General features: G+C 49.0%; 97 protein-coding genes, 7 tRNA genes, 9 pseudogenes and 1 CRISPR repeat array (2 of these 114 running past the window's edge). Of the genes and pseudogenes, 64 read left to right on the top strand and 49 right to left on the bottom strand.

What is annotated here, in order from left to right; translation table 11 throughout:
• From thrC to FAH67_RS02950, 10 genes and pseudogenes are all read left to right on the top strand, one after another.
• On the top strand, positions 1-1,066 hold the 3' portion of the coding sequence (gene thrC, locus FAH67_RS02990; protein ID WP_039863642.1) for a threonine synthase. It extends 344 nt beyond the left edge of the window; only the last 1,066 of its 1,410 coding nucleotides appear in the window; its start codon lies beyond the left edge, outside the window; the stop codon is at positions 1,064-1,066.
• 46 nt (positions 1,067-1,112) lie between these two features.
• Positions 1,113-1,913, top strand: a complete 801-nt coding sequence (locus FAH67_RS02985) for a BUD32 family EKC/KEOPS complex subunit (protein WP_003679789.1) — start codon at positions 1,113-1,115, stop codon at positions 1,911-1,913.
• Between the two features lie 94 nt (positions 1,914-2,007).
• Complete coding sequence (msbA, locus tag FAH67_RS02980; protein ID WP_003679790.1) at positions 2,008-3,774, top strand: lipid A export permease/ATP-binding protein MsbA; 1,767 nt, start codon at positions 2,008-2,010, stop codon at positions 3,772-3,774.
• An 82-nt stretch (positions 3,775-3,856) separates the two neighbouring features.
• Positions 3,857-4,633: a ferredoxin--NADP reductase gene (locus tag FAH67_RS02975; RefSeq protein ID WP_003679792.1), complete on the top strand. Its 777-nt coding sequence runs from the start codon at positions 3,857-3,859 to the stop codon at positions 4,631-4,633.
• A 72-nt stretch (positions 4,634-4,705) separates the two neighbouring features.
• Positions 4,706-5,401, top strand: a pseudogene (locus FAH67_RS12020) (uroporphyrinogen-III synthase); the annotation flags it as partial.
• 3 nt (positions 5,402-5,404) lie between these two features.
• Entirely contained in the window at positions 5,405-6,829 is a 1,425-nt protein-coding gene (locus tag FAH67_RS12015; protein ID WP_370446687.1) for a uroporphyrinogen-III C-methyltransferase, read from the top strand.
• A complete protein-coding gene (locus tag FAH67_RS02965; protein WP_003679797.1) occupies positions 6,826-8,049 on the top strand; it encodes a heme biosynthesis protein HemY in 1,224 nt (407 codons plus the stop codon). The genes FAH67_RS12015 and FAH67_RS02965 overlap by 4 nt, the downstream gene beginning before the upstream one ends.
• A 135-nt stretch (positions 8,050-8,184) precedes the next feature.
• Entirely contained in the window at positions 8,185-9,246 is a 1,062-nt protein-coding gene (gene hemE / locus FAH67_RS02960) for a uroporphyrinogen decarboxylase (protein ID WP_003679799.1), read from the top strand.
• A gap of 145 nt (positions 9,247-9,391) precedes the next feature.
• Positions 9,392-10,885, top strand: coding sequence for a cardiolipin synthase (gene cls / locus FAH67_RS02955; protein ID WP_003679800.1), 1,494 nt, complete (start codon positions 9,392-9,394; stop codon positions 10,883-10,885).
• 316 nt (positions 10,886-11,201) lie between these two features.
• Complete coding sequence (locus FAH67_RS02950; protein ID WP_003679802.1) at positions 11,202-13,298, top strand: TonB-dependent receptor plug domain-containing protein; 2,097 nt, start codon at positions 11,202-11,204, stop codon at positions 13,296-13,298.
• A gap of 75 nt (positions 13,299-13,373) precedes the next feature.
• Here the strand turns inward: FAH67_RS02950 and mfd are convergent, their stop codons facing one another.
• Both mfd and FAH67_RS02940 read right to left on the bottom strand, forming a co-directional pair.
• Complete coding sequence (gene mfd, locus FAH67_RS02945) at positions 13,374-17,057, bottom strand: transcription-repair coupling factor (RefSeq protein ID WP_112890732.1); 3,684 nt, start codon at positions 17,055-17,057, stop codon at positions 13,374-13,376.
• A gap of 130 nt (positions 17,058-17,187) precedes the next feature.
• On the bottom strand, positions 17,188-17,880 hold the full coding sequence (locus tag FAH67_RS02940; RefSeq protein ID WP_003679805.1) for a VIT1/CCC1 transporter family protein: 693 nt from the start codon (positions 17,878-17,880) through the stop codon (positions 17,188-17,190).
• 298 nt (positions 17,881-18,178) lie between these two features.
• Between FAH67_RS02940 and FAH67_RS11495 the strand changes: the two genes are divergently transcribed.
• From FAH67_RS11495 to FAH67_RS02925, 4 genes are all read left to right on the top strand, one after another.
• Entirely contained in the window at positions 18,179-18,325 is a 147-nt protein-coding gene (locus tag FAH67_RS11495; protein ID WP_003685706.1) for a hypothetical protein, read from the top strand.
• A 191-nt stretch (positions 18,326-18,516) separates the two neighbouring features.
• A complete protein-coding gene (locus FAH67_RS02935; RefSeq protein WP_003679807.1) occupies positions 18,517-18,717 on the top strand; it encodes a hypothetical protein in 201 nt (66 codons plus the stop codon).
• An 89-nt stretch (positions 18,718-18,806) separates the two neighbouring features.
• Entirely contained in the window at positions 18,807-20,204 is a 1,398-nt protein-coding gene (gene aspA / locus FAH67_RS02930) for an aspartate ammonia-lyase (protein WP_003679808.1), read from the top strand.
• A gap of 245 nt (positions 20,205-20,449) precedes the next feature.
• Positions 20,450-21,112 (top strand): NAD(P)H-dependent oxidoreductase, encoded by a 663-nt coding sequence (locus tag FAH67_RS02925; RefSeq protein WP_003678606.1) that lies wholly within the window; start codon positions 20,450-20,452, stop codon positions 21,110-21,112.
• A gap of 180 nt (positions 21,113-21,292) precedes the next feature.
• On the opposite strand, the gene FAH67_RS02920 is transcribed toward FAH67_RS02925, so the two are convergent.
• Both FAH67_RS02920 and FAH67_RS02915 read right to left on the bottom strand, forming a co-directional pair.
• On the bottom strand, positions 21,293-23,515 hold the full coding sequence (locus FAH67_RS02920; protein WP_003678608.1) for a FepA family TonB-dependent siderophore receptor: 2,223 nt from the start codon (positions 23,513-23,515) through the stop codon (positions 21,293-21,295).
• 230 nt (positions 23,516-23,745) lie between these two features.
• A complete protein-coding gene (locus FAH67_RS02915) occupies positions 23,746-23,964 on the bottom strand; it encodes an HP1242/YdcH family protein (protein WP_003678609.1) in 219 nt (72 codons plus the stop codon).
• 221 nt (positions 23,965-24,185) lie between these two features.
• Here FAH67_RS02915 and FAH67_RS02910 point away from each other — a divergent pair, with 221 nt between their 5' ends.
• Entirely contained in the window at positions 24,186-24,560 is a 375-nt protein-coding gene (locus FAH67_RS02910; RefSeq protein WP_003678612.1) for a hypothetical protein, read from the top strand.
• A 133-nt stretch (positions 24,561-24,693) separates the two neighbouring features.
• Positions 24,694-25,944: a serine hydroxymethyltransferase gene (glyA, locus tag FAH67_RS02905; protein WP_003678615.1), complete on the top strand. Its 1,251-nt coding sequence runs from the start codon at positions 24,694-24,696 to the stop codon at positions 25,942-25,944.
• Positions 25,945-26,016: 72 nt separating this feature from the next.
• Here glyA and FAH67_RS02900 read toward each other — a convergent pair.
• A pseudogene (locus FAH67_RS02900) lies at positions 26,017-26,211 on the bottom strand (elongation factor 1-alpha C-terminal domain-related protein); the annotation flags it as partial.
• A 137-nt stretch (positions 26,212-26,348) separates the two neighbouring features.
• Positions 26,349-27,263, bottom strand: coding sequence for an aromatic amino acid DMT transporter YddG (gene yddG, locus FAH67_RS02895; RefSeq protein WP_039863448.1), 915 nt, complete (start codon positions 27,261-27,263; stop codon positions 26,349-26,351).
• Between the two features lie 182 nt (positions 27,264-27,445).
• On the opposite strand from yddG, the gene FAH67_RS02890 reads away from it, so the two are divergent.
• The 5 genes from FAH67_RS02890 to FAH67_RS02870 all read left to right on the top strand — a co-directional run bounded on the left by FAH67_RS02890 (position 27,446) and on the right by FAH67_RS02870 (position 30,742).
• Positions 27,446-27,871 carry a MarR family winged helix-turn-helix transcriptional regulator gene (locus FAH67_RS02890; RefSeq protein WP_003678621.1) on the top strand — a complete coding sequence of 142 codons (426 nt, stop codon included), beginning with the start codon at positions 27,446-27,448 and terminating at the stop codon, positions 27,869-27,871.
• Between the two features lie 11 nt (positions 27,872-27,882).
• Positions 27,883-28,752 carry an ABC transporter six-transmembrane domain-containing protein gene (locus FAH67_RS02885; RefSeq protein ID WP_003678623.1) on the top strand — a complete coding sequence of 290 codons (870 nt, stop codon included), beginning with the start codon at positions 27,883-27,885 and terminating at the stop codon, positions 28,750-28,752.
• A 27-nt stretch (positions 28,753-28,779) separates the two neighbouring features.
• The gene (locus FAH67_RS02880) at positions 28,780-29,103 is read left to right on the top strand and encodes a DMT family transporter (RefSeq protein WP_003678624.1); all 324 of its coding nucleotides are present in this window, start codon (positions 28,780-28,782) and stop codon (positions 29,101-29,103) included.
• Positions 29,104-29,557: 454 nt separating this feature from the next.
• Positions 29,558-30,064 carry a hypothetical protein gene (locus tag FAH67_RS02875; protein ID WP_039863445.1) on the top strand — a complete coding sequence of 169 codons (507 nt, stop codon included), beginning with the start codon at positions 29,558-29,560 and terminating at the stop codon, positions 30,062-30,064.
• A 90-nt stretch (positions 30,065-30,154) separates the two neighbouring features.
• Complete coding sequence (locus FAH67_RS02870; protein ID WP_003678632.1) at positions 30,155-30,742, top strand: hypothetical protein; 588 nt, start codon at positions 30,155-30,157, stop codon at positions 30,740-30,742.
• A 100-nt stretch (positions 30,743-30,842) separates the two neighbouring features.
• Here FAH67_RS02870 and FAH67_RS02865 read toward each other — a convergent pair whose 3' ends face one another.
• The 3 genes from FAH67_RS02865 to FAH67_RS02850 all read right to left on the bottom strand — a co-directional run bounded on the left by FAH67_RS02865 (position 30,843) and on the right by FAH67_RS02850 (position 32,716).
• Entirely contained in the window at positions 30,843-31,376 is a 534-nt protein-coding gene (locus FAH67_RS02865) for an inorganic diphosphatase (protein WP_003678634.1), read from the bottom strand.
• A gap of 84 nt (positions 31,377-31,460) precedes the next feature.
• The gene (gene nudB / locus FAH67_RS02860) at positions 31,461-31,925 is read right to left on the bottom strand and encodes a dihydroneopterin triphosphate diphosphatase (RefSeq protein WP_003678636.1); all 465 of its coding nucleotides are present in this window, start codon (positions 31,923-31,925) and stop codon (positions 31,461-31,463) included.
• A gap of 137 nt (positions 31,926-32,062) precedes the next feature.
• The gene (locus tag FAH67_RS02850) at positions 32,063-32,716 is read right to left on the bottom strand and encodes a metallophosphoesterase (RefSeq protein ID WP_003678641.1); all 654 of its coding nucleotides are present in this window, start codon (positions 32,714-32,716) and stop codon (positions 32,063-32,065) included.
• Positions 32,717-32,802: 86 nt separating this feature from the next.
• Here FAH67_RS02850 and FAH67_RS02845 point away from each other — a divergent pair, with 86 nt between their 5' ends.
• Positions 32,803-33,246, top strand: coding sequence for an RpiB/LacA/LacB family sugar-phosphate isomerase (locus FAH67_RS02845; protein ID WP_039863446.1), 444 nt, complete (start codon positions 32,803-32,805; stop codon positions 33,244-33,246).
• 32 nt (positions 33,247-33,278) lie between these two features.
• On the opposite strand, the gene FAH67_RS02840 is transcribed toward FAH67_RS02845, so the two are convergent.
• The gene (locus FAH67_RS02840; RefSeq protein WP_003678644.1) at positions 33,279-34,757 is read right to left on the bottom strand and encodes an RNA ligase; all 1,479 of its coding nucleotides are present in this window, start codon (positions 34,755-34,757) and stop codon (positions 33,279-33,281) included.
• Positions 34,758-34,903: 146 nt separating this feature from the next.
• Between FAH67_RS02840 and FAH67_RS02835 the strand changes: the two genes are divergently transcribed.
• Complete coding sequence (locus FAH67_RS02835) at positions 34,904-36,469, top strand: sulfatase-like hydrolase/transferase (RefSeq protein ID WP_244284782.1); 1,566 nt, start codon at positions 34,904-34,906, stop codon at positions 36,467-36,469.
• Between the two features lie 64 nt (positions 36,470-36,533).
• Here the strand turns inward: FAH67_RS02835 and FAH67_RS02830 are convergent, their stop codons facing one another.
• Positions 36,534-38,108: a vWA domain-containing protein gene (locus FAH67_RS02830; RefSeq protein WP_003678650.1), complete on the bottom strand. Its 1,575-nt coding sequence runs from the start codon at positions 38,106-38,108 to the stop codon at positions 36,534-36,536.
• Positions 38,109-39,141: 1,033 nt separating this feature from the next.
• Here FAH67_RS02830 and FAH67_RS02820 point away from each other — a divergent pair.
• Positions 39,142-39,897, top strand: a complete 756-nt coding sequence (locus FAH67_RS02820) for a tRNA(His) guanylyltransferase Thg1 family protein (RefSeq protein WP_039863447.1) — start codon at positions 39,142-39,144, stop codon at positions 39,895-39,897.
• 13 nt (positions 39,898-39,910) lie between these two features.
• A complete protein-coding gene (gene rtcR, locus FAH67_RS02815; RefSeq protein ID WP_003678653.1) occupies positions 39,911-41,539 on the top strand; it encodes an RNA repair transcriptional activator RtcR in 1,629 nt (542 codons plus the stop codon).
• A 188-nt stretch (positions 41,540-41,727) separates the two neighbouring features.
• Here rtcR and fghA read toward each other — a convergent pair whose 3' ends face one another.
• From fghA to pip, 16 genes and pseudogenes are all read right to left on the bottom strand, one after another.
• Complete coding sequence (fghA, locus tag FAH67_RS02810; protein ID WP_003678655.1) at positions 41,728-42,555, bottom strand: S-formylglutathione hydrolase; 828 nt, start codon at positions 42,553-42,555, stop codon at positions 41,728-41,730.
• 8 nt (positions 42,556-42,563) lie between these two features.
• A pseudogene (locus FAH67_RS02805) lies at positions 42,564-43,388 on the bottom strand (S-(hydroxymethyl)glutathione dehydrogenase/class III alcohol dehydrogenase); the annotation flags it as partial.
• 21 nt (positions 43,389-43,409) lie between these two features.
• Positions 43,410-43,892, bottom strand: coding sequence for an IS5 family transposase (locus FAH67_RS11750; protein ID WP_112890727.1), 483 nt, complete (start codon positions 43,890-43,892; stop codon positions 43,410-43,412).
• Between the two features lie 17 nt (positions 43,893-43,909).
• Complete coding sequence (locus FAH67_RS11745; RefSeq protein ID WP_081462562.1) at positions 43,910-44,173, bottom strand: transposase; 264 nt, start codon at positions 44,171-44,173, stop codon at positions 43,910-43,912.
• 31 nt (positions 44,174-44,204) lie between these two features.
• Positions 44,205-44,639: direct repeats of the CRISPR family, unit length 33 nt; unit sequence GTTTCAACACACCAGCCGCCTGAAGGCGGCTGG.
• 189 nt (positions 44,640-44,828) lie between these two features.
• Complete coding sequence (gene cas2, locus FAH67_RS02790) at positions 44,829-45,122, bottom strand: CRISPR-associated endonuclease Cas2 (protein WP_003680660.1); 294 nt, start codon at positions 45,120-45,122, stop codon at positions 44,829-44,831.
• Between the two features lie 74 nt (positions 45,123-45,196).
• Positions 45,197-46,210 carry a type I-C CRISPR-associated endonuclease Cas1c gene (cas1c, locus tag FAH67_RS02785; RefSeq protein WP_003680661.1) on the bottom strand — a complete coding sequence of 338 codons (1,014 nt, stop codon included), beginning with the start codon at positions 46,208-46,210 and terminating at the stop codon, positions 45,197-45,199.
• Between the two features lie 162 nt (positions 46,211-46,372).
• Positions 46,373-47,578 carry an AcrVA2 family anti-CRISPR protein gene (locus tag FAH67_RS02780; RefSeq protein WP_003680662.1) on the bottom strand — a complete coding sequence of 402 codons (1,206 nt, stop codon included), beginning with the start codon at positions 47,576-47,578 and terminating at the stop codon, positions 46,373-46,375.
• A gap of 67 nt (positions 47,579-47,645) precedes the next feature.
• Entirely contained in the window at positions 47,646-48,254 is a 609-nt protein-coding gene (gene cas4 / locus FAH67_RS02775) for a CRISPR-associated protein Cas4 (protein WP_003680663.1), read from the bottom strand.
• Between the two features lie 9 nt (positions 48,255-48,263).
• Complete coding sequence (locus FAH67_RS02770) at positions 48,264-48,887, bottom strand: hypothetical protein (RefSeq protein ID WP_003680665.1); 624 nt, start codon at positions 48,885-48,887, stop codon at positions 48,264-48,266.
• Positions 48,888-49,118: 231 nt separating this feature from the next.
• Positions 49,119-49,990, bottom strand: a pseudogene (gene cas7c, locus FAH67_RS02765) (type I-C CRISPR-associated protein Cas7/Csd2).
• Positions 49,991-50,001: 11 nt separating this feature from the next.
• A complete protein-coding gene (gene cas8c, locus FAH67_RS02760) occupies positions 50,002-51,780 on the bottom strand; it encodes a type I-C CRISPR-associated protein Cas8c/Csd1 (protein ID WP_003680670.1) in 1,779 nt (592 codons plus the stop codon).
• Positions 51,777-52,451 carry a type I-C CRISPR-associated protein Cas5c gene (gene cas5c / locus FAH67_RS02755; protein WP_039863969.1) on the bottom strand — a complete coding sequence of 225 codons (675 nt, stop codon included), beginning with the start codon at positions 52,449-52,451 and terminating at the stop codon, positions 51,777-51,779. Before cas5c ends, cas8c begins: the two co-directional genes overlap by 4 nt.
• Before the next feature lie 66 nt (positions 52,452-52,517).
• Entirely contained in the window at positions 52,518-53,600 is a 1,083-nt protein-coding gene (locus FAH67_RS02750) for a sensor histidine kinase (protein WP_003680672.1), read from the bottom strand.
• Positions 53,593-54,417 carry a response regulator gene (locus FAH67_RS02745; RefSeq protein WP_003680673.1) on the bottom strand — a complete coding sequence of 275 codons (825 nt, stop codon included), beginning with the start codon at positions 54,415-54,417 and terminating at the stop codon, positions 53,593-53,595. The genes FAH67_RS02750 and FAH67_RS02745 overlap by 8 nt, the downstream gene beginning before the upstream one ends.
• Before the next feature lie 69 nt (positions 54,418-54,486).
• Positions 54,487-56,774, bottom strand: a pseudogene (gene cas3 / locus FAH67_RS02740) (CRISPR-associated helicase Cas3').
• 122 nt (positions 56,775-56,896) lie between these two features.
• Entirely contained in the window at positions 56,897-57,826 is a 930-nt protein-coding gene (gene pip, locus FAH67_RS02735) for a prolyl aminopeptidase (RefSeq protein ID WP_115287632.1), read from the bottom strand.
• Between the two features lie 124 nt (positions 57,827-57,950).
• Here pip and yciA point away from each other — a divergent pair, with 124 nt between their 5' ends.
• Positions 57,951-58,385 (top strand): acyl-CoA thioester hydrolase YciA, encoded by a 435-nt coding sequence (gene yciA, locus FAH67_RS02730; protein ID WP_003680677.1) that lies wholly within the window; start codon positions 57,951-57,953, stop codon positions 58,383-58,385.
• 245 nt (positions 58,386-58,630) lie between these two features.
• Positions 58,631-59,422 (top strand): annotated as a pseudogene (locus FAH67_RS02725) (formate/nitrite transporter family protein).
• A 154-nt stretch (positions 59,423-59,576) separates the two neighbouring features.
• Here the strand turns inward: FAH67_RS02725 and FAH67_RS02720 are convergent.
• Together FAH67_RS02720 and FAH67_RS02715 are read right to left on the bottom strand one after the other, a co-directional pair.
• A tRNA-Pro gene (locus tag FAH67_RS02720) sits at positions 59,577-59,653 on the bottom strand.
• Positions 59,654-59,806: 153 nt separating this feature from the next.
• Positions 59,807-61,330 carry a fumarate hydratase gene (locus FAH67_RS02715; protein ID WP_039863971.1) on the bottom strand — a complete coding sequence of 508 codons (1,524 nt, stop codon included), beginning with the start codon at positions 61,328-61,330 and terminating at the stop codon, positions 59,807-59,809.
• An 854-nt stretch (positions 61,331-62,184) separates the two neighbouring features.
• Here FAH67_RS02715 and FAH67_RS02710 point away from each other — a divergent pair.
• The 5 genes from FAH67_RS02710 to trkA all read left to right on the top strand — a co-directional run bounded on the left by FAH67_RS02710 (position 62,185) and on the right by trkA (position 69,120).
• On the top strand, positions 62,185-62,823 hold the full coding sequence (locus tag FAH67_RS02710; protein WP_003680684.1) for a 2Fe-2S iron-sulfur cluster-binding protein: 639 nt from the start codon (positions 62,185-62,187) through the stop codon (positions 62,821-62,823).
• Positions 62,823-64,451 (top strand): FAD-binding protein, encoded by a 1,629-nt coding sequence (locus FAH67_RS02705; protein ID WP_003680685.1) that lies wholly within the window; start codon positions 62,823-62,825, stop codon positions 64,449-64,451. The genes FAH67_RS02710 and FAH67_RS02705 overlap by 1 nt, the downstream gene beginning before the upstream one ends.
• Positions 64,448-65,701 carry a complex I 51 kDa subunit family protein gene (locus FAH67_RS02700; RefSeq protein WP_003680686.1) on the top strand — a complete coding sequence of 418 codons (1,254 nt, stop codon included), beginning with the start codon at positions 64,448-64,450 and terminating at the stop codon, positions 65,699-65,701. Before FAH67_RS02705 ends, FAH67_RS02700 begins: the two co-directional genes overlap by 4 nt.
• Before the next feature lie 459 nt (positions 65,702-66,160).
• Complete coding sequence (locus tag FAH67_RS02695) at positions 66,161-67,612, top strand: DASS family sodium-coupled anion symporter (RefSeq protein ID WP_003679629.1); 1,452 nt, start codon at positions 66,161-66,163, stop codon at positions 67,610-67,612.
• A gap of 95 nt (positions 67,613-67,707) precedes the next feature.
• Positions 67,708-69,120, top strand: a complete 1,413-nt coding sequence (trkA, locus tag FAH67_RS02690) for a Trk system potassium transporter TrkA (protein WP_003679628.1) — start codon at positions 67,708-67,710, stop codon at positions 69,118-69,120.
• 77 nt (positions 69,121-69,197) lie between these two features.
• On the opposite strand, the gene lgt is transcribed toward trkA, so the two are convergent.
• Both lgt and FAH67_RS02680 read right to left on the bottom strand, forming a co-directional pair.
• Positions 69,198-70,058 (bottom strand): prolipoprotein diacylglyceryl transferase, encoded by an 861-nt coding sequence (gene lgt, locus FAH67_RS02685; RefSeq protein ID WP_003679627.1) that lies wholly within the window; start codon positions 70,056-70,058, stop codon positions 69,198-69,200.
• Positions 70,059-70,132: 74 nt separating this feature from the next.
• Positions 70,133-71,263 carry a M14 family metallopeptidase gene (locus FAH67_RS02680; protein WP_039863567.1) on the bottom strand — a complete coding sequence of 377 codons (1,131 nt, stop codon included), beginning with the start codon at positions 71,261-71,263 and terminating at the stop codon, positions 70,133-70,135.
• Positions 71,264-71,437: 174 nt separating this feature from the next.
• Between FAH67_RS02680 and argB the strand changes: the two genes are divergently transcribed.
• From argB to FAH67_RS02655, 5 genes are all read left to right on the top strand, one after another.
• Positions 71,438-72,325 (top strand): acetylglutamate kinase, encoded by an 888-nt coding sequence (gene argB / locus FAH67_RS02675; RefSeq protein WP_112890731.1) that lies wholly within the window; start codon positions 71,438-71,440, stop codon positions 72,323-72,325.
• A 261-nt stretch (positions 72,326-72,586) separates the two neighbouring features.
• Complete coding sequence (gene eno / locus FAH67_RS02670; RefSeq protein WP_003679616.1) at positions 72,587-73,873, top strand: phosphopyruvate hydratase; 1,287 nt, start codon at positions 72,587-72,589, stop codon at positions 73,871-73,873.
• 23 nt (positions 73,874-73,896) lie between these two features.
• Positions 73,897-74,172 carry a cell division protein FtsB gene (ftsB, locus tag FAH67_RS02665; protein WP_003679613.1) on the top strand — a complete coding sequence of 92 codons (276 nt, stop codon included), beginning with the start codon at positions 73,897-73,899 and terminating at the stop codon, positions 74,170-74,172.
• Positions 74,173-74,273: 101 nt separating this feature from the next.
• Positions 74,274-74,765 (top strand): DUF1841 family protein, encoded by a 492-nt coding sequence (locus tag FAH67_RS02660; protein ID WP_003679611.1) that lies wholly within the window; start codon positions 74,274-74,276, stop codon positions 74,763-74,765.
• 112 nt (positions 74,766-74,877) lie between these two features.
• Positions 74,878-75,585 carry an SIMPL domain-containing protein gene (locus tag FAH67_RS02655; RefSeq protein WP_039863565.1) on the top strand — a complete coding sequence of 236 codons (708 nt, stop codon included), beginning with the start codon at positions 74,878-74,880 and terminating at the stop codon, positions 75,583-75,585.
• A 73-nt stretch (positions 75,586-75,658) separates the two neighbouring features.
• Here the strand turns inward: FAH67_RS02655 and FAH67_RS02650 are convergent, their stop codons facing one another.
• From FAH67_RS02650 to FAH67_RS02640, 3 genes are all read right to left on the bottom strand, one after another.
• A complete protein-coding gene (locus FAH67_RS02650; RefSeq protein WP_003679606.1) occupies positions 75,659-76,186 on the bottom strand; it encodes a single-stranded DNA-binding protein in 528 nt (175 codons plus the stop codon).
• 1 nt (position 76,187) lies between these two features.
• Positions 76,188-77,570, bottom strand: coding sequence for an MFS transporter (locus tag FAH67_RS02645; RefSeq protein WP_003679604.1), 1,383 nt, complete (start codon positions 77,568-77,570; stop codon positions 76,188-76,190).
• A gap of 200 nt (positions 77,571-77,770) precedes the next feature.
• Complete coding sequence (locus FAH67_RS02640) at positions 77,771-78,394, bottom strand: lytic transglycosylase domain-containing protein (RefSeq protein ID WP_039863563.1); 624 nt, start codon at positions 78,392-78,394, stop codon at positions 77,771-77,773.
• A gap of 173 nt (positions 78,395-78,567) precedes the next feature.
• On the opposite strand from FAH67_RS02640, the gene ppx reads away from it, so the two are divergent.
• The 5 genes from ppx (at position 78,568) to FAH67_RS02615 (ending at position 82,691) form a co-directional block, all read left to right on the top strand.
• Positions 78,568-80,076: an exopolyphosphatase gene (gene ppx / locus FAH67_RS02635; RefSeq protein ID WP_003679600.1), complete on the top strand. Its 1,509-nt coding sequence runs from the start codon at positions 78,568-78,570 to the stop codon at positions 80,074-80,076.
• A gap of 87 nt (positions 80,077-80,163) precedes the next feature.
• Positions 80,164-80,535, top strand: coding sequence for a 30S ribosome-binding factor RbfA (gene rbfA / locus FAH67_RS02630; protein ID WP_003679598.1), 372 nt, complete (start codon positions 80,164-80,166; stop codon positions 80,533-80,535).
• Positions 80,536-80,545: 10 nt separating this feature from the next.
• Positions 80,546-81,070, top strand: coding sequence for a hypothetical protein (locus tag FAH67_RS02625; protein WP_003679597.1), 525 nt, complete (start codon positions 80,546-80,548; stop codon positions 81,068-81,070).
• Between the two features lie 57 nt (positions 81,071-81,127).
• Complete coding sequence (truB, locus tag FAH67_RS02620; protein ID WP_003679595.1) at positions 81,128-82,042, top strand: tRNA pseudouridine(55) synthase TruB; 915 nt, start codon at positions 81,128-81,130, stop codon at positions 82,040-82,042.
• 22 nt (positions 82,043-82,064) lie between these two features.
• Positions 82,065-82,691, top strand: a complete 627-nt coding sequence (locus FAH67_RS02615) for an NAD(P)H-hydrate epimerase (protein ID WP_003679593.1) — start codon at positions 82,065-82,067, stop codon at positions 82,689-82,691.
• Positions 82,692-82,740: 49 nt separating this feature from the next.
• Here the strand turns inward: FAH67_RS02615 and FAH67_RS02610 are convergent, their stop codons facing one another.
• Positions 82,741-83,100, bottom strand: coding sequence for a CrcB family protein (locus FAH67_RS02610; RefSeq protein WP_003679592.1), 360 nt, complete (start codon positions 83,098-83,100; stop codon positions 82,741-82,743).
• Between the two features lie 81 nt (positions 83,101-83,181).
• Positions 83,182-83,859: an energy-coupling factor ABC transporter permease gene (locus tag FAH67_RS02605; RefSeq protein ID WP_039863562.1), complete on the bottom strand. Its 678-nt coding sequence runs from the start codon at positions 83,857-83,859 to the stop codon at positions 83,182-83,184.
• 164 nt (positions 83,860-84,023) lie between these two features.
• Here FAH67_RS02605 and FAH67_RS02600 point away from each other — a divergent pair, with 164 nt between their 5' ends.
• From FAH67_RS02600 to FAH67_RS02585, 4 genes and pseudogenes are all read left to right on the top strand, one after another.
• Positions 84,024-87,071, top strand: a complete 3,048-nt coding sequence (locus FAH67_RS02600) for a DNA translocase FtsK (RefSeq protein WP_003679589.1) — start codon at positions 84,024-84,026, stop codon at positions 87,069-87,071.
• A 350-nt stretch (positions 87,072-87,421) separates the two neighbouring features.
• A complete protein-coding gene (gene aqpZ / locus FAH67_RS02595) occupies positions 87,422-88,114 on the top strand; it encodes an aquaporin Z (RefSeq protein WP_003679587.1) in 693 nt (230 codons plus the stop codon).
• Positions 88,115-88,261: 147 nt separating this feature from the next.
• On the top strand, positions 88,262-88,594 hold the full coding sequence (locus tag FAH67_RS02590) for a hypothetical protein (RefSeq protein ID WP_003685466.1): 333 nt from the start codon (positions 88,262-88,264) through the stop codon (positions 88,592-88,594).
• A pseudogene (locus FAH67_RS02585) lies at positions 88,582-88,854 on the top strand (NF038104 family lipoprotein). The gene FAH67_RS02590 and the pseudogene FAH67_RS02585 overlap by 13 nt, the downstream one beginning before the upstream one ends.
• Before the next feature lie 59 nt (positions 88,855-88,913).
• Here FAH67_RS02585 and radC read toward each other — a convergent pair.
• Positions 88,914-89,588 (bottom strand): RadC family protein, encoded by a 675-nt coding sequence (gene radC, locus FAH67_RS02580; RefSeq protein ID WP_039863560.1) that lies wholly within the window; start codon positions 89,586-89,588, stop codon positions 88,914-88,916.
• A 476-nt stretch (positions 89,589-90,064) separates the two neighbouring features.
• On the opposite strand from radC, the gene FAH67_RS02575 reads away from it, so the two are divergent.
• From FAH67_RS02575 to FAH67_RS02550, 6 genes are all read left to right on the top strand, one after another.
• On the top strand, positions 90,065-91,189 hold the full coding sequence (locus FAH67_RS02575) for an ABC transporter ATP-binding protein (RefSeq protein ID WP_003679577.1): 1,125 nt from the start codon (positions 90,065-90,067) through the stop codon (positions 91,187-91,189).
• Positions 91,190-91,204: 15 nt separating this feature from the next.
• On the top strand, positions 91,205-92,170 hold the full coding sequence (locus FAH67_RS02570) for an ABC transporter permease subunit (protein ID WP_003679576.1): 966 nt from the start codon (positions 91,205-91,207) through the stop codon (positions 92,168-92,170).
• Positions 92,170-93,057 (top strand): ABC transporter permease subunit, encoded by an 888-nt coding sequence (locus tag FAH67_RS02565; RefSeq protein WP_003679574.1) that lies wholly within the window; start codon positions 92,170-92,172, stop codon positions 93,055-93,057. Before FAH67_RS02570 ends, FAH67_RS02565 begins: the two co-directional genes overlap by 1 nt.
• Positions 93,058-93,204: 147 nt before the next feature.
• Positions 93,205-94,500, top strand: a complete 1,296-nt coding sequence (locus FAH67_RS02560) for an NAD(P)/FAD-dependent oxidoreductase (protein WP_003679572.1) — start codon at positions 93,205-93,207, stop codon at positions 94,498-94,500.
• Between the two features lie 108 nt (positions 94,501-94,608).
• Entirely contained in the window at positions 94,609-95,559 is a 951-nt protein-coding gene (gene trxB, locus FAH67_RS02555) for a thioredoxin-disulfide reductase (RefSeq protein WP_003679571.1), read from the top strand.
• 170 nt (positions 95,560-95,729) lie between these two features.
• On the top strand, positions 95,730-96,215 hold the full coding sequence (locus FAH67_RS02550) for a DUF4189 domain-containing protein (RefSeq protein WP_003679569.1): 486 nt from the start codon (positions 95,730-95,732) through the stop codon (positions 96,213-96,215).
• A 72-nt stretch (positions 96,216-96,287) separates the two neighbouring features.
• Here FAH67_RS02550 and FAH67_RS02545 read toward each other — a convergent pair whose 3' ends face one another.
• The 4 genes from FAH67_RS02545 to FAH67_RS02530 all read right to left on the bottom strand — a co-directional run bounded on the left by FAH67_RS02545 (position 96,288) and on the right by FAH67_RS02530 (position 97,825).
• On the bottom strand, positions 96,288-96,728 hold the full coding sequence (locus FAH67_RS02545; RefSeq protein WP_112890729.1) for a hypothetical protein: 441 nt from the start codon (positions 96,726-96,728) through the stop codon (positions 96,288-96,290).
• A gap of 71 nt (positions 96,729-96,799) precedes the next feature.
• On the bottom strand, positions 96,800-97,246 hold the full coding sequence (smpB, locus tag FAH67_RS02540) for an SsrA-binding protein SmpB (RefSeq protein ID WP_003679566.1): 447 nt from the start codon (positions 97,244-97,246) through the stop codon (positions 96,800-96,802).
• An 84-nt stretch (positions 97,247-97,330) separates the two neighbouring features.
• Positions 97,331-97,546: a hypothetical protein gene (locus FAH67_RS02535; protein ID WP_003679564.1), complete on the bottom strand. Its 216-nt coding sequence runs from the start codon at positions 97,544-97,546 to the stop codon at positions 97,331-97,333.
• 75 nt (positions 97,547-97,621) lie between these two features.
• Positions 97,622-97,825 (bottom strand): cold-shock protein, encoded by a 204-nt coding sequence (locus tag FAH67_RS02530; protein WP_003682902.1) that lies wholly within the window; start codon positions 97,823-97,825, stop codon positions 97,622-97,624.
• Between the two features lie 257 nt (positions 97,826-98,082).
• On the opposite strand from FAH67_RS02530, the gene clpS reads away from it, so the two are divergent.
• Both clpS and clpA read left to right on the top strand, forming a co-directional pair.
• A complete protein-coding gene (gene clpS, locus FAH67_RS02525) occupies positions 98,083-98,394 on the top strand; it encodes an ATP-dependent Clp protease adapter ClpS (protein WP_003679561.1) in 312 nt (103 codons plus the stop codon).
• A gap of 3 nt (positions 98,395-98,397) precedes the next feature.
• On the top strand, positions 98,398-100,677 hold the full coding sequence (gene clpA / locus FAH67_RS02520; RefSeq protein ID WP_003679560.1) for an ATP-dependent Clp protease ATP-binding subunit ClpA: 2,280 nt from the start codon (positions 98,398-98,400) through the stop codon (positions 100,675-100,677).
• Between the two features lie 66 nt (positions 100,678-100,743).
• Here clpA and tkt read toward each other — a convergent pair whose 3' ends face one another.
• A complete protein-coding gene (gene tkt / locus FAH67_RS02515; RefSeq protein ID WP_039863558.1) occupies positions 100,744-102,723 on the bottom strand; it encodes a transketolase in 1,980 nt (659 codons plus the stop codon).
• A gap of 449 nt (positions 102,724-103,172) precedes the next feature.
• On the opposite strand from tkt, the gene ccoG reads away from it, so the two are divergent.
• From ccoG to FAH67_RS02470, 10 genes are all read left to right on the top strand, one after another.
• Entirely contained in the window at positions 103,173-104,657 is a 1,485-nt protein-coding gene (ccoG, locus tag FAH67_RS02510) for a cytochrome c oxidase accessory protein CcoG (protein ID WP_003679556.1), read from the top strand.
• A gap of 62 nt (positions 104,658-104,719) precedes the next feature.
• Positions 104,720-105,229, top strand: coding sequence for a FixH family protein (locus tag FAH67_RS02505; RefSeq protein ID WP_003679555.1), 510 nt, complete (start codon positions 104,720-104,722; stop codon positions 105,227-105,229).
• A gap of 117 nt (positions 105,230-105,346) precedes the next feature.
• Positions 105,347-105,859, top strand: a complete 513-nt coding sequence (locus FAH67_RS02500) for a type IV secretion protein Rhs (RefSeq protein WP_232500794.1) — start codon at positions 105,347-105,349, stop codon at positions 105,857-105,859.
• A gap of 44 nt (positions 105,860-105,903) precedes the next feature.
• A complete protein-coding gene (gene pgsA / locus FAH67_RS02495; RefSeq protein ID WP_003679552.1) occupies positions 105,904-106,464 on the top strand; it encodes a CDP-diacylglycerol--glycerol-3-phosphate 3-phosphatidyltransferase in 561 nt (186 codons plus the stop codon).
• Between the two features lie 94 nt (positions 106,465-106,558).
• Positions 106,559-106,634 (top strand) — tRNA-Gly (locus tag FAH67_RS02490).
• Positions 106,635-106,658: 24 nt separating this feature from the next.
• Positions 106,659-106,734, top strand: a tRNA-Gly gene (locus FAH67_RS02485).
• Between the two features lie 21 nt (positions 106,735-106,755).
• Positions 106,756-106,831: transfer RNA gene (locus FAH67_RS02480), tRNA-Gly, on the top strand.
• A gap of 36 nt (positions 106,832-106,867) precedes the next feature.
• Positions 106,868-106,941: transfer RNA gene (locus FAH67_RS02475), tRNA-Cys, on the top strand.
• A 10-nt stretch (positions 106,942-106,951) separates the two neighbouring features.
• A tRNA-Cys gene (locus tag FAH67_RS11485) sits at positions 106,952-107,029 on the top strand.
• Positions 107,030-107,050: 21 nt separating this feature from the next.
• Positions 107,051-107,140, top strand: a tRNA-Leu gene (locus FAH67_RS02470).
• 344 nt (positions 107,141-107,484) lie between these two features.
• Here FAH67_RS02470 and FAH67_RS02460 read toward each other — a convergent pair.
• The 7 genes and pseudogenes from FAH67_RS02460 to hldA form a co-directional block, all read right to left on the bottom strand.
• On the bottom strand, positions 107,485-108,492 hold the full coding sequence (locus FAH67_RS02460; protein WP_112890728.1) for an IS5 family transposase: 1,008 nt from the start codon (positions 108,490-108,492) through the stop codon (positions 107,485-107,487).
• Between the two features lie 91 nt (positions 108,493-108,583).
• Positions 108,584-111,316, bottom strand: coding sequence for a lactoferrin/transferrin family TonB-dependent receptor (locus tag FAH67_RS02455; protein WP_039863556.1), 2,733 nt, complete (start codon positions 111,314-111,316; stop codon positions 108,584-108,586).
• A gap of 86 nt (positions 111,317-111,402) precedes the next feature.
• Entirely contained in the window at positions 111,403-113,181 is a 1,779-nt protein-coding gene (locus tag FAH67_RS02450) for a transferrin-binding protein-like solute binding protein (protein WP_003679542.1), read from the bottom strand.
• A gap of 138 nt (positions 113,182-113,319) precedes the next feature.
• Positions 113,320-113,715: pseudogene (locus FAH67_RS02445) on the bottom strand (aspartate/glutamate racemase family protein); the annotation flags it as partial.
• Positions 113,711-113,985 (bottom strand): annotated as a pseudogene (locus FAH67_RS02440) (integrase core domain-containing protein); the annotation flags it as partial. The pseudogenes FAH67_RS02440 and FAH67_RS02445, both read right to left, overlap by 5 nt.
• Before the next feature lie 161 nt (positions 113,986-114,146).
• Positions 114,147-115,151, bottom strand: a complete 1,005-nt coding sequence (gene rfaD, locus FAH67_RS02435) for an ADP-glyceromanno-heptose 6-epimerase (protein ID WP_003679536.1) — start codon at positions 115,149-115,151, stop codon at positions 114,147-114,149.
• A 140-nt stretch (positions 115,152-115,291) separates the two neighbouring features.
• A protein-coding gene (gene hldA, locus FAH67_RS02430) for an ADP-heptose synthase (RefSeq protein ID WP_003679535.1) crosses the window boundary here: on the bottom strand, positions 115,292-115,343 show its final stretch. Its footprint extends 911 nt past the window's final position; 52 of the gene's 963 nt are visible here — the last part of the coding sequence; its start codon lies beyond the right edge, outside the window; it ends in the stop codon at positions 115,292-115,294.

The raw sequence follows: 115,343 nt of genomic DNA, 5'->3' as shown, positions 1-115,343 counted from the left end.
GGCGATGCAGTTTTTGGGCAATGCGTTTGAATATGTTTTAAACAAAGAAGGCAAAAAACTCAATATCTTGGGCGCAACCAGCGGCGATACGGGTTCGGCTGCGGAATATGCCTTGCGCGGTAAAAAGGGCGTGAATGTATTTATGTTGTCACCCGACGGTAAGATGAGCGCGTTCCAACGCGCGCAAATGTACAGCCTGCAAGACGGAAATATCCACAATATCGCCGTGAAGGGGATGTTTGACGACTGTCAGGACATTGTGAAGGCGGTGCAGAACGATGCCGCGTTCAAGGAAAAATACCATATCGGTACAGTCAATTCGATCAACTGGGGACGCATCGTCGCGCAAGTGGTTTATTACTTTGCCGGCTATTTCAAAGCGACGCAAAGCAATGACGAGCAAGTCAGCTTTTGCGTGCCAAGCGGCAACTTCGGCAACGTTTGCGCGGGACATATCGCCAAACAAATGGGCTTGCCCATCCGCCGCCTGATTGTCGCGACCAATGAAAACGATGTGTTGGACGAGTTTTTCAAAACCGGCGCATACCGCCCGCGCAACAGCGAGCATACTTATGTTACCTCCAGCCCGTCTATGGACATTTCCAAAGCGTCCAACTTCGAGCGTTTCGTGTTCGACCTGATGGATCGCGATCCTCAGGAAATCAATACGCTGTGGGCGGAAGTCGCGGCGGGCAAGGGATTTGACTTGCAGTTTGCCTTGGAAAAAGTCGGTGGCAAATACGGTTTTACCTCCGGCAAATCCACCCACGCCGACCGTCTTGCCACCATCAAACAGGTTTACGGGCAAGACCAAGAACTCATCGATCCGCACACTGCCGACGGTGTAAAAGTTGCCCGCGAAGTGCGTGAAGAAGGGGAAATGGTGGTTTGTTTGGAAACCGCGTTGGCGGCGAAATTCGATGCGACCATACGCGAAGCCGTCGGCGATGTCGCCATTCCGCGCCCCGCCGCGCTGGAAGGTTTGGAAAGCCTGCCGCAGCGCGTGCAAACCGTGCCGAACAGTGCGGATGCGGTAAAAGGCATCATCGAACAAACGCTAAACTGATGTTCCGTATGGGCGGCATTCCGCCCGAACCTAAGATTGAAAGAAAATGACCTTACCTATGCAGGAAACCCGTTTTTCCATACTGCTGGACGAATTGGCGGCAAAACAGGAGGCCGACCTCGCCTCCCACCTGCTTGCCGACGGAAGCAAGGTATGGATACGCAAAGCAGGCAGGCACAATGCGCGATGGCGTTACGCGCTGCTCGGTATGGTTGCCCGGTATTTGAAACTGGGGGTGTTGAAGCCGGTTCCCAGCCTCGGCGGCGAGCCTGCCATTGCAACCGAATCAAAACGCCTGCACGAATTGCGCGCGGCGGGGATAGTCGTTCCCGAATTGCTCGCCGTCCGAAAAAATGCCCTTATGTTCGGCAATTTGGAAGGGATTCCGCTCGATACGCAAATCCGTCAAGAAGCCGAAGCCGGAAAGACGGACGCTTGGCTTGCCGGTTTGGAAGCCATTGCACGAGTGCATGAAAAACGGCAGTTCCTCAGTCAGGCGTTTGCGCGGAATATGATGTCGGACGGGAAAAACATCAGCTTTTTGGACTTTGAAGACGACCCTTCCGAAGTCCTGTCCCCCGTGCAATGCCAAGCCCGCGATTGGCTCTGCTACATCCATTCGACCGCGCTGATATTGAAAAACGGCGGACTACTGGAGGCGGCTGCGGAAAAATGGGGCGGCGTATTGTCGGGGCAGCCTGCCGAAATACAAAAGCTGATTGCCGCCACCGTCAAACCGATTCTTCCGATACGCAGGCTGGAACACCCCCGCTGGGGACGGGACGCGCTCAGGCTGGCAGCCTCGATTTCCCTTGCCGATATGCCGCTTATAAAATCAAGGCATTAAAACAATACCAACTCCTTTTGACTTTCAATTGCAAACATTGTAATGACAGATATTTTCGTTTAGAATTGCATGTTTGCTCTAAATCTGGATTGATATGCAGACAACACAAGCCACATCCAACTGGGAGCTGTACAAGCGTTTGCTTGGATATTTAAAAAGCTATTGGAAGATGTTTATCGTCTCCGTAGTGGCCATGCTGATTGTCGCCGGTACGATGCCGGCTTTCGGTTATTTGCTCAAACCTTTGATTAATGAAGGCTTTGTCGATAAAAACATGAAAAGCATGTCATGGTTGCCGCTGGCAATTGTGGCGCTGTTTTTCGTTCGCGGCCTGTTCAACTTCATTAACGAGTATTGCACGACTTATCTGTCCAGCCACTTGGTGCAGCGTTTGCGCGGTGAAATGTTCAACAAAATGATGCACCTGCCGACTTCGTATTTCAGCAGCAATACCGGTGGCCGTCTGATGTCGCGCATTTTAAGCGACGTCAACCAAATTACCGATGCAGGATTTAACGTCATTACCGTGATCGCCAAAGACGGCGTGAGCGTGGTCGGCCTATTGGGCTTACTGACTTATCTAAACTGGCGTTTGACCCTGATTACTTTTATTATTTTGCCGGTCGTCGCCGTATGTATCCAAACGGTCAGCAAACGCTTGCGCAAATTGTCTGCCAACAACCAAATTTATCTTGGCCAGCTGATGCAGGTTTTGGGCGAAAGCATCAATGGTGAACGTGTTGTAAAAATCTACGGCGGTCAAGATTATGAAAACCGCCGCTTCAACCGCATTGCCGACGATGTGCGCCGCAACCTGCTCAAACAGGTTTCCGCCAGCTCTGCCGGTACCGGTATTACACAATTAATGGCTTCGGTTGCACTGGCTGCGATTATTTACGCAGCGGCACGCCAAGCAGGGCTTTCAGGATTTAGTGCAGGCGATTTTATGTCGTTTTTGTCCAGCATGCTCATGATGTTTGACCCCATCAAACGTATGACCGGCGTGATGCAATCCCTGCAACGCGGTTTGGCGGCGGCTGAAAGTGTCTTCACCTTTTTGGATCAACCCGAAGAAAGCAACGAAGGCAAACAGATTCTCAGCCCAAATCCTGGCGATATCGAATTTTGCGATGTTGTACACCGCTATCCTGAAGCCGAACGCAACAGCTTGAACCACATCAACCTGCTTGTACCGCAAGGCAAAGTGACTGCATTGGTCGGCGCATCAGGCTGCGGTAAAACCACTCTGGCCAATATGTTGCCGCGCTTCCTCAATCCGGATGAAGGCAAGGTTTTGATTGGCGGCGTCAACATCAATGAATATACACTTGAAAGCCTGCGCAGCCGCATGGCATTCGTCAGCCAAAACGTTGTCCTGTTTAATGGTACGATTGCTGAGAATATTGCCTATGCTCAGGCCGGTAACTTCAGCGAAGAAGAAATTATCAATGTTGCAAAAGCCGCCAATGCTTGGGAATTTATCCAAAAAATGCCGCAAGGTTTGCACACTGAAGTTGGTGAAAACGGTTTAAAACTGTCCGGCGGCCAACGTCAACGCCTCGCCATTGCGCGTGCGCTTTTGAAAAATGCGCCGATTTTGATTTTGGACGAAGCCACCAGCGCATTGGATAATGAATCCGAACGTTTGGTACAAACCGCATTGGAAAACCTGATGCAAAACCGTACCACATTGGTGATTGCCCACCGACTTTCAACCATCGAAAAAGCCGACAACATCGTTGTCATGCACGAAGGCAATGTAGTCGAACAAGGCACTCATCATGAATTAATCAACGCAGGCGGACGCTATTCCGACCTGCACAGCCTCAGCGAAAAATCAGCCAAACCGGCAAGCAAGTAGCTGAGTACCTTCCATTCTTTTTATTAACCTTGGCCGCCCCGACCTATCCTTTTCAGACGGCCTTATCCGACAGGAAATATCAATGGCAGCATTCAACACCCAGAAAGTCTTGTCTGTACACCACTGGACCGACGCTTACTTCACTTTCACCTGTACCCGTGACGAATCTTTGCGCTTTGAAAACGGCCAATTCGTCATGGTCGGCTTGATGGTAGACGGCAAACCGCTGATGCGCGCATACAGTGTGGCTTCTGCCAACTGGGAAGAGCATCTGGAATTTTTCAGTATCAAAGTACAAGACGGCCCATTGACCAGCCGCCTGCAACACCTTAAAGTCGGCGACGATGTGCTCATCAGTAAAAAACCGACCGGTACACTGGTTGCCGGCGACCTGAATCCGGGCAAACACCTATACCTCTTGAGCACCGGTACCGGCATCGCTCCTTTCTTGAGCATTACCAAAGACCCTGATGTTTACGAACAATTCGAAAAAATCATCTTGGTTCACGGCGTACGCTACAAAAAAGACTTGGCATACTACGACCGCTTCACCAAAGAATTGCCCGAACACGAATACTTGGGCGACTTGGTTAAAGAAAAACTGATTTACTACCCAATCGTTTCACGCGAAGAATATGTACACCAAGGCCGTCTGACTGATTTGATGCGCAGCGGCAAACTCTTCGAAGACATCGGCCTGCCTAAAATCAATCCGCAAGACGACCGCGCTATGCTGTGCGGCAGCCCAGCCATGTTGAAAGACACCTGCAGCGTCTTGGACGAATTCGGACTGACCGTTTCTCCGAAAACCGGCGTTCGCGGCGACTACTTGATTGAACGCGCATTCGTCGATCAATAACATAGCTCCGGCAACAGGCCGTCTGAAACCCTTCTTTCAGACGGCCTAAGCCTTAATAATTTATCCCACATTATGCCTACCCTACTCATCATCCGTCCGTCCAATCGTCCACAGCAAGATATCCAAACCTGCCATGCAGCCGGTTGGCAGGCTCAGGTATTGAGTCCGATTGAAATAGAGGTGGATCGTTCGGCGCTAAAAAAACTCCCCGAACAATTCAAGCAAGCCGATGTGGTGTTTTGGGTCAGCCCGACCACTATTGAAACTGCAGTACCGTATCTGACCTTTTCAGACGGCCCTGAAGTACACATTACCGTCGGCCAAACCAGCCAACATACTTTGGCACAATTCTCCCCCTATCCCGTATTCTCTCCCAAAGACGGCAACGACAGCGAAGCCGTCTTGAGAATGTCTATTTGGAAAAACCTGCCACCCAACGCCCGAGTTCTAATTATTCGAGGCCATGGCGGCCGTGATTTTCTGGCAGACAAACTGACCGAACTGGGTTTTCAAATCGACATCGCCGAAATCTATTTCAGACGGCCACACGCCATCGATTGGCAGAACTTTAAAACCGAAGACATCGCCGCCGCCTACGTCACATCCGGCGAGCTCGCGCGCGAATTTTTCCATCAGATTCCGCCGCAATTTTCCCGATTCTTCGAATCCTTGCTATACTTTACCCATCATCCGCGCATTGCCGATGCGCTTCGCATCGTCGGCGCCAAACATGTAGAAACCGTCACTTCTTTATCCGCTGCACTTTCATCCATGCCACAAAGGAGCCAAGCAGTGAACCCAGTTGAAGACAATAAAGATACCCAACAAGTTGCCAATACGGCAGCTCCGGCGTCTGAACGTTCTGAAAACACCAGGCCGTCTGAACAAATCAAACCTACCCAACCTCAGCGAGTGGAGGCGAGCATGCCCGAGTCCAACAATCTCCCACAAAACAACGCCCCTGTTATCATCAAACAATCTGGCGGCAAAGCCTTGGCCGCAGGTGCAACCGTCTTGGCACTGCTTAGCTTGGGTGCGAGCGGATTCCTGTTTGTACAGGGTCAAAATGTTTTAAAAAACCAAGAGCTCGAATTCAACCAAAAAATCGACAAAGCTGCATTGGGCGAGTCTGAAAACGCCAGCCTTCTAAAAGACAACCTCAACCGCCAAACCGCTATTCAAGCCGAGTTAGACCGCCTGAACAACGGTCAAAAAAACAATAGCGATCAAATCCTGCAAACGCAGAAAGCTTATCAAGAGTTACTCAAAGGCCGTATCAACTGGCTGGTCGACGAAGCCGAATCGATGTTGAACACTGCTTCGCAACAATTGATGCTGTCAGGCAACCTTCAAGGCGCGGTCAGCGTATTGGAACACATCGACAGCCGCTTAAGCCGTTTTGAACAGCCTGAGCTTATCCCCATCAAACAAGCCATCAGCAATGATTTGGCCGCGCTGAAAAACCGTCCTTATGTCGATATTTCCGCCACTGCCTTGCGTATCGACCGTTTGGAAACCGGTATTTCCGGACTGCCTTTGGTTTTGGACGGCGTATTGAAACCGGGTGCTGCGCCTGTCGAAGCCGCCAATTCAGGAACTTGGTGGGAAAACACATGGGAAAAATCCCTCAATGCCCTCAAAGGCTTGGTTGAAGTCCGTCATCTGGACAGCAACGACGCCATGTTGATTTCACCCGATCAAACCTACTTCATCCGTGAAAACCTGCGCCTGCGCCTTTTAGATGCGCGCATTGCCCTGTTGCAACACAACGGCGAAGTGTATCAAAGCGATTTGAACAACGTTGAAGCAAGCGTGAAGCAATACTTCGACAGCAAATCCCCTGCTACCCAGTCATGGCTGAAAGAGTTGGCCGAACTCAAAGCCCTTGATGTCCGCATGATTTCAGACGACAGCCTGAAAGCCAGCTTGAGCGCTGTTCGCGCTTATCAAGAAGGTTCGCGTATACAAATGACGACCGAAGAAGCTGCACAAACCCAAGATGCCGAGAAAACCGCTTCCGCTCCGGCTGCAACTACCGAGCAAGCCACGACTGCAGCACCGGCTGCCGCTTCCGCTCCTCAATCTCTGGAAGCACCTGCTTTGCCGTCTGAAAACAAAAAAGAACCGGCCGCCGAAGCTGCCAAACCACAAAACCAAACCAAGCCTGCTGCCAAAATTAAAGGAGAGCAAGCATGAAAACCGTCGTTTGGATTGTCATTCTGTTTGCCGCCGCCGTCGGTTTAGCCTTGGCTTCCGGCATTTATACCGGCAACGTGTACGTCGTGGTTGAGCAAACCATGCTGCGTATCAATCTGCATGCCTTTGTTTTAGGCCTGCTGTTGAGCGTATTCGTCTTGTATTTCCTGATTAAATTCGTGTTCGGCCTCTTGAACATTCCGGCGCGTATGCAACGCTTCGGCATTGCCCGCAAAGGCCGTCAGGCTTCTGCCTCTTTGAACAGCGCAGGTTTGGCATATTTTGAAGGCCGTTTTGAAAAAGCCGAACAAGAAGCCGCCAAAGTCTTGCAAAACAAAGAAGCAGGCGACAACCGCACCCTGGCTTTGATGTTGGGTGCGCACGCGGCCGACCAAATGGAAAACTTCGAATTGCGCGACCGCTACCTGCACGAAATCGAACACCTGCCACAAAAACAACAGCTTTCCCGTCATCTTTTGCTGGCCGAATCTGCACTGAGCCGCCGCGATTATCCGACTGCCGCACAAAACCTTGAAGCCGCAGCAAAAATCAATAGCAACTTAAGCCGCCTGGTCCGACTGCAATTGCGTTATGCCTTTGATCACGGCGATGCTTCAGATGTTTTGGCAAAAGCAGAAAAACTGGTTAAAGCCGGCGCCATCAACGATTACGAAGCCGAACAGTATCAAAATTGGGCATATCGCCGTCTCTTAAGCGAAGTAACCGATGCAGGCAGTCTAAAAGCTTGTTTGAAACACATTCCTGAAAGCATGAAATCGGGCGAATTGTGTGTCGCAATTGCCGAAAAATACGAGCGTTTGGGTTTGTATGCCGATGCGGTCAAATGGGTTAAAACCCATTATCCGCAAACCCGCCAGCCTGAGCTCTTGGAAGCTTTTGTCGAATCCGTGCGTTTCCTAAGCGAGCGCGAGCAACAAAAAGCCATCGACTTGGCAGATTCTTGGCTGCAGGAGCAACCAGACAATGCACCGCTGTTGATGTATCTTGGCCAACTGGCTTACGGACGCAAACTTTGGGGCAAAGCCCAGGGCTACCTCGAAGCCAGCATCGCCTTGCAACCCAGCGTATCCGCACATTTGGTCTTGGCCCGCGTGTTTGATGAAACCGACCAACCGCAAAAAGCGCAAGAACAACGCAATCTGGTTTTGGAAAGCGTGGCCGAAGAAGAACATCCGGCAGCCCTTCCTCAACCCAATTAATATGCTGATTTCGCATTAAGCGCCAATATGAAATCTACTACAAAACCAACCATTTAATTATTTCAGACGGCCTCAATACATATCTAAGGCCGTCTGAACTTTGTCCAACACCCCAAATCAGAAAGCCTATTTATCATGACTGCTCTGAAAAACGACACTTTCCTCCGCGCCCTGCTCAAACAGCCTGTCGAATACACTCCCATCTGGATGATGCGCCAAGCCGGACGCTATCTGCCTGAATACAAAGCCACACGTGCACGCGCAGGCAGCTTTCTCGATTTGTGCAAAAACACCGAGCTGGCGACTGAAGTCACCATCCAGCCTTTAGAACGTTTTGATCTGGACGCGGCAATTCTGTTTTCCGATATTCTGACCGTTCCCGATGCCATGGGTTTGGGTCTGTATTTTGCTGAAGGCGAAGGCCCAAAATTTGAACGCGCTTTGCAACACGAAGCCGACATTGCAAAACTGCAAGTTCCCGACATGGAAAAACTGCAATACGTCTTTGATGCAGTGACTTCCATCCGTAAAGCACTGGACGGCCGAGTTCCACTGATCGGCTTCTCAGGCAGCCCGTTCACACTTGCCTGCTACATGGTTGAAGGCGGCAGCAGCAAAGAATTTTGCACCATCAAAACCATGATGTATTCGCGTCCTGATTTGCTGCATAAAATCCTCGACACCAATGCACAAGCCGTTACCGCCTATCTTAATGCCCAAATCGATGCCGGCGCACAAGCCGTACAAATTTTCGACACTTGGGGCGGCGTGTTGAGTGATGCCGCATTTAAAGAGTTCAGCCTGAAGTACATTCGACAAATCGTTGCCGGACTCAAACGCGAAAGCGAAGGCCGCCGCGTGCCTGTTATCGTATTTGCCAAAGGCGGCGGCTTATGGTTGGAAAGCATGGCAGAAATCGGCGCAGATGCATTGGGCTTGGACTGGACCTGCAACATCGGCAAAGCCCGCCGTCGCGTCGGCGAACAAGTTGCCCTGCAAGGCAACTTCGACCCGTTTGCCCTCTTCGGTACACCGGAATCTATCCGCACCGAGGTCGCACGCATTCTTGCCGACTATGGCAACGGCAGCGGCCATGTATTCAACCTCGGCCACGGCATCAACCAACACGCCGATCCGGAACACGCCAAAATATTGGTCGATACCGTACACGAATTGTCCCGTCAGTATCACCGTTAATTAAAGCAACTCAAAGGCCGTCTGAAAGCAAAAACACGATTATCGTGTAAATTTGTTTTCAGACGGTTTTTCTATATACTTAATATCTGAAGCTTATCAGCTGACACCTTCAAACTTAAAAACACATCCACTCCCGCTACCGAATATGAATTTTTTTAAAGACATCACCTGGACCGAAATTTTCATTTTCGCCCACACCTGCGCTGCACTCGTCTGCATGCTGCGCGTGTTGTACAAACAAAAAAACATCGGCTCAACCTTTGCCTGGCTGATTATCCTATTCCTTTTCCCCGTATTCGGAACCATCGCCTACATCCTTATTGGAGAGCCTCGTCTAGGCACCGCCCGCGCCAAACGTACCGGCGAAATGAACCGCTTCTACCGGAACTTTGCCGCCACCCATCTAGCCGATATCTATCTCGACATTACCGACCAAGTCAAATCACGATACCACGGCATCAGTAAAGTTGCCGAAAAAGGAACGGGGCTGGGTGCAACCAAAGGCAACGCCATGAGCCTGCTCTCGACCACAGATACCATTATCGACAGCATGCTTGCAGACATACGCGCCGCAACCCATTCCTGCCTGCTGGCCTTTTACATTATCGAACCCAAAGGCCGCATTGAAGAAATTTTAAATGAAATTCTTACCGCCGCAGATCGAGGCGTTGACTGCGCCATTCTGGCCGATGCCGTCGGCAGCAGGAGTTTTTTTGAAAGTGACTGGGTAGAGATACTGCGCCAAGCAGGCGTTGAAGTACATACCTCATTACCTGTCGGCATTTGGCGTACATTATTCACGCGTACCGACCTGCGCAACCACCGAAAAATCCTCGTTATCGACAGCAAAATCGGTTATACCGGCAGCTTCAACCTTGTCGACCCACGCTATTTCAAACAAAACTCCGGCGTCGGAGAATGGGTCGATGTCATGATGCGCTGCACAGGGCCTATGGTTTTGGAACTGTCTGCCGTCTTCTTCGCCGACCTTGCCGTCGAAACCGATGAAAACCTCCAAAACGTACAAACATACCTCAACCAAGCCCAAAGCCTGCTGCCCCAAATCCTTCCTGAAAAAATGCAGCAAGCCGATATCGTTGCCCAAATCATTCCATCTGCCCCTGAGCAAGGCAGCTTCGTCATCTATGAAACCATCATCAGCGCCATCTATGCCGCTACCAAACAAATCACGATTACCACTCCCTACTTTGTTCCCGACGAGCCGCTTCTCATGGCATTAACCGTTGCCGCCAAACGCGGCGTCAAAGTGACCCTGATACTGCCTGCCAAAGTCGATTCACTGATGGTGCGCTATGCCTCACGCGCCTACTACCCTATGTTGCTGGAAGCAGGAGTCAAAATCGCCATGTTTGAAGGTGGGCTCTTACATGCCAAAACCATGACCATTGACGAAGACTACTCCCTCTTCGGCACGGTCAACATGGACATGCGCAGCTTCTTCCTCAACCTAGAAATCAGCCTCGCCATCTATGATCGCGACACCACCAAACAAATCTGCCATCTGCAGCGCAGCTACCTTAAAAACAGCAGCTACATTGCCATCAAATCATGGCAACAACGCTCCAAACTACGCGGCTTCGTGGAAAATGCCGTCCGTCTAATGAGCCCTTTGTTGTAAAACATAAATATTTAGGCCGTCTGAAAAATATTTTTCAGACGGCCTTTTAAATAACATACTGATAGACAAAATTCTTTATTGACAGATATTCAAGCTATCCCATCTCTCCCTCTCGGAAAAAGTAAGACTAAACCCATTTCCCAACCAAATAATCTTTACTAAATTTAACTAAAATATAAACTAATTGATTTTTATAAAAATCCTATTAATTTTATACTGGAATAAAACAGAATATATTTATTAATATCTATTAAAAATTGATAATCATTATTATAATAATTAGAATAAACAGTCAATTTTTTACTTAGGAAAACTCATGAATAAGGTCTCCTCTCCTGTATTCCGCCTTAGTATCATTACCCTTGCATTATCAACAAGTTTCGCTCATGCCGAAAATTTGCGACCCGCAGAAACTGCCGAGCTGAATGAAATTAAAGTCACCGGTACTGCCGTACCGACTCGTGTAACCCGCAACCAGCTTGACCGCGAGATTTCGACCGATTTGAAACAAGTCATGAAAGACCAAATCGGTATGGATGTCGGCGGCGGCAACGGTGTGGCGCAGTTTTACAGCATCCGCGGCGTTGGTGAAGACAAGATTAACCTAGAAGTCGACAACACCAGCCAATCCACTAAAATCTTCCACCACCAAAGCCGCTTCCAGCTTGACCCCGCTTTGGTAAAAAGCATCAACGTCGAAAAAGGCACGGGCGCGGCGAGCGCGGGTTTGGGCGCGGTCGGCGGTACCATCCGCGTAACAACGGTTGACGCGAAAGACCTGCTGACAGACGGCAAACCTTTCGGTTTCAAACTCGGCGCGGGCTTGAGCAGCAATAAAGGATCAACCGGCAACGCGGCGGTTTACGGCTATCAAAACGGCTTCGATGCCCTGTTTGCAGGTAACTTCCTCAACAACCGCGACTACAAAGACGGCAACGGCAATGTCAACCTTGGCAGTCGTCTGAAACAGCACAGCTACCTCGCCAAACTCGGCTACGATTTCAACGACGACCACGGCATCCGCCTGACCTACCGTCAGGAATACCAAAAAGGCAACCGCACCGACAAAGCCGAGTTCCAAAACGTTGACAGCTACATTGGCGTGGATGGCACTTATCAAAAAGAGCAAACCTACAATCTGGAATACCGCGGCCGCAATGTCGGCTTCATCGACAAAATCGACACCAACGTCTTCCAAATCAACACCGACGACACTAAGCCGCCTAAAGGCGCGCCTTCCCCGAAAGCCCAAGCTTCCGGCACGGCGCAAGGCGGCGTTCCCATCGGCAAGCTTGAGTTGAGCAAAATCAAAGCGACCGGAGCGAATCTGAACCTCGCCAGCTCCTTCGGCGACGGACACATGGTGAAATACGGCGTCAACTACCGCCACGAAACCTCCGAGCCGTCCGACAAAGGCGCATGGCTGAAGATTCTCGGCCTGTATGACCGCGACAAAGAGAAAAAGGCCGAATACGGCGTGTACACGGAAGGCATTTGGAACCTGCACCCCGTTACCCTGACCACCGGCCTGCGTTACGACCATTTCAAATACAACGCCGCCAGCAAACAAAGCGCGTCGCACGGACAGCTCAACCCCAGCATCGGCGCGATTTGGGACATCAACGACAACTTCTCGCTCTTGGCAAACCTCAATCAGGCAAGCCGCGCGCCCCGCCTGAACGAAGCCCTGTTGGCTAACGAACGCGCAGGCGCCGCCGCCGATTTGGACGGCAAGCTCAAAGCCGAAACCGCCCGCCGCGCCGAATTGGGCTTCAAATGGCGCAACGACAATTTCAACGTCAGTGGCAGCGTGTTCCACCAACGCATCAAAGACCTCATCGTCTATCGTTGGGCAAAAATCAACAACGACACCGCCTCCATCACCGAACGCGGCAAGATTTACAACGGCGGCACGCTTAAAACCTATGGCTACGAACTTGACGCGTCCTACCGCTGGGGTGGTCTGACCGCACGGTTAGGGGTGTCCTACGTCAAACCGCGGTTAAAAGGCGAAATGTACTACGGCGAAAGCCTGATAAAGGCGGAAGACCACGAAAGCTCGTTTACCTTCTGGAATACCGGCCGCCAATGGCTGACCGGCCTGTCTTATCAGTTTGAAAACCCCAAACTCGAAATCGGCTGGCGCGGTCGCTACGCCCAAAGCGTGAAATACACCGACGTCGCCCGTGGACAAGGCACGATACACGGTAAGAAAGCCGGTTACGGCGTACACGACATTTACGCCAACTGGCAGCCGCTGAAAAAAGACAACCTGAACGTCAACTTCGCCGTCAACAACATCGGCAACAAACAATACCGTTCGCACAGCCAACGCTTCCCCGATGGCAACGGACGCGTGCCCTTCTACGAACGCGGTCGCGAGTTTACCTTGGGCGTGAACTATCGTTTCTGATGATACGAACGACCTTATAAAGAAATTAAAGGCCGTCTGAAATTCAATTTTCAGACGGCCTTTTTTCCTCCATCCTTACTTCACCATCACCCTTTCTTTCAAAGTCTTCAATACATTCTTCACCGTATTAATCCGTACTTCGATATTTTCCATCTCTGCAGTAAACCGCAGTTTATCCGAACTGGCAAGGCGGTATTTTTTGTCGTTCTGAATCAGCAGGATGATTTCGGTTGGATCGACATTGTGGTTTTTGCCGAAGGTTACCGTTACCGATTCGCCGGCCGCATCGATGGCATCAATACCCAATTCTTTTGCCGCAAGCCGTAAGTGGTGGCTTTCGATGAGGGTTTTGACGGGTTGTTCTGGCAGGCCGAAGCGGTCGACGAGTTCTTCGTGTATGGCGTTGATTTGCTGCACGGTTTCGCAGACGGCGAGGCGTTTGTAGAGGACGAGCCGTTCGTGGATGTCGGGGCAGTAGCTTTCGGGCAGTAATGCCGGGCTGTGCAGTTTGATTTCGGTGGTAATGCCCAACGGTGCGTCGAGGTCGGGCTGGCGGCCTTTTTTGAGGTCGCGCACGGCCTGTTTGAGCATTTCGGTGTAGAGCGTGAAGCCGACCTGCATCATTTCGCCGGACTGACCTTCGCCAAGGATTTCGCCTGCGCCGCGGATTTCCAAATCCTGCATGGCGAGGGTGAAGCCTGCGCCGAGTTCGTCTGCCGCCGCAATGGCATCGAGGCGTTTTTCTGCGTCTTTGGTGATGTATTCGGGCGTGAGCAGGTAGGCGTAGGCTTGATGGTGGCTGCGGCCGACGCGCCCGCGAAGCTGGTGCAGTTGCGCCAGTCCGAATTTGTCGGTGCGGTTGATGATGATGGTGTTGGCGTTGGGGATGTCGATACCGGTTTCGATGATGGTGGAACAGAGCAACACGTTAAATCTTTGTTGCAAAAAGTCGCGCATCACTTGCTCCAGCTCGCGCTCGCGCAGTTGTCCGTGCGCTACGCCGATGCGGGCTTCGGGCAGCAGGGTTTCCAGCCGCTCGCGCATATTTTCAATCGTATCTACTTCATTGTGCAGGAAAAATACCTGTCCGCCGCGTTTGAGTTCGCGCAATACGGCTTCGCGCACGCTGCCTTCGCTGAAGGGTTTGACAAAAGTTTTGACGGCGAGGCGGCGGCTGGGCGCGGTGGTAATCAGCGAAAAGTCGCGCAGGCCTTCCAACGCCATACTTAAAGTACGCGGAATCGGCGTGGCGGTCATGGTAAGGATATCGACATTGGCGCGCAGGCGTTTGAGCTGCTCTTTTTGGCGAACGCCAAAGCGGTGTTCTTCATCGATAATCACTAAACCTAAGTTTTTGAATCTGATGTCGTCCTGCACCAATTTGTGCGTGCCGATAACGATATCGACCGTGCCGTCCGCCATACCTTCCAGTGCGGCTTTGGTGGCTTTGCTGTTATTGAAACGCGAAAGGCCGGCGACTTTCACGGGGAAATCGGCGAAGCGGTCGGCGAAATTTTGCGCGTGCTGCTCGACCAGAAGCGTGGTCGGGGCGAGTACGGCGACCTGTTTGCCACCCATTACCGCCACAAACGCGGCGCGCAGGGCGACTTCGGTTTTGCCGAAACCGACATCGCCACACACTAGGCGATCCATCGGCTTCGCCTGCGTCAAATCCTTAATCACAGCGGCGATGGCGGCAGCCTGGTCTTCTGTTTCTTCGTAGCCGAAACCGTCGGCAAACGCCTGATAATCCAACTCGTTGATTTCAAACTTGTGTCCCGATTGGGCGGCACGCTGGGCGTAGAGGTTGAGCAATTCGGCGGCGGTATCACGCGCTTTTTCGGCGGCTTTGCGCTTCGCCTTGTTCCACGCGCCGCTGCCGAGCTTGTGCAAAGCAACGTTTTCATGCGCCTGACCGGAGTAGCGGCTGATTAAATGCAGTTGCGAAACAGGTACATAAAGCTGCGCTTCATCCGCATATTCAAGCAACATCATTTCATTGGTTTCGCCGCCCAAGTCCATCGTTACCAAGCCCATATACCGCCCGATGCCGTGTTCTTCGTGCACGACAGGATCTCCGATATTGATTTCGGCAAGGTCGCGCAACAGGCCGTCTGAAACGGCGGCGTGTTTCTTGCGGCGGTTGTGGGCGCGCGAACGGGCGACGTATTGGTAGAGTTCGGATTCGGTGATGACGGCGATGGCACTTTGGTCGGCAACCGCTTTGCCCTTTCCCCAACCCTCCCCCACGGGGGAGGGGGCAGGCTGCTGTCGGGTTTGCCCGTGCAAATCATTTGCGACGAGATACAGGCTGCTTTCGGTTTTCAGGCCGTCTGAAACGGCGGCGGCACTTTGTTCCCTCTCCTGCGGGAGAGGGCTGGGGAGAGGGTTTGTTGCGGCTGCGGAAAATTCGGTTTGGTCGGCAGCTGCTTTGCCTTCTCTCTCGGAGGCGGAAGCAGCTTGCTGTTGGCTCGGAGAGTTCAGCCCGCCCAGTTTGAACCCGTATGCCAACGGCGCGACCGTAATCATCAGCGGCTCGTGCGCCGATAAAAAGCCCTGCCAGTCGGACACAGGTTTGGCTTTCAAGCCGTTTTGCTGCAAGAAGCCGAGCATGGTTTCGCGCCGTCCCAGACTTTCGGCACACAGCAAAATCCGTCCTTCAAAGGTCGTCTGAAAATCCTTCAATGCCTGCAACGGCTCGTCGGATTGGCGGTTGACGGCAAGGTCGGGCAGAGTGTGTTCCTTGCCGGAAACATCGGGCAGCACTTGTCCGTAGTTTTTCAGACGGCCTGCGAACACATCGGCAGAGAGATACAAATGCTGTGGAAGCAAAGGCGGATAGGTTTCGTCGCCCTGCGCCATCGCGTAACGTGATTTGACGTCGCTCCAAAAGCGGTTTGCCTCGGCGTGAACGTCGCCCAAAGAGACAAACAGCGCATCTTCGCCGATATAGTCAAATAGCGTTTCCAGCTCGTTTTCAAAAAACAGCGGCAGGTAATATTCCACGCCCGCACCAAAATGGCCGTTGCTGACGGCTTTATACACAGCGGCATCGTTCGGATTGCCGTCGACTTCTTCTCGGAAGCGGCTGCGGAAAATCTTTTGCGCCTCGCTGTCGGTGGGGAACTCGTGCGCCGGCAGCAGGCGGATTTCGGAAACGGGGGAGATGGTGCGCTGCGTTTCAGTATCAAAGGTTTTGATGCTGTCGATTTCATCGTCGAACAAATCAATACGGTACGGCATTTCACTGCCCATCGGGAACAAATCGACAATACCGCCGCGCACGGCAAACTCGCCTGCCGCAACAACGTGGGAAACATGGTTATAACCTGCATCCACCAAATCGCTTTTCAGACGGCCTATATCCAAAGTCTGCCCTGTTTTCAGCCAAAACGTGCGCCCTGCCAGAAACGGCACGGGCGGCAGCTTCTGCATCGCCGTGGCAACCGGCACGAACAACACATCCGCCGCGCCGCTTTTAATCTGCCACAACGCCGACAAGCGCTCCGACACCAAATCCTGATGCGGAGAAAAACGCTCGTAAGGCAACGTTTCCCAGTCCGGCAGGAACACCGCCGTATCGTGCGGACGGAAAAACCGCCAGGCCGTCTGAAGGCGTAGCGCCTGTTCCGCATCTTGGGTCAGCACGACTTTGAGCCGCCTATGCGGCAGATAACGCGCTAAAGCCAAGGGCAGCGAGCCTTGCGAGAGATTGAGCCAACGGGATTTTTCACGGGGTTTGGGGATGGGGTAGGTCATGACAAAACAGTTTGTAATAAGTAAATACAAGTACCATAAGCCGTCTGAAAAATTTTCAGACGGCCTTTAGCGATCAAATAGATTTTCAATTTTACTGGATACAGGTTTAAAAGAATATAAGGCCTTACATTCAGACCGCCACACCCGCCAGTTTTCCAATAAATCCGGTTATCACCAATGCTGCCACGCCCCATAAGCACACGCGCAAAACGGCGGGGATGACAGGCGCGCCGCCGAGTTTGGCGGAGACATAGCCCAGTCCGGCCAGTCCGCACAAGGTGGAAACTGCCAAGGCCGGAACAATGGTACTAGAAGCCGTCAATGCGACCAGTAAAGGCAAAATCGCGCCGGCACAAAATGAAGCGGCAGAAGCCAGCGCAGCCTGCATGGGTTGGGCGGCAGAGGTTTCGGTAATGCCGATTTCGTCGCGCGCGTGGGCGGCGAGCGCATCGTGTTCCATCAAGGCTTTGGCCACCTCTGCGGCGAGCGGGTCGGACAAACCGCGGCGGCGGTAAATTTCAGTCAGCTCTTCAAGTTCGGCATCAGGATTATTTGCCAATTCGTAGCGTTCTTTGTGCAAATCGGCTTTTTCCGTATCCGATTGGCTGGACACGGAAACATACTCCCCCGCCGCCATTGACACCGCGCCCCCGATAAGCGCCGAAACGCCCGTCAAAAGTAGGGTTTGGAAATCTGGCGCGGCTGCGGCTACGCCCGTCAACAGCGAGGCAGTGGAAATCAGGCCGTCATTGGCACCCAATACGCTTGCCCGAAGCCAATTGTTGCGGTCGCTGAAATGGCGTTCGCTGTGATGTGAATACATATATGCTCCGATAAATTGGCTGTTTCCAGATGATGATAACATTGTATTGTTTTTTGAAATCAATGTCAGTTTATCCCTTCAGATCAAGCATTCTTAAATCTTTCTGCTGCCATTTCAAACCATAAAAGCCAACACTCCTCTTTGGGGTTTTTCAGACGGCCTGAACGCTTTTACAAGTAAATTTATTGTTCCAAGTCATGGCATTATCACAAGGCAGTTTTGTACTGCTTGGTTTATCGCCTTAAAGATGCTATCTTTATGAATCTTTCCACTCCTCAATCCATTGAAAGGATGTATCATGGCCGAAGAAAACAAAATCAAAGTAAACGATTTGCCTGAAGATAAAAAAGAGCAAACCGAAGAAACCGAACTGCCCGTTATCAACAACGAAGAAAAACGCGGCGGTCACAGCGAAGGCGGTTGCTGCGGCGCATGCGGCGGCTAATCTTCCCGACAAAGCCTCCAAGGCCGTCTGAAAAGTCTTACTTTTCAGACGGCCTTTTCCTTTCTAAACATTTACAGGTAAATCAATGAAAGGATGCGGGAGAAGAATTTAAACCCAACCGCGTTTGTGCTACATTCACATCTTTACAAACCACAACAATCTGCATCCGCAGACACACAAGGAAGAAAAAAATGTTTTGGTATATCGTCGGCTTTTTCGCCATTATCGTTTCCCTACTCGCCCTCTGGGTCAACGCCAGCGCGTTCGGTATGCAGGACGATGGCACACCGCAATCCGAATACGAAAAAATGTTGGGCCTGGGCGCAAAACTGAAAGATAAAGATACGGTTGCCAAGGAACGCGAAGCAGCGCGCTTTCATCCTGACGATTAAGCCTTATAGACTGGACAATCTTGCCGAACTGGGCTAATGTTCCAAACGCATAATGCACACCAACACAACTATACGAGAAGGTAAGAGAAATGACTGTACGAATCGAACACGATTTACTGGGCGACCGCGAGATCCCTGCTGAAGTATATTGGGGCATCCATACTTTGCGCGCCATTGAAAACTTCAAAATTTCCACACAAAAAATTTCCGACGTACCGCAATTTGTCCGCAGCATGGTGATGGTGAAAAAAGCAACCGCCCAGGCAAACGGCGCATTGGGTGCCATCAAGCCGGAAATCGCGGCCGCCATCGAAAAAGCCTGCGATGAAGTATTGGTCAAAGGCCGCTGCCTCGACCAATTCCCGTCCGACGTTTATCAAGGCGGCGCCGGTACTTCGGTCAACATGAATACCAACGAAGTCATTGCCAACCTCGCATTGGAAGTCTTGGGACACGAAAAAGGCCACTACGACATCGTCAATCCGATGGACCATGTCAACGCCAGCCAATCCACCAACGACGCCTACCCTACCGGCTTCCGCCTTGCCGTGTATTACAGCATCGGCGAATTGCTCGACAAACTGGCTATCCTGAAAAACGCCTTTGCCGCCAAAGCCGAAGAATTTAAAGACGTTTTGAAAATGGGCCGCACCCAGCTTCAAGATGCCGTACCAATGACTGCCGGACAAGAATTCCAATCTTTCCAAGTGTTGTTGGAAGAAGAAATCCTCAACCTCGACCGTACCCGCTCCTTACTGCTTGAAGTCAACCTCGGCGCAACCGCCATCGGTACAGGCGTGAATACGCCTAAAGGCTATGCGGCTTTGGTCGTTGAGAAACTTTCCAAAGTCAGCGGCCTGCCTTGCAAACTGACTGAAAACCTGATCGAAGCGACCTCCGACTGCGGCGCATATGTGATGGTACACGGCGCATTGAAACGCACGGCCGTCAAACTCTCCAAAATCTGCAACGACTTGCGCCTGCTCTCTTCCGGCCCGCGCGCCGGTTTGAAAGAAATCAACCTGCCCGAATTGCAGGCCGGCTCTTCCATCATGCCCGCCAAAGTCAATCCCGTGATTCCCGAAGTCGTCAACCAAGTCTGCTTCAAAGTCATCGGCAACGACACCACCATCACTTTCGCAGCCGAAGCAGGTCAGTTGCAGCTGAACGTTATGGAGCCGGTCATCGCCCAATGTATGTTTGAAACCATTTCCCTCTTGGGTAATGCCGCAGTCAACCTGTCCGACAAATGCGTCAAAGGCATTACGGTCAACCGCGAAATCTGCGAACGTTACGTTTTCAACTCCATCGGTTTGGTGACTTATCTGAATCCGTACATCGGTCACCACAACGGCGACTTGGTCGGCAAAATCTGCGCCCAAACCGGCAAAGGCGTGCGTGAAGTCGTACTGGAGTGCGGTCTGTTGAGCGAAGAAAAGCTCAACCGCATCCTCTCTCCTGAAAACCTGATTAATCCTCATCTGTAATCAGGATTTGAAATCAAAGGCCGTCTGAAACTTTAAACGTTTAAAGTTTCAGACGGCCTTTTCGTATTGATATTGATATTTATCGAATTTTTTTGTGAAATTCAGAATTAAAAGATAGCCTGACCGTCAGGTTTGATTTAACATGGTGTTGCCCCAGCCTGTTTCTTCCTTAAGGTTATGCCGGTAATGATGCCTCAGAAGAAACCGGATATTGGAATAACATCTTCATTTATTAGGAAAACCAGATGAATCAAATTACACGCGAACAAATGCTGCAAGTATTCGAAAATCGCTGCTCCACCCGTTATTACGATCCCAACAAAAAAATCAGCCAAGAAGATTTTGCAGCGATTTTAGAATTTGCCCGCCTCTCGCCCAGCTCTGTCGGCTCCGAGCCATGGAAATTCTTGGTGATTCAAAACAAAGCGCTGCGTGAGAAAATCAAGCCTTTCAGCTGGGGGATGCAATTCCAACTGGACGACTGCAGCCATCTGGTGATTATCCTTGCCAAGAAAAATGCCCGTTACGATACCCCGTTCTTCCGCAGCGTTGCCGAACGCAGGGGCTTGCAAGGCGAGCAGCTGGAAAAAGCGTTGGCAAAATACAAACGCTTCCAAGAAACCGACATTAAAATTGCCGACGACCAACGCGCACTCTTCGACTGGAGCGGCAAGCAAACCTATATCGCTTTAGCCAATATGCTCACTGGCGCAGCCGCCATCGGCATCGATTCCTGCCCAATCGAAGGCTTCAACTACGACAAAATGAACGAAGTATTGGCGGCAGAAGGCCTGTTTGATGCCAACGAATGGGGCGTATCCGTAGCGGCAACATTCGGCTATCGCGCCAAAGAAATTACCAAAAAAGCACGCAAACCGATTGAAGAAATGGTAACTTGGATTGAATAAGCGGTTTGGATTTTCAGGGCGGCAAATACCGCCCTTTTATTTTTTTCTAAAAGAGAAGCAAATTCCGTAACAACAAAGACCGCTAAAAATCCAAATAAAAAGGCCGTCTGAAACCCTGTGTCAGAAATCCTAGATTTCATTTCACACCGTTTCAGACGGCCTGATTTAATACGCTTCTACTTAAAACGATACTTTCAAACTGCCGTAGAAGGCACGGCCATGCTCGTTGTAAGTTTGTGCGCCGGCAGTTGTGCGGTACAGTTTTTTGTCAAACAGATTGCTGATACCGCCACGGACGGCCACGCGTTTGTTCCAGTTGTAGCCTGCATTGATGCCCCAAATGCCGTAAGAGCCGACTTGCGTTTGGTTATGTTCGGAAGTTAAAGGCGTGATACCTGCACGTGGATTACCGTCTCGTTCCAGTCTATTGATCGCCACGCCACGCGGTTTAGTGCGGCCGTAGTGGGTAAAGGTCAGATTGGCATCGAAGTGTTCGTTCGGCGTCCAAGACAATGTGCTGTTGATGGTGTGTTTCGGCACCAAAGACAATGGATTACCTTGATAATCTTCGGATTTGTGCATGTAAGTGAAATTGTTGCTCCACTTGAGTGTGTCATGCAACGGAATCACCAAGTTGCCTTCGATACCCGAAATAGTCGCTTTCGGCGTATTTTCCCATTGCAGGAGCCAGTTACCGATATTGCTGGTGGCAATAAGCTGGTCGCCGATCACGATTTTATTGCGGTACGCATTATGGAAATAAGTCGCCGAAGCCTGCCAGCTGTTTTTGTTGAACTCAAGGCCAATCTCTTTATTAATGCTGGTTTCAGGTTTCAAATTGCTGTTGCCCATGTAGAAACAGCTGACATTGTTCGGCGCATTGAGCGGACAGCCCTGACCGCGTGTGTACAGGATAAAGTCAGAACTAGCTTGATACAAATTTGGTGCTTTATACGCACGGGCAATACCGCCTTTAACCAACCAGTTTTCGCCGATTTGATGCGAGAAGTTCAAAGCCGGACTCCAGTTGCTGCCGCTGGCACTGTTGTGGTCGAAACGGATGGCCGGAATCAGGTGGGTTTTGTCGGTCAACGAAATATTGTCTTCAACGTAGGCCGCCCAGTTGCGTTGTGAAGTTTTACCGCTACGATGTTCCGACACGCCCGAGAAGATGTTCACAACCTTGCGTGGTGGCTTACCGGGAATAGTATCTGTCAGACTTTGCGAGTTAGATGTAGGATCGTCCAATTTACTGTCAGTAAATTCCGCACCAACCGTCAATACATTATCGACACCAAGTTTAAACGGAATATTCGCTTCGCTGCTGAAACGCAGGTTTTTCAGACGGCTTTGGACAAAATCCAAGCCTGTATAGCTGCCTTCCGGACCGCCGGCCAAACCTTCAGGCAAGTGGCTGTTGACTGTACGCTCATAACTGATCACGTTTTTGGTATCGCCCCATTCCCATGCGCCATCATGCGTTAAAGAATAAGCGGAACGGTATAAGCGGGCAGTTTCAGCCTTGCTGTCGGCCAGAGAATTAACCAAAGCAGAACGCGGATTGCTGTTTTGCGTATCGCCGTTGTAGATATTGCCCTGACGGCTGTAACTGCTGTCCAAAATCAGCGTTTGCGCTGGGCTGATTTTCCATTGCAGACGGCCTGCAATGTCTTTATTGCGTACGCCTTCGACACCGGCCGCGCTGTCATTGCCGTGTCCGGCATTAATATCGGCAGCATCTGCATCCGTTTTATTCAGATTGCCGTAAATGCGGAAGCCCAAAGTATCTTGAATAATCGGGCCGCTCAAATTAAAGCCGATACGGCGGGTTGCGCCCTCTTTGCTGTCTTGCGGCTGATTGGCATACAGATTGACTTGGCCTTTAAATTCTTTAGACACTTTTTTGGTAACAATATTGACCACGCCGCCCATCGCGCCGGAGCCGTAACGGGTCGCCGCCGGACCGCGCAAGACGGTAATAGATTCAATCTCTTCAACCGGCACCCAGTTGCTGTCGCCACGCGTATTGCGTTCACCGCGCATACTGATACGCTCAGACTGGCGCGAGTTAACCGGCTTGCCGTCAATCAAAATCAAAGTATTTTCAGGACCCATACCGCGCAAGTCGATTTGGCGTTTGTTGCCACGCTGACCTGTTGCCGTATTGCCGGTCAGGTTGACCCCCGGCATGGTGCGGACAAATTCGGAAATATCATTGGCTGCAGGGCGTTTGTCGATGTCGTCTTTAGAAATACGCGATACCCCGAGCGATTGTTGCAACTGCTTCTCGGCAGTAACGTAAACGGTATCGACTTCAGCCTGCTCAACGGCTTTCTCTTCAGCTGCGTGTGAGAATGCACTAATTAACGCCAAGGGCAAAATGGCGAGTGTGAATGTTTTCATTGCATCGTTTCTCTTGGTTTTATTTGTTTAAAATAAAATGAAAATCGTTTTGGATTTTAAATAAACTTAACAGAATTTTCAATGAAATTAAGAGTGATTTACAATTAATATTTAAATTTTGTTAATAGAATTAACAAAATACCAAACAACTAAAAAGGCCGTCTGAAACAGCATGAAACGAAATCCGAGATTCCTATCATACCGTTCAGACGGCCTTATTCAATTTTTAATTATTTGCCTGCTGCTTTTTGCAGAATAGCATACAATTCGTCTTTGAGTTTGAGTTTGGCTTTTTTCAGCTCTTCAATCTCTTCGGAACCGCTGGTAACAGGGTTGTTAACCAAACCGGTGATTTTATCGTCCAGCTCATTGTGCTCGTCAAACAAACGGGCAAAGTGTGTATCTTCTTGTTTCAGTTTAGAAATCAAATCGCGATATTCTGGAAACATTTTGTTTTCCTCTCTTGTTAATTAAATAAAAAAGTACTGCTGTCAAAAACCAAGACGAATCAATCTTTAGCTTCATTATAACAAACACGGGCGTTTTATCCAGTCTTTTTTAAGTCGAAACTGTTTTACATCAAAATTAATAATATCAACATAAGTTAGCGCCAAAATAGAAAGAAACGGCTTTATAGACGGCTTGCCGACTTGGGCATACAATCAGGCTTATGCGTTTACACAATGGCCAAACCACCCTATTCCGTCATATCAACGGCATGGACGGACAATTTATCCTGCTTGAGAACCATCCTTCATGGATGCCGGTCAATGATGCCGATTTCAACCATGCCGCGCCCCTGCCCGACGGTTTGGCCGTACACGAAGAATCGTTTTATCCATTTGAAAAAATAGATGCCGCCGAATCGGCAGACAATATCAAAATCTTCAGCGAAGAAGCACTACGGCTGGAGAAAGAGCGATTAAATGCGGTAGCCTTGGTAGAACTGGCAAAAAATCTTAAGGCCGCCCAAGCCGAAGCCGATTTAGCCGCACTTCTGGATAAAATGGATTTTCATTTAAAACAAGATGATATTTTCAAATAAACCCTTCAATCACAGGCCATCTGAAACCAAACACCCGACACAATTGTTGACAATGCAAGAAAAATAGTTCATCTTGAACCAATCCGCAGCATCCATCCTAATATTTTCAGCCCATCACAAAGGAATCGAGAACATGTTTTCAAAAAGCGTTACCCTCGCACAATATGACCCCGATTTGGCAGCAGCCATCGCCCAAGAAGACAAGCGCCAGCAAGACCACGTCGAGCTGATCGCCTCTGAAAACTACGTCAGCTGCGCCGTTATGGAGGCCCAAGGTTCGCAATTGACCAACAAATACGCCGAAGGCTATCCCGGCAAACGCTACTACGGCGGCTGCGAATACGTTGATATTGTTGAACAATTGGCGATTGACCGCGTAAAAGAACTGTTTGGCGCCGCTTATGCCAACGTTCAACCGCACTCCGGTTCCCAAGCCAACCAAGCCGTGTACGCTTCTGTTTTGAAACCGGGCGACACCATTTTGGGTATGTCTCTGGCACACGGCGGCCACCTGACCCACGGCGCAAGCGTTAATATCTCCGGCAAACTCTACAACGCCGTTACTTATGGTTTGGACGAAAACGAAGTGCTCGATTATGCCGAAGTAGAACGCTTGGCTCTTGAACACAAACCCAAAATGATTGTGGCCGGCGCATCTGCCTACGCGCTGCAAATCGACTGGGCAAAATTCCGCGAAATCGCCGACAAAGTAGGCGCATACCTCTTTGTCGACATGGCGCACTATGCCGGTCTGATTGCCGGCGGCGAATATCCTAACCCGGTGCCATTCTGCGACTTCGTCACCACCACCACCCATAAAACCCTGCGCGGCCCTCGCGGCGGTGTGATTTTGTGCCGTGACAATACCCACGAAAAAGCGCTGAACTCTTCCATCTTCCCAAGCCTGCAAGGCGGCCCGTTGATGCACGTTATCGCTGCCAAAGCCGTAGCGTTTAAAGAAGCGTTGCAACCTGAGTTCAAACAATACGCAAAACAAGTGAAAATCAATGCTGCCGCCATGGCGGAAGAGCTGGTTAAACGCGGTTTGCGCATCGTTTCCGGCCGTACTGAAAGCCACGTTTTCCTCGTTGACCTGCAACCGATGAAAATTACCGGCAAAGCCGCCGAAGCCGCTTTGGGCAAAGCTCACATCACCGTCAACAAAAACGCTATTCCGAATGATCCGGAAAAACCATTCGTTACCTCCGGCATCCGCATCGGCTCCGCCGCTATGACCACACGCGGCTTTAACGAAGCCGACGCACGCGTATTGGCGAACTTGGTTGCCGACGTATTGGCCAACCCTGAAGACGAAGCCAACCTCGCCAAAGTCCGCGAACAAGTGACTGCTTTGTGCAATAAATACCCCGTTTACGGCGCATAAGCATTTCCGACTTGGATAAAATAACAGGCCGTCTGAATGTTCAGACGGCCTTTTTTTATTTCAACTTTTCTTTTAAATTTCAAAACTGTTTGCTTCGCTGACTTTGCCTATCATGCCTGCCGCGACAGTATGGTTGGTGGCTTCATCAATCAAAATAAACGCGCCTTGTGCATGGTTGTCTTCGTATGCGGCAACGGCAAGCGGCTGCTGGGTTTTGAAGCTGACGCTGCCGATATCGTTGAGCTTGAGCGTTTCTGCGGATTCAGCAGCACGGTTAAGCTTGTCCATTTCTCGTGATTTCTCAAACTGACTGCTACTTTAAACAGGCCGTCTGAAAATGGGAAAGAATGTTTGGTTGTTAAAAAAGCTGTTTTCGTTATATCACAAAGCTATGGGATGTTGCCTCACGCCATCCGTTTTCTCCGGGTCGCCAACCAACACACAATTGATCCTAAGCACACCATTCCTGCACCCTGCCAAAACGTCATGGACAACGGCGCGCTAATCACAAACGATGACACCACCGCAGACAATACCGGAATGAAATAAGATGCACCTGCCAATACGGTCAGGTTGCCGCGCGAAATACCGATATTCCACACTGCATAGCCCAAACCCATGCAAGCTGCGGCGGCAACGGCATAGCCGACCGATACGGAATCAAAATTCAACGTATTCGCGCCGCTGAGAAAGTATTCGATCCACAGCAGTATTGACACCAGCGCAAAGAAGAAGCCAACGCTGCTGCTCTCTGCTTTCACGCGCGCCGTCAGCGTACAATATGCCGCCCAAAGTACGGCATCTACAAATGCCATGATATAGCCGCCGGGATTGGTGCGGACATTGTGGTAGATGCCGGAAATCGACAAGCCGACATCGCCGCCAAGTACAGTGGCAATCCCAAAAAACGACAGCACAAAGCCGATGACTATCCACCATTTTGACGGCTGTTTGTTGAAATATACCGCTCCGACGATGGTAAACGTCGGCCACAAATAATTCACCATACCGATTTCCACCGCCTGTCTTGCGTTTTGCGCAAAACCGACCGAGAGCGACAAACACAGTTCGCAGCCGACAAAAAATACGCTCGCCCAAAACAGATAGCTGCGTTTGTAATTGCGCAAATGCGGTCGACCGAAAATCAGCCAAATCAATACGGTGGACAAGGTGTACATCATTGCCGCGCCGCCCACTGCCCCCATATGCAGGCTCAAAGAGCGTATCAGGGAAATGACGAAGCTCCATAAGGCAACGGCAAGCAGCCCGATGGCAGTGGCTTGTTTGGATGAAATGTTTTGAGATAAGAAATGAATCATGGCGTATGTGTTGAAGATGGTTTTATTGGGTTTATCGTAGTTTGAATATATCGTTTCTACATTAATTATTTTAACGGTTTCAAGGCCGTCTGAAAATGATTGTTTCAGACGGCCTTCTATTTGCAATTAGTCCTAAATATGACTATAATCCACATCCGATTAGTCAATATCGAGACCAATTTATGAATCAGCTCGACCAACTCGGTATGCGCATCAGCCATATAGACAGCGCATTCGACCAATGGATTAAACAGCAAAACACCAACTACAATACCTTTGCCGTTCTCTACACCTTAGCCACCGAAGGCAACCGCACTCAAAAATACATAGGCGAAGAATGGAGCCTACCCAAGCAAACCGTTTCGGGCACATGCAAAACGCTGGCGGAACAAGGCTTGCTGACATTTCACGAAAGCGAACAAGACAAACGCGAACGCTTATTGTCGCTGACCGAGCAAGGCAAGAAATCTGCCGCACCATTGGTGCAAAATATGCAGGAATTCAGCAAACGAATTTTTACCGCCTTCGGTGAAAAACGTGCAGCCCGACTGTTTGCCGATTTGGACGCGTTGGCCGAATTAATGGCGCAAACCCTCAATACTAAATAAGGAGGGCAACCATGTGGAAAATGTTGAAACACATCGGTCAAACACACCGCCGCAAACTCATCACAACCTTCTCTCTCGTCGGCTTGGATAATCTGCTCTTGCTGGTATATCCCGTGTTTGGCGGCTGGGCGATTAATGCCGTTATAGAAGGCAAAGTCTGGCAGGCGATGTTGTATGGTGTGGTGGTTTTATTAATGTGGGTAATCGGCGCCGCCCGCCGAGCAGCAGATACGCGTACGTTTACCCAAATCTATACTGAAATCGCCGTCCCGGTCGTTTTGGAACAGCGCAAACGAGAAATACCGCATTCCGCCATTACCGCACGCGTTGCCCTATCGCGTGAGTTTGTCAGTTTTTTTGAAGAACACCTACCCATCGCTGCTACTTCTTTGGTCTCCATCTTCGGTGCATGTATGATGTTGCTGATATTGGAATTTTGGGTGGGCGTATTGGCTGTCGCGATACTTGCCCTGTTTTTATGGTTGCTGCCGCGTTTTGCCGCCATCAGCGAAAACCTATATTTCCATTTAAACAACCGGCTTGAACGCGACAACCACCTTATCCGCGACGGCAACGAGCATCAGCTCTACCGCCACTATGGCTGGGTTGCCAAACTACGCGTGCTGATTTCCAACCGCGAAGCCTTAGGCTATCTCAGTATCGGCATGGCGATGAGCGTATTGTTCGGCTTCGCCTTTATACACATGACGCTTAAAGGCTATGGCAGCGCCGGCCATATCTATTCCGTCAGCACTTATTTATGGATGTTTGCAATGAGCTTGGACGATGTACCGCGCTTGGTCGAACAATACTCCAATCTAAAAGATATCGGACAACGCATTGAACTCTCGGAAGAAAACAATCTTTCCAAGGCCGTCTGAAACCTTAACACACTATCAGGACATATTATGAGTTGGTTTTATTTAATCTTAGCCGGTATGCTGGAAATCGGCTGGCCATTGGGCTTGAAACTGGCACAACAGGAAGGCTACCGCTGGCATGGCTTTGCTGCCGCGCTTGCCTGCATCGTCGGCAGCGGATACTTCCTTTACCTTGCCCAAAAAAGTATTCCGATGGGTACAGCCTACGCCGTCTGGACAGGCATAGGCGCCGCAGGGGCATTTTTAGTGGGCGTTGTATTTTTCAACGATGCCGCCAACATCGGCCGCTGGCTCGGCGCATTTCTCATCATCTCCGGTGTCGTAGTGATGAAACTTTCCAGCGGAAACTGAAAATCTCGTTTCTATCCAATCCAAGGCCGTCTGAAAGCTGAATTTCAGACGGCCTTTTTAAAGAGCCTGCTCGGATTGTTATCAATTTACCCGGTTTTGCATTATAATTGTGCAAATCTGACTCACTCGAAAGAAAATAAATTGGAAGGATTACAACAACTTGTAGATTTATTGGTGGGTTTTGTCGATTGGATATTGAAATTACTGGCATTCTTGTTTTAAACTACGTTTCATTCTTTTATACATTAAAGACGTATTTTCATCATGCAAACCGCGCAACGCTCTGCTACTTTCTTCTATTGGTACCACACAAACGTGCGGTACTTTTTTGCGCTTGTCTGAAACAGATCAAATTGAAAATACGCAAATTAGAGCCGCCTCATTTGAGCGGCTTTTTTTATACCTATCATGGCCGCTTAAATCCACGCATTTTCAAGAAATAAGGAATACAGCCATGACCGCTTCAACTAAAATCCACAGCCAAACCCAAATGTTACACACCTGCCGCATGGTCGTTGACAGCAACAGCCACCACAGCATGCTCAACATGCACACTTTGCCAGATTCGCCTGACAATCTCATCAGCGAAGCCCTGATTCCACAAGTGCGCACCATCGCGACTTTGATTGCCGCAGAGCGCCACGACTTCAATCAAAGCAGCCCCAGCGTTTTTACTGATGAAGCGGATTTCTTCGCAGCGCGTATTTTGGTTCTAGGCGTACGCCGTTTCCATTTGGATATTACCCTACTGCCTATGCTCAAAACCGCCAACAAACGCGCCGAAGCTTTCGCCAAACGTCATCACATGCCCTTCTCTCCCGCTGAAATGCAAATGTCCCTGCATACCCGCCGCCCTGCCAACCTGCTGATTATCGAAACCGAACACGAAATGCCTGCACTGGGCAATCTGGCTGCCAACAGTCGTGCATTTGCAGCGCAACTTTCCAATATTATTTTGTAAAACCACTTGAAAAACAGGGAAATGGTTTAATATTAGGCAAACACACCCCGCCGAAATCTCGGCAAAGACAAACCTCTCTCAGGAAAAACAATGAAAAAACTGATTGCCTTAGCCGCCCTTTCCACTTTTGCCCTCGCTGCCTGCAAAGACAATACCCAAGCGCAGCTTGAGCAGCAACAAAAACAAATCGAAGCATTGCAACAACAGTTGGCACAACAAAACGGCCAACAAGAAGACAATACGGTTTACCAGCTCACGCCCGAAGCCGTGAAAGACACCATTCCTGCCGAAGCACAAGCCAACGGCAACAACGGCCAACCGGTAACCGGTACAGACGGCCAACAATACATCTACGACCAATCCACCGGCAGCTGGCTGCTGCAAAGCTTGGTGGGTGCGGCAGCCGGTGCATTTATCGGCAACGCATTGGCCAACAAATTCACACAGGCAAGCAATCAAAACAGCCCGATTGCCCGTCAAGCCCGTACCAACTATTATCAAACCGCACGTCCAAACGGACGTACCAGCCAACAGCTGAATACACGCACCCTGCGTGCCCAACAGAAAAATGCGCAACAACAAAACGCTCAACAGCAACAGCGTTACCGCGAAACCGCGCGCCAGCCTTCCAACTACCGCCGCCCAAGCATGGGGCGGGGCTTTGGTCGCCGTCGCTGATTCGGTTTATATTCCATCTTTGATATAAACGCTCCCAATATAAAAGGCCGTCTGAAAATCAGATTTTCAGATGGCCTTGATATTGGACGGGACAAACCGATTAGGCTTGTTTGTTCCAACGTTCGATAGATTCTTTGATGACTTGTTTCGCTTCTTCTACATCGCCCCAAGATTCAACTTTAGTGGTACCTGCTTTTTTCAGGTCTTTGTAGTGGTTGAAGTGAAACTCGATTTGTTTGATCAGTTGTTGCGGCAAATCGGCCAAAGTTTTGTAGGCGTTGCCGTTGTTGCGGTCGTCGGCCGGAACGCAAACGATTTTGTCGTCCACTTCGCCGTCGTCAACGAATTTCATCACGCCGATAACGCGTGCTTCCAGGAAAATACCGGTTGCCAAAGGCTGCTCGGTCACCAGCAATACGTCCAATTCGTCGCCGTCTTCGTCCAAAGTTTGCGGAATGAAGCCGTAGTTGGTCGGTTTGGCGAAAATTGCCGGTTCAACGCGGTCGAGTTGGAACGCGGCCAGTTTACGGTTCCATTCGATTTTGTGGTTGCTGCCCGCAGGGATTTCGTTGACAACGTTGATGATGCCGCCGTCCACGTCGCCCGGGGTCAGAATTTTATTGAAGTCTGCCATGATGGTTTCCTTTGATTTTAAAGAGAGTCAAACGGCGAAAGTATAGCAAACCCAAGGCCGTCTGAAAATGTGAAACTGTCGTATTCAGACGGCCTTTTTGGCATTCAGCCTTTTGACCAGTTCTAAAATTGCGCGTTTATTGGAAGGGGAAAACACTTTTTCCGCCGCTTCTTCCGCACCAAACCAACCGTAGGCAACGTGTTCGTCCGGTTGCAGTATGATGGGCGTATCGCGCGGAATTTGGGCGGAGAAGATGTGTTCACGGTTTTCAAAAACGCCTTTGGGATAGCGATGGCGCCAGTGATGATAGATTTCATAAACGGTACTGTCGTGCCAGTTTTCCAGCTGTCCGTCTGCCAGACGGATACCGGTTTCTTCCCACACTTCGCGCCATGCGGTTTCTTCGATACACTCGCCCTCTTCCATGCTGCCGGTAACCGACTGCCAAAAACCTTGCGGCGCCGTGCGTTCAATCAGCAGGATATTGCCGTCTTTATCATGCAAAACGACCAAAGCGGAAACGGGATACTTCAGAGGCTTGCCGCTCATGACTTGTCCTTGCCGGATTGATTGGGAAGGCTGATTTTTTGTAGTAAGTAAGCCAAAAGGTTTTCCATGTATCACTCAAAAATGGGGAATTGATATTCAGACGGCCTTTGCCGGAAATCCGCAAAGGCCGTCTGAAATTATACCTGATTTAATTGCGCCAGTTTCCGAGACACCAGCTCTGCCGCTTCTTCCGGCGAATTGGCCTTCAAGCCTGCTTCGCCAAAATACGAAATTTTAGGCAAATCACACAAAAACTTATCGACGTCTTGCGCCGTCAAAAAGCGACCGTGCAAATCAAATCCGACATTTAAAGCACGCCCTTTGATTGCCGCCACCCTGTCATGTAAATGGCCGTACAAGTGATACCAGCCCTGATAGCAGCCGTCCCACTCCTGAATCGGATAGTGAAAGAGAACCAGAGTATTCTTAATTTCCGGCGATTTGAGTTTCAAATACGGCCGTATGGACGACAGCAGCGGATGGCCGTCATGCTTGGTCTGGCTGCGGAAAAAATCGGCATGCTGCCGAATCACATGATCATGATTGCCGTAAATCAAGTGATGTTGCCCGTTCAACCGCGACAAAACGCGCTCTATCTGCTTATGGTCTTGGGCAAAGGAAAAATCGCCCAAGTTGTACACCGTATCTTCAGGCGTAACGGTTTCATTCCATGTCCGGATTAAAAATTCATCCATCTGCTCCACGTTATCGAACGGTCGAAATTGCGGGCAGAATTTGGTGATGTTTTTATGTGAGAAATGTAGGTCTGATGTGAAGTAGGTTTTGCTCATGCCGTGCTCTCTGCGTTGCAAGCTTGAATCGTATCACGATCGGGCGTATGCTGAGGAATGTTTATTGTGTGCTTCAAGGAGTTTTTATGCGTTTGATTATTGCCGCGCCGGCCAACGGCGCAATATTGAAAGACGCACTCAAAGCGCATCTGCAAAACGACCCGCGTGTCAGCAGCTTGGTCGATTTATCCTCGCCAGAAGGAACCTATCCGCAACTCTCGTTTGCCGCGGCTGAAGAAGTCGCGGCAGGACGCGCCGACCGTGCGCTGTTGATTTGCGGTACCGGCGTGGGCACGGCAATCGCCGCCAATAAAGTGCGCGGCATACGGGCAGCGACGGCGCACGATTTGCTCACCCTTCGCGGCTCGGTGGAAAACTATGATGCGCAGGTTTTATGTATGGGGCAAAACGTCATCGCAGCTCCGGCCGCTTGGGCATTGGTCGATATCTGGTTGGACTTGCGTCACGACACAAACAGCGGCTATGCACCTAAAGTCGGCGAAATCGAAGCATACGAGCGCGAAAAATAAATACGCGTTGCTCCATATATTTTCAGACGGCCTTACAACTGTCTCAAAAACGCTTGAATGAACGCGATTTTATCCAATTCCGGCATAGCGTTGAACGCTTCCTGATGCTCGTGGATATAGTCAATCAAAGGATAAAATTCTTCATCAACATGGCGTTTGTCGAGTTTGCGGCCGATATTGCCCTCGTTGCTTCGTCCTAAAAACTTGGAAATCAGGTAATACGGAGATTTGAGTTTGAACAGCATTTCGCCGTTTTGGGCATCAAATACCATAAAACCTTCGTGTTCCACATTTTTCAGACGGCCTTTCAGTTCGCCGAACGTGATGTTTTTCAGCATTTCAGGACGGCGGACGCCGTATTGTTTGCCGATTTCGTCCAATTCGGCTTCGCTAAACTGACGACCTGTCGCCACGTCGATGCAGCCGATTAAGGTTTCACCCAATTCTTCGCGGATGATGTGTACGTCTTTCGCGTCTGTGATTTCAAACAAAAAAGTGTGGTTCGGATATGCGCGGAACAGGGTTTCGTATTGTGCGCAGTGTGCGGCGGTCATGTCGGCAAACGCGCTATCAAGCGAGCCGGTAGTCGAATACAGCACTTTGCCGTCAAACGCCGCGCCTTTAGATGGATGGCCGTCTGAAAGCGAGACGAAAGTACAGCAGCCGAGGAAGCCGTTTACTTTCACCACCGCGTCCACCAATCGCTCATCGCCGATTCGGATCGGGTAACGGCTGCCTTTGGCAATACGTTCCGAATAATTGAACACTTTTTTAAACGGGCGCACGATGATTCGATTATGCGCGTCGATAATCAAACCGCGCATTTCCAGCAAAGCATCATCAAAGCGGTTGTTATAGAACACGCTGCGTGCGTATTTCAACACGCGCAATTCGGGATAACGCTTGGATGCTTTGGCAGTAAAGTTACGGCTGCCGTGTTGCAGATAGTAATCGGTCACATAGGTTTGCTGCGCCTCATCAAACACCAGCGGCTTATGCTCGATAGCCTGCATCTGTTCGATTTTTTCTAACTGCTCCGCATTTGCTGGCTGCACGGCCTCGATGTGGATTTCGTTTACCACACGGTTTTGGTTCAACTTGATATACGCCGCCAACACGTCATGCTCTTTTACGCCATGCAGGTTGGGATAAAAATTGTGTAGTCGGTAGACTTCTGTTTCAAAACCGCTTTTCTCCGCCTGATCTAATAAATGACGGCAACGCGAAGCTTTTTGGTTGGTATTGGAATTAATGAGCAAAATATTTCGATTCGGATTTTGGCGTCCACGTCTCAAGGTTTCAGTCATCAAGGCATTACCGCGTTTCTGCGCCTTATCCACCGCTTCGCCCGACCAATGATACTCACCGTATTCATCGGTCATGAACAAATCGTTTTCAATACGGACGATTTCCGCATCCGGATACTGCGCTTTAAATTCGGCGGCTTTTTGTTCGGCAAACGTCGATTTTCCCGAGCCTTGATGACCGCGGATTAGGATGAATTTTTGCATAGTATTTGGTTTCCTTATTTGGGTTTTCAGACGACGTTTGGTAGAAAAGCTATCTGAAACTGTAAGTTTTTTGTTTTTCTGTGTGTAAAGTTATGTTGGGTCGGATATAATAACGTCCTAGTTATTTACTAAGTTCAGGATTTAAGATGAAGGTTTTTTTTCAAAAATATAGCCTGCCGCTATTAATAATAGTATTTTCTTTAGTATCAAACTTTGGATTAGGATATTTAGTAAGTGCCTATACGCTTGCAATGTTCTTTTTCTGGTATGGTCTATTTCTTTTAAATAAAAAACTATTTAGCATTTTGTTTTTAATAAATCTAATTGTATGTGTTTTATTTGCTCCAATTGCTTATTTATATGGCCGTATCAATATCGGTTTAATCGCATCTTTGTTTGAAACCAATCTCCATGAATTTACTGAATTTATTAATTTGATTACATGGAAAGCATGGATTACAAGTTTGCTAGTTTTTATAAGCGGGTTTAGTGTACTTTATACAGGTAGGAGAATAACTAAAAACTATAGTTTTCCGAAACATAAATATATTGTAATTGTTTTTTTCAGTGTTTTTTTACTATTTACTTTACATAAACCAACAACGAATACATTAAAAAGACATCAACCATTTAAGTTAGTTAACACAGAGGTTGGGAATATTAATTTTTATTTCAGAATATTACAGGCATTAGATCAATATTATGATGAGAGAATCCAGTCGAAGCAAATTCTTTCAGATAAACCTGTTTGGGAAATTATAAGTTCTCGCCCCAAATATCAAAATTATGTATTAGTTATTGGTGAAAGTATGAGGGCAGATTATACGTCTTTATATGGTTTCCCAATTGATACAACTCCTTATTTACGAAAATCTAATGGATTAGCTCTAGATGAGTTTATAGCTCCTGCTCCTAATACTCAAACGTCTTTAACTCGCATGCTTCATCTTACCCAAGATGATATAGTAAGTTACCCCAATAATATTATTTCGCTTGCTAACGCGGCAGGATTTAAAACCTACTGGCTATCCACCCAGCCAACTTCTGATGATGCAGATACCGCAGCAGCCCGAGTAGGTATTCAGGCAGATTATTCACATTTCTATGATCCTAATTCATCTAGAGATGGGAAAAATAGTATCAGTGACTTTACATTATTGGATGGATTGGCAGAGCAGTTAAAACAGATGAAAAATACACAAAATTCATTGTTTGTATTGCATATAAATGGTTCTCATCCAGATTTTTGTAAGCGTTTGATACAGCCTGTGTCAAAAAGGTTTAAAAGTGAAAAGATGTCGTGTTATCTGGAGACGCTAAAACAAACTGATCAATTGTTGCAACGTCTTGAAGCAGAAATAAAACCCTACGGTAGCTATTCGATAATGTATTTATCTGATCATGGTTTGGCTCATATAGATAAGAATACCGACCATGTCAGTTTATCGAACTCTGCGAAAGATAAGCAAGCTTATCATGTTCCATTTATTAGAATTTCAAGTGATGACATGCAACAGGTACACTTAAAAGCAAGGAGAAGCGGATTTGATTTTATTTATGCTTTTTCAGAATGGCTTGGTATCGATGAAAAAAAACTGAAACTGCCATACCGTTTCTTTTCGGAGGATAAGGTTGATTCCATAAAAATATTTAATTGGGAAGAGGTTGTTCCTTACGAAACCTTGGATAACGATCCAGCATTACAACCATAGTTTTTAAATTGAAGAGACATGGCCGTCTGAAATATATTTCTACTTTTTTCAGACGGCCTTAGCTTCAGTTCACAGCTGCCAACGGCGTTTTCTCAATCTCTTCTACCCAGAAATCTGTACCCATACCTCGTTCGGCAAAGGAACCAATCAGGGAGAACACTTGGTCGGAGAAGCCGCCGATGTTCAAGATATCCTGACGGTTTCGTGCTTGAGCCTTGGTATAGGGTTGGATATCCAGACAAACGAGTTTGGCTTCTGGACAACGTTGTTTCAGAATATTCCACTCTTTCATCAGGCTGGTTGTTGCGCCCCATTGTTGGCTGTCATCTGCCCAACTTTCGTTGTCTGATACGATGACAACCAAATCCACGTCGGCTCTTTCACGGTTCAACATGACAAGCGGTGCGCTGCAAGCTGTTCCGCCACCGCCGACATTGGCGAGTTTTTCGGCGTTGGTCATGATGCTGTCGCGTGGGTTGAGCTTCACGTTTACCGTGATTTGTTCAAACGGTATCACGCGGGCTTGCGGATTAGTACGCAACATGGCGGCGGACACGATCGCGGCAATGTCGATGCAGCGGGTTTTGGTGGACACACTGCCGCGATAGCCGGTAACCGGGCTGTGCATGGAGCCGGATACATCCGGACAAACCACGACTTTGCCTTGGATTGCCGGTACGTTTTGTACGGCAGTTTCCATCGCATCTTGCAGGGCTTCGCGGATTTCAAACGGCATCTGTTCGGATGTCGCCTGATAGGCAGTCAGCAACTGATAAGGCAACACGCGGGCGCGGGCAATGGCGGTTTCGTCACGCAGTTTTTCTGCCACCATTTTGATGTTTTTGCTTTTGGCAAACACTTCGTGGCGCAGGAAGGTGTTCAGGTTTTGACGAACCTGCTGCCATGAGCCGTTGCGGGCGATTTGCGCCCAGTCGCCGCTGTTCAAGTCTAAAGCAGTGAGCATTTGGAAAGGAACGTTGGGCAATGCACCTTCTCGGCTTTGTTTGTAGTCTTCAAAAGCGCGGGTAATGGGCGGCAATGCTTCGCGGTCGTACGGTTTGCCGATCAGCCATGCAAACCATGCGGCACGCCATGCTTCACGCGGTTTGGGATGCACCATTTTGACCACGTCGGCTAGCGACGGCGAATTGCCGACGGCGGCGTTTAACAGTTGTTTTTCGGTGGCGGTCAAAAGCCAAGTCTGCATCAGTTTTTTCGGACGGTTGCCGAAGGATTTTCTGCCGACTGCGCCGCTGCGGATAATTTGTGCGAAGTTACGCAACATTTTACCGTTGTCCACCACTTGGTCGAATACGCGGGCGAGCATGTTCACGTCTTTTTGCGCCAACACGGCAAGCAACAGCGCAGGCATATCTTTCATAAAACCTTTTTGACGGGCATATACGGCAGTTTTGGCGATAAACTCGACATCCAGGCTTTCTGCCAATTTCAGCACTTGGTCAAGCTGGCTTTGGGCATCGGCATAGAAGGTATTGTTCAGACAACCGGTAGCAGCAAGCTGTGCCAGCTGTTGTTTGGGCGTCAGCGTATAGGCGATGCCGCCGGCTTCATTATGGGTATCGGTTTTAGTAAAACAGTTTTTAATAGATTGAAACAAGTTAGTATTAGCCATTTTCATTTTCTTTCATATTGTTGGTTTGAGGCCGTCTGAACTTGTTTTAGCTTTGTTTTCCAGACGGCCTTGAATGGGTGGCAGTGTGGCGGCTAAAGATGAAGAGAAGCGTTTTTAACTGAAAGCTAATGTATTCTCTTCCAGGCATCCGCCTACTGCCTTAGGGCGACTAGATTTACTAGGATCATTCAGGTTTTTAGCAAAAAAAGGAATGTAATCCTAATGGCATTCGCCCATAAGGGGTGGCACATTGGGCAACAAAGAGTGGAGAAATTTTTACGCGCTCTATCCACTGAGCTACTCTGCCATAGTTGGCGGCAGAGACGGGATTCGAACCCGCGAACCTCGCGCTTAGCAGGCTGTAATTCCTCCGGCATTTGCCGTCTGTACCGAAAACGTTTTTTATATCAGCTCGTCCAAATATTTCAGACGGCCTTTCATGGGTGGCAGAGTAGCGGCTAAAAGTGAAGAGAAACGGTTTTAACGTGATAAGTTAATGTACTCTCTTCAGGCATCCGCCTGCTGCCGTAAAAATAATATGGCACGCAACAAGTTTTTCAGGGAAACATGCCTTCGCTCTACCAACTGAGCTACTCTGCTATTTGGAACAACAGAGACAGGACTCGAACCTGCGACACAAGGGTATCCATGTTGTAGTTTCCCTAGGCATTTGCCTGCCATATTGGAAAAGGGTGGGCGACTAAATAAACAAGACGTTCAACGTCTATCAGACGAGACAGGATTCGAACCTGTTAATCCAAATGTAGTCTTGTTGGCATTCGCCCTGTAACCACACAGCAACTAAATTTACGGAAAATTTTTCTCCGGTAACTGTATTTCCCGAAGCATCTGCTGTATCGTTACATTCACAACATAGCCAACAACGTGCCAAGAATAAAATTTTTATAAAAATATTTTTTAATTGATTGAATATAAAGAAAATATATTTTAAAGTAGCTTTTATTAGCAAGAAGCGTAAAATGCTAAAAAATATATTTATAGATAGTTATATAGAAAATAAAATACACAAGGATATATGATGAGATTCGATGATTTGGACAAACGCTTGCGACAATACGAAACCGCTTATGATTTTTGCGTACCACAGGAAAATTTTATTGTTGTACGCTTAGACGGGCGCGGGTTTACGCGGCTGACCAAGGAAATTTGGCAGTTTGAAGCGCCGTTTGACATCCGTTTCCGCGATTTGATGGCACACACTGTCCAACATTTGATGAAATGTGGCTTCAATGTGGCGTACGGCTATTCGGAAAGCGATGAGATTTCGCTGCTGTTGCGCCGCGATGATGATACGTTCAAACGTAAAACACGCAAAATCATTTCGGTATTGGCAGGCGAAGCCAGTGCCGCCTTTTCGGTGGCACACGGGCAGCCCGCCGCTTTTGATGCCAGAGTTTGCGTTTTGCCGAATGAGAAACTGGTGGTCGATTACTTCCGCTGGCGGCATGAAGATGCGCACCGTAACGCGCTCAACGCCCATTGTTATTGGATGCTGCGCAAAAAAGGCGAAAGCGTATCCCGAGCCACAGAAGCGGTCAGTGGTCTCACGCGCGCGCAAAAGCACGATTTGCTGTTTGAACACAATATCAATTTCAACGAATTGCCCGCATGGCAGAAACGCGGCTTCAGCGTGTATTTTCAGACGACCTTGAAAGAGGGTTTCAACCCGCAAACCGGCGAAACCGCGCAGGCGGAGCGCCAAATCTTACATACGGATTTCGAACTGCCTTTGGGCGATGATTACGGCGCGTTTGTTTTGGAAAGAATAGGTTAGAGGTCGTCTGAAAATGAATACTGCACCTAAAAAACAAGTCGCCGTCAGCTTTCTCGGTACGGTGTTGGACAGCGGTTTCGGTCAAGGGCGTTGGTTGAAATGGCGGCCGAATGTCGCCATGAATCAGCGTCAGGATTTTCATCTTGACCGCATGGAGCTGTTTTATGCGGAGAAATACCGCGATTTGGCGGATCATGTTAAAGCCGATATTTTGCAGATATCACCGCACACAGTCGTCAATCTCGTACCTATGGAACTGGCAAACCCGTGGGATTTCTCCGAGGTTTATACCAAACTGCACGATTGGGCGGCGAGCTACCCATTTGATACAGAAGAAGAAACCTATCTCACCCATATCACTACGGGTACACACGTCGCCCAAATCTGCCTGTTCCTATTGGTGGAATCGCGTCAAATCCCTGGCGTTCTGTTACAAACCGCTCCTCCCAAAAATCAAAGACGCAGTATGGAGGACGGCAATGTCGGCAGTTATGAAATCATCGATTTAGACTTGGCTCGTTACGACGTACTGGCAGAACGCCTTGCCGCCGTACGCGATGATGCAGTGCGCTACCTGAAAAGCGGTATTTCCACCCAAAACGCCGCCTTCAACCGCATGATTGCCGAAATCGAACAGGTTGCACTCAACTCCCCTTCCCCCATTCTGCTTTCCGGCCCCACAGGCGCAGGCAAATCCATGCTGGCACGCAGGATTTTTGAATTAAAAAAAGCGCGCCATCTGATTAAAGGCACATTTGTCGATGTAAACTGCGCCACCCTTCGCGGCGACGGCGCAGCATCTGCCCTGTTCGGCCACAAAAAAGGCGCCTTTACCGGCGCTGCAGAAAAACGTGAAGGCTATCTGAAAACTGCCGATGGCGGCGTATTGTTTTTAGATGAAATCGGAGAGTTGGGCTTGGACGAACAAGCCATGTTGCTCAAAGCCATTGAAGAAAAACACTTTTATCCCGTCGGCAGCGACAGCGAAGTCAAAAGCAACTTTCAACTCATCGCCGGAACCAACCGCGACCTGCGGCACGAAATTCGCGCCGGACGCTTCCGCGAAGACCTGTTCGCCCGCATCAACATCTGGAATTACCCGCTGCCCGCACTCGCCAACCGTCGCGAAGACATCGAGCCCAACGTCGAACACCAGCTTGCCCTAGCCTCACAAGAACTCGGCCGAACCACCCGCTTCAACAAAGAAGCCCTGGCCGCCTACCTCAACTTCGCCCACTCCAACCAAGCACCGTGGCGCGGCAATTTCCGCGACCTTGCCGCCAGCATCATGCGCCTGGCCACACTCGCGCCACAAGGTAGGATACAGGTAGAACAAGTCCAAGCTGAAATCGAACGCCTCAAATGGTTATGGTCGGAAGAACCCTTTTCAGACGGCCTCCTACATAAAAGGCCGTCTGAAAAAGTACAAGACTATCCCGATAAAATCGATTGGGACACATTGGATTTATTCGACAAGCTACAACTGCAACACGTCATCGACGAATGCCGCAAACATCCCAACATGGCCGCCGCCGGCCGTGCATTGTTCAACGTATCCCGAACAGAAAGGGCAAAAGTCAATGACAGCGACCGATTGAGGAAATATTTACAGCGATTCAGATTAGAATGGGGAGATATTTAAGTAGAGTGAACAAGGAGGTTTTGCAAAGTCCTCCTTATGCTGATTCCAAGAAGTAGCTCATTTTAATAGTACTTTTATTATTATTTATAAAAAATAAAAGGCATCAATCTGATGCCTTTTATTTTCGTTAATATGAAAAATTAACGTTCATACCAACGTTTGGTCGATTCACCAATCACTTCTTCAACTTACTTCAAAAATGCCGCGTGATAGGCAATATGCTCGCCAATAAAACCGGCGATGAAGTAATAGCTGTGATCATAGCCTTTGTGGAAGCGCACATCGGCCGGCTGGTTTGCCGCACGACAGGTTTCGATAAAATCTTGGGTACGCAATTGTGTCGGCAAAAACTCATCTTCCAAGCCCTGATCAATGCGCATACCTTGCACCTTACAGCCTTGTCGGATGAGCGAGTCGGCATCATATTGCTGCCATTTTTCACGATCATTCCCTAAATAGGCAGTAAAGGCTTTTTCTCCCCAAGGCACAAGGCTTGGCGACAAAATGGGCGAAAAGGCAGAAACACTTTGATAACGTTCTCGGTTTCGCAGTGCCAATACCAATGCGCCGTGTCCGCCCATTGAATGCCCCATAATGGAACGTTTGCCGTTGGTAGGGAAATTTGCTTCAATCAGATCAGGCAATTCATTCAAAATATAATCATACATTTGATAATTCGTCGCCCAAGGTTGTTCGGTCGCATTCAGATAAAAGCCCGCACCCTGCCCTAAATCGTAAGCCGCATCGTTCGGCACTTGCTCTCCGCGAGGGCTGGTATCGGGGGCAACCACAATCACCTGATGTTCTGCCGCGTAACGTTGAAAGCCTGATTTGGTAATGAAATTTTGTTCCGTACAAGTCAAGCCGGAAAGCCAATAAATCACGCCAAGCGGTCGATTCTCCGGATTATCCGGCAAATAGACGGCAAATTTCATTTCGCACTGCAGCGTTTGGGCATAATGCGCCCAAACTTGTTGCGAACCACCAAAAATTTGATGTTGTTCAATCAGTTTCATCGCGTACCTTAGTAATGAATAACCGTGCGGATCGATTTACCTTCATGCATTAACTCAAAGGCTTCATTGATTTGATCGAGCGTCATTGTATGGGTTACAAACGGTTCTAACCGGATGTCGCCTTTCATTGAATCTTCCACCATTTTCGGCAGCTCGGAGCGGCCTTTCACGCCGCCAAATGCCGTACCTTTCCAAACACGGCCGGTTACCAACTGGAACGGACGAGTGGAAATTTCTTGTCCTGCACCCGCTACGCCGATGATAATGGATTGCCCCCAACCACGGTGCGCACTTTCTAATGCCTGACGCATTACGTTTACGTTGCCGATACATTCAAAGGTGTGGTCAATGCCCCATTTGTTGATATCTAACAACACATCTTTGATCGGTTTATCGTAATCGTTCGGGTTTAAACAATCCGTTGCACCAAACTGTTTTGCCAACTCGAATTTTGAAGGATTGGTATCAATGGCGATAATACGACCGGCTTTGGCTTGACGCGCACCTTGCACCACCGCCAAACCAATCGCACCCAAGCCAAACACGGCAACAGAGTCGCCTTCTTGTACTTTTGCCGTGTTATGCACCGCACCAATACCTGTGGTAACGCCGCAGCCGAGTAAACATACTTGTTCGTGGTTGGCTTCCGGGTTGATTTTCGCCAGTGAAACTTCGGCAACAACTGAGTATTCACTGAAAGTCGAACAGCCCATATAGTGATAGATCGGCTGACCTTGATAAGAAAAGCGCGTCGTGCCGTCCGGCATTAAACCTTTACCTTGCATATCACGCACTGAGACGCATAAGTTGGTTTTACCCGAGAGGCAAAACTCAGAACCTGTATTCACAAGCAACTATTTGATAAATTTTAATATTTGTGAAATATACCCTAGTTTGACAAAATTTTCAGCAGATAAATTCGTCTGCTCAAAATCTTTTGCCAAACGTCGAGACCAACCCAACCATGCAAACGTTCGTTCTACAATCCAACGTTTGGGCAGAATATGCCAAGAAATATCTTGAATTTTCTTTGAAATCTCAACAGTTAAACCCAATTGCTCCGATACTTCGCGCTCAAATGTATTCCGATAACCTGCGTCTGCACAGAAACCTTTTAAACCCGGATAGGTCTCAAACGCTTTTTTTGCTACAAAAATACCTGCTTTTGTGTCATGGATATTGGCTGCATGAACCACAACAGACAATAGGTTACCCAACGTATCAACAGCTATATGTCGCTTACGGCCTTTGATTTTTTTACCTCCGTCAAAACCTTTATCATGTGCGCCGGAAGCTGTTTTGACACTTTGCGAATCAATAATGGCATAAGTCGGCATCGCTTGTTTTTGATGGATTAAACGTTTTTTTGAACCAATGCCAAAAGAATCCTATCCCATAAGCCTGATTGGTTGGCTCTGCGATAGAAACTCCATACGGTTGGATAAGGTGGAAAATCATTGGGCAGCATACGCCATTGGCAACCTGTTTTGGTAATGTACAAAACGGCATTCACTAATTCACGTTTATCCCATTTGTAGTGGCGTAGCCGGTTAAAATGCGGCTCAATCGCTTGCCATTGGGCATCTGTTAAGTCTGTTGGGTAGGATTTTCTAGTCATAAAGATATTTTATCATTTTTGTGAATATAGGTTCTCAACACACCAGCCGCCTGAAGGCGGCTGGGCAACGCGGTATGACGCGATTTAATAGGCAATAGTTTCAACACACCAGCCGCCTGAAGGCGGCTGGGACATACCCACCCAAACCGTAGATTTAGACTTTGTTTCAACACACCAGCCGCCTGAAGGCGGCTGGATCCTTGCCCAATGCTTCCACCTTTTCATAGGCTGTTTCAACACACCAGCCGCCTGAAGGCGGCTGGAACGGCGCGGATATGACCCTAAAACAGGCGTCTGGTTTCAACACACCAGCCGCCTGAAGGCGGCTGGACCAAGAGAATCAGAAACAAGATTTTTGTAAGCAGTTTCAACACACCAGCCGCCTGAAGGCGGCTGGACCCAAGAGACCCACCCCCCTATTGTTTTAAAAATAGTTTCAACACACCAGCCGCCTGAAGGCGGCTGGAGCCTCTCTTAAAAGCCTTACTACATCAGGTTTCGAAAACCTAATCTCGCTAAGCTCCCAAGAAAAGCGCGAGCGTGAGTATAACACAGCCTTTTCCGTTACACCCGCATTCGCAATATCCTAATTGTTAAAGAACAATCCCAATTTGCCAACCCTGCCGCATTTTCATGAGAACTGTAGGTTGGCGATTCACACAATCAACGTATCTTTAAACACATCCACTGCCAGTTTTGCGCCGTGGTGTTCCACTTTGCGCCGCCATTTGCTGCCCAGATGGTAAAAGCGCAGGCTGTCGGTTTCGGGGTTGTAGGTTTTCAAAAGTTTGTCCTTTAAAACAACCCACTGGTCGGGCGCAATGTCACATTCGAACACCGAATATTGCACGCGCACGCCGTAGTCCAGACACAATTTCGCCACGCGTCGCAGCCTTGCCTGTCCTTCCGCGTCTTCCAGCGAAATATCGTAAGTAATCAGCATCAGCATTTTGTATTCCCATGTGCAGGCTGCTTTAGAGGTCGTCTGAAAGCATCCAACCCGTTTTCAGACGACCTGCAAACCTATTTCATCAAAAACGGCGGATATTCCGCCAAATCCCCACGCAAGTGGCGCGCCAACAGCATCGCCTGAATATACGGCAGCAGCCCGATTTCCACTTCCTCGCCCAAAAACGGATGAACAATTTTCTCCTGCTTTTTCGCCTGCAAAGCTTGGAACAACAGCTTACGTGCATCGGCTTTCAGGCTTACCGCGCCGCTTGCTTCCGTAACAAAATCCTGCTGTTTGATTTGTCCACGGTTAATCAGCGACAACACCAGCCTGTCCGCCCACCATGCGCGGAATTCTTCCAAAATATCCTGTGCTAGACTATCGCGCCCGGGTCGGTCGGCGTGCAGAAAGCCTACCTGCGGATCCAGCCCCACGCCTTGCAGCGCGCCGCTGATGTCCTTGCCCAAAATGCTGTACACAAACGACAACAGCGCATTCACCCCGTCTCTGGGCGGACGGCGGTTGCGCCCGTCAAAAGTAAAGCCGCTCTTTTCGCTCAAAAGTCGCCCGAACACGCCGAAATAACGCGCCGCCGCATCGCCCTCAATACCGCGTACTACGTCCAGCTCCGCCGCTCCCTTCAACTGCCGCAGCGAAATATTCAAAGAATCGACCGCACTTTGAATCGCCGCATTCTCGCCGTAATTGCGAATCTGCCGCTGAAGCACCCGTTTACTCGCCTGAATCTTTGCCGCAATGATATTACGCGCAATTGGCACGGGATTTTGCTCCGACACCCGATACTGCGCTCGACGCAACAGCACATTGCCGCTCTGCCGCCCCTGAAGCCGCCCCAAATAACGTCCGTTTTCGGTAAAAAACGCCAAATTTACATTATTTTCGCCGCAAAACCCCAGCAAAAACGGCGACACCAGCACATTCCCAAAACAGAAAATATGCCCGATAGAATGCACCGGCAATTGTGCCACCTTCTTGCGCTCCTGCTCCACCACCAGCGTCTCCCGCTCCTTATGCAGGTAGCTGCCTTGGGTGGTGATGTAGAGCGTATTTTGCAGTTTGCGCATGAGTAGATTCCTTGGATTTTGACCGTACTTTTGGGGGCGATAGTTGGGCTGCCTGAAAATTATCGGTAGGTTGGGGTAGATAGAGCTCCGTAACCCAACGAAATAGCTTGGCTTCCCAAATATTGTTTTTCAGACGACCTCAGTTTGGATTTTTCGGTATTTTTATTCTTTAATTACATAAGGTTTATTTATAACCTCTGCTAATTCATCTCCTTTGATATATGGTTTAATCCAAATTAACTTAGTTTCTGTCAAACCCGAACCATAACGTTGATTTCTCCAATGCCCTCTAACCATAAATCTACGTAAAATTTTTCGGTCTAATCTTGAATAATCAACAGATTCAGAATTTTCATTATCATGCTGATTTTTTAAAATTATTTGTTGCTCACTTAATCCAACCTCAAAATAATCAAGACTAGATATTGCTTTTGTCTCTTGATTTAATCTCTCTTTTTTAAGAAATGATTTTGCATTTGCTATCTTTTTTTCTATTTTTCTAATTTGACTTTCTTTTTTAGGGAAATCAGCCTTACTTGAAATTACATATAAAATAGCATTCAATATAATCCGATAAAAAAGTAATCCATCTGTATAAAAAAGATCATCTTCTAATTTACTGATATTTCCATCATTGTAAAATGAGCCATATCCAAAATTATTGGGGGTAAGATTCTCCCAATCTGTTCTTAAGCTTTGCTCTAAGTTCCAATCATTACCAAGAAACAATTCCCTTTTCTGCATTAGAAAAATTGTATCTGGATATTTACTATGGTATGAGTTAAAAATAATTCTTCTGCCATCCAATTCATCACAATCATCAAATAAGGTAACAAAAACACTTATAGGGCAAGAATAATCAACAGTTAAGTCAGGATTATCCTTAAGAGCTTTTGTATAGAATGCATCTATAATTTCTCTTTCCGTGAATACTAATTGGCAACTAAAAAAAGGTAGCTGTATCTCTTTAGCTGGCACATTAATTTCTGTATATAAGAGCTTTTGACTGATAGCATCAGAAAAGAAAAATGTTTTTCTACCAGCTAATAGAAAATTAACTATGAAATGATATTCATAATTAATAGTACTACCTAGAGCAAATAGATGATTTTTAAAGAACTCTGGTAAATCATCTATATTATTTTTAATAAAATTTAGAGAAACCCCAATATTATCTGCGGCAACTTGTAGAGTATCATTGATTACTTTTTCCAAATATGAATTTAATCTATTTTCATACTCATCAATACTTAATATAGGGGACTTCCTATCTATATTTAATAATTCTTTGACATCTTTCTTTGCTTCAATTAATAACTCTGGCCTAAGATATTGGATACAATCAAAATGTGTTTTAGGCATTTCCATGAAAAAATTTCCTTATTTAAATTTAGATAGATTCACAACATAACATATTATACGTTCATCAATTTTCTCAATCCCCAAACAACCTCATCACATACCCCACACTCCTATCCCGTTTCCCCAACAACTCCGGCTGGCAAATCTCCACCAGTGAACAGGCTTTGCAACGTTTGCCGTAGTCGGGCGGCGGGGTTTGACCGTTGTTTAGAAGTTTACGCACGGCGGTGATGGTGGCGAGTGTTTGGGTGCGCAGGCCGTCTGAAAACACGACGGGGACGCGGTGTCGGGTTTGCATATACCACAGCGCGCCCTCAGAGACGGTTTGCCCCGTCATTTCTTCCAAGCACAAACCTTGGGAGCAAAGCTGGATTTCGTCCATCGGATCAGGTTTAGGCTTGCCGCGTTTGTATTCTACGGGTTTCAGACGGTCTGTTTTCGTATCCACTTCCACCAAATCCAACACGCCGCTGATGCCCAATTTCTCTGCCGACACATGCACCGTCCGCTCAAAACGCACACCCTTGCGCGTTTCAGGCTCGCCCGAATCCACCCGCTCATGCAGTGCCCTGCCCTGCGCGGTCAAATAGTTCTCCGCCCACGCCTGCTCGTTATGAATCAATGCGCATTGGCGCGGGCAGAAAGCATAGTGTTGCAGGGCGGAAAGGGGAATAATTTTCATAGTGTATGTTTATCGATTTTTAATTTCTGATAATAATTTTTCCCCGTCAACAATTCGCGCCAAGGTTTGAGCAAAGGGGAAAGAACGGCTTAAAATCTTTTTGACTTCACTAGCTTTAATAGCTTTTAGTAAACAGGTAAAACCCTCCAAGTGCTGATAATAGGTTTTGTCCTCCCGCCCATAATGTGGTGCTTTTTCTAGCCTACCTGATGCCTGTCCAAATGCCACGATTCCTTGCCCTGACTCATATAGAAATACCCAATCACCTTTTTTGAATTTGGCAATTTTTTCTTTATAACCATCTTCAAATGCCGCAGCTACCTGTTTTTCTAACATAAATTTATGATCGTCGATATCATTGACTTTATTTGTGTTCAACAAAAAATATTGAGTTGACTCCTCTCCATCCAGCTCAAGCTCTTCATTTGCCTGCGCCTCAAAGCGTTGTTTCCACGGAACGATAATTTGCTCTGTAATCAGACGATGCAATAGTTCCTGACGTGAAAGATCAAAACTTTCAGCAATTTCCTGCAAAATCAAATCTTCTTTTACAGAAAGGCGAATACTGAACGTTGTTTTTTCCTGATTTTTTTCAACAAACTCGTTTTCTAGGTTTTGAATAAAATTTTTCACTGAATGCTCCTTTTATATTAACGAAGCTATTATACCAATAAATAACACAAATTTAAGCAAAAAAATAATACAATATATGTTCAATATTAAAGAATGGAGTTTATGAAATTTATTTGTATTAGTTTCGTAGGACGGACTTTAGCCCATCAATCCTTTATATTTGTTGAAACGGTGGGCTGAAGCCCACCCTACTGACTTCTGCAATACAAGCGGTCATCTTTTTAAGTGTTTTTAAAGCAGTTCTTCCACACTCACGCCATTGAGGCCGTCTGAAACCACGCTGATTTTGTAATCGCCAAAACCGCTTGCCGGCGTACCTGATTCGCCGTTTATGCGTTCGACTTTCACGGCGTCAAATAATTTATGTGCAGGCTGGCTGCCGAGCGCACTGTCGTGTTTGAAAACGATCAGTTTGCGTGCCGCCATTTCGCCACGGGCGGCGGAGCGGTCGTGCTCAAACATCAGCGTCAGGGCTTGCCAGAGTTTGGCTAAGTCGTCGTCTGAAAAACCAGTTTTGGCGGCAAGGTTGGCGGAGATAAAACCGTGCACGCGGTAGAGCGCATAAGGGACAATGTATTTACGCCCCATGGTGCGTTCTTTTTCCAAGTCTTTTTCGTTGGTGACTGCCATGCGGGTGATAGAAACTTCCAGCGGCACAATCGGGTCGATGGATTGGGCGAACGCCAGTTGCACCGGGCCGCGCACTTGTCCGCTGTTGACTTCGGTGGTCATCACGGCGCCGAAGGTGCGGATATCAAAGAAGTTTTTGCACATCCAAGCGGTAATATCGCGGGCTTTGGCTTCGTCTTTGGGCAGTTTTTTTCTTTAGTATTTGGTTCAATCCCTAAAGCCTCATAAGCGCGTTTGTTTTGCAGGTTTAACACGCTTTTTTCTTTCACGTAGATTTCGTAACCGGCTTCGTTTTCGCTGCTGATTTCGACAAAATTACGGATTTTGCGTTTCAGGCAGACATCGGTTACCAAGCCTTTGCTGGATTCGGGATCGAGGCGCGGCATATTACCCGCATCGGGATCGCCGTTTGGGTTGCCGTTTGTTACATCAAAAAAGTAAACAAATTCATAACGGTTTTGAATGGCAGACATTTTCTGGCTCCTTAGTTTTCAATGGTTTCAGCGGTTTCTTTTTTAGCAAAATAGCTTTGTTTTTGGTGGTAATAGCCGATGGCGAAGCGGCCTTGCTCGTCAATGCTCAAATGGCGTGGAAAGGTTTCGTGCAGTTTGGCAATGATTTCGCCCAAATCTTTATCCAAATTTACCGCCATACCGGCTTTGTCTTTACGCAAGCGCGACAAATGGTGTTTTGCACCCGACAAAAGGCGCGGAAAAACGGAAAACGGTACGGCGGAGACAGAGCCGTAATAGCGGTCGGCGATGCCGGCATTTAATTCGCCCAACGCCTGATATTGAATGCGCTCCAACACGGCAAACAGCCGCCCTAAAAGATAGGCGCGATTCGGGCTTTCATTGTTCAAACTCATAGGAACTCCTTCTTTGATAAAACCTTTTCTAAAACGCCGCTGTAATACGGCTTTCATCATTGCCACGCGCAAGCCGTTCACGTCGCCGTCGGCGCGGATTCGGGTAATCAGTTGCGACAGCAAACTCAAGGGGTACGGCGTGCCGCAAATCACGGCGCGGGTCATTTCACCAGCCAATACGGGCGGGATGTTTTCGCTTTTGCCCAGCACGGCAGTTTGCAACAAGAGTCGCCAAATCGACGGCGGCGTTTTCCACGCGCAAGGCTCAAGGGCTAAATCTTGCCAATGCTGCGCCAAATTTTCCGCCAACTGCCCAAAAGTGGTGTCCAGCCAAAACCGAACAGAAATCCGTGCGGCATTGGGGGCAAGCCCTAAAATATAAAAACGGGTATTGGGAGAGAGTTCGGGCGCAATATCTTGTAACGGTCTTCCGTTGGCGATTTGTTCCAATACGTTGAAAACTTTGGTGCTTTCTTGTTCGCCATCCGGCGGCGTGAATATGTGCGCGAAGAAGCCTTCGGCAGCCTGCGCCGTAGCGTTATCGTCCGCTTCCGCCCCAAAGACTGTGCTGGCGTCGCCGATGGTCAGGCAGTGATTATTTTCGCGGCGCAACAGATAGTTCAGCGCGGTGGTGTAGGCAAACGCGGATTGTTCGGAAACAGGCGCATTTGCGCCTTGCTCCTTGCCAAAAGAGACAAAGGCTTCTTTGTTAAACGAAATAATCGAACCGCCGGAGCTTTGCCCGCCAAACACACCTTTAATCGCAGGATGCAGCCGCGCAATCGGGGCGGTGTCGCCGCTAATCAGGCACAAGCCCTCAAGCGCCTCGTCGCTTTTCAGACAGCCTGCCCATAAGATTTGCGCGGCTTCGCGTTTATGGATAAGTGCGGTCGGTTTTTCAAGAGAAAATGCAATATTGGCATCCAGCATTTCGGCAGGCAGATTTGCGGCGGCAAAATGTGCAGGCTGCCAGTTTTGCAGAAAACGGCACAAGGCTTGGAGGCCTTCATCGGCGCTGTTTTGCAATAAATCGAGATGATATTGCTTGAAGGCGTCAAAGGTTTTTTCAGACGGCGTAAACGGTTTTTCTTTTGCTTCAGCCTTGTTTTTATTGGCTTCCACGCCAAGCGCGTAGGCGGTTTTATCCCACAAAAAATTCGGCTTGATGCCCGACGTGCGTTTTTCAGGGCGCGGCACACTCATCAGCTTTGGCTGCGGCTTTTTATCGGCAGTCAGATTCGGCACAACGGTTTTCAGACGGCCTTCTTTATCCAACACCAAAATCCAGCCGATTTTTTCCTCGCTAAAGCCATAAGGCGGCACTTTTGGATTGCCCATTTCATCGGTTTCTGCTGCCAAACGGCGGTAATAGCGGTCAAGGGATGCAAGAATCATGCTTTCACCTCCTCGGCGTAAAACGGCGGCACATCAATCACGCCGTCTTTCATTTGTGCACGGAAAAAATGCGGCGTGTTGCCGTGGTCAAAATCAATATCGTGAAGCATCCAGCCCAAATCGCGGCTTGCCTCGCTTGCCGATAATGCCGATGGCGGCAGCGGCTCGCCTTCGTCAATCAACGCAAAATCAGCAGGAAATTCACGCACGCCCAAACAAGGCTGCTGAAAGCATTGCCCCTTTTTCGCACGGCGTTTGAACATCTCGATATGCTTGGTAACGGTCTCATCCGCCCCCGCTTTTGCCGTCAGCACCGCATGAGCTTCAATTACATACGCCACGTCTTTAAGCACCGTCGCCGCGCGCTGCTGGCGGTCGTCTTCAATCAGCGTATATAAATCGGCAACGCTCTTGCGCTTCATCGCGCCGCTGACCTTACCCGCCGAAATCTTGCCGCCCAACTCATTGCGCCGTACCGACTCAAATCGAATCGGTTTCAGCACATAAATCCGGTCTATCACCCACCGAATCGCCGGCTTCCAATGCACCGCCGCCAAAATCCCGCGCGCCGCCGACGGCGTGATGACATCATAAGACACCCGCTCCACCTTCATCTCCGGACGGGTAAAACAGGCGTAATCGCCCCAAATATGTAGGCGGATTTGGTTCATTTGGTTCTCCTTTTTGTACACACGCCCCTTCATACAGAAGGGGCAGATTAGCTGACTAATCTTCTTTTACTTTATGTTCATGGTTAATGTGAACGTATTCATAGCAATTAGAATTCCTTCTCTTTCATACTGGAGAGGTTCACTAATAACGCTAATAGTTGAATTATGCTTTTTAGCCACGATACTTGCTACATATAAACCAATCCCTAACCCATCATGATGTAATTTTGATGCATGTTTTCCTCTAAAATTTTTATCGAATATCTTATTTTTTTCACTATCATCAATATGAGGCCCTTCAGAAATAACTTTAATAATTAATTTATCACCTGGAATTTCCTGAAATTTAATTATTATTTTTGCATTGCCAAAAGTATATTTTAGAGCATTATGCAACAAGCTCAGAGGAATTGTAGTAAATGATTGATATGTAGGTATTTTAACGTATAACTCTCCTTCCAATTTAAAAGATTTGTTATTTGCTTTTCCTTCTGAGTTAAATAATATAGCCTGAAATTTATCAAATAATTGATAAATTTGAGTATCACGTTTCGGTCCGTAATCTACATTCCTTGGATTAATAAATATTTCATATGCTTGTAATGCATCATTTAACAATGTAGAACATTTGTATATTGATTTTAGATCTGAAGAAGAATTTCTAAATTTCTCAGCAATTGAATCTCCCTCACTTTTTCTTAAAAGGTTCTCAGCATTAATAGACATCTGTCTAGCCCATTTGCTAGCATCATGAAATGAATTGAGAACTTCTGTCCTAGTGCTAGTTTCAAAAGCTTCACATGATGAAATTAAAGGTTTCAATTGATCATTTATAATTTTCTCAAATTGATTATATTTCATCTTACTAGAAGATTTATATGCATAATGACCCTGTTTTAGTTTAGACAAATCACCTAAATGACCAAATGTGCTAATCTCAAGATCATGTAGTTTAACATGATAAGATGATATTTTATCGTCGCAAACAAACTCTCCTGTCGTATTTTGTTTAACACAAGATTTTTCCATACATTTTAAACAGACAGGATTTCTTAAAACTTCACCATTAATAATTTTTCTATTAACAGCCAAGGGAACTTGTTTTAACTGCAAATTATTTTTTAAATACAACCTTACTATTTCAATCATGATTTATTTGCTCACCAAGAGATTTAATGCCATCCATAAATTCTCTCTTTTGTTTTTCTTGAAAAACACTCTCTAATTTTTTAGATAAAAAATTATAATCACCCTTATTATCCAAATATAAAATAGATTCATTCATAATAGTATCTCTTAGGGGTATATTTTGGACAAGCCCTATAGTATGATCTAATTTTTTAGCAAGCTCTAGTACATTAAATTTCAATTTCATAGCTTGCTCAAGAACCTCTTCCATTTCTATCCCCTCAATAGGCGTTTTAATTTTCACATCAGCCATTTCATAAAAATCAGCAACGCTTAAATCAAATCTTTTAGACGAAGCTGCAATTATCGCTTGACCTAAAGGTTTTTCCTTTCTGAGCCTTTTTAATAGTTCAAATCCTCCTTTATGCTTATCCTCTTTAACAATCCCCGTAATATCTAAAATAATTAAATCAAAATCTAAAATTTCATCTATATTTGAGAGTGATATTTCTCCTCTATGGTTAATTTTATATTTGCAATTTCTAAGATATTCAATTGGATAATTTTGTGGCTCATCATCAAGTATTAATATATTTAGTTCTTTAGTGCTAATATACGACTTATTTTCTAAACCTTGTCTCTGAATAAACTCAAATATAGTGTGATATTGCATGGATAGTTTAGCTTTTCTAAATTTTTTTAATATCCATTTGTTTGGCTTCTTCAGTAAAAGTAAAATTATTCCATATGTTGGAATGCCTATAGTAATTATATTAGCTAGCCATCCCAACGAATTGAACCACTTGAACCAATCAATAATATCTTTTATTATTTCCATTTTAATCCTCTTAGGTATATTAAGTTTTTCATAAAGGTAAGCTCCTTCAAATCTTATAAAGGGGTAACATTATAATACCAAACTCTCCCCCTTCAAAAATTCCATATCCTCCCAACTCAACCCCGCCACTTCATCATACAAATCCAATCCAATCAGAGTATAAAACTGTTTGCCGAAGTTTTTCTCGTTAATCGGTTCGATACGCCCTGCTTTATACAAAGCGGCGAGGGCTTTTTCGGGGATTTGGACGGTGTAGGGTTGCAGTTTGCGTAAGAGTCCACCAATGTGGTCGGCGTGGTGCAGGCTGCTAATGAGGTTTTCAGCCTCAACATCTAACGGAATAATCAGCGGCTGCAAATGGCTTTCGATCATGCGAAACTTATCGGCAATGGTTTGGAATGGGAAATCGAGGCTTTGTCCAGCGTTGCGGTGCATTTGCAGGATTTGTTTGTTATCCAGTTCTTTGCCTTTTAAGTCGTAAAGGTCTTTGAAATAGGCGGCGACGGCTTGGGTGGATAAAAGGCCGTCTGAAAAGCTGTCGGCGGTCAGGCGCATAACGGCAGCTTGGGCGGCGAGTTCAGGCGGGGCTTTCCATTTATCTTCAGGCGAGAATATCCAGACAAAGCTGTTTTCAGACGGCCTTTTGCCTTCGCGGTTGCAGCGTCCTGCAGCTTGGGCAACGCTGTCCAGCCCTGCTTCGGCGCGCATCACCAGCGGAAAATCCACATCAACGCCGGCTTCAATTAAGGAGGTGGCAATAACGCGGCAGGGTTCGCCCTTTTTCAGACGACCTCGAATCTCATCGAGCTTTTGGCTGCGGTGTTTGGCACACATTAAGGTGGTCAGGTGGAACGTGCCGTCAAGGTGTTTGGCTTGGTCGTAAAGGCTACGGGCGTGGCGTCGGTTGTTGACGATAACAAGCATTTGCGGGTGTTTACCAAATTTGGCGAGCAGGTCGGCATCGGTTTGTGTGCCGATGTGTTGCACGGTGGTGCGACGCAGTTTGTCGAAAAGTGCGGTCGATTTTGGGGCGATTTCGCGCATGTTTTCAAATCCGCGATAGAAACCGTTTTCGGCTTGCACGGCCGGTTGGGTGGCGGTGCACATGACGACAGAGCAATGATAGTTTTGCGCCAATTCTTTGATGACTTGCATGATAGGCAGCAACAGATTAAGCGGCAGCATTTGCGCTTCGTCGAGAATGATGACGGAGCCTGCGATGTTGTGCAACTTGCGGCAGCGAGAGGAGCGGTCGGCAAAGAGGGATTCAAAGAATTGCACGGCGGTGGTAACGACAATCGGCGCGTCCCAGTTTTCCGAGGCAAGGCGCAATTTGTCTTTGGTGGCCTCATTTTGCAGTTTGCCGTCGTCGAAAGTGCTGTGGTGTTCCAACACGGCTTGTTCGCCTAATTCGCCAAAGGCTTTGCGAAATTCGGCGGCATTTTGTTCGATGATGCTGGTGAAGGGGATGACGTAAATCACGCGCCGCATACCGTGCAGTTTGGCGTGTTCCAGCGCAAATGCCATGGAAGTGAAAGTTTTGCCGCCGCCCGTCGGCACAGTGAGCGTGAACAATCCTTGCGGTTGTGCCGCTTGTTCTACGGCATGCTCCAGAATTTCGCTGCGTAGGCGGTTTAAGGCAGCATTGCGTTTTTCGGCTTCGGTTTGCGCTAAAGCTTGGGAGACACGTCGTCTGAAAGCGTTGATGAATTGATTGAAATTGTGTTGTAAGGCGTTTAGATCGGGATAGCCGCCGCGCTCGACGGCTTTGTTTTCTAGATTTAGATAAAAGGCTTCGGTGTCGAGATAATCGGCATCCACCAAGCAGGAATAGAGCATTCGGGTGAAAAAGGCGTAGGAGAAATAAGGATGATGAGCGTCGGCTTTGAGTGGTGGGGCGGACAGGTTTTGAGGGAGCTTGATTTCTTGTTGCCACAGGTTATCAAGAGCGGGGATATCTGTGCCGAATTGCAACGCTAAACGCTGCTTTAAGGTGCGGCGGTTATCACCTTCACCGCTCCCGTTGGCTAGCCCTGCATGATGTCCCGCGATGCAAAATGCCATCAGCTTGCCGATAACACCTCCCCAACTCTCAACGGCAATTTTTGCTCCGGCAGTAGCATGATCGACTGATGGGGCACCATGCAATCGATGGTTAAAGGCTCCTGAAATTTCCCCAAATCATGCAGCTGTCTCGTCTGGCAGGCAATTTCCTGCGCACCAAATACCTGAGCAAACTCCGCCGCCATTTCCCCAACATTTACCGAATGGCTTTTCAAGGTTTGCCAATGTTCGTAAGGTAAGAGGTTGCCGAGTTCATCTTCGGCGGAATGGGCGTAGTAAATTAGGGATCTCATATTGAAATTCTAAAAAAATTCAAACTGATATCATGCAATGATAATATGATATTAAATTTAATATGTAAATAGAAAAAATGCCGTCTGAAACTTTTTCAGACGGCATTGTCATTGATTAATCTTTATAACTTGCTGCTAATATCCTCCACTGCTTTCACTAAAGCTTCGGAAAGAGAAGGATCAAAAGAAGAGTGGCCTGCTTGGACGATTCTCAATTCTGCTTCAGGGAAGGCTTGCGAGAGTTCCCACGCGCTTTGCATCGGGGTGCATAGGTCGTAGCGGCCTTGGACGATGATGGTTGGGATATGGCGGATTTTGTCGATATTTGCCAAAATGGCTTTATCGCCCTGCAACCAGCCTTCGTTCACGAAGTAATGGTTTTCCATTCTTGCGATGGCAAGGGAGGCTTGAGGGTCTTCATCTACGTCTTTAGGTTCAAACTGAATAAGGTAGCTTTCCCAGTCTGCCCATGATTTGGCCGCTTTGAGGCGCGTGGCTTCATCTTCGCTGAACAGCATTTCATGGTAGGCTTTAATTAGGGCTTGGCGTTTGTTTTCGGCCACGGGGGCAATAAATTTTTGCCATTGAGCCGGATAAATTTGGCTGACGCCGCCTGCTTCGTTCAACCATGCCATTTCAGACGGCCTGCATAGGAAAATACCGCGCAAAACTAAGCCGCTGACGCGTTCGGGATGAGTTTCGGCATAAGTCAGCGACAAGGTACTGCCCCATGAGCCGCCGAAGACTAACCATTTTTGAATACCGAGCATTTCGCGTACTTTTTCAATATCGGCAACCAAATCCCATGTGGTATTGTCTTCGATACAGGCATAGGGTTTGGAACGTCCGCAACCGCGCTGATCGATAATGACGATGCGGAAATGCTCTGGATTGAAAAAGCCGCGACAGGCAGGTGATGCGCCTGCTCCGGGGCCACCATGCAGGAAAATCACGGGGTGGCCATCAGGATTACCTGATTCTTCCCAGTAGATTTCGTGAATGTCGGATACGCGCAAAAGGCCGCTATTTCTTGGTTCTTGAATCGGATGCATGAGCTTTCTCCTTTGTCTGATGAATATGTTGATTGTAACACTTTACCTTCTGATTTTTCAGACGGCCTACATAGGTTTATCGCTACAAATGGCGTAAAATAGCACTTTTTTGACAGGATTATTTATGTCTGACAACAAACAAACACATGCTGCACCCGAAGGGCAACTTTTATTGCGTACGGTAGCCATGCCGCGCGATACCAATCCTAATCAGGATATCTTCGGCGGCTGGATTATGTCGCAAATGGATCTGGGCGGCGGTATTTTGGCGGCAGAAATCGCACAGGGACGAATTGTAACCGTAGCCGTTCAAGAAATGAATTTCATCAGACCGGTAAAGGTCGGCAACGTCGTGTGCTGCTACGGTCATTGCGTCCGCGTAGGCAATACTTCTTTGCAACTGAAAATCGAAGTGTGGGTGAAGACTTTGATGAACGATATGGTAACGGAAGACCGCCAACTGGTCACCGAAGCCGTGTTTACTTACGTCGCCATCGATTCACAAGGCAATCCGCGCCCTATTCCTCGCGAAGGCAATGCAAAGCTGGCACATTTGTAAGTTTAAAAATCAAAACAAGGCCGTCTGAAACCTCAACGTTCAGACGGCCTTTTTTAATACAGAAGCAAAATGTAATAATATTTCTTTTGAGTCAAAGCAAGGCGAAGTATCTGTTTTTTAGGTTTAATTCAGGCTGATTGATAAAACAAAGACCGTACACCGGCTTCCTATAACACTACCCTACCGCGACAGTTTGCGCCACATTTAAAACGGCGTTTCCTCCTCAACCTACTTTAAGGAGCATCATGGCTTCGCGCGATTTATACCCACAGGAAATTTTACAGGTTGTTCTCGACAAAAGCTGCGCCAAAGCATAATTCAGCATTCCCACTCTGGCAATCTTGAGCGTTTTGGCCGGCGGATACATCGGTTTCGGTTATCTTGCTTATTTGAAAGTAGTCAGCGGCATTCCGCACGAATGGAGCAGTTTTGCCACTTTACTCGGCGCAGCCGTGTTCCCTATCGCCTTGATTTGTATCCTACTTGGCGGCGGCGAACTGGTAACCAGCAACATGATGATTATGTCTTTAGGCAGATTGGCCGGACGGATTTCCTCCAAAATGCTGCTGCGCAACTGGGTTATCGTCTGCATGGGCAATTTGGTGGGTACGCTGGCGATGGCGTTTTCCCTCGGATACTATGTCGGCATGATTGAAGGCAGCGTAGCAGAAAAAACCATTGTCGTCGCGGAAGCAAAAGTCCATATGGATTTCGGTCGCGCTTTTGTATCGGCGGTCGCATGTAACTGGATGGTCTGCATGGGCGCGTGGCTGCACTTTACTGCTAAAAACACAACCGGATGAATGCTGGCCATTTGGTTCCCCGTCATGATTTTCGTATTAAACGGCTTCCAACACCTTGTCGCCAATATGTTCGTTATCCCAGCGGGTATTTTGGCAGGCGCGAACATCACATGGGGACAATTTTTCTTCAATATGATTCCCGTATTCCCGGGCAATGTCGTCGGTGGTGCATCCTTTGTCGGCGCATCTTATCTTTATACTTATAAAGACACGCTGAAAGATAGTGCCGAATAGTTCTGCTTTATAAACAACAAAACCTGCTTTGAGAAAGCAGGTTTTGTTTCAGACGGCATTGGTATCAAGTTTTAAAATCCATTCGGACACATTATTCAGATAAATCATCCAAACGAAAAAAGAGCCGTTTTTAAAACGGCTCTTTCCAATTTTTTGGTCGGAGTGAAAGGATTCGAACCTTCGACCCCTTGCACCCCATGCAAGTGCGCTACCAGACTGCGCCACACTCCGACTCGATAAGCTGTGAATTCTAGTTTCAAACGCTGATTTTGACAAGTGCTTTTTAGAAAGGGAACTTTACTCGTTTGAAAACATTTGAATTATTTGTAAGCAAAAAAGGCCGTCTGAAATCGTTCAGACGGCCTTTGATTATTCGGTCAAATATCAAGCTTCAACCGGAATAATACCGATTTTGGCCTGCCATTGTTTTGGTGCAATGGCGTGAACCGATTCGCCGTTGCTATCCACCGCAACGGTCACAGGCATATCTTTGACTTCAAATTCGTAAATGGCTTCCATACCCAACTCAGGGAACGCCAAGACTTTAGATGCTTTAATGGCTTTGGCAACCAGATATGCCGCGCCGCCGACAGCCATCAGGTAAACAGCTTTATTATCTGCAATGGCTTGGCAAGTTGCGGCGCCGCGTTCGGATTTACCGATCATACCCAGGAGGCCGGTTTGTTCCAGCATTTGGCGGGTAAATTTATCCATACGGGTGGAAGTAGTCGGACCGGCCGGACCAACAACTTCGTCACGGACTGGATCAACCGGGCCGACGTAGTAAATCAGTTTGTTGGTGAAATCTACCGGCAATTCTTCGCCTTTGTTGAGCATGTCAACCAAACGTTTGTGCGCGGCATCGCGGCCGGTCAGGATTTTACCGTTCAGCAACAATACGTCGCCGGTCTTCCATGTGGCCACTTCTTCTTTGGTCAGATTGTTGACATCGACACGTTTGCCGTTGTCAGGGCTGTAAGTCAGATCCGGCCAGTCTTCCAAAGATGGGGTTTCCAGTTTGGCCGGGCCTGAGCCGTCCAATTCAAATTCGATGTGGCGGGTTGCCGCGCAGTTTGGAATCATGGCAATCGGTTTGGAAGCCGCGTGGGTTGGGTAGTCAAGGATTTTGACATCCAGCACGGTGCTCAAACCGCCCAAACCTTGTGCGCCGATGCCCAAGGCATTTACTTTTTTGTAGAGTTCCAAGCGCAGGGCTTCGGTTGTAGACAATTCTGCACCGGAATCGGCTTTTTCTTTGAGCTCCTGAATATCGATATGGCTCATCAGGCTTTCTTTGGCCATCAACACTGCTTTTTCAGGCGTACCGCCGATACCGATACCCAAGATGCCCGGAGGACACCAGCCCGCACCCATTTGAGGAACGGTTTTCAATACCCAATCAACGATATTGTCTGAAGGGTTGAGCATAGCAACTTTGGTTTTGTTTTCAGAACCGCCGCCTTTGGCTGCGCAAGTGACTTCGACTTTGTCGCCTTTTACGATTTCCATGTGTACAACGGCAGGGGTATTGTCTTTGGTATTTTGACGTTTGCCAGCCGGGTCGGCCAATACAGAGGCGCGCAGTTTGTTGTCAGGATAGGTGTATGCACGGCGTACGCCTTCGTTAACCATTTCCTGTACGCTCATCTCGGCATCCCACTGTACATCCATGCCCACTTTCAAGAATACGGTCGCAATACCGGTATCCTGACAAATCGGACGATGGCCTTCAGCACACATACGGCTATTGACCAAAATCTGCGCCATCGCATCTTTGGCGGCAGGGTTTTCTTCTTTTTGATAAGCCTTATACAAAGCCTGAATGTAGTCTTTAGGATGGTAGTAGCTGATAAATTGGAAAGCATCAAAAATACTTTGAATAAAGTCTTCTTGCTTGATGACGGTCATGATTGTGTTCCTTTTCGGAGTCATGGTAGGGAGGATTTGTTTATTTCTTAAGAGACCGATTTTTTTCAGACGGCCTTCAATAGTGTAATAGTGCTTTCAAATGAATGACCCAGACAATATCATTTTCATACCCTATTGATTTAAATGAAATTTAATATCGTATTAAATCACTTGGTTATTGATAATCTATATCTACTAACCATTCACTTACATAGAAATAAAATTACATTATTTTTAAATGATAATCTTATTGCAAGGTCGTCTGAACATATTTGCCTTAAATATCTGAGAAAGAAATTTAGTAGCTTGTATTTAAAAGGGAACTATCTAAATTTCAGACGGCCTTTCTTATTTTCCAATACAATACACAATTGTAAAATCTGTGTCATTTTCTCTCTTAATCTTCTTGACTGATATCAAACTTGTTTGATTTTCTGAAATTTTATAACAATCTTTTCACTTGCCTACATACTTAAATATTATTCAATATATACAATAAGATATGGAAAATTATCTAATATATAATAATGATTTTTACTAGCAAATAGATGAATATTTAAAAATTATACCAAAAAAGTAATTTTATTTTACATTTAAAATCAAATAAGTGCGATAAATTTGTCCAAATAATAGGCATATTTTGTTTGCAATCTTTCCTCTGTAAAACCTTAGATTGCCCCTATCATCAAAACCTCTAAATTCTGATACACTTCGACTTACACAAATAGATATTGATTTTAAAAGAATTTCTGAGTAAATCACTTGGATATTTCCTCACGCACAATAGATGTAATAAAAATACAATTAATCAAATTACCCACTATTCCAAACTTCCAATTTCACAGGAACAAACCATGAGTGAAAATTTGTTAACCCTGACCATAGACGGGCGCGAAGTCAAGGCTTCCGCCGATTCATCCATCATCCAAGCCTATGCCCGGTCGGGCAGTGCGGTTACTGCCAATGTCGGCTGCATGGGGCAGGGCGTGTGCGGTTCGTGCCGCTGCATGATCCGTAAAGAAGGCGAACGTGAAGTAACCACCGCGCTGGCATGCGAGACCAAAGTCGAAGAAGGGATGCAGGTCAGCTTCTTGGACTACTTTATTCCGGAACACATCCAGTATTACGACGTGGGCGAAGTCGGCGACGGCTGGAACTGGCTGGACGACACCGCCAAAGCCTTTCCCGAAGCGCAAAACTGCCGCCATTGCGGCGGCTGCAACCGCGCCTGCCCCAAAGGTTTGGAAGTGGAAAACGGCGTGGCGCAAGTGGTATCGGGCGATTTCGGTGCGGCTGCGCTGACCTTCGACCAATGCGTGATGTGCAACCTCTGCACCCTCTCCTGCCCGGAACACATCCGTCCGAACCACTTGGGCTTGTTCGCACGCCGTATGAAAGCGGCGCGCACATTGCGTCCTGTGGATTTGATGCGCCGCCTGCGCGAAATCGACAGCGGCAAAATGAAAGTCGAATTTGAAGAGGAGGCAATGTAATGGCGAACAAAATCCAAGGCATAGACTACGAAACCGCCCTTGCCAACCTGCGCGTGTCCTCATTGGAACTGCGCGGCGATTTACCTGAAAAAAACGAATTACTGAGCCAATTCCATCCCGATTATCAGGCAAATGCGCGCGTGAAGCTGCCCATCGGCCCGAACGCCGGCGATTACTGCCATCCTGATTTGGCGAAACTCTTAATCAGCCGGCCGCTGATTGACGATTATGATTTGTCGGGCGCGGAACATTTGAACACCGACGTATTGGTCATCGGCGGCGGCGGCGCGGGTGCGGCGGCGGCGTTGTCTGCAACCGAAGCAGGCGCGCGCGTGATTATGGCGAACAAGCTGCGTATCGGCGACAGCAATACCGTAATGGCGGAAGGCGGCATTCAGGCGGCAGTCGGCGCGGAAGACAGCCTGCAACAACACTTTGACGACACCGTCAAAGGCGGCCACAACGTCGGCAAAAAAGAATTGGTGGCGCAAATGGTTACCGATGCACCATCTGCCATCCGCTGGCTGATCGGTTTGGGTATGACCTTCGACCTTACCAATGGCGCGGACAGCAACGGTATGTTGAGCCGCAAACGCGCGGGCGGTACGACCGTGCCGCGTATTTTGAGTTACCGCGACTTTACCGGCCTCGAAATGATGCGCGTCCTGCGCGAGGCGGTCGAACTCGATGAAAACATCACCCAGCTCAACCGCCACCCCGCCATCGAATTATTGTCGGACGAACACGGCCGCTGCGTCGGCGCGATTTTGTACGATTTGGAAAAACGCTCTTTGGTATTGGTGCACGCCAAAGCCGTGGTCTTGGCTACCGGCGGCAGCGGAAGGCTGCATTTGCAGGGTTTCGCCACTTCCAACCACTACGGCGCAACCGCAGACGGCCTGGTAATGGCGTACCGCATCGGCGCGAAACTGCGCGATGTCGATTCCTTCCAATACCACCCGACCGGCGTTGCCCATCCGCCGCACTTGGCAGGCGCGCTGATTTCCGAAGCCGTCCGTTCCGCAGGCACCAAACTAATCAACGGTTTGGGCGAGCGTTTCGTTGACGAATTGCAGCCGCGCGACGTGGTTGCCGCCGCCATTTTGCGCGAATGCCGCGAAGGCCGTGGCGTGGTACGCGACGGACAAGTCGGCGTATTCCTCGACACCCCGCGCCTGATTGCCAACGATCCTGATGTGTTGAACCGTTTGGTTACGCTCGGACACGTCGCCCACAAATGCGGCATCGATCCCGCTGTCGAACCCGTGATGATTCATCCGACCCTGCACTATCAAAACGGCGGTGTCGAAATCAACGGCGACGGCGCAACCTGTGTGGAAGGACTTTATTGCGCCGGAGAAGTAACCGGCGGCATCCACGGCCGCAACCGCCTGATGGGCAACGCGCTTTTGGACATCATCAGCTTCGGCCGCCGTGCCGGTAAAGCTGCGGCAAATTGCGGCCTGCCGCTGAAAAAAGTGCGTGGCGGTGTCGGACACGTTCACGACCTGCAACGCGAAATGACCCGCGCCGGACTAACCGGCGACATCAAAGCCCCCGTTTTATATCCCGACTACGGCAAATTCGATTTGCGCGAACACGCCGGTTTGCAGGAGCAACAATTATGAACCAAGCCAATCAAAACTTACTGCACCCGTCCCGCCAAGTCGGCGCGGATTTGACCGCGTGGCGCAAAGTCGGCGGCGGCGAAGGCCTGCTGGCGGCACTTGCCGATCCTCAAAGCATTGTTTCCAAACTGCAAGAAGCCAATCTTTGCGGTATGGGCGGTGCAGGTTTCCCGACCTGGCGCAAATGGGAGGCTGCCGTTGCCGCGCAGAGCAAACACGGCGACAAATACGTCGTCTGCAATGCCAACGAAGACGAACCGGGTACGTTCAAAGACCGCGTATTGCTGGCGAAAACGCCGCACCAAGTCATCGAAGGTGTATTGATTGCCGCCGTCGCCTGCCGCGCCAACAAAGCGGTTTTGTACGTCAACCCTCATCAAACCGACTCCATCGCCTCCATCACACCCGCCATCGAGCAATGGAAAAACAGCGATTTGTTCATCCGTATCGAAAACTACTTGGGCAAACCTTTGGACTTGCAACTGGTCGAAACGTCAGGCCGCTACATCGGCGGCGAAGAAACCGCCGTGATTTCTTGGCTGGAAGGCGGTTTCCCGTTCCCACGCCGCAAGCCGCCGTTCCCAGCCGAAAGCGGTGTCAACGGCGAGCCGACCCTGATCAACAATACCGAAACCTTCGCCAATATTCCGCAAATCCTTGCCAAAGGCGCGGAATGGTACAAATCGCTGGGTTTGGGCGATGCGGCAGGTACGAAACTCTACTCGCTCTCCGGCGACGTATTGAATCCGGGCCTGTACGAACTGCCGATGGGCACGACCCTGCAATCGCTGATTTTCGACCACGGCGGCGGTATGCTCGAAGGGCGCACGTTTAAAGCCGTGTTTACCGGCGGCCCGTCAAACACGCTTTTGACCGTAAAAGATTTGGACGTGCCTTTGGACTTCGTGTCCGTGCGCGAACGCAAATCCAGCCTCGGTACGGGCGCGATGATTGTGATTTCCGAAGGCACGAGCGTGGTGCGTAAAGTGTCCGAATATGTGGAATTTTTTGCATCCAACTCGTGCGGTCAATGCCCGCCGTGCAAAGGCGGCACGTTCCAACTCTCGCGCCTGCTCAACCGCGTGGATACCGGCATCGGCACTTCAGACGACCTCCGCGCCCTGCAAAGCCTGTGCCAACTGCTGCCCCGAAGCGGCCGCTGCGGCCTGATTGACGGCGCGGTTACCGTGTTGCAAAGCTCGATGCGTACCTTCCCCGAAGAGTACGGACTGCCGGCGGAGCAGGATTAATCCGATACGGCGTTTCAGACGACCTTTTCTATATAGGAGGTCGTTTGAAAAATACCTGTAGTATTTGTTAGGTTTCACAACCGAACCTTCCCAAACTACTTACCAGATGCTTCGCCAGCAGAAAAAACGATACGGTGTATCTTGAGGTTTTGCCCTCTCCCTAACCCTCTCCCACGGGGAGAGGGAATGATGGTGCTGAAAATTGACCATTATCGGACTTTCTGCAATCTGTCCCCTCTCCCCGTGGGAGAGGGTTAGGGAGAGGGCAAAAAACGTAAAAGCTCAAGAAACGTCATCTGAAAAAGATGGCAACACAAAAGTACGCATTACCCAAACACCCAAAAGAAAAACATAAAAACAACCACACTCAAATACATTTCAGACGACCTCTCCCACCAAAATCAGGCACACGTCGTCTGAAATCCGATTTCCCCAATACTTCAAACTAGGAGACTCAACATGGGCTTCAAGCCAATTCCTGCTGCGGTTGCGCTCGCGCTGACGCTGATTATCTGGTTCGTCATACCCGTGCCGCAGGGCGTATCGCCCGACGCATGGCATCTTCTGGCGTTGTTCGTCGGCATCATTGCCGGCATCATCGGCAAAGCCATGCCCATCGGCGCAATGGCGATTTTGGGCATTACCTTGGTCGCACTGACCGGCGTGACCAACGAAAAAGCCGCCGACGCAACCAAAGACGCTCTGAGCAGCCTCAACAACTCGTTAATCTGGATGATCGGTATCGCCATCATCATCTCTCGCGGTTTGTTGAAAACCGGCTTGGGGATGCGTATCGTCTACCTTCTGATTTCCCTTTTCGGCAAACGCACGCTAGGCGTAGGTTACAGCTTGGCACTAACCGACTTGGTTATCGGTCCGGTAACGCCGAGCAACACCGCGCGCGGCGGTGCCATTGTGCATCCGATTATGAAATCCATCGCACTGAGCTTCGACTCCGATCCCGAAAAAGGTACGGAAGGCAAAATCGGCAAATACCTTTCACTGGTCAACTTCCACTCCAACGTGATTACCTGTCTGATTTTTATCACTGCCACCGCACCCAATCCGCTGGTCGTCGAATTGGTTGCCAAAGCCACCAATTCGCAAATCCAACTCTCTTGGGGCACATGGTTCTTGGCGATGGTCGTACCCGGCCTGCTTGCTATGCTGCTGATGCCGCTGGTGTTGTATTTCCTGTATCCGCCTGAAATCAAACAAACCCCTAACGCCACTGCATTGGCAAAAGAGCATTTGGCTGCCATGGGGCCGATGAAGCGTGAAGAAAAAATCATGCTGGGTATTTTCTTGGTTCTGCTGCTGTTGTGGGCGGGTATTCCCGAGATGCCGTTCGGCGTGAAAGTTGATGCTACCGCCACCACCTTCCTCGGCTTGAGCCTGTGCCTTTTGACCGGCGTACTGACTTGGGAAGATGCGCTGAAAGAAAAAAGCGCGTGGGACACCATCGTTTGGTTTGCAGCCTTGGTGATGATGGCAAACTTCCTCAATAAACTGGGCCTCATCAGCTGGTTATCCGACTCCATGCAAAGCGGTATCGCCCACATGGGCTTGGGTTGGGAAGCAGGCTGCGCCTTGTTGATGCTTGCCTACCTCTACGCCCACTACGTTTTCGCCAGCGGCACGGCACACGTTACCGCCATGTTCGGCGCATTCTACGGCGCAGGCTTGGCCTTGGGTGCACCGCCGATGTTGTTTGCCCTGGTTATGGCATCCGCTACCGGCATCATGATGTCGCTGACCCACTACGCCACTGGTTCCGCTCCTGTCATTTACGGCTCCAACTATGTGACCATGACCGAATGGTGGAAAGCCGGCTTCATCATGAGCGTGCTTGAAATCCTGATATTCGGCACTGTCGGTATCTTATGGTGGAAAGTTTTGGGCTACTGGTAACCCTTTAGCTTATTTAAAACTCAGGCCGTCTGAAAACTCCAATTTCAGACGGCCTTTTGTTACAATTTCATTTTTACCGAACACACTCAATTACCGTGAAAATACTCATCCTTGGCAGCGGCCAAGTCGGCTCGACCGTCGCCCAAAACCTTGCCTCCGTTCCCAGCAACGACGTCACTATTATCGACATCGACGAAAAAGCGCTCAACCGTATCAGCAGCCGTCTCGATGTCCAAACCATCGTCGGCAACGGCGCATCGCCCTTTACCCTCGAACAGGCAGGTGCGGCAGACTCCGACCTCTTACTTGCCCTGACCCGCAGCGACGAAACCAACATCGTTGCCTCCAAAATCGCCGCCGACCTATTTAATATCCCCAGCCGCATCGCACGTGTGCGCTCAAGCGAATACCTCGAATATCCGGTTGACGGCAGCGACAAACCCGAAGAAGGCAGCCTCAACATCTTCGGCATTACCGAAACCATCAGCCCCGAACAACTGGTTACCGAGCAACTCGTCGGACTGCTCAGCTACACCAGCGCATTGCAGGTACTCAGCTTTGCCAACGACCAAGTCCGCATGGTGATTGTTCAAGCACGCAAAGGCGGTTTGCTGATCGGTCGTGAAATTGCCGACATCAACCAGCACCTGCTTGAAGGCGTGGACTGCCAAATCTGCGCCATCTACCGCAACAACCGCCTGATCGTCCCTACGCCGCAAACCGTCATCATCGAAGGCGATGAAGTCCTGTTTGCCGCCGACATCAACAGCGTTGAAGCGATCATGCGAGAATTGCGTCCGAAAGAAGCGCGTACCCGCCGCATCATGATTGCCGGCGGCGGCAACATCGGCTACCGCCTCGCCAAGCAGCTCGAGTCCAAATACGACATCAAAATCATCGAATACAAACCCCACCGCGCCGAATGGCTGGCCGAGAATCTGGACAACACCCTCGTCCTGCAAGGCTCTGCTACCGACGAAACCCTGCTGGACGAAGAATACATCGACGAAATCGACGTCTTTTGTGCGCTGACCAACGATGACGAAAACAACATCATGTCCAGCCTGTTGGCGAAAAACCTTGGTGCCAAACGCGTAATCACCATCGTCAACCGCTCAAGCTACGTTGATTTGCTCGAGGGTAACAAAATCGATATCGTTGTTTCCCCCCATCTGATTACCATCGGCTCCATCCTCGCCCACATCCGCCGCGGCGACATCGTTGCCATCCATCCTTTGCGGCGCGGTACGGCCGAAGCCATTGAAGTAGTGGTGCACGGCGATAAAAATACTTCCGCCATCGTCGGCCGCCGTATCAGTGGTATTAAATGGCCGAGCGACTGCCACATCGCCGCCATCGTCCGCGGCGAAACCGGCGAAGTCATCATGGGACACCACACCGAAACCATCCTGCAAGACGGCGACCACATTATCTTCTTCGTTTCACGCCGCCGCGTTCTGCCGGAGCTGGAAAAACTCATTCAAGTCAAAATGGGCTTTTTCGGTTAAACCCGAAATCCGTTTGCTTGAAGCCATAAAAAGGCCGTCTGAAAAGATTTTCAGACGGCCTTTATTCATTATTTTATTTATGCTTTGGCAATGCTGTTGTTACGGCCAAACCAAACAAAACCAATCACACCCAATACAATCATCGGTACGCTCAACCATTGACCCATGGACAAACCCAAAGTCAACAGGCCGAGATAGTCGTCAGGCTGACGGGCAAATTCGGCAATAAAGCGGAACAAACCGTAACCGCCCAAGAACAATGCCGCCGTTTGACCGACCGGACGCGGTTTTTTCGAGAAAATCCAAACGATGACAAACAGGCAAATGCCTTCAAGGGCAAACTGGTAAAGCTGAGACGGATGGCGCGGCAGCATGCCGTATTGTTGCAGCCATTCGGCCCACAAAGGATTGTGCGCCGCAGCTTCTGCATCTTCGTAACGCGCTTGAGGGAAACCCATCGCCCAGAAAGCATTGAGTTCGGTCACGCGTCCCCAAAGTTCGCCGTTGATAAAGTTGCCGATACGGCCGGAAGCCAAGCCCAGCGGTACGAGCGGCGCAACGGTATCCATCAATTTCAAGATACTGATGTTGTGCTTGCGGCCAAACAGCCACATGGCAACGACCACGCCCAAGAAGCCGCCGTGAAACGACATGCCGCCTTCCCAAACTTTGAAAATATCCAAAGGGTTGGCAAGATAATCGGAAAATTTATAAAACAAAACGTAGCCGATACGGCCGCCCAAGATCACGCCCAAGATACCCCAAGTCAGGAAATCGTCGAGCATTTCTTTGGTAAACACAGAATTGCCCTGCGCGATACGGCGGCGGCCCAAAATCGTAAACAGGATAAAGCCGACGATATAGCTCAAGGCATACCAGCGGATGGCAAGCGGGCCGATACTGATCAGCACCGGATCAAACTGGGGATGTATTATCATGATGTGTGTTCCTTATCTCAAAGGCCGTCTGAAAGCCTGAACTTTCAGACGGCCTGTATGCGGTGTCGGATGGTTTAACGCAAATCGCCAACCACATTCAAAATCGCAGACAACATTGCCTCGCCCAAGCGAAGCGAGCGTTGACCGTTCCAGCCGAAATCGTCATTCGGCAGGTTGGCATTGTCTTTAAACGGCATTTCCAAAGTATAGGCAAGGCAGTTGAAATGATTGCCGACCCAGTTGGTCGCCAAAGTCATGTTTGCCTGACCCGGCGCATCTTTGTCATAGCCGTAATCGTCTTGGAAATCGGGGCTGGCATTGAGCAACGCCAGTTTGAATTGGTCTTCCAAGGCTTCGATGCGCTCGTTGTAGTTCGGCACGCCTTCGGTACCGGCCACAAAGACAAACGGCAGGCCTTCATCGCCGTGAATATCCAAGAACAAATCCACGCCTGTTTCCATCATTTTTTCGCGGACGGTAAAGACTTCGGGGCTTCGCTCCAAAGTCGGGTTTTCCCATTCGCGGTTGAGGTTGGCACCGGCGGCATTGGTGCGCAGATTACCCAAAACCGAACCGTCCGGATTCATATTCGGCACAATGTAAAAAGTCGCACGGTCAAGCAGCATGCGCGCGGTCGGATCTTGCGGATCAAGCAGGCGGCCCAGCAAACCTTCGACAAACCATTCCGCCATCGTTTCGCCCGGATGCTGACGGGCGATAATCCAAACTTTCATGTCGCTTTCGACTTGGTTGCCGATGGTCAGAAGATTGATATCGCGGCCTTGAACGGTACTGCCCAAATCATCGATACGGCACAAACCGCTGCCCTGAGCATCGCCCAAAAGATTCAAATGCTGCTCGTGGGAATAAGGCTCGAAATAAGCGTAATAAACGCTGTTGGACAAAGGCGTATGATTGATGGTCAACACGCCGTTTTCATAGCTGGTCGGCACACGGAACCAATTTTGGCGGTCGTAAGAAGCGCAAGCCTGATAGTCCTCCCAGCCCAAAGGATACGCAGCGTCCGCCGCATTTTCAAAATGCATCACGCAGTTTTGATAGGCCGCACCCTGCAAACGGAAGTAAAACCATTGGGCAAACTCCGAAGCATTGTCGGGACGCAGGGCGAGGCGGATATCGGCAGGGTTGCTCAAGTCTTTGACAACGACCGAACCGGCATCGAATTGGGTGCTGATTTTCATCATGGGTATCCTTAGTAATCGGCGAAGAGGCCGAAGCAAACCGTCATTTTACCGTTTGCATTAGGCTGGTTTCAACCATTTAACTGATTTAACAGGATTTCAAGCGTCTGGAAATATTGTTTCAGACGGCCTTTGGGATTAAGATAAAGGCCGAAATCATGAAACAAGGTAGAAACCATGACCCAGCAACAATCTGTCTCCCCTACCATCAAGGCACGCGTCCTTGCCGAATCTTTACCTTATATCCGTCGTTTTTCCGGCTCCATCATCGTCATCAAATACGGCGGTAATGCCATGACCGAACCTGCCTTAAAAGAGGGTTTCGCACGCGATGTCGTCCTGCTCAAACTAATCGGCCTGCATCCCGTCATCGTTCACGGCGGCGGCCCACAAATCAATGAAATGTTGGAAAAAGTCGGTAAAAAAGGTGAATTTGTTCAAGGCATGCGCGTGACCGACAGCGAAACCATGGACATTGTAGAAATGGTTTTGGGCGGACACGTCAATAAAGAAATCGTTTCCATGATTACCTCCTTCGGCGGTCGCGCCGTCGGCATTACCGGTCGGGACAACCACTTCATCAAAGCGGAAAAACTCCTAATCGACACGCCCGAACAAAAAGGCGTGGACATCGGCCAAGTCGGCACAGTGGCCGACATCGACACCCGTTTGGTGGAAGGTTTGGTCGAGCGCGGCTGCATTCCTGTCATCGCACCCATCGGCGTAGGTCAAAACGGTGAAGCGTTCAATATCAATGCCGACTTGGTTGCCGGCAAACTGGCTGAAAAACTTCAAGCCGAAAAACTGCTGATGATGACAAATATCCCCGGCGTACTGGATAAAGAAGGCAAATTATTGACTACCCTGACGCCAAGCCGCATTGACGAACTGATTGAAGACGGCACGCTGTACGGCGGTATGCTGCCTAAAATTGCCTCTGCCGTCGAAGCCGCCAAAAGCGGCGTCAAAGCCACGCATATCATAGACGGTCGCGTTCCAAACGCCCTGCTTTTGGAAGTGCTGACCGATGACGGCGTAGGCTCAATGATTTTGGGCGAAGGCTAATCCGTTTTTCAGACGGCCTTATGCCTTATTTAATCAGCTTTTCACCCTAAAAAGGGTAAAAAATGTTACACTATACGGCTTATGTTTGTTTGAGCGATATTGACGTGAAACAAACTTACAGTCGGTTTCATACCGACTCTGATACCATACTTGGCAAAGGCGGTATAATGTCTGCATTCATCAGACTTTGGCAATCATCCTTAAGGCCGTCTGAAACGTAACAAAGCTACTTTTCTTTTACCATCCTATTTGGAGATATTCATGAGCGCAATCGTTGATATTTTTGCACGCGAAATTTTGGACTCCCGCGGCAACCCTACCGTAGAGTGTGACGTATTGTTGGAATCCGGCGTCATGGGACGCGCAGCCGTACCAAGCGGCGCATCAACCGGCCAAAAAGAAGCTTTGGAACTGCGTGACGGCGACAAATCCCGTTACTTGGGCAAAGGCGTATTGAAAGCCGTTGACCACGTCAACAACCAAATCGCGCAAGCCCTCATCGGTATCGATGCCAACGAGCAATCTTATATCGACCAAATCATGATCGAATTGGACGGTACTGAAAACAAAGGCAACTTGGGTGCCAACGCCACTTTGGCCGTTTCTATGGCCGTAGCACGCGCAGCCGCTGAAGATGCAGGCCTGCCTCTGTACCGTTACTTGGGCGGCGCAGGCCCAATGGCTCTGCCTGTTCCGATGATGAACGTTATCAACGGCGGCGAACATGCCAACAACAGCCTGAACATCCAAGAATTCATGATTATGCCTGTCGGCGCAAAATCTTTCCGCGAAGCCCTGCGTTGCGGCGCCGAAATCTTCCACGCACTGAAAAAACTGTGTGATGCCAAAGGCTTCCCAACTACTGTTGGCGACGAAGGCGGTTTCGCACCTAACCTGAACAGCCACAAAGAAGCCCTGCAACTGATCGTCGAAGCAACCGAAGCTGCCGGCTACAAAGCAGGCGAAGACGTATTATTCGCCCTGGACTGCGCATCCAGCGAGTTCTACAAAGACGGCCAATACCATCTGGAAGCCGAAGGCCGTTCTTACACCAGCGCAGAATTTGCCGAATACCTCGAAGGCCTGGTTAACGAATTCCCAATCATTTCCATCGAAGACGGTATGGACGAAAACGACTGGGAAGGCTGGAAACTGCTGACCGAAAAATTGGGCGACCGAGTTCAATTGGTCGGCGACGATTTGTTTGTAACCAATCCAAAAATCTTGGCTGAAGGCATCGAAAAAGGCGTAGCAAACGCATTGCTGGTCAAAGTAAACCAAATCGGTACTTTGAGCGAAACCCTGAAAGCCGTTGACTTGGCAAAACGCAACCGCTACACCAGCGTCATGAGCCACCGTTCCGGCGAAACCGAAGACAGCACCATTGCCGACTTGGCAGTTGCCACCAACTGTATGCAAATCAAAACCGGTTCCCTGTCCCGTTCTGACCGCATGGCGAAATACAACCAATTGTTGCGCATTGAAGAAGAATTGGCCGAAGCCGCTTACTACCCTGGCAAAGCCGCATTCTACCAATTGGGCAAATAAGCAGAATATAGGATATTGATTGTATGAAGTGGGTAACTTTTGTTTTAACCTTCGCACTTTTGTGCTGTCAGTACAGCCTTTGGTTTGGTAAAGGCAGCGTCGGGCATACGGAAGAATTGCAGGAGCAGCTCGTCCGTCAGGAGGAAAAAAACCAAACGCTCACTTTACGCAACAATTTCCTCAATGCAGAAGTTGAAGATTTGGCACACGGACAAGAGGCCATCGCCGAAATTGCCCGCGTCGAATTGGGCTATGTCCAAGACGGCGAAGTGTATTACCGAATCATCGACCGCCGCTAAACCCTGCAAAACAAAGGCCGTCTGAAAACATATGTTTCAGACGGCCTTTTTTATCGCAATCGCTATATAATCACATATCCCAAAATCAAATCACACCCATCATGTATGACGTAAACACCCACGATGTCCGCCGATTCTTTGCCCACGTCTGGCAACACAGGCTCGCACCGCTCCAATTGGACGGCCTGCAACAAAAAGCTTTGCGCATTATCGAAGCCCATCCCGAATACAGACACTATCTCGAAGACATCGAACAATATTTAGATAAAGAATGGTTGCCCGAAGACGGTGAAAGCAACCCATTCCTGCACATGTCGCTACACCTTTCCCTACAAGAACAAAGCGCCATTGATCAGCCCCCGGGCATCCGTGCCATCCACCAACAACTTTGCGCCCGTTACAACGGCGACTGGGTCAAAGCCGAACACGATATGATGGAAGCCTTGGCAGAAACCATCTGGGAAGCACAACGCTACGGACGGAGCCTTGACGTCAACGCCTACATGACCCGCCTACGGAAATTGGTCGGCTTAGGCCAAGAAGAAAAAGCCCGCCTCAATCCCCATGAAGTCGGCTTGATGGATACAAAGTAAATTCTTTTCAGACGGCCTCACCCCATACAAATCCTTACGCTTGCCAAAACCAACATTTCCATCTTTCATGCTAAATTACTTTTTTGAAATCCGCATTACAAGGAAAACCAAAATGATCCGCCCAGCCCTTACCGCACTACTGCTAGCCACCTCCCTGCCCGTTGCAGCAGAAAGCCTCAACTACAACATCGTTGAATTTTCCGAATCCGCGAATATGGAAGTGCCGCGGGACACCATGACCGCGCATTTCAGCGTCAACGCAGAAGGCAAAGACCGTCAAGCCGTCAACCAAGCCTTCATGAAGAAATTCAACCAGTTCAACAAAATCTCCCAAAACAGCAAATTTAAAGCAGAGCTGATGGAGCGCAACGCATCCCCGCGCTATCAATACACCAACGGCAAACGCACCCAAACCGGCTGGGAAGAACATGCCTACTTCAAAGTAGAAAGCAAAGACTTTGAAGCACTCAACCGCCTGATTGCCGACAGCATCAATTTCGCCGTTTTGGAAAGCTCCTCATTTTCCGTATCCAAAGAAAAACGCGAAGAAACCGTCGACCAACTGAGCAAAGCCGTCATACTGCGCTTCAAAGACCGAGCCCAAAACCTCGCCCAAACGCTCGGCTTCTCCAGCTACAAAATCGTTAAACTCAACCTGGGCCACATCGGCAACCGCCAAGTCGGCGGTGACTTTGCACAAGCCAAAATGCTGCGTGCAGTCCCCGCCGCAGAGATGGAGGCAGGAATAGAAGATGGCGTACCAGCCTCTCCGGGTTCAGAAGAAATCAGCCTGACCGTCAGCGGCTCGGTGCAAATGTAGTATTTTCTTTTAAATCATTTTAAAGGCCGTCTGAAAGTATATTTTTCAGACGGCCTTTGTATTTGTTCAATGATTAGAACGGAATATCGTCGTCGATATCATCAACCGGAGCGGTCGGTTGTGCCGGGGCAGGACGACGGGCTGGGGCGGCTGGGGGTTCTTGAGCCGGAGCAGATTGGTATTGCTGTTGTGGCGCTTGTTGGTAACTGCCTTGGCTTGAATGGCCGCCTTGATTATAGCCGTCATCGTATGGTGCACCACCACTGTTGTCGTTGCGGCCGCCGAGCATTTTCATTTCGTTGGCGATGATGTCGTAAGCGGTGCGCTCGATGCCGTCTTTGCCTTGGTATTTACGGCTTTGGATACGGCCTTCCAGATACACTTGGCTGCCTTTACGCAGGTATTGACCGGCAATTTCGGCGAGTTTGCGGTACATGGTGATGTTGTGCCATTCGGTACGTTCTACACGTTGGCCGTTGCGGTCATTCCACGTTTCGCTGGTGGCAACGCTGAAGTTACAGACGGCCTCACCGTTGGGCATATAGCGGACTTCCGGATCGCGGCCGAGGCGGCCGATGAGAATAACTTTATTCAATGACATTTTACACTCCTGTGATAATTTTTTCGGCGGCCTCTTGGTCGAATCCTTTTTGCAAGGCCTTGATATAAATGGTTTGTTTGTCTGCGCTAAAGCTGATGCTTTCAACGCCTTCAATTTCGGTCAATTTTTGGTAGAGCAAATCCGGATTTTGTTGCCATTCGGCGTTAAACGGATAGCTGAGGTTTTTGACGGGTTTCGGTGCCGGCGAAATGACTGCCAATACCAGCCACAGCAACATCAATATGCTACAAAAGGCAAATACGCCTGCAAAACCGTATTTTTGGAACAATAAACCACCGGTTGCGCCGCCGACAAACAAGCCGACCGACTGCATGGTGTTATACACGCCCATCGCCGTACCTTTCAAATCGGACGGAGCGATTTTCGACACCATAGACGGCAGGCTGGCTTCCAATACATTGAAACCAATAAAATAAACAATCAGATAAGCGGTAATCAACCATACCGAGTGCATTCCAAACAGCAAACCTATTTGCGCCGCGGCAATGCAGACGATCCCAAGGATAAACACTTGTTTGAGTTTGTTGCTCGTTTCGCCGACGATAATCAGCGGCACCATAATAATCAGGCCGGTAATGGTTGAGGGCAGATAAACTTGCCAGTGATGAATTTTTTCCAAACCCAACTGCGTCATGGCAAACGGCAATGCGGTAAATAAAGCCATTTGCGCCGCATGCAAGGCAAAAATACCAAAGTCGAGATTAAGCAGTTGACGGTTTTTCAATACCTCGCCCATACGCGAGGGCTGCGCCTGCGTGTCTTCGTGCATTTTTGACACTTCCGGATCAGGCGTCATCCAGGCAACCACGCCGATACTGATTACAGTCAGAATACCGGTCAGCGCAAACAGGCCGGATACGCCGATAAAGCTGGCAATCATCGGGGCAAGCACTAGGCTGACGGAGAAGGTCAAGCCGATACTCAGGCCGATCATCGCCATCGCACGCGTCCGCACTTCGTTACGGGTCAAATCCGCCAGCAAAGCCGTTACCGCCGCACTGACGGCACCCGCACCTTGAATGGCACGAGCGGCAACCAACATCTGCAGGCTGTCGGCAACTGCAGCCAAAAAACTACCTGCTGCAAACACAATCAAGCCGGCATAAATCACTTTTTTACGGCCGAATTTGTCAGAAGCCATGCCCAAAGGCAGTTGCAGCAAAGCTTGTGTCAGCCCGTAAATACCCATCGCCATACCGACCAGAGCTTTATTGTTTTCTGCGCCGGGCAACGAAGCGGCATACATTGCCAAAACAGGCAACACCAAAAACATCCCCAACATACGCAGTGCGTAAACGCCGGAAAGTGAGGTACTGGCACGCCACTCGTGCGGAAACATTTGAATGCGGTTATCTCTTGCCATAAATAATGTTTCAGACGGCCTTAAGTTTGCGAAAGGCCGTCTGAAAGTGTGAATTAACAGATTTTCTGATTATACAGGATTCAAAGGAATTGCATGGGGTGAAATCACAAGCCGTTTATCACAAACCTGCTTCATTGGTATAAAACGGTTTTAACAAAAAACAACGTCACGCAAGATCTGCCCTATCCCATTATCCCCAATCAACCCCACTGCCATCTATTTCGCCACGCGCCTAACACGGCATTCGGATATTTGTTACTGCCCAAGCTGCCGTTAAACCTTGCCAAAGCGCGGACAATATTGCCTTTTTCGATATTGTTGTAATGACGAAGAATAGTGCAGCCATAGCGCAGATTGGTGCGGATATCGAAAAGGTTGTGCGACGGGTTGCCGATATAGTTTTTCCAAAACGGCATCACCTGCATCAAACCGCGCGCGCCCACGCCGCTAATCGCATATTGGCGAAACGCGCTTTCCACTTCAATCAAGCCCAAAATCACTTGGGTATTGAGTCCGGCACGACTGCTTTCGTATTGAATATTGACCAACAGGCGGCGGCGCTCGCCCTCATCGGGAATGAAACGTGCCAACCGAGAAGACATCGCCGCCAACCAACGCTCCCCTTCCCTCGAATCGGCAAACACCAGCCGCGCAGGGCTCGCGCTATTGATCGAACTGCGCATCACGGAAGCCACATCATCGGCCAGCGTTTCTTCACGTTGCGCCCCCGCCCATGCGGTCGCAGGCGTCAAAAGCATGGCTCCGCCGACTTGCAACAGACGGCGGCGCGATAAAAATAAGGAATCTTGGTTTTCCGATTTCATGTATTTTCTCTTTTTAGGCCGTCTGAAAAGTTCAGACGGCCTTTGATATATTGGCTTAAAATCAGCATTATAAAATACATCTATGAGCAGAATCAAAGAGCTGTATACCTTTTATTGTCAAGTGATACCGCCTCAAGTAACATTTAGGTTTTTCTAATCAACCGGTATTTTTTATGACCACCACTCCCGCCAACGTTTTAGCCTCCGTCGACTTGGGTTCCAACAGTTTCCGCCTGCAAATTTGTGAAAACAACAACGGCCAGCTGAAAGTCATCGACTCGTTCAAACAAATGGTTCGCTTTGCCGCCGGCTTGGACGAACAAAAAAACCTGAGCGAAGCCTCTCAAGAACAAGCCTTGGAATGTTTGGCAAAATTTGGCGAACGCCTGCGCGGATTCCAGCCTGAAAATGTGCGCGTGGTGGCCACCAACACTTTCCGTGTCGCCAAAAACATCGCCCAATTCCTGCCCCGTGCTGAAGCGGCGCTGGGTTTCCCCATCGAAGTCATTGCCGGCCGTGAAGAAGCGCGTCTGATTTACACCGGCGTAGTACATACCCTGCCGCCCAAAGGCGACAAAATGCTGGTTATCGACATTGGCGGCGGTTCGACCGAATTTGTCATTGGCTCGGATTTGCAACCGCTGACTACAGAAAGCCTGCCTTTGGGTTGCGTAACGTACAGCATGCGCTTCTTCCAAAACAAAGTGACCGCCAAAGATTTCCAAGCCGCCGTTTCCGCCGCGCGTATCGAAATCCAGCGCATCAGCAAACTGATGAAGCGTACCGGTTGGGATTTCGCCATCGGCACGTCCGGCTCGGCAAAATCCATACGCGACGTTTTGGCGGCCGAATTGACGCAAGAAGCCGACATTACCGCCCAAGGCATGCGTTATCTTGCCGATAGGATTATCGAAGCCGGTTCGGTTAAAAAAGCCAAATTTGAAAACCTCAAACCCGAACGCATCGAAGTTTTTGCAGGCGGATTGGCCGTGATGATGGCCGCTTTTGAAGAACTCTCGCTGACCAAAATGACCGTTACCGAAGCCGCACTCCGCGACGGCGTGTTCTACGACTTAATCGGCCGCAGCCTCAATGTCGACATGCGCGAACAGACAACGGCAGAGTTCCAAAAACGCTACCACGTCAGCCTCAACCAAGCCAAACGGGTTGCCGATACCGCGCAAGCCTTCATGAACAGCCTGTGCCACGCCAAAAACGTAACCGTTCAAGAGCTTGCCCTGTGGAACCAATACCTCAGCCGCGCAGGCCGTCTGCATGAAATCGGCTTGGATATTGCCCATACCGGTTATCACAAACACTCCGCCTACATTCTCGAAAACGCCGATATGCCGGGCTTCTCACGCAAAGAGCAAACCATTTTGGCACAACTGGTTATCGGCCATCGCGGTGACCTTAAGAAAATGGCGGACATTATCGGCAACAACGAAATCATGTGGTGTGCCGTATTGTCCCTGCGCCTGGCCGCCCTCTTCTGCCGCTCACGCCTGCCGCTTGATTTGCCGCCGCAAACCCAGCTTCGTGTCGATGAAAACAACCACAGCTTCATCTTGCGCATCAACGCCCAATGGCTGGAGCAACACCCCCTCATCGCCGATGCGCTGGACTACGAAAGCGCGCAATGGCAAAAAATCGATATGCCTTTCTCGGTTCAAGCACAATAAACCGCACTCCGTTATAATAGGCAGCTTTTCAAAATTCAAACCGCAGGCCGTCTGAAAACGACAGCCTGCCATACATCAAGGAAAACCATGAGAAAACCCCAACGCGGCTACGCCCGCCAAGACCGTGTCAAAGAACAAATCATGCGCGAGCTTGCCGAACTCGTCCGTACCGGACTGAAAGATCCGCGCGCAGGCTTCATCACCATCAACGAAGTCGAAGTCACCCGCGACTACAGCCACGCAACCGTGTTCTATACCGTTTTAAACCAAGACACGCGCGAAATTACGGAAGAAGTGCTGGAACACGCGCGCGGACACCTCCGCAGCGAATTGGCCAAACGCATCAAGCTGTTCAAAATCCCCGAACTGCATTTCAAATACGACGAATCTTTGGAGCGCGGTATGAACCTGTCCGCCCTTATCGACCAAGTGGCGGCGGAAAAACCGGTTGAAGACTGATACTGCCAGAATGAACAATCTGATTCCCGAACATTTAGCCGCCTATGTACATAGTGATGGCCTGCAAATTGAAGGCGGGCATCGTTGCTTTTCATTATCCTGCCAAGGTAGAGATACTTTCCACATCCGTTACTATGGAGAGCCTTTTGATGGATTGATTACCGATACTGATAAGACTCCGGTAAAAATTGTGGCGGTAGAAGCTGTAAGCGGCGATGAAATCGTATTGTTTGATGGCGCGGAACATGGCTATAACGCTATGTTTTACAACAAATATAGCCCAAATCAAAAGCAAAACAGAACATTAACTGATTTGGATGAGTATACTTACCGAGTTCTGATTCATCTTTATTACAATATAGACTATGAAGATGAATATGAAGATTTCGTCAATTCTGAAGGACAAGTTCCCTTAATTGATGGTCGCGTCATTAGTTTTGACTCATTAAAACGAAATGGCTTTGATGCAATCAGCGTTGATCTAATTGATGAAAAACACTCTGTTCGTGAATTATTGAATGAAGAATTAAGCTAACACGCAGGCCGTCTGAACCCTTTCAGACGGTCTGAACATTAATATTCCCTAATTAATATGACCAATAAACCCGCCAAACGCCCGGTCAACGGCGTTCTTCTCCTCGACAAACCTGAAGGCCTTTCCAGCAACACCGCCCTGCAAAAAGCGCGGCGTTTGTTCCGTGCCGAAAAAGCCGGGCATACCGGCGTACTCGATCCTTTGGCCACAGGGCTTTTGCCTGTTTGTTTTGGAGAAGCGACCAAGTTCGCCCAATATCTGATTGATGCCGACAAAGCCTATACGGCCACACTGAAACTGGGCGAAGCCAGCAGCACGGGCGATGCAGAAGGCGAAATCGTTGCTACCGCACGCGCCGATATTTCATTGTCCGAATTTCAGACGGCCTGCCAAGCCCTGACGGACAACATCCGCCAAGTGCCGCCTATGTTTTCCGCCCTCAAACACGAAGGCAAACCGCTGTACGAATACGCACGCAAAGGCATCGTTATTGAACGCAAAGCGCGTGATATTACGATTTACTCCATTGATATTACTGAGTTTAATGCACCCAAAGCCGTGATAGACGTACGTTGCAGCAAGGGTACTTACATCCGCACCCTCAGCGAAGACATCGCCAAACACATCGGCACATTCGCCCACCTGACCGCCCTGCGCCGTACCGAAACCGCAGGCTTTACCATTGCCCAAAGCCACACGCTCGAAGCTTTAGCAGAACTGGACGAAGCCGAACGCGATGCCCTGCTGCTGCCTTGCGATGTCTTGGTGCAACATTTCCCCAAACTCGAGCTGAACGACTACGCCGTTACCATGCTCAAACACGGCCAGCGCCCCCAGTTTACCGAAGACATTTCCGCCGAGCAGCCCATCCGTGTGTACAGCCGAGACGGCGCATTTATCGGACTGGTGGAATATCAAAAAGAAATAGGCCGTCTGAAAGCCTTGCGCCTGATGAATACCGCCGACAAATAACTTCCTGCAAAGAGAGCCAATCATGAAAGTCTATACCGCCGCCCAGATGCGCGAACGCGAGCAAGCAGCCGTCGATAAAGGCACAAGCTTCGACCAACTGATGGAAAACGCCGGCAGCTCTGCCGCCCGAGACCTCATGCAGCGTTATCCCCAGGCCGGGCGCTCCCTGATCGTTTGCGGCAAAGGCAACAACGGAGGCGACGGCTTAGTCATGGCAAGATATATGCAGGCGCAAGGTTGGCACATCGATATTCTGTTTTCACTCGGAGAAAACCTCTCCCCCTTGGCTCAAACCAATCGCGAACGCCTCAATGGTTTACCTCATATTGAATTGATATCCGTCCAAGAACTGGAAGGCCGTCTGAAAAAAGGTTACGACATCATTATCGAAGGCATATTCGGCACAGGCTTCAGCGGCGCACTTCCTGCAGAAATCGCCACTCTCTGCCGCCAACTCAATCATTCAGACGGCCTGAAAGTCGCCCTCGATATTCCCACCGGCCTCAACTGCGACACCGCCGAAGCCGATCCCGATACATTCCGCGCAGACCTGACCTACACCTTTGCCGCCTACAAACCGGCACACTTAAGCGAGTCCGGCAAAACCTATTGTCAAGAAACCGTCTGTTTGCCTATTGGCATTGATTAAATGCCTATAAAAAACAACAGGGTGAAAAATTGTACCCTGTTGTTTTTGTTTACTTCCAAATCTGCGCCAATTTAATCCCCAGCGCCGTCAAACCAAACGAGCCGAAAACATGCAAACAGGTTGCCATCAAAGCCATGCCCCAACGTTGCGCCTGCATCAAACCCACCATTTCCACTGAAAAACCTGAAAATGTGGTCAAGCTGCCGAGAAAACCGGTAATCCAAAGCAAACGCCATTGAGGATCGGTTAAAAGTTCCGCCAACACACCAATCAGCAGCGCACCCAGCCAGTTTGCCGCCAAAGTACCAATAGAAAAAGGCGCAGAAGACACCAGCACCAAGCCAAACAACCAACGCAATACAGCCCCGACAGCAGCACCGCAAACAATGGGAAAAATATAAGCAAACATAATAAGTTAAACATTCAATTCAAAAAACAGGCCATCCGGTCATTAGGTCGTCTGAAAATCAAGCAAAGATGCCTTCATATCTTATTGCCAAATCTTAGGCGCGGATTTCAAATACCTGTCGTCATCGAAAGTACAAATCCATTGCGGCTTGAGCGCGATAAAAATGGCTGTTGAAATACCGCTCAAAAATGCCTCCGCCCAAGCGATTAAGAAGAAAACAGGAAAAGCGGTTTTCCATAATACCGCCGTATCAAACACATCCGCCCAGTCCAACAAACCGACCAAAACCACACCGGTAAACACCATTCCGACCGCCGCGGCCCAAAAACCATTCAGAAAAATAAAGATAAAGATATTGGCAGGCAAACGCGATACCCAATGGCGGAAACCCAAGTTCACCAACAAAGGCGGAAGCAATACGGACAAGGCGTTGATGGGAAACATATGCCAATCGCCCCAAAGCCACAAATATGGAAAAAACAGCAAAACGCCAAGGCAGAAAGCGGCAGAGGTGCCCAGCATTAAAGCCGTCAGGTTTAAAGCAAGCAGATGATAGCTCATGCCGGCCAGTTGTCCGCTTTCCGGGGAAGCATTCAAACTCCAAGCCAGCGGCAACACCACGGCAGCCACCAAAAATGCGGAACGATGCTGCGATACCGACACCCATGCCTGCTTTGCACACAAAGCAAAAATCACCAGCAACACAGACCATGCCGCCATCACGACACCATCGGGAAACCATCCGTTTTGAAAAATCATCATCTCATCCGCAAAATGTTCAGACGGCCTATTATACGCGTCTCAAGCCACAGCTTTGGCAATCCTGTCTGCCTTTGCCGTTAAAGCTTGTTTCGGCTGGTTTTGTTTACCCGAAAAAAGCGTTAGAATAACGGACTTTGCCGTTTAATTAAGGGGATGGACGCATGCTTTGGACAATATTGGCTTTAATTCTGCTGGCTATCATAGCCGGCTTGTTCTGGTGGCGCCAGAAACAAGAGCAAAAGTGGCGCCAAGAATTGGCTCGGCTCAGTGGCGATGAGCAAGAATTAAACGAAGAAGACAGCCCGGTCGGTTTTTCCGACCAACTGGACAGCCTGAAACGTTTGTTCAGCATGAACAAGCGCACTGCCGATAACCATAAAATCGCCCGCATCCGCCTGCTTTCCGCGCTCGAACACAACAAAATGCAACGCGCCGAAACAGAAGAAGAGCACGCAGCAGAGCCAGTTGCCGAAGAGCCGGAACACATCGCAGCTACCGAAGAAGAAATCAAAATTGCGCCTAAAACCCACAAATCTGCCAAACCGGAACGTATTCCTAAAATCACGCCGTTTGCACAAATGGAAACGCCCGAATACAGCCCGTCTTTGGTGCAAAACAGCAATTTTGAAGAAATCACATTAGAAGAAGCCACCCGTTCCCTACATGAAGCAGCGGTTGAAGAATGGAACGAGCATTTAGCCGAAAAAAATGCGCCGATTTACAAAGACGAAGTCGAAACCCCATTACTGCGCGCTTCATCCCTGCCGATGACCGGCATGGAAATCATCGACTATAACGACCCTATCTTGCGCCGCACACGCGAGCGTGCCTTGGCGCGTGCCAATAATGTCCGCGTGGCAGAAGCCAATGCGCCGCATATCGAAACTGTTCAGACGGCCTTAAGAACTGCCGAAAAAGAAGCTATCCTCCCCTATACTTCCATGCAGGCATTCCCTTCTGAAATCCAAGCGGAAGATATTCACAACAACCTTGCCCGCCGCACCGCCGCCCGCCACAAACTGGCCGAGGCCGTCGCCCCATTGAGCGACTACTCTCCGCGCACCATCGAAAATGACGAAATTCTGGCCAACTTGGGACAAATCAGCCGCCCTGCCAGCTTGCGCCGTCAAGTTCGCCATACCGAAGCGGCCGCCGAAAGATGGGCGCGTAAACAAGCTGCCACGGAAGCTGTTGCACCACGACCTGCCGCACCGGCAACACCATCCCGTCCGAAACCAGCTGCGCCTGTTAAAAAATCCCCTTATATCTCCCGACCTGCCGCGCCAAACACAACCGTAGTCGAGCCGCCTGCCGTACCGGTTGTCCATATGGCTAAAACCGATATTCCCGAGCCGCCTGTTTTCCAAACCTCCATTGCGCCGATTGATATCACCGAGCCGCCTACTTTTGAACATAAAATCCAAGTACCGATTTTTGATGCACAAGTCAATGCGCATGTCAGCAATCAGCCTGAACGCAGCATCTGCGATTATTTAATCAGCGAATCTGCCGTCGAAGAAGTAGAGTTTGATGGTGAGCCGGAAGATCCTGTACAACTGGAAGCTATTCAAGCAGTTGAAACCATTGAACCCGTTGAATCTATTGAAATAATCGCAAGGCCGTCTGAATATACACAGACAGCCATTGAAACGCCTGTTCAAACCGTAGAACCAAGCGTTCAAGAGAGTACGCCAAGCATAGCTATTCCAACTTCGGCAACACTTACCGAAGCACACCGGCCGACTACCGCCCTGCTTCTGCCGCCGCAATTTGACCCGAGCGCATCGCAAACTGAAGAACAGTTGTTGGAAAACAGCATTACCATCGAAGAAAAACTGGCCGAGTTCAAAGTTAAAGTCAAAGTGATGGACTCCTATTCCGGCCCGGTCATTACACGCTACGAAATCGAGCCTGATGTCGGCGTGCGTGGCAGTGCCGTTTTGAACCTTGAAAAAGACTTGGCGCGCTCGCTTGGCGTGGCTTCCATCCGCGTGGTGGAAACCATCCCCGGCAAAACCTGCATGGGCTTGGAATTGCCTAATCCGAAACGCCAAATGATCCGCCTGAGCGAAATCTTCAATTCTCCTGCGTTTACCGAATCCAAATCCAAACTGACCCTTGCCCTCGGCCAAGACATTACCGGCCAGCCTGTTGTGACAGACTTGGCCAAAGCGCCGCATCTTCTGGTTGCCGGTACGACCGGTTCAGGTAAATCCGTAGGCGTGAACGCCATGATTCTGTCCATGCTCTTCAAAGCAACGCCTGAAGACGTGCGCATGATTATGATTGACCCGAAAATGCTGGAGCTGAGCATTTATGAAGGCATTCCGCACCTACTCGCCCCTGTCGTGACCGATATGAAGCTGGCCGCAAACGCCCTGAACTGGTGCGTCAACGAAATGGAAAAACGCTACCGCCTGATGAGCTTTATGGGCGTGCGCAACCTTGCCGGTTTCAACCAAAAAATTGCCGAAGCCGCCGCACGTGGCGAAAAAATCGGCAACCCGTTCAGCTTCATGCCTGAAAACCCTGAGCCATTGGAGAAACTGCCGTTTATCGTGGTCGTGGTCGATGAGTTTGCCGACCTGATGATGACTGCAGGCAAGAAAATTGAAGAACTGATTGCCCGTCTTGCCCAAAAAGCCCGCGCAGCCGGTATCCATTTGATTCTTGCTACCCAACGCCCAAGCGTGGATGTCATTACCGGCCTGATTAAAGCCAATATTCCGACACGCATTGCCTTCCAAGTGTCCAGCAAAATCGACAGCCGCACGATTCTTGACCAGATGGGTGCGGAAAACCTGCTCGGCCAAGGCGATATGCTGTTCCTGCCGCCCGGCACCGGCTATCCGCAGCGTGTACACGGCGCGTTCGCATCCGATAATGAAGTACACCGCGTAGTGGAATACCTGAAACAATTCGGCACGCCTGACTATATTGACGATATTTTAAGCAACGGTTCCACTGAAGACTTTACCGGTACCGGCCGCAGCAACGACAGCGACCTCGACCCCATGTATGACGAAGCCGTTTCTGTTGTCTTAAAATCGCGTAAGGCCAGCATTTCCAATATCCAACGCCAACTGCGCATCGGCTACAACCGCGCCGCCCGCCTGATTGACCAAATGGAAGCCGATGGTATTGTTTCCCCGGCGGAAAACAACGGCAACCGCACCATCTTGGCGCAAAGCAGCGAGCATTTAGATTAACTTATCTCCATCAATAAAAGGCCGTCTGAAAACTTTTCAGACGGCCTTTTTAAATCAGATAATGGGTTCAGAGATTCCAATTAAATAAACAAGCAAATAAGTAATCTGTAAACGGCATTTCTTACAAAAAAAATGCTTTTGCATTAGTGGCATTTGCTTCGCTATTAAATAAACCCAGCCTCAATAAACAAAATTTGACCTGCAAGATATATCCCTCTATCCATTTGTCGCCATTTTCAGACGGCCTTTCGTCAAGACCGGAAAAACAGGTAAATCCATTTTTCGATTAGAAGCAATATTATTATGATTCATGCCTTCGGCAACACCCCACCCTTTACGAGGAAAAACAAATGAAAAAATATTTTGCAGAATTTTTCGGCACTTTCTGGCTGATATTCGGCGGCTGCGGCAGCGCAGTTTTGGCAACAGCCTACCCTGAACTTGGCATTGGCTTTGCCGGTGTCGCTTTAGCATTCGGTTTGACCGTACTGACCATGGCTTACGCCGTCGGCCACATTTCCGGCGGCCACTTCAACCCTGCCGTTTCCGTCGGCCTTTTCATTGACGGCCGTTTCAACGGTAAAGACCTGTTGCCTTACATCGTATCCCAAGTTATCGGTGCGATTGCCGCTGCTGGAGTTCTGTATCTGATTGCTTCCGGTAAAACCGGTTTTGATGCTGTTGCTTCCGGCTTTGCCAGCAACGGTTTCGGCGAACACTCTCCTAACGGTTACGACATGATGGCTGCTTTGCTGATCGAATTCGTACTGACCGCATTCTTCCTGATCATCATGGGTTCTACCGACAAACCGGCTCCAGCCGGCTTTGCCCCTATCGCCATCGGCCTGGGTCTGACCCTGATTCACTTGATCAGCATTCCTGTAACCAATACTTCCGTAAACCCTGCACGTTCTACCGGTGTTGCCTTGTTCCAAGGCGGCTGGGCTGTTGAACAACTGTGGTTGTTCTGGTTGGCTTCCATTGCCGGCGCAGCAGTTGGCGCGGCTATTTACCGCTTCGTTTTGGCTAACAACGACAAATAATCTTAACCGAATGACATTCCAGGTGCGGCTGACACCCTAAACTGACCGCACCCAAATTGCCGAGACACAAACGCACCGCCTGACTAAGACGGTGCGTTTGTTTTTGCCATGTTACAATACTTTCTTTTCTCACATTCTCAAACCATCATGCAAACCTTACCTTTTCAAACCGATATCGCTGACAGAATGCTGGTCAATACCGAAAACGAAACCATTCATCCTGATGCCGTATTCGTACAAACGCAAAACGGCTATTGGATTGCTTGGCACGACCAACAGGCTGCTCTGCTTGCCCCCGACACACCACCCGATATTCCCTGCTTTTGGGTGGAAGGCGCAGAAAGCCTGGAAGAGCTGGTAAGCATGGTAGAAAACGGTGAATTTGACGAAGTTGAAGAATTTGACGGCGATGATGATGCTTGGCAAGAAGCACTCGGATGCGGCCATCATCACGAAGGACACTGCGGATGCAGTCATTGAGATGCACAAAACGCCTGATTCCGGCACTTGCCCTTTGTCTGACGCTTAACGGCTGAGTTGTAGGCGCAGCTGTCGATTTGGCCGCCACAACCGTCCTGACTGCCGGAAAATTGGTTGTCAAAGGAACGGGGGCAGTGATTGATGCCGCCATTCCCGACGGTAAAAAAGACAAGGATAAAGAAAAAGAAAAGAGCAAAGAAAAGCCAAAATCGGAAGAAATCATCTATAAGGAAGAGTCCTCCAACGAAGTAACGCAATAATCCTTCAGACGGCCTCAGTAAGAAAACCAATCCTACTGAGGCCGCCTGAACATTCATCCTTACATATAGCCCTGTTCGCGCAAAGAGCAGGTTTCTTTTGCCGTCACGATAAAATGGTCCAACAGCGTAATATCGACCAAACTTAAAGCCTGTTTCAAACGCTCTGTAAACTGCACATCAGATTCAGACGGCCTTGCCGAACCGCCCGGATGATTGTGTGCCAAAATCAAACTGTCGGCATATTCATCCAATGCCAATTTAACGATTTCTCGAATATAAACCGTATTTTCCGCCACCGTACCGCGCGACAATTCCCGTACCGCAATCAATTGATTTTGACGGTTGAGCAACAAAGCAACGCTGACCTCAATTTTTTCATGCCCAAGGTGCAGGCGCAGATAATCCGCAACCGATTTTGGGTTTGACAAAACAATCTGCTCCTGCAAATCTTCACCCAAAATCCGCCGCCCGATTTCTTTGACCACGGCAAATTGAGTATAGCTTGCCAAACCCATGCCCTTATAAGCAGCGAGTGTTTTGGCATCCGCACTCATCAGCTTTCCCAAACTGCCAAACTCACCCAACAAATAACGCGCCAAATCAACCGCGCTCATACCGCGCGTTCCGACACGCAGCAAAATCGCCAGCAACTCCGCATCACTCAACGCCGCCGCACCGTGCGCCAAGAGCTTCTCACGCGGCCGTTCCCCTTCGGGCCATTCTTTGATACTCATGTTTTCCCTTTTATTCATATAGCGGATTTAGTTTCAATTTCGAGCAAAACCGCCTCTCCCGATATAAAACGTCATCCATTATGGTTTTAGCAAATAAATCCAATTTTCGTATTTTATTCTATTTTGAATAATTATTTAAGACATATGAATGATAATTAAGCCACTTTGTACAGAAAAACAACGTTACCCATTTTTACTATCCTGTTTCCCTGCCTGCCTTTCCTTTCATATTTGTTTCAAATCAGCCGATACAAGCAATTTCATATTGCCCCTATGAGGCTTAGGCTAATATAATACCGAGTTTGCCGAGAGCAAAAGCTTAGGCTTAAACTGCTTTCTATCCACGCTGCCCGTGCGCTTTACAAGAGTTTCAGACGGCCTCCGTTCGACTCCCGCCAGCAATCAAACAGCTTTTTATCACCCATTCGAAAATCCGTTTTGCCGGTACTCGTCTTTCTTTTTGGAGTATTGCCATTATGACCGCAACCACTGCGTCTTCAGCCAAACCTTATCTGCAAATCCAAGGCTTGGTGAAAAAGTTTGGTGACAATTACGCTGTCGATAACATCGACTTGGACATTTACCAACATGAAATCTTTGCCCTTTTGGGCAGCTCAGGCAGTGGTAAATCCACGCTGCTGCGCATGTTGGCAGGCATGGAAAGCCCCAATCAGGGCAAAATTATTCTCGACGGCCAAGACATTACCAAGCTTGCTCCGTACGAGCGCCCAATCAACATGATGTTCCAAAGCTATGCCCTGTTCCCGCACATGAGCGTTGAACAAAACATCGCTTTCGGTCTGAAACAGGACAAAATGCCTAAAGGCGAAATCGATGCCCGTGTGGAAGAAATGTTGCGCCTGGTGCAAATGACCAAATACGCCAAACGCAAGCCGCACCAACTCTCCGGCGGCCAGCAACAACGTATCGCTTTGGCACGCAGCCTGGCGAAACGTCCTAAAATCCTGCTGCTTGACGAACCTTTGGGCGCACTCGATAAAAAACTGCGTCAACAAACCCAACTGGAATTGGTCAACACACTGGAACAAGTCGGCGTAACCTGCATCATGGTTACCCACGACCAAGAAGAAGCGATGACCATGGCTACCCGTATCGCCATTATGTCCGACGGCCAATTGCGCCAAGTCGGTACGCCTAGCGACGTGTACGATTATCCTAATAGCCGCTTTACTGCTGAATTTATCGGCGAAACCAATATTTTTGACGGCGTCGTTGTTGATGACCGCGCCGATTTCTCCATCGTCAAATGTGACGGTTTGGAAAACCACGTCCGCATCGACCACGGTTTGGGCGTTCCGAACGACCATGAAATTTGGATCAGCATCCGCCCTGAAGACATTGATTTGCACAAAGAAAAACCGAAACACTTAGGCGCGCACAACTGGGCTCAAGGCACAGTCAAAGAGATTGCCTATCTGGGCAGCTTTGCGATTTACCATATCAAACTCGCCAACGGCCGTGTCGTCAAAAGCCAAGTTCCCGCACCTTATTGGTATGTGCGCAACATTACGCCGCCGACTTGGGATGAAACCGTCTATATCAGCTGGCCTGAAAACCAACCGACACCTCTGTTCAGTTAATTTGAGGGAAATGCGATGAACCTTAAAAAACTGAAAAATAAACTGTTCCGCCGCCCTGGCCAGCGTGCAGTGATTGCCGTGCCGTATATTTGGCTTTTGATTCTGTTTCTGATTCCGTTCGCCATCGTCTTGAAAATCAGCTTTGCCGAACAAGAAATCGCCATTCCGCCATTTACGCCGTTGACAACGATTGATGAAGACTTAGGCCGTCTGAACATTGCCATCAGCTATCAGAACTACGCCGATATCTTCCAAAATTTTTGGAATACGCTCAATCCGTTTGGCGACAGTGAAAACAGCAATATCTATTTGATGACCTACTGGTCTTCGATTAAGACCGCGCTGACGACGACCATCATCTGCCTGCTGATTGGTTATCCGACCGCTTATGCCATTTCACGCGCCAATCCGGCTGCGCGCAACGGCCTGCTGTTGGCAATCATGCTGCCTTTCTGGACCTCTTTCCTGCTGCGTGTTTACGCATGGATGGGCTTATTGGGTCACAACGGCATCATCAACAATTTCTTAATCAAATACGGAATCATCAGTGAGCCTTTAAACCTGTTCTACAATGCTTTCTCGCTGAATTTGGTGATGGTTTACGCCTATCTGCCGTTTATGATTTTGCCGCTGTACACACAACTGGTAAAACTGGACAACCGTCTGCTCGAAGCCGCTTCCGACTTGGGCGCAGGTCCGATCAAATCCTTCTTTACCATTACCCTGCCTTTATCCAAAACAGGCATCATTGCAGGCTCTATGCTGGTCTTCGTGCCGGCCGTCGGTGAATTTGTGATTCCTGAATTGGTGGGCGGTTCTGAAAACCTGATGATCGGTAAAGTATTGTGGCAGGCATTCTTCGACCAAAACAACTGGCCGCTGGCTTCTGCTGTTGCCGTCGTTATGGTTGCCCTGCTGGTTGTACCGATTGCCCTGTTCCAGCACTATGAAAACCGCGAATTGGAAGAAGGAGGCAAATAATGCAGAAAACCAAATTATCCTGGTTCTTGAAACTGATGCTCCTGCTCTCGCTGGCATTCCTCTATATTCCGCTGGTGGTTTTGGTCATCTATTCTTTCAATGAATCGAAACTGGTTACCGTTTGGGGTGGCTTTTCAACCAAATGGTATGGCGCATTGATGGAAAACGACACCATCTTGGAAGCGGCCTGGCTGTCATTGCGTATTGCCATCGTTTCCTCGCTTGCCGCCGTGGCACTCGGCACATTGGCTGGCTACGCCATGGCGCGTATCAAACGCTTCCGCGGCAGCACCCTGTTTGCCGGTATGATTTCCGCGCCTATGGTGATGCCTGATGTGATTACCGGTTTATCCATGCTGCTGTTGATTATTCAGGTGCAAATGTTCCTACAAGGCAGTGAATTGCTGCAATCGCTCTACTTTGATCGCGGCTTCTTCACCATCTTCCTCGGCCACACCACGCTTTGCATGGCGTACATTACCGTCGTTATCCGCTCGCGTTTGGTGGAATTGGATCAATCCTTGGAAGAAGCGGCTATGGACTTGGGTGCCCGTCCGCTGAAGATTTTCTTCGTGATTACCCTGCCGCTGATTGCCCCTGCGATTGCTTCCGGCTTCCTCTTGGGCATTACCCTGTCTTTGGACGACTTGGTGATTACCTCCTTCCTGTCAGGCCCGGGTTCATCGACATTGCCGCAAGTGATTTTCTCCAAAATCAAACTCGGTCTTGACCCTCAGATGAACGTTTTGGCAACCATCCTGATCGGTATCATCGGTACGCTGGTGATTGTCGTCAACTACTGGATGATGCGTCAGGCAACCAAACGGGAACGCGAGGCTGCCGAAGCCTACCGCCAAGAAAAATTGGCAGCCGAGAAAGCCGCCTAATATGCAGACAGGCTGTCCGATAAAGCGTCGGAACAGCCTGTTTTATTAACTGCATCTTATCCTTTCAGACGGCCTGAACCCAACCCATATTCCAGGCCGTCTGAAAAACAATTTCAATGAAGTGAAAACCAACCTAAAGCTCAAATCATGATTAATCCCAGCTTCAAAGAATACCTTCCTTCCTACTATGTCAGCACGGCCAATCCCCATCCGTCTTATCCGATACTTGAAGGCCGTCTGAAAACTGAAACCTGCGTTATCGGCGGCGGCCTGTCCGGTTTATGCACCGCCCTACCGCTTGCCGAAAACGGCCATGAAGTCATCGTACTTGAAGCCGCCCGTATCGGTTTCGGCGCATCAGGCCGCAGCGGCGGACAAGTCATCAGCGACTTTGCCTGCGGCATGGAAGAAATCGAAAAACAAGTCGGTTTGGAACAGGCACAATGGTTCTGGCAGCAATCTCTGCAAGCCGTTGAACTGGTTGACTCGCGCATTCAAAAACACAATATCCAATGCGATTGGCAACGCGGCTACGCTACTGTCGCCGTCCGTCCTCAGCATTGGGAAGAATTGCAACAATGGCACGAGCACGCCCAAAAACATTATGGCGCAAGCCATTACCAGCTTTGGGATAAAGCCACGCTGAAGCAGCAACTTGCCAGCGATATGTATCAAGGCGCGCAATTTGATCCTTTATCCGGCCACTTACACCCACTCAATTACACCCTAGGCATTACCAAAGCGGCAGCCGATGCAGGCGCACAACTTTTTGAGCAATCCCCGATGACGCGTATCGAGCCATGCGATAACGGCTGGCTGGTGCATACTCCTAACGGCAGCATTGAGTGCAAAAACCTCGTTTATGCCGTCAATACTTATGCCGGTTTGCACCCGAAATTCAAAGTATTGGAACAAAAAGCCATTGCAGTCAGCACCTTTATCATCGCCACCGAACCCCTGGGCGAACGCGCCAAAGACCTGATCCGCAACAATATGGCCATCTGCGACAACCGCCACGTCCTCGACTACTACCGCCTCAGCGCCGACAGCCGCCTGCTCTTCGGCGGCAAAGACAACGAGTTTATCGACGATCCTGACCGCATGACCGAACTCGTCCGCCAAGACATGCTGAAAGTTTTCCCGCAACTTGCCGATGTCAGAATCGAGCATTCTTGGGGCGGCGAATGCGACATCACGCGCAACCTCGCACCACATTTCGGCCGCCTCGCCCCTACCGTTTTCTACGCCCAAGGCTATTCCGGACACGGCATGGCGATTACCGGCATTGCCGGTTTGGCGATTGCCGAAGCCGTCATGGGCGATGACGGCCGTCTGAAACCTTTTGAGCAACTGCGCCACAGCAACATCATTACCCAGCCTTTCCTGCGCAAACTCGGCTCTTTCCTCGGTTCAAAATACTATCAATGGAAAGACAGCCACTAAACCCAAGCAACAAACATATTTCAGACGGCTGCAGATTCAAGTAAAATTCAGGCCGTCTGAAAGCTTAGATACGACAAAATTCAATCATTTATCAGCAAGGAAACCATCATGAGCAACCATCATAAACTCATCATCCTCGGCTCCGGCCCTGCCGGCTATACTGCCGCCGTCTATGCCGCCCGTGCCAACCTCAACCCTGTGATCATTACCGGCGTTGAGCAAGGCGGACAATTGATGACCACCACCGAAGTGGACAACTGGCCTGCCGACGTAGAAGGCGTACAAGGTCCGGAACTGATGGCCCGTTTCCAAGCTCATGCCGAACGCTTCGGTACCGAAATGATTTTCGACCAAATCCACACCGTTGATTTGCAAAACCGTCCGTTTACCCTCAAAGGCGATATGGGCGAATACACCTGCGATGCACTCATCGTTGCCACCGGCGCATCCGCCAAATATTTAGGTTTGCCAAGCGAAGAAACCTTTGCCGGAAAAGGCGTTTCCGCCTGCGCGACTTGCGATGGTTTCTTCTATAAAAAACAAGATGTTGCCGTAGTCGGCGGTGGCAATACCGCTGTAGAAGAAGCCCTCTACCTTGCCAATATCGCCAACACCGTTACCCTGATTCACCGCCGCGACAGCTTCCGTGCCGAGAAAATCATGGTGGACAAACTGATGCAACGCGTCGAAGAAGGCAAAATCATCCTCAAACTCAACAGCTCGGTTGATGAAATCTTGGGCGACGAAAGCGGCGTTACCGGTGCACGCCTGAAACACAACGACGGCACTACCGAAGACATCGCCGTCAAAGGCGTATTCATCGCCATCGGCCACAAACCCAACACCGATATTTTCAAAGGCCAACTCGATATGGATGAAACCGGCTACCTGAAAACCAAAGGCAGCACCGGTGACAATGTTGGCGCAACCAATATCGAAGGCGTATGGGCGGCAGGCGACGTCAAAGACCATACCTACCGTCAAGCCATCACCAGCGCAGCTTCCGGCTGCCAAGCCGCGCTTGATGCCGAACGTTGGCTCGACCGCCACGGCGTATAAGCCTCTAAGCTACGCCCTATTCTTTAAAACATAATAAAAGGCCGTCTGAAATTTCAGACGGCCTATAATCTATCTACCACACTCAAATATTCATTTTAAAAGCAAATTTATATCAAATAAGAACTTTTGCTTTATAATAACGACAAATACCTAACAAACAGGGAACAAACATGAAAAAAACACTAATGACACTTATCCTTTGCGCACTGACTCCTGCCGCCCTGGCTGCCGATACTTACGGCTACCTGGCCATGTGGCAAAACCCTTCCGACAGCAATGAAGCGCTGCAAATCAAAACCACCAAAGAAAATGCCACCCAACTGGATGCGACAGCCGAACTCGAAACATTCTGTAAAGGCCAAGATGCCTTAGCCGGTATCAGCGCAGACCAAGCAACAGGCTGTAAAACGGTTGTCCCTCTGCACAACACCTGTATTGCTGTTGCCTACCCTAAAGCCATGGGCAAATTGACTGCTCAAAACGTAGTCGCCATCACATCTCCACGTTTCAAAACCGTGCATCAAATTGCCTTGAACCAATGCATCAAAAAATACGGCTCACAAGGACAATGTGCTTTAGAAACAGTCTATTGCACTTCCGAAACCTACTATCAAGGTACGATCAAAACCCTTTGGGAAAAAATCAAATCCATTTAAGGCCGTCTAAAAATAAAACCGGCTTGCCCGATATTCTCCATATCACGGCAAGCCGGTTTTTTATTCCGGCTTTTATTTGCTGTTTTTTTCCAACAATTTGGCTACAACGCCTTCAGCCTGTTTCACCAAATCAGGATCGGTTCGGAAGTGGTTTTCATCGTTCAAAGAGTAGCTGACCGTAGAAACCGCATACTTCGTGCTTCGCAACACAAATACGCCTTTACGCAAGATTTCGTTATTGCCTTTGGTTTTGTAACGCAGGTTATACGGGCAAGAAGAATCATACAGTTTGCCGCGGTTATCCGCTGTCACAATCGTGCTGCCAATACCGCGTTTTGCCAAAGCTTTGGACAAAGCACGATCCAAATCATGCGGCCTTACTTTTGCATTTTGAATGATGCAGACATGTTTGATGCCGGTCAGCTCTTCAGGTTTCAATACTCTTTGTTCCGTAGTGGAACACGCGCCCAGCAACAATACGGCTGAAGCCGCCGCTAAAATCATGGTTTTCATCTGTTTTCCTTTTTAAAATTTTCAAACAATAAATATTCAGACGGCCTTTATAAAAAGGCCGTCTGAAAAAATCAACGTACGTTTTTCATCAAACGCTGTTTCTCACGCTTCCAATCCGCTTCTTTCAGGCTTTGGCGTTTGTCATGCTGTTTCTTACCCTTGGCCAAACCGATTTCCACTTTGATTCTACCGCGTGTGTAATGCAGATTTAAGGGCACAATCGTATAACCGGCACGTTCGGTTTTACCGATTAATTTGTTGATTTCCGATTGTTTCAACAACAACTTACGCGGACGGACAGGATCGGGTTTTACGTGTGTCGAGGCAGTGGGCAATGCGGTAATGTGGCAGCCCACTAAATAAAATGCGTCTTTTTTCCAGTAGATATAGCTTTCTTTTAATTGTACGCGTGCAGCGCGGATGGCTTTGACTTCCCATCCTTCCAATACTATACCGGCTTCGATTTGGTCTTCGATAAAGAAATCGTGAAAGGCTTTTTTATTATTGGCAATACTCATTGTGCTGATTCTTTACAAACTTTTCAGACGGCCTATTTTATCAGGCATGCTTAAAAAATAAAACGGCAAATGGTTTTGAAACGTTTATTCGCTTAAAACATGGCGACGGTAAAAGCGGTCTATATCGGCAATGGCTTTTTCATCTTCAGGGCGCAAATCCAGTTTCAAATCGGCAAGGCGGATCAAGATTTGGTCTTCACGCTCGGCAACGGCGCAGCTGACCTCTCCTTCGCTGCGAAAATGACGGATAAGCTCGTCCAACTGGTTTAAAGCATTTTGATAAGATGAATTTTGATTCATAATTTTTGACCCAAACGCCCATAAAAAATGGCGGGAAACCCCGCCATGATTTTACGGCTTACGCCGCGCATTTGATTAAGCAGCTTGAATATTAGCAGCTTGTTTGCCTTTAGGGCCGGTGGTTACGTCGAAAGATACGCGTTGACCTTCTTTCAGGGTTTTGAAACCATCCATGTTGATCGCTGAGAAGTGAGCGAACAAATCTTCTCCACCTTCATCAGGAGTGATGAAACCAAAACCTTTAGCGTCGTTAAACCATTTTACGATACCGGTTGCCATTAGAAACTTCCTATACTTAAAAATTAACAAAATCAGCAAAACAAGGCATACAGCAAACTAAAACGTTCAGCGTTTCTCCCACGTATTGTATACGCGGTCGAGTGCCAACTTCTGCTTAACCGTCTTTTTACATTTGTTAAGACAAAACGTCAAGCTATGTTTTCAAAAAAGTGGGAAAATAGAAAAAAATTGTCGAAATACAACAGAAAACGGTTTACATTCTAAAACAGGCCGTCTGAAAACTGAAACCTAAGATTATGAACCATCCGAATACCGACCACCAGTCCGATACCCTGCTCAGCGATATCAACACACAGCCGCCGAAACGTTACGGCGTATTTTTATTGAACGACGATTACACCACCATGGAATTTGTCGTCGAAATCCTGACCGAAGTCTTTATGCTTGCACAGGAACAGGCAGTGGCCGTCATGCTGCTGGTGCACCACGAAGGCAAAGGCCTGTGCGGCACCTACACGCGCGATATTGCGCAGACCAAGCAGCATCAGGTCATGGAACGTGCTAAAGCTGAAGGGCATCCGCTCAAATGTATAGTCGAAGAGGTTTAAATCATGCTTTCACCCGAATTGGAACACATCCTGCAACTGCTCTATCGTGAAGCACGCAACGCCCGTTATGAGTTTATCAGCTTGGAACACCTGCTTTTGGTGCTGATAGAAGAAGATGCGGCTGTACCGAACGTCTTGAAACTGTGTGGTGCGGATTTAAAAATCCTGTCCGAGCAGCTTGCGGCCAGCGTTGCTGAAAACACGCCGCAAATTCCCGATCATCTTCTGGATACGGTCGAAACCCAGCCGACATTGGGCTTCCAACGCGTCATCCAACGGGCGATGGTGCATACCCAGTCTGCCGGCAAAGCCGCAGTAGAGCCTTTGGATATTTTGGTTGCCATGATGAGCGAATCCGAAAGCCATGCCGTTTATTTCCTCAAATTGCAATCCATTACGCGCTTCGAAGTCTTGCGTTGCATTGCCCATGGCTCGCCCGATGACGAAGATGGCAATGATTCAGACGGCCTGGGACGCGAGGGCGAAGAAGCGGAACAGAAAACCGGCTCCCTTTCCGACTACACCGTCAACCTCAACGCCGAAGTCAAAGCCGGCCGTATCGACCCTTTGATTGGTCGCAAACACGAAATGGAACGGCTGGTGCAAATCCTGTGCCGCCGCCGCAAAAACAATCCGCTTTTGGTCGGCGAGGCTGGCGTGGGCAAAACCGCACTGGCAGAAGGTTTGGCACACCAAATCGTCAACGGCGACATTCCCGACGCGCTTAAAGATGCCGAAGTGTACGCGTTGGATATGGGTTCGCTTTTGGCGGGTACAAAATACCGCGGCGACTTTGAAGCGCGGGTCAAATCCGTCTTGAAACAGCTCGAAAAAATCCCGCACGCGATTTTGTTTATCGACGAAATCCACACCATCATCGGCGCGGGCAGCACCGGCGGCGGCACAATGGATGCGTCCAACCTGCTCAAACCCGCGCTGGCGAAAGGCTCGCTGCGCTGCATCGGCGCGACCACTTACGACGAATACCGCACCATTTTCGACAAAGACCACGCCTTAAGCCGCCGCTTCCAAAAAATCGACGTGGTCGAACCCACCGTTTCCGAAACCGTGCAAATCCTGCGCGGCTTGAAGCCGATGTTCGAAGGCTTCCACCAAGTGCGCTACACGCAAGGCGCGCTCGAAGCCGCCGCCGAACTCTCCGCCCGCTACATCAACGAGCGTTTCCTGCCCGACAAAGCCATCGACGTAATGGACGAAGCAGGCGCTGCGCAAAGGATTCTGCCCAAATCCAAACAGAAAAAAGTCATCGGCAAAGCGCAAATCGAAACCGTCATCGCCAAAGTCGCACGGATTCCTGAAAAAACCGTGTCGCACGACGACAAACAAGTGCTGCAATTCCTCGGCCGCGATTTGAAAAACATGGTTTACGGTCAAGAAAACGCCATCGACGCGCTGGTTGCCGCCGTCAAAATGTCGCGCTCCGGCCTCGCCCTGCCCGACAAACCCATAGGCAGCTTCCTCTTCTCCGGTCCGACCGGCGTCGGCAAAACCGAAGTCGCCAAGCAGCTTGCCTACTCGATGGGCGTACCGCTGCAACGCTTCGACATGTCCGAATACATGGAGCCACACGCCGTATCGCGCCTTATCGGCGCGCCGCCGGGCTATGTCGGCTTCGAACAAGGTGGCCTTTTGACAGAAGCCGTCAACAAGCAGCCGCATTGCGTGTTGCTCTTGGACGAAATCGAAAAAGCCCACCCCGACATTTTCAACGTCCTCCTGCAAGTCATGGACGCAGGCAAACTGACCGACAACAACGGCAAGAGCGCCGATTTCCGCAACGTCATCCTGATTATGACCACCAATGCGGGCGCGGAAAGCCTCAGCCGCCCCAGCCTCGGCTTTACCGCCAAACGCGAACGCGGCGACGAAATGCAGGCGATCAACAAACTCTTCACGCCCGAATTCCGCAACCGCTTGGACGCAATTATCCCGTTTGCACCCTTGTCCGAACCCATCATCGTCAAAGTCGTGGACAAATTCCTGCTCCAGCTCGAACACCAGCTCCTCGACAAAAAAGTCGAAGCCGAATTCACGCCGGCATTGCACAAATATCTGGCGGAAAAAGGTTTCGATCCACAAATGGGTGCACGCCCAATGAACCGCCTGATTCAGGAAAAAATCCGCAAACCACTCGCCGACGAACTCCTGTTCGGAAAACTCGCCGACGGTGGCTTTGTGCTGATAGACTGGGATGCAGCAAAAGAAGAAGCCGTGTTGAAGTTTAAGAAAAGCAAGGTCAAACCTGAAGCAGAAACTGTTTAACCGGTTAAAAAATAAAAGGCCGTCTGAAATTTCAGACGGCCTTTTTATCTCAATCAAAAATCTGATTTACAAAACGGATTTAACAGTGGCAACCACATTGTCTACGGTAAAGCCGAATTCTTTGAACAGCAAGTCAGCAGGTGCAGACTCGCCGAAGCGGTTGATACCGACCACTGCACCGTTCAGTCCGACGTATTTGTACCAGCCGTCGGCGTGTCCGGCTTCTACGGCAACGCGCAGCAGGCCTTCGGGCAGGACGGCGGCTTTATAGGCGGTGTCTTGGCGGTCGAACACGTTGGTGGACGGCATGGAAACGACGCGCACGGCGATGTTTTGTGCGGCGAGGGCTTTTTGCGCTTCCAAAGCCAATCCAACCTCGGAACCGGTGGCAATGATGACGGCTTGCGCGTTGCCTTGGGCTTCGCTGATGACATAGCCGCCGCGTTTGATGTCGTTCAGCTGTTGCTCATCACGCGCTTGGAATTTCAGGTTTTGACGGCTGAAAATCAAGCTGGACGGATGATCGGCCGCTTTAACGGCTTCAGACCACGCTACCAAAGATTCAACGGTATCGCATGGACGCCATACATCCATATTCGGAATCAGGCGCAGAGTGGCAGTTTGTTCGATAGGTTGGTGGGTCGGGCCGTCTTCGCCCAAACCGATGGAATCGTGGGTGAACACAAATACAGGGTTGATTTTCATCAGTGAAGCCATACGCAGGGCGTTGCGTTCGTACTCGCTGAACATCAGGAAAGTCGCGCCGAATGGTTTAACACCGCCATGCAGGGTAAGGCCGTTCATGATTGCGCCCATGCCGAACTCGCGCACACCGTAGTGAATATAGTTGCCGCCGTGTTCGCGGGTAACGGAAACGCTGTTTGACCAGTCAGTCAGGTTAGACGGGGTCAAGTCGGCAGAACCGCCCACCAATTCAGGCAGCTCTTTTGCCAAGATTTCGATGCTGTTTTGGCTGGCTTTACGGGTGGCGATGGTTTCTGCTTTGACACACACTTCTTTCAATGCGGCTTGAACATAAGCATCGAAGTTTTCAGGCAGTTTTTTATCCATGCGGCGCACGAATTCTGCAGCCTCTGCAGGATATTTGGCTTGATATTGAGCGAAGAGTTCGTTCCATTCGGCCTCAAGTTTCGCGCCTTTTTCTTTTGCATCCCATGCAGCATAGATTTCTTGAGGGATTTCAAACGCAGGATAATCCCAACCCAAATGTTTGCGCGTGGCTTCGATCTCGTCCGCACCCAAAGGCGCACCGTGGGTTTTATGGCTGCCTTCTTTGTTGGCACTGCCTTTACCGATTAAGGTTTTGCAGCAAATCAGGGAAGGTTTGCCGGTTTCGGCTTTGGCCGCTTCAATGGCCGTCTGAATGGCATCAGTATCATGACCGTTTACATTTGGAATCACATGCCAGCCGTAGCTTTCAAAACGTTGCGGAATGTTTTCGGTAAACCAACCGTCCACTTTACCATCGATGGAAATATTGTTGTCATCATATAAAACAATCAGTTTACCCAAGCCCAAAGTACCGGCAAGTGAGCAGGCTTCATGCGATACGCCTTCCATCAGGCAGCCGTCGCCCATGAAGACGTAGGTGTGGTGGTCAACGATATTCAAACCGTCTTTATTGAATTCGGCAGCCAGGATTTTTTCGGCCAAAGCCATGCCCACAGCGTTGGCAATACCTTGTCCCAATGGGCCGGTTGTGGTTTCCACGCCGTCAGTGTAGCCATATTCAGGATGGCCGGGGGTTTTGCTGTGCAGTTGGCGGAAGTTTTTCAGATCATCAATGCCCAGCTTGTAGCCGGTCAGGTGCAGCAGGCTGTACAACAGCATGGACGCGTGGCCGTTGGAGAGGACGAAGCGGTCGCGGTTGTAGAATTTGGGGTTGGCGGGATTGTGATTGAGGAATTTCGTCCACAATGTTTCCGCCATTTCCGCCATACCCATAGGCGCGCCGGGGTGGCCGGAATTGGCTTTTTGAACGGCATCGGCCGAGAGGAAGCGGATTGCGTTTGCCAGTTGAGACATGGTTTGACCTTCCTTGGACAAGATTGGAAATATGAGAAAAGTGTGCCGATTATCGCCTGAATCAGCCGTGCTTTCAAGAATAGCCTTTGATATTTGCATTGTCAGACGGCATGATTTCCAATAAGCCGTCTGAAACGGACGGGATAGATGATATTAACTGTTATTTCGTTTTGAAACAGTATGTTGTAAATTTTTTATCGGATAAATAGGAAATCACTATAAGTATAAACCTACGCTTATTCCGTAAGTCTTTGAATACTGCTCTTTTCAGACGGCCTTGTATGAGGCAGGAGTACCGCAACTATTGTTAAGGCCAAACCCTGCTTTTGCTTTGCATAGAGCCAAATGTTATGATTTTATATGCACGTCCAAGGCCGTCTGAAAATACTCGCATCAAACTACTACCATGACAAAAGGCTTGTGTGCACTTCGATTAAGGAACACTGATTATGTCACCCGAAAACCAAGCGGAAAACACCACACACTCAACAGAAAAAACGGCAAAAGCCACTCCGCCCAAACCTTCCAAACCAAAATCCAGCGTAATTCAAATTCATCCCGAAGGCGAACGCATCCATCCGAAAAAAGCAGAAGGACGCTTTGCCAAACTGCGTATTGCCGCCGTATTGGCGACCCAGTTTGTATTTTACGTAATTCCATGGTTTAACTGGAGTAACCGTCAGGCAGTTTTATTTGATATTCCTGACCGTCATTTTTTCATTTTTGGCCTGTCACTGGGCATGGGCGATTTGATTTACCTTGCCTTGCTGTTGATGATTTGTGCTTTCGGACTGTTTTGGTGGACAACCATTGCCGGTCGTTTGTGGTGCGGCTATTCTTGCCCGCAAACGGTTTACACCGAAATCATGCTTTGGATCGACAACTTGGTTGAAGGCGACCGCAACAAACGTTTAAAACTGGAAAAATCGCCTTGGAACTTTACTAAAATCCGCATTAAAGTCACCAAATACCTACTGATTTTCCTTGTCTGTGCATGGACAGGTATAACTTTTGCAGGCTGGTTTGTCCCTATCCGCCAGTTTGTTCCCGATTTATTCACCGGAGCAGCAGGCGGCGGCGCAATGTTTGCTGCAGCGTTTTATGGATTCATGACCTTCTTCTTTGCCCACATTATGCGCGAAAAAGTGTGCCTGCATATGTGCCCATATGCACGCTTCCAAAGTGCAATGTTTGACAAAGACACGCTGATTATTTCCTACGATACCGAACGCGGCGAACCTCGCGGTGCACGCAAAAAAACCGCCAACAAAGAAGACAGCGGCTTGGGCGACTGCATCAACTGCACCATGTGTGTACAAGTCTGCCCCGTCGGTATCGACATCCGCGACGGTCTGCAATACCAATGCATCGGTTGTGCAGCCTGTATCGATGCTTGTGATGAAATCATGGACAAAATGGGTTATCCGCGTGGCCTGATCCGTTATACCACCGAAGGCGCAATGGAGCATGAATACCCTGAAAGCGACATCAAAAAACGCCTGAAACGCCCTCGCGTTGCAGGTTATGGTGCAGTATTGTTTGTGGTTATTATTGCTTTCTTAACCGGTATTGCCACCCGTAAAATGGTCGAAGTGGATATTCTGAAAGACCGTGGCGTGATGGTTCGTGAAAACAGCCAAGGCTGGTTGGAAAATGCCTACAACCTGCGCATTATTAATAAGAGTGAACATGAACAGACCGTTACTGCAACAGTCAAAGGTTTTGATGATATCGCCTTGACCGGCTTGCCAGAAAACGGTATTAAAATTGCGCCACGCGAAACCGTGACCATTCCGGTTCAAGTGTCCACTATCCCCGAGTACGCCGAAAAAGGCAGCCAGCCGATTGAATTCACTTTCGCATATCGTGAAACCAATGCCGCTGATGCCGAACCGACTGTCTTGAATGAAAAAGCAACCTTTATTGGAGAATAACAACGGTGTCCAAACCCAATCCCACTAAGCCTTGGTATAAACACATTTGGCCTTGGGTGCTGATGGCAGGTCCAATCTTTGTCGTTATCGCCAGCGTGTCTATGTTCTTCGTCGCAAAAGAACATACGACAGACTTGGTTTCCGACGATTACTATAAAGACGGCAAACACATCGAAATCCAGCTTCACCGCGATGAAGAAGCCGTTAAAAGGCAGATTCAAGTGCAGGTTTTAATCAGTCCGGATATGAATGCCGCCAAAGTATTCGTCAGTGGACAATTCGATCCCAAACAGCCATTAAACCTGCTGCTGATGCACCCGACACGCAAAGCTGACGACCAAACCGTCAAGCTGCGCGCCGTAACGTCCGAACCACAAAACGGCCGCATGGAATACGAAGCCATTTTCAAACCTCTCCATCAAACCAACCATTGGTATTTACGAGTTGAAGATACCTCAGGCGTGTGGCGTGTTGAAAACAAATGGATAGTCAGCCAAGGCAATGCAGTCAATCTGACGCCTATGGACAAATTGTTCAACAACGGCAAACAAGCTGCTTCAGAAGAACAATAAATCCCATACTCAGGCCGTCTGAAACTTTCAGACGGCCTGAACATCTTTTTATCCTCTATCATTCTTTAAAATATGATTTTTTCCAATTGGCGCAGACTGACCAAAAACGAAGTCCGTATGGCAAAACAGGTTTTTTCCGACGGTATAGACTTCAATCGCATTAAAATATATCGCGGCATCCCCTTCCTGCCCAACCCTAATACCGCTATTGCCCCCAATGGAAATATATATTTCCCGCTCAAACACTGCCCTGATGATTTCACTCAAGCCGGCATCGCTTACAAAATCTGGCTGATTCATGAGCTGACACACGTCTGGCAACACCAGCGCGGTCACAAAGTTTGGTTATCCGGTTTATTCATTATGCTCAAAGGCGGATATAGGAAACACAAAGCTTACGCCTATCCCATGCCTTTGCCTCACTTCAACCAACTCAATATCGAGCAGCAAGCCGACCTCGTTGCCCACTATTTTGCATCCACTTACCTGCCCAAAAATATTTACACCCCTCAACAACCCATTTTTCAGACAGCCTTAACAGACTTTCTTCACAACCCGCATAACAAAGCCCTATGCCCACGTTACTTGTCGGCAAAAAACAACACTCAAAAAAGCCCAACGAGCAAATAAGCTATAATGGACAATCCGACACATCATCCAAAAGGTCCCCAACCATGCCTTGGAACATACCTATTTTACTTACCTGGATGCGCGTCCTATTAATCCCCGTGTTCACCATCCTATTCTATTTACCGAACACATGGATTCAACCACAAACCGTCAATTGGACAGCCGCCATCATCTTTGCACTTGCAGCTATTACAGACTGGTTTGACGGCTTTTTGGCACGTCGCTGGAAACAAACCTCCGACTTTGGCGCATTCCTCGATCCCGTTGCCGACAAACTTATGGTTGCCGTTGCCCTACTCCTGCTCGTCAGCCTTGGCAGAACATACGCCATCTTCGCCATGATTATTATCGGCCGAGAAATCACCATTTCCGCCCTACGCGAATGGATGGCACAAATGGGAAAACGCGGCAGCGTTGCAGTAGCCACTATCGGCAAATTCAAAACCACTGCCCAAATGATCGCCATCTTCCTTTTGCTTATCGGCACGGACAAATATAACGACCCTTTCTATCTCATTGGTAACATATTGATGTTTATAGCATCTGTATTGACCATCTGGTCCATGTGCTACTACCTGAAAATGGCGTGGAAAGAATTCAAATAAAATTTTTAAAAAAATAAAAACAAAACACTTGACGCACACGATTAAATCCATAATAATTGCGTCTTCTTCGATATACGAAGCAACAAATATCAGAGCGGGAATAGCTCAGTTGGTAGAGCGCAACCTTGCCAAGGTTGAGGTCGCGAGTTCGAGACTCGTTTCCCGCTCCAGTTTAATTTCAGATGCACTCAAATGCGGGAATAGCTCAGTTGGTAGAGCGCAACCTTGCCAAGGTTGAGGTCGCGAGTTCGAGACTCGTTTCCCGCTCCATTAAATCATGCATCCGAATACGCGGGAATAGCTCAGTTGGTAGAGCGCAACCTTGCCAAGGTTGAGGTCGCGAGTTCGAGACTCGTTTCCCGCTCCAGTTTCAATACTACAAACACTCCAAAGTAGTTTATTTGGCGAGATAGCAAAGTGGTTATGCAGCGGATTGCAAATCCGTCTACGCCGGTTCGATTCCGACTCTCGCCTCCATCCATTTCATGGCGGGGTGGCAGAGTGTTTATGCTATAAGGGGTGCAACCCTTATACAGGCCGGTTCAAATCCGCGCCCCCGCCACCAATCTCTCAATTTATTGTCTACGCCCGGGTGGTGAAATAGGTAGACACAACGGACTTAAAATCCGTCGGCCCTAAACCGGCCGTGCCGGTTCGATTCCGGCTCCGGGCACCATTTACCGCTTTTAAGCGGTTATTTTTTTGTCTATTCCAATCTCAAACCATCAATTAAAAAACATAAATATAAATAGACTAAAAAACTTCCAGTCATTTTTATTTTACTGGTTATAGCATCGTCTCATTTCATCTATTCACACCTAAATACCTCAACAGCTTTTACAAATACTCCAACAGATACACTTCTACCCTAATGAGACCTTTGCAAAATTCCTTTTCCCCAACAGCCGAAACCCAAACACAGGTTTTCGGCTGTTTCTCTCCCCCAATACCTCCTGATTTTACCCAAATACCCCCTTAATCCTCCTCGGATACCTGATAATCAGGCATCCGGGCTGCTTTTTAGGCGGCAGCGGGCGCACTTAGCCTGTTGGCCGCTTTCAACAGGTTCAAACACATCGCCTTCAGATGGCTTTGCGCACTCACTTTGAGCAGACCAAAATAGGCTGCCCGGGCATAGCGGAATTTACGGTGCAGCGTACCGAAGCTTTGTTCGACCACATAACGGGTTTTCGATAAATACTGGTTACGCTTCGTTTGATTTTCCGTCAGCGGACGGTTGCGGCAGGCTTTGCGCATAATGCCGTCCAGTAACTGATGTTCTTTCAGATGCTGCCGGTTTTCCTTACTGTCGTAGCCTTTGTCGGCATAGACGGTCGTATCTTCGGCTATCCCTTCCAGCAAAGGCAACAGGTATTTGCACTCATGGGTATTGGCGGGGGTAATGTGCAGTTTCTCGATATAGCCTTCCGCATCGGTACGGGTATGTTGTTTGTAACCGAGTCTGTAGAGGCCGTTTTTCTTTGTCCAACGGGCATCTCTGTCTTTACTCGGTGTGGTTTGGCCGCTGACTTGTCCTTCTTCATTAACTTCTATGGCCTGACGCTGTTTGCTGCCGGCGGTCTGAATAATGGTGGTGTCAATGACGGCGGCGGATGCTTTCTCTACTTTTAGGTTTTTTTCGGTCAGTTGGCGGTTAATCAGTTCCAGTAATTCGGACAGGTTGTCGTCTTGCTTCAGCCGGTTGTGGTAGCGGCATAAGGTGCTGTAATCGGGGATGCTCAACTCGTCGAAACGGCAAAACAGGTTGAAATCGATGCGGGTAATAAGGCTGTGTTCGAGTTCGGGATCGGAGAGGCTGTGCCATTGTCCGAGCAGGACGGCTTTGAACATGGACAACAGGGGATAGGCGGGACGGCCGCGGTGGTCTCGGAGGTAACGGATTCTTTGACGGTTCAGGTATTGTTCGATCGGCTGCCAATCAATCACTTGATCCAACTTCAATAGTGGGAAGCGGTCGATGTGTTTGGCAATCATGGCTTGTGCGGTTTGCCGGAAGAAGGTACTCATGAGAAATCCCCTAAATGTCTTGGTGGGAATTTAGGGGATTTGGGGGAATTTTGCAAGGGTCTCCTATTGCCTTGACGCACGGCTGCTTAGATCAAAACTTCATCTCTAAAGTAAGAGTGTAATTTCGTCCCGGTGCGGCGTAGCGGTTATACCTGCCGACATTATTGTGCCTATTGACCGCTCCTTCGGCGGTCTGCCTCACAGACTCCCAAGTGGTATACCGGTAGTTGAAGAGGTTATACACGCCTGCGCGCAGGGTCAGGTGTTTCTTGATATTGTAATATCCGGAAACATCCGTAACATACCAAGGCCGCGTCCGCCGTGATGCTGCTTTTTTAGCATTGGCATTACCGTTCAACAGCGCCTGGCTGCCGAGCAGTTCGTCAACAGATTTTGCCTTGGAATAAGTAAACATCGTATTGATGCCCCATATTCCGTCAGGATGGTCGTAACCCAAACCCAATACATATCGTGAAGGTTGGACGGCATCAAAGAGGTATGAAGTTACAAACGTCCTGTCGGCGCGTATATCGGCATCTTTGACCTTGATACGGTTATAGGCAAGCGTGGAATACAACCCGTCCGGCAACCCGCCCCATACACCGTGCCAATCGATTTTACCCAAAATATTGATACCGGCTATCCGTGCATTTTGAGCATTTCGGTATCCGGGGTCGCCAGAAGCCGAAGTTTGCCCGTTTTGAGTTCGGGTTTCATAACCGAATGCAATCAGGTCGCGATAGGCATTGTTGAAATAGCTGGCTTCCAAATTGCCGAAGTCCCCTTTAAATACAATACCTGCCTCTCTATTAAAGGATTTTTCCGGTTTCAGATCCAACGTTTTCAAAGACTCCCCGGCTCTCCAGCCGTACATTTCGGCAAACGACGGCAGACGGAAGCCCGTAGAAGCGCGATAAGTCAAATCCATCCAGGTGAAAGGTTTGAGGACTACGCCTGCGTTCCAAGAAAGGTTGCGGTGAGTACCGGTAGAGACACTATTATCTTCCGAATGCGTACTGCGGTAATCGTAACGTATGCCTGCTCCGACATCTGCCCACCTGCCCAAACGGACATTGTCTTGAACGGCTGCATAATAACCGTTGCCGCTGATATTCCTCGGTGTGCAGTCTGTATAGGTGTTATTGCCGAAACGGCATATCGGCGATGTATTGACCGTGGTCTTGCCGATAGACACCCAATACGGTTTGCCTTGGCTTCCGTTGGGCGACTGCGCCCCTTCCGGAGTTTTCGATCCATATGCCTGAACTGCGTTTTGCAGATAATAATCGCTGTGGGACAATTGCGACTTAAAGCGGTCGTACCCTAGATTGATACTCAAATTGTGACGGATTTTGGCCGTATCAAATGCCTTTTTAAATACTGCTTGGAACAGGTTTCGGCTTTCTTCATAAATCATCCGGTCGGATTTATAGAAGGAATACGGTTTATTGCCGTCGGGACGGCAATTTTTATCCGAACCGTCGTGAGAGCAATGCGTCTGCTGCAAATGGTTGTCCAAATCTATACCTTGCCGGTCATAAGAAAGTCGGGCGTAATCGGCCCAGGTATCCTTGTCAGCATTATGGTAAACATATTCGACCCCGTAGCGGTTTTTAGTATGGCGTTCATCATAAAACACGCCGGTACCGTAACCGATACCCTGCAATGTACCGCTCTCTCCCTGAACAAACAGCCTTTCGGCCTTATTATTGCCCGAATATTTGCCAAAGCCGCTCGGCGTACCGTTTCTCCGGACACTTTCATTCAGATCGGCCTCGGTAAAATAGGCAGGAACAGTCATATCCCGTGTATCAAAGGTCTGCTGCGTACGTTCAAGAACGGCTCCGACATAATGGCGGTTGTCCAAATGCCAACCCGGTCGGAACAACCATGATTGGCTGCCATACTCAAGCGGGTCCGCAAGGAAGCGGCTGGGGCCGGTATAATCCTGCGTGCTGACGGTTTTGCGCTCATCTTTGGCCAAAGCATCTTTTTTCGCATTGTCTTTACAGGCCGCATATCCATTGGGGCATTCTTCTTCGACAATGAAATTTGCGTACGTATTGGTATCCTCGACCGGCATCAGCCGGTTGAAGCTCTGCACACCCTTGCCGGCATCTTTATGCGCATGGATTTCCTGACCCCGCCGTTTGGTATAAATAAGGAGGGCTTCCGCGCCGTCGCCGCTGCGTCCGGCAAGCGCAAGGGACTGTGTCAGGGCATGGTCTTTTCCAGAATAGGCAGTTTTACTCTGAATGCCCCACTGTTTTCCCTCTCCGATAATGTCGGCTGCGGTTTTGGTTTGAAATGCGACCGAACCTGCCAATGCGCCGTTTCCGTATTCTGATGAATTCGAACCCTTGCTGATTTCGACAGCCTTGACGTTTTCATACTCGATTTCATTGATCGCGCCGCTGCTGCCTGCCGTCCTCGTCCCGCCCAATGCCGCCTGCGCGGTGTAAGACTGTATTTGCGAAACGCCGTCCACCGTTAAGGAAACGCGGTTTTTATCCATGCCGCGTATTGAATAGCCGGAACTTGCGCCCCGACCCTGTTCGACCACGGCAATACCCGGATCGTAACGGGTCAGATCTCGGATATTCAAAACCTGTTCTTTGCTTAGCGTCTCGGAAGATTTGACCAGTTTGCCCAGCCCGGTTACTTCGTTATCACGGCGGGTTTTCTGTTTTTTGGCTTTTACCTGTATGGTATCCAACTGTTTTTCCTGTGCTTGTCCGGCTTGCACATTTTCTGCATAAGCGGGCAGCGCAGTCATTAAAGACAGGCATAAAATATTGAATCGGAACAAATGTTGCTGTTGCATAGTGTTTCCCTAATCTTCGCTTTCAGACGGCATCGGAAGGAACGGTGCCGTCTGAAGCCTTATTTTCGATTGTTCGGCAGCCGTGCTTATTGCACAAGCTGTTGGCGTTTCGCACCAAATACCACTGCCGCCTTGCCGTTTTCTCCCCCCAATGTGTTTCCGGAGAACGATCCGCCCATCTCAATGGCGTTTTTGCCGTAGAAGCCACCGGATACATCCGCCTGAATGTGCGTATAGACCGGATCGATGGTACTTTTTGGATCCAATGCAAAGCCTTTTTCACCGGTTTTCGCCACACCTGAAAAACCGTTGCCCTGAATCTGGGCAGTGATGGTGAATGCAGGGTCAATGCGATCTTTCGCCGTCAGCATACCGTTGAGGGTTTTCTTGGCAAAATTCACGTCAAACTCTGCCCTATTACCACTTTCCTGATTGGAGGCTTCGCCGCTCCAGCTCGTACCGTTAACAATATATCCGTACCAAGTGCCGCGATATTTGGCGTTTGCCTCCGTCCTTGCCGCCACATCGGATACCGGAGTGCGGACACCTTGCAGGAACATATCGTCTTTATTTTCTTTTGACAGCTTCCCAAAACTCATGTAATCCAAGTTGGAACAACACACCGTTGCCTTCACGCCGTTTTGCTCAATCCCGTGTTGAAATGCCGCCTTATTGCCCTCAGACGGCAGCAGTGAAAGCTCCACGCCGTCAATCAGCAGTTTGGCCACGTTGCCGAAGCTGTCTATCTGTTTTTTCACAAAATCCGCACCGATGCGGTAAGCGTCCATAAAGGTTTCAGCCAATGGTTTTTCTGCACCGTCTTTCTGTTTCGCGCTGAATACGGCAAGCACTTTCTTATCTTTTGCCAAAAACTTACCGCCCAACTCGTCGCCCTGAGGCCCGTAGAAACCACCTTCCAGACTGTCAGAATCAGAAACGAAGGGATGACCGTTCCCAGTATCTTTATCCGCGGCCAACGCCTTACCTTTGAAGCGGTTGCCGTGCAGGTTAGCCTGAATGTCGTACCGTTTAATTTGTTTGGTTTTATTTTCGGTTTCGTTATGGGTAATCCGGTTATTGCGGTAGAGCGCGCCGGTCATGGTCTTGGCGGCGAAGTCCACCTTAAACTCGCTGGTCAGCCCGAAATCGGTCTGACCTTCCGGTGCCTCGCTTTCATTGCGCAACACATCCGCTTCCTCGGCAGACAAAGCCCCGTACCTATCCCCCGCTGGCGGACTACCCAACTGGGGAAACTTCTGTTTTCCCTTGGCATCGGTTACATAATCCCAAGTACCTTTATAAATCGCCTTGCCCGTCGGCAGAGCTTGGGAAGGATTACTGCCTTTGTAGAAAAGGTAGCCGTCCGGACCGAAAAGGGCGATATCGTTTTTGAGATCGATTTTATTGGCACCGTTGCGGTAGATATAGCCCGAGCCGACATACTTGAAAGCCGTGTATCCTTCCACACGGCTTTTGCCGTCGCCCGTTGTGATGGATTCGTTCAGCGTACCCTTATCCATCGCAAAAATCTCATTCTTTTGGCGAAACTCACCCGGCTCACCCGCACCTAATTTCTCCCAATCCGCTTCTGATAATGCCTTATGATCTTCTTTATTTTTGTACCAGTTCCGACGCGGTATTTTGGCTGCAAAACCGTAAGCAGAACGTTCGTTTTCCGCCGCCTGCGCCTCATCGGGTTTTGCCGGTTTTTCGGTCTGTTCGTCTTGATATTTCGGTGCTTCGGGCTGCGGGTTGTGCGGTTTCGTTTCCACGCTGTCCAAATCGAAACTGCCGCCGCCCGCGCAGGCAGAAAGCAGCAGCACAGGCAGGATGCCGGCTGCTTGGGCAATAAGTGATTTTTTCATATTAACTTTTTTAAAAATGATAATAGTTTGTATTGTATTAAATTAAAATGTAATTCGCAAACATTTTCTGACGTACTTTCACAAAAAAACACCCGCACATCCTTACTTCGGATATGCGGGTGCTTGAGCAAACCTTGCCTAACCCAAAGACACCATTTCAATCTGCTCCATCGTCCTACCCAAGAAACGCTCGCCGATGGTTCTGAATTTCAAAGGAATATCGCTGACGTAAAAACGGTAGTCGGGATTGTTGTTGTCGGTATTGAGTAATCCCTCCTGCGCAAGGACGCGTGCGGTTTCTTCGGCAGTCGTAATCGCGGAATCGACCAGCGCGACATTGTGCGCCTCCCTGCCGATTAAGGGCTTAAGCAAGGGAAAGTGCGTGCAGCCCAACACCAGCGTATCGATGCCGTCTGCAAGCAATGGTTTGAGGTATTCGCATACGGTCAGGCGGGTAACTTCGTGTTCCAACCAGCCCTCTTCCACCAAAGGGACGAGCAGCGGCGCAGCCTGCGTGCGGACGAGCGTATCAGGTGTAGGAAAACGTCGCGTTGTTTACACCACAGGTTGAGAAAAATAAGCCTGCAAGACCTCAAACGGCGTATCGCCGTTCAAACTGCGGTGCGGCTTCACAGTGTTATAGAAATTAACAAAGCGGCACAACTCCTTTCGCCGGTGTTCCGGACTGTCAAACAACTGTTTCTCATGCCACATCTCCATCAGGGTACGGATAACCCATTCCGCCTTACCGTTGGTCTGCGGACGGGCAACCCGGGTAAACTTTTGACCAATCCCGTTCTCATACTCCAGTAGATACACTTCTACCCTAATGAAAACTTAGTTTTAAAAAACGTTATTTCCATTTTTATCGAATAAAGGCAAATTTATAATTTTAAAATCTCCCAAAATGATGAGGCCGTCTGAAAATTCTTTTTCAGACGGCCTCATCATTTAAGCAAAAGGAATTAAACCAAGTTCTCCAGCATCCATTTAACGTAACGGCTGACACCTTGTTTTACATCCAAGAATTCTTCTTTATACCCGGCTTCGCGCAGCTTGGTGATGTCGGCTTGGGTAAAGCTTTGGTATTTGCCTTTGAGCGCGTCGGGAAATGGGATGTAGCGGATAAGTTCTTCTTCTACCAGCTCTTTCAAGCTCATTTCAGGTTTGCCTTCGGCGGCGCGGCAGGCGTTGACGGTGGCGGCGGCGAGTTCGTTGAACTGTTGGCTGCGGCCGGTGCCGAGGTTGTAGATGCCGGAAAGTTCGGGATGGTCGAAGAAGTAGAGGTTGACTTTGGCGACATCTTCGACGCTGACGAAGTCGCGGGTTTGTTCGCCGTTGCCGTAGCCGTCGTTTGAACCGAACAGGTTGACGTAACCGTGTTCGCGGTATTGGTGGAAATGGTGGAAGGCAACGGATGCCATTCGGCCTTTGTGTTGTTCGTGTTGTCCGTAAACGTTGAAGTAGCGGAAGCCGACAACTTGGGCGGTCAAGCCTTCTTTCATGCGGCGGCGCAATACTTGGTCAAACAGGAATTTGGAGTAGCCGTACACGTTGAGCGGTTTTTCCAGTTCGCGCTCTTCGCGGAAGATTTCGCCTTTGCCGTACACGGCGGCACTGGAAGCATAAAGGAAAGGGATGCGTTCGTCCTGACACCAGTCCAGCAAATCCAGCGTGTACTGGTAGTTGTTTTCCATCATATACAAACCATCGTGGTTCATGGTATCGGAACACGCGCCTTGGTGGAACACGGCTTCGATATTTTGATAAGGTAAAATGTGCTCCCTCACTTGGCGGATGAATTCGTGTTTGTCGAGATAATGGGCGATTTCGCACTCGGCAAGGTTTTTGAATTTTTCGCCTTTTGTCAGATTATCGACGGCAACAATGTCGGTAATACCGCGCTGGTTAAGTGCTTTGACGATGTTGCTGCCGATAAAGCCGGCCGCGCCTGTTACGATGATGGTCATATTGGGTTTCCTTTGTTTTGACTTTTCAGACGGCGTTGGAAAACACCCTGCCGCCCGGAAATAAAAATTTGTTGCCTCAATGATTTGCCTATACCGGCTTCAGACGGCGTTTAAACTTTTGAGGCCGTCTGAAACAGCAATTACTGCTCTTCCAATGCCTTGTTCAACTCGTCAAACGAGCAGACCGCCGTA

The sequence above is a fragment of the Neisseria flavescens genome, from assembly GCF_005221285.1.
GTDB lineage: Bacteria > Pseudomonadota > Gammaproteobacteria > Burkholderiales > Neisseriaceae > Neisseria > Neisseria flavescens.
Note: the sequence above shows the minus strand (reverse complement) of the source record. Positions and strands in the feature narration are given on the sequence as shown.

Excerpts from the sequence above, each read along its gene's own strand:
- FAH67_RS02985 (WP_003679789.1), top strand. The coding sequence starts at position 1,113 with ATGACCTTACCTATGCAGGAAACCCGTTTTTCCATACTGCTGGACGAA.
- msbA (WP_003679790.1), top strand. The coding sequence starts at position 2,008 with ATGCAGACAACACAAGCCACATCCAACTGGGAGCTGTACAAGCGTTTG.
- FAH67_RS02975 (WP_003679792.1), top strand. The coding sequence starts at position 3,857 with ATGGCAGCATTCAACACCCAGAAAGTCTTGTCTGTACACCACTGGACC.
- FAH67_RS12015 (WP_370446687.1), top strand. The coding sequence starts at position 5,405 with ATGCCACAAAGGAGCCAAGCAGTGAACCCAGTTGAAGACAATAAAGAT.
- FAH67_RS02965 (WP_003679797.1), top strand. The coding sequence starts at position 6,826 with ATGAAAACCGTCGTTTGGATTGTCATTCTGTTTGCCGCCGCCGTCGGT.
- hemE (WP_003679799.1), top strand. The coding sequence starts at position 8,185 with ATGACTGCTCTGAAAAACGACACTTTCCTCCGCGCCCTGCTCAAACAG.
- cls (WP_003679800.1), top strand. The coding sequence starts at position 9,392 with ATGAATTTTTTTAAAGACATCACCTGGACCGAAATTTTCATTTTCGCC.
- FAH67_RS02950 (WP_003679802.1), top strand. The coding sequence starts at position 11,202 with ATGAATAAGGTCTCCTCTCCTGTATTCCGCCTTAGTATCATTACCCTT.
- mfd (WP_112890732.1), bottom strand. The coding sequence starts at position 17,057 with ATGACCTACCCCATCCCCAAACCCCGTGAAAAATCCCGTTGGCTCAAT.
- FAH67_RS02940 (WP_003679805.1), bottom strand. The coding sequence starts at position 17,880 with ATGTATTCACATCACAGCGAACGCCATTTCAGCGACCGCAACAATTGG.
- FAH67_RS11495 (WP_003685706.1), top strand. The coding sequence starts at position 18,179 with ATGGCCGAAGAAAACAAAATCAAAGTAAACGATTTGCCTGAAGATAAA.
- FAH67_RS02935 (WP_003679807.1), top strand. The coding sequence starts at position 18,517 with ATGTTTTGGTATATCGTCGGCTTTTTCGCCATTATCGTTTCCCTACTC.
- aspA (WP_003679808.1), top strand. The coding sequence starts at position 18,807 with ATGACTGTACGAATCGAACACGATTTACTGGGCGACCGCGAGATCCCT.
- FAH67_RS02925 (WP_003678606.1), top strand. The coding sequence starts at position 20,450 with ATGAATCAAATTACACGCGAACAAATGCTGCAAGTATTCGAAAATCGC.
- FAH67_RS02920 (WP_003678608.1), bottom strand. The coding sequence starts at position 23,515 with ATGAAAACATTCACACTCGCCATTTTGCCCTTGGCGTTAATTAGTGCA.
- FAH67_RS02915 (WP_003678609.1), bottom strand. The coding sequence starts at position 23,964 with ATGTTTCCAGAATATCGCGATTTGATTTCTAAACTGAAACAAGAAGAT.
- FAH67_RS02910 (WP_003678612.1), top strand. The coding sequence starts at position 24,186 with ATGCGTTTACACAATGGCCAAACCACCCTATTCCGTCATATCAACGGC.
- glyA (WP_003678615.1), top strand. The coding sequence starts at position 24,694 with ATGTTTTCAAAAAGCGTTACCCTCGCACAATATGACCCCGATTTGGCA.
- yddG (WP_039863448.1), bottom strand. The coding sequence starts at position 27,263 with ATGATTCATTTCTTATCTCAAAACATTTCATCCAAACAAGCCACTGCC.
- FAH67_RS02890 (WP_003678621.1), top strand. The coding sequence starts at position 27,446 with ATGAATCAGCTCGACCAACTCGGTATGCGCATCAGCCATATAGACAGC.
- FAH67_RS02885 (WP_003678623.1), top strand. The coding sequence starts at position 27,883 with ATGTGGAAAATGTTGAAACACATCGGTCAAACACACCGCCGCAAACTC.
- FAH67_RS02880 (WP_003678624.1), top strand. The coding sequence starts at position 28,780 with ATGAGTTGGTTTTATTTAATCTTAGCCGGTATGCTGGAAATCGGCTGG.
- FAH67_RS02875 (WP_039863445.1), top strand. The coding sequence starts at position 29,558 with ATGACCGCTTCAACTAAAATCCACAGCCAAACCCAAATGTTACACACC.
- FAH67_RS02870 (WP_003678632.1), top strand. The coding sequence starts at position 30,155 with ATGAAAAAACTGATTGCCTTAGCCGCCCTTTCCACTTTTGCCCTCGCT.
- FAH67_RS02865 (WP_003678634.1), bottom strand. The coding sequence starts at position 31,376 with ATGGCAGACTTCAATAAAATTCTGACCCCGGGCGACGTGGACGGCGGC.
- nudB (WP_003678636.1), bottom strand. The coding sequence starts at position 31,925 with ATGAGCGGCAAGCCTCTGAAGTATCCCGTTTCCGCTTTGGTCGTTTTG.
- FAH67_RS02850 (WP_003678641.1), bottom strand. The coding sequence starts at position 32,716 with ATGAGCAAAACCTACTTCACATCAGACCTACATTTCTCACATAAAAAC.
- FAH67_RS02845 (WP_039863446.1), top strand. The coding sequence starts at position 32,803 with ATGCGTTTGATTATTGCCGCGCCGGCCAACGGCGCAATATTGAAAGAC.
- FAH67_RS02840 (WP_003678644.1), bottom strand. The coding sequence starts at position 34,757 with ATGCAAAAATTCATCCTAATCCGCGGTCATCAAGGCTCGGGAAAATCG.
- FAH67_RS02835 (WP_244284782.1), top strand. The coding sequence starts at position 34,904 with ATGAAGGTTTTTTTTCAAAAATATAGCCTGCCGCTATTAATAATAGTA.
- FAH67_RS02830 (WP_003678650.1), bottom strand. The coding sequence starts at position 38,108 with ATGAAAATGGCTAATACTAACTTGTTTCAATCTATTAAAAACTGTTTT.
- FAH67_RS02820 (WP_039863447.1), top strand. The coding sequence starts at position 39,142 with ATGAGATTCGATGATTTGGACAAACGCTTGCGACAATACGAAACCGCT.
- rtcR (WP_003678653.1), top strand. The coding sequence starts at position 39,911 with ATGAATACTGCACCTAAAAAACAAGTCGCCGTCAGCTTTCTCGGTACG.
- fghA (WP_003678655.1), bottom strand. The coding sequence starts at position 42,555 with ATGAAACTGATTGAACAACATCAAATTTTTGGTGGTTCGCAACAAGTT.
- FAH67_RS11750 (WP_112890727.1), bottom strand. The coding sequence starts at position 43,892 with ATGCCGACTTATGCCATTATTGATTCGCAAAGTGTCAAAACAGCTTCC.
- FAH67_RS11745 (WP_081462562.1), bottom strand. The coding sequence starts at position 44,173 with ATGACTAGAAAATCCTACCCAACAGACTTAACAGATGCCCAATGGCAA.
- cas2 (WP_003680660.1), bottom strand. The coding sequence starts at position 45,122 with ATGCTGATGCTGATTACTTACGATATTTCGCTGGAAGACGCGGAAGGA.
- cas1c (WP_003680661.1), bottom strand. The coding sequence starts at position 46,210 with ATGCGCAAACTGCAAAATACGCTCTACATCACCACCCAAGGCAGCTAC.
- FAH67_RS02780 (WP_003680662.1), bottom strand. The coding sequence starts at position 47,578 with ATGGAAATGCCTAAAACACATTTTGATTGTATCCAATATCTTAGGCCA.
- cas4 (WP_003680663.1), bottom strand. The coding sequence starts at position 48,254 with ATGAAAATTATTCCCCTTTCCGCCCTGCAACACTATGCTTTCTGCCCG.
- cas8c (WP_003680670.1), bottom strand. The coding sequence starts at position 51,780 with ATGATTCTTGCATCCCTTGACCGCTATTACCGCCGTTTGGCAGCAGAA.
- cas5c (WP_039863969.1), bottom strand. The coding sequence starts at position 52,451 with ATGAACCAAATCCGCCTACATATTTGGGGCGATTACGCCTGTTTTACC.
- FAH67_RS02750 (WP_003680672.1), bottom strand. The coding sequence starts at position 53,600 with ATGATTGAAATAGTAAGGTTGTATTTAAAAAATAATTTGCAGTTAAAA.
- FAH67_RS02745 (WP_003680673.1), bottom strand. The coding sequence starts at position 54,417 with ATGGAAATAATAAAAGATATTATTGATTGGTTCAAGTGGTTCAATTCG.
- pip (WP_115287632.1), bottom strand. The coding sequence starts at position 57,826 with ATGCATCCGATTCAAGAACCAAGAAATAGCGGCCTTTTGCGCGTATCC.
- yciA (WP_003680677.1), top strand. The coding sequence starts at position 57,951 with ATGTCTGACAACAAACAAACACATGCTGCACCCGAAGGGCAACTTTTA.
- FAH67_RS02715 (WP_039863971.1), bottom strand. The coding sequence starts at position 61,330 with ATGACCGTCATCAAGCAAGAAGACTTTATTCAAAGTATTTTTGATGCT.
- FAH67_RS02710 (WP_003680684.1), top strand. The coding sequence starts at position 62,185 with ATGAGTGAAAATTTGTTAACCCTGACCATAGACGGGCGCGAAGTCAAG.
- FAH67_RS02705 (WP_003680685.1), top strand. The coding sequence starts at position 62,823 with ATGGCGAACAAAATCCAAGGCATAGACTACGAAACCGCCCTTGCCAAC.
- FAH67_RS02700 (WP_003680686.1), top strand. The coding sequence starts at position 64,448 with ATGAACCAAGCCAATCAAAACTTACTGCACCCGTCCCGCCAAGTCGGC.
- FAH67_RS02695 (WP_003679629.1), top strand. The coding sequence starts at position 66,161 with ATGGGCTTCAAGCCAATTCCTGCTGCGGTTGCGCTCGCGCTGACGCTG.
- lgt (WP_003679627.1), bottom strand. The coding sequence starts at position 70,058 with ATGATAATACATCCCCAGTTTGATCCGGTGCTGATCAGTATCGGCCCG.
- FAH67_RS02680 (WP_039863567.1), bottom strand. The coding sequence starts at position 71,263 with ATGATGAAAATCAGCACCCAATTCGATGCCGGTTCGGTCGTTGTCAAA.
- argB (WP_112890731.1), top strand. The coding sequence starts at position 71,438 with ATGACCCAGCAACAATCTGTCTCCCCTACCATCAAGGCACGCGTCCTT.
- eno (WP_003679616.1), top strand. The coding sequence starts at position 72,587 with ATGAGCGCAATCGTTGATATTTTTGCACGCGAAATTTTGGACTCCCGC.
- ftsB (WP_003679613.1), top strand. The coding sequence starts at position 73,897 with ATGAAGTGGGTAACTTTTGTTTTAACCTTCGCACTTTTGTGCTGTCAG.
- FAH67_RS02660 (WP_003679611.1), top strand. The coding sequence starts at position 74,274 with ATGTATGACGTAAACACCCACGATGTCCGCCGATTCTTTGCCCACGTC.
- FAH67_RS02655 (WP_039863565.1), top strand. The coding sequence starts at position 74,878 with ATGATCCGCCCAGCCCTTACCGCACTACTGCTAGCCACCTCCCTGCCC.
- FAH67_RS02650 (WP_003679606.1), bottom strand. The coding sequence starts at position 76,186 with ATGTCATTGAATAAAGTTATTCTCATCGGCCGCCTCGGCCGCGATCCG.
- FAH67_RS02645 (WP_003679604.1), bottom strand. The coding sequence starts at position 77,570 with ATGGCAAGAGATAACCGCATTCAAATGTTTCCGCACGAGTGGCGTGCC.
- FAH67_RS02640 (WP_039863563.1), bottom strand. The coding sequence starts at position 78,394 with ATGAAATCGGAAAACCAAGATTCCTTATTTTTATCGCGCCGCCGTCTG.
- ppx (WP_003679600.1), top strand. The coding sequence starts at position 78,568 with ATGACCACCACTCCCGCCAACGTTTTAGCCTCCGTCGACTTGGGTTCC.
- rbfA (WP_003679598.1), top strand. The coding sequence starts at position 80,164 with ATGAGAAAACCCCAACGCGGCTACGCCCGCCAAGACCGTGTCAAAGAA.
- FAH67_RS02625 (WP_003679597.1), top strand. The coding sequence starts at position 80,546 with ATGAACAATCTGATTCCCGAACATTTAGCCGCCTATGTACATAGTGAT.
- truB (WP_003679595.1), top strand. The coding sequence starts at position 81,128 with ATGACCAATAAACCCGCCAAACGCCCGGTCAACGGCGTTCTTCTCCTC.
- FAH67_RS02615 (WP_003679593.1), top strand. The coding sequence starts at position 82,065 with ATGAAAGTCTATACCGCCGCCCAGATGCGCGAACGCGAGCAAGCAGCC.
- FAH67_RS02610 (WP_003679592.1), bottom strand. The coding sequence starts at position 83,100 with ATGTTTGCTTATATTTTTCCCATTGTTTGCGGTGCTGCTGTCGGGGCT.
- FAH67_RS02605 (WP_039863562.1), bottom strand. The coding sequence starts at position 83,859 with ATGATTTTTCAAAACGGATGGTTTCCCGATGGTGTCGTGATGGCGGCA.
- FAH67_RS02600 (WP_003679589.1), top strand. The coding sequence starts at position 84,024 with ATGCTTTGGACAATATTGGCTTTAATTCTGCTGGCTATCATAGCCGGC.
- aqpZ (WP_003679587.1), top strand. The coding sequence starts at position 87,422 with ATGAAAAAATATTTTGCAGAATTTTTCGGCACTTTCTGGCTGATATTC.
- FAH67_RS02590 (WP_003685466.1), top strand. The coding sequence starts at position 88,262 with ATGCAAACCTTACCTTTTCAAACCGATATCGCTGACAGAATGCTGGTC.
- radC (WP_039863560.1), bottom strand. The coding sequence starts at position 89,588 with ATGAGTATCAAAGAATGGCCCGAAGGGGAACGGCCGCGTGAGAAGCTC.
- FAH67_RS02575 (WP_003679577.1), top strand. The coding sequence starts at position 90,065 with ATGACCGCAACCACTGCGTCTTCAGCCAAACCTTATCTGCAAATCCAA.
- FAH67_RS02570 (WP_003679576.1), top strand. The coding sequence starts at position 91,205 with ATGAACCTTAAAAAACTGAAAAATAAACTGTTCCGCCGCCCTGGCCAG.
- FAH67_RS02565 (WP_003679574.1), top strand. The coding sequence starts at position 92,170 with ATGCAGAAAACCAAATTATCCTGGTTCTTGAAACTGATGCTCCTGCTC.
- FAH67_RS02560 (WP_003679572.1), top strand. The coding sequence starts at position 93,205 with ATGATTAATCCCAGCTTCAAAGAATACCTTCCTTCCTACTATGTCAGC.
- trxB (WP_003679571.1), top strand. The coding sequence starts at position 94,609 with ATGAGCAACCATCATAAACTCATCATCCTCGGCTCCGGCCCTGCCGGC.
- FAH67_RS02550 (WP_003679569.1), top strand. The coding sequence starts at position 95,730 with ATGAAAAAAACACTAATGACACTTATCCTTTGCGCACTGACTCCTGCC.
- FAH67_RS02545 (WP_112890729.1), bottom strand. The coding sequence starts at position 96,728 with ATGAAAACCATGATTTTAGCGGCGGCTTCAGCCGTATTGTTGCTGGGC.
- smpB (WP_003679566.1), bottom strand. The coding sequence starts at position 97,246 with ATGAGTATTGCCAATAATAAAAAAGCCTTTCACGATTTCTTTATCGAA.
- FAH67_RS02535 (WP_003679564.1), bottom strand. The coding sequence starts at position 97,546 with ATGAATCAAAATTCATCTTATCAAAATGCTTTAAACCAGTTGGACGAG.
- FAH67_RS02530 (WP_003682902.1), bottom strand. The coding sequence starts at position 97,825 with ATGGCAACCGGTATCGTAAAATGGTTTAACGACGCTAAAGGTTTTGGT.
- clpS (WP_003679561.1), top strand. The coding sequence starts at position 98,083 with ATGAACCATCCGAATACCGACCACCAGTCCGATACCCTGCTCAGCGAT.
- clpA (WP_003679560.1), top strand. The coding sequence starts at position 98,398 with ATGCTTTCACCCGAATTGGAACACATCCTGCAACTGCTCTATCGTGAA.
- tkt (WP_039863558.1), bottom strand. The coding sequence starts at position 102,723 with ATGTCTCAACTGGCAAACGCAATCCGCTTCCTCTCGGCCGATGCCGTT.
- ccoG (WP_003679556.1), top strand. The coding sequence starts at position 103,173 with ATGTCACCCGAAAACCAAGCGGAAAACACCACACACTCAACAGAAAAA.
- FAH67_RS02505 (WP_003679555.1), top strand. The coding sequence starts at position 104,720 with ATGGCAGGTCCAATCTTTGTCGTTATCGCCAGCGTGTCTATGTTCTTC.
- FAH67_RS02500 (WP_232500794.1), top strand. The coding sequence starts at position 105,347 with ATGGCAAAACAGGTTTTTTCCGACGGTATAGACTTCAATCGCATTAAA.
- pgsA (WP_003679552.1), top strand. The coding sequence starts at position 105,904 with ATGCCTTGGAACATACCTATTTTACTTACCTGGATGCGCGTCCTATTA.
- FAH67_RS02460 (WP_112890728.1), bottom strand. The coding sequence starts at position 108,492 with ATGAGTACCTTCTTCCGGCAAACCGCACAAGCCATGATTGCCAAACAC.
- FAH67_RS02455 (WP_039863556.1), bottom strand. The coding sequence starts at position 111,316 with ATGCAACAGCAACATTTGTTCCGATTCAATATTTTATGCCTGTCTTTA.
- FAH67_RS02450 (WP_003679542.1), bottom strand. The coding sequence starts at position 113,181 with ATGAAAAAATCACTTATTGCCCAAGCAGCCGGCATCCTGCCTGTGCTG.
- rfaD (WP_003679536.1), bottom strand. The coding sequence starts at position 115,151 with ATGACCATCATCGTAACAGGCGCGGCCGGCTTTATCGGCAGCAACATC.